The organism is Amycolatopsis sp. NPDC114505 (genome assembly GCF_055633615.1).
Genome location: NZ_JBVKDV010000003.1, coordinates 510,283 through 617,735 on the forward strand (window position 1 = coordinate 510,283; position 107,453 = coordinate 617,735).

Sequence of the window (107,453 nt, forward strand, 5' to 3'; positions counted from 1 at the left end):
AGCACCAGCGACGCCGAGATCCGGTCGCCGATCAGGGCCGTCACCGGGCCCTGGGTGGACGTCGACGTGCCGAGGTCGCCGGTGAACAGCCCGCCGAGCCAGTCGAGGTAGCGCTGCCACACCGGCAGGTCGAGGTGCAGCTGGTGCTGCAGCGCCGCGACGCGCTCGGGGGTGGCCTGCTGGCCGAGGATGGCTCGCGCGGGGTCGCCGGGCAGCAGCAGCGTCGCGACGAAGACCAGCAGGGACACCACCCAGAGCACGAGGACGCTGACGAGCAGGCGGCGCAGGATCAGTCCGGTCATCTCACGCCTCCCCGCTCGTGCCGAGCCACGCGGTGCGGAACTGGTAGCCGCTCAGCGAGACCCCGGTGCGGTCCGGGACGAGCCCGGCGACGTACTTCTGGTGGGCGTCGACCTGGTTGACGAAGCCCCAGATGATCAGCCCGCCGCGTTCGTACTCGATCTTCTGCGCCTGTTCGAGCAGGTCGGCACGTTCGCCCGGGTCCACAGTGGACCCGGCCCGGGTGACCAGATCGATGAACTGCGGGTCCTGCCAGTGCGTCTCGTTGTACGGCGACTTCGGCAGCGAGCCGTTCGCGACCTGGGGGAGGTAGTTGCGGGTGTACCAGAAGTCCTGGGCGAAGTCCCAGGACAGGTAGTTCTCGCCGTAGAACGTCGTGGTGTCGAGCTTGCGGATCTTGACGGTGATGCCCGCCGCCTTCGCCTGCTGCTGGAACACCTGCGCCGCTTCGACCGCGCCCGCCTGGATCGGCGCGGTGACCAGCTCGACGGTCAAGCTCGGGTGGCCGGCCTCGGCGAGCAGCCGCTTGGCCGCGTCGATGTCCTGCCTGCGCTGGGGGAGCTCCTTGGCGTAGGCGGGGTCGAAGGGCGCGTAGAGGTCGTTGCCGAGCCTGCCCTGTCCACTGAGGACCTGGTTGATCATCTGCTCGCGGTCGACGACCAGGCGCATGGCCTGGCGCACCCGGACGTCGTCGAACGGCGGCCGGTCGACCCGCATGGTGAACGGCAGCCACGTGCCGGTCTCGGCGGCGAGGACCTCGATCCGCGGGTCGCTGCGCAGGACGTCGACCAGGGCCACCGGCACCTGGTCGATCGCGTCCACCTGGGACGAGAGCAGCGCGTTGATGCGGGCGTCGTCGTCGGCGAAGTTGATCAGGACCAGTTCGTCGAGGTAGGGCTGGCCGGGCCGCCAATAGTGCTCGTTGCGGGTGAAGCTGCTCTGCAGCCCGGCGGTGAACGAGCCCGCCTTGAACGGGCCGGTCCCGATCGGGCGCTTCAGGTCGAAGTCCGCCGGGACGATGCCGAGCGAGTACTGGCCGAGCAGGTCGTCGAACCCCGCGTTCGGCGTGCTCAGCCGGAACTCGACGGCCCGGTCGCCGCTCGGGGCGACCTCGGCCAGCATGGTCAGCCCGGCCGCGCCGCTCTTGGGGTCCTTCGGGTCCATGATCCGCTTGAAGGTGGCGACGACGTCGGCCGGCGTCACCGGGCGGCCGTCGTGGAACTTCACGCCGTCGCGCAGGACGGCGGTCCACGTCCGGGCGTCCGGCGACGACGTCAGCGACTGCGCGACCACCGGCTGCAGGCGGTAGTCGTGGTCGCGGAGCAGGAGCGGCTCGTAGAGGTTGATGACCCGCGCGATGTCGGGGTTGGTCGCCGGGATGTGCGGGTCGAGGGTGTCGGACGCGCCGCCGCCGGTGACGCCGACCCGCAGCCGGCCGCCGGAGCGGGGCGGCCCGGTCGGCACCGGGGCGGCGTACGTCGTGCCGCAGCCGGCGGCCAGCACGGCGACCCCGGTGGCGGCCAGGAACCTGCGCCGGGTGAAAGGACTACATCGCTCTGCCATGGTGGGGACTTCCGGTGGGAGCGGGCGTTCGGGTCAGGCGATGGCGCGCCCCGCGTAGTCCGGGACCGGGTTGAGGTAGCCGCGCAGCCGCTCCGCGATGACGGCGGGGAGCGGCGAAGCTCTGCTCTCGGTGACGTGGATCGCCAGGATCTCCTCGGTGGCGACGAGGTCCCCGGCGACGCGCATCTCGTGGCAGAGCCGGACCTTCTTCCCGCCGACGCCGAGCACTCCCGTCGTGACGTCCAGGTCGGCGTCCGGGCCGACTTCCCGCAGGTAGCGGACGTGCGCCTCCACGGTGTACAGCGAAGAACCGCTGTGCTCCGGGCCGAGACCGACGGTGTGCATCAGGTGCGTCGTCGCGTCGCCGAAGACCAGGACGTAGTACGGCTCGGACAGGTGGCCGTTGTAGTCGATCCACTCCGGCCGGACGCGGTCGCGGTAGGCCAGCTCAGCCATCGCGCGCCTCCTCGACCGCGCGCTGGATGGCGATGATCGCCCGGTCCCGCTCGGCGATCAGGTCGGCGATCGTGCGTTCCCCGGCTTCGTCTTCGCAGCCCTCGACCACGGCGTCGCGGAGTCCGGTCGTCAGCTCCGGAGCGTCGAGGCGGGTCCACGGCGCCTTCAGCGACGGGCCGAAGTGGTCGAGCATGTGCGCCATGCCGCCCTCGCCGCCCGCGAGGTGGAAGGTGAGCATCGGGCCCTGGACCGGCCAGCGCAGGCCGGGCCCGTCGGTGATGGCGGTGTCGATCTGCTCGACCGTGGCCTCGCCGTTCGCGACCATGTGCAGGGCCTCGCGCCACAGCGCTTCCTGCAGCCGGTTGGCGATGAAGCCGGGGACCTCGCGGTCCATGGTGATGACGGTCTTGCCGACGCGCCGGTAGAACGCGGCCGCGTGCTCGACCGCCCACGCCTCGGTGCGTTCGCCGCCGACGACCTCGACCAGGGGGATGAGGTAGGGCGGGTTGAACGGGTGCCCGACCACAAGCCGCTCCGGCGTCGCGGCGTCGGCCTGCATCTCGGTCATGCCGTAGCCGGACGTCGAGGAGGCGATGACGATCCCGGCCGGCGTGACGGCGTCGATCTCGGACAGAAGCTTCTGCTTGAGCGGGAGGTCTTCGGGAGCGCTTTCCTGGACGAAGGTCGCGTCGGCGACCGCTTCGGCGAGAGTGGGTGCCACCACGAGGTTGTCCCGGCTCGCGCCGTCGGCGAGGCCGAGTGAGGTGAGCGCGGGCCAGGCGGCGTCGACCAGCCTGGTCAGCTTGGCCGCGGCGTCCGGTGCCGGATCCCAGGCACGGACCCGGAAGCCCCGGGCGAGGAAGTGCGCGACCCAGCCGCCGCCGATCACGCCGGCGCCGACGCAGGCGACCGTCTCAGGCATGGACGCGCTCCTTCAGGCCGAGGATCTCGCGGGCACGGGAAGCGCTTACCACGGTGGCGCCGAGGTCCTGGACGATCCCGACGGCACGCTCCACGAGCTGCCCGTTGGTCGCCTTGACCCCCTTCGCGAGGTAGAGGTTGTCCTCGAGGCCGACCCGCACGTGGCCGCCGAGCAGCACGGACTGCGCGACCCACGGCATCTGGTCCCGCCCGATGGCGAACGACGCCCACTGCGCGCCGGCCGGGAGCAGCTTCACCATGGCCTGCAACAACCCGGGGTCGACGGGCGCGCCGTACGGGATGCCCATGCAGAGCTGGAAGAGCGGGGGAGCGTCGATCAGGCCCTCTTCGACCATTTTGGACGCGAACCAGAGGTGGCCGGTGTCGAAGATCTCCAGCTCGGGCTTGACGCCGAGCTCCTGGATCCGCTTCGCGCCGGCGCGCAGCATGTCCGGAGTGGACACGTAGAGCTGGCTGCCCTCGCCGAAGTTGAGCGAGCCGCAGTCGAGCGTGCAGATGTCGGGGAGGAGCTCTTCGACGTGGGGGAGCCGGTCCATGGCGTTCACGAGGTCGGTGCCGTCGACCGGCTTGAGCGGGTCTTCCTGGTCGATGACCAGGTCACCGCCCATCCCGGCGGTCAGGTTGACGACGACGTCCACATCGGACTCTTTCACCAGCCGCACGACCTCGCGGTAGAGCGCGACGTCCCGCGACGGCGACCCGGTTTCGGGGTCCCGGACGTGGATGTGCACGACGGCGGCCCCGGCGTTGGCGGCCTCGACGGCGCTCGCGGCGATCTGCGCGGGCGTGACGGGCACGTGCGGGCTCCGGCCGACGGTGTCCCCGGCGCCGGTGAGGGCGCAGGTGACGATGACCTCGTGGTTCATGAGCCTCCCTTGACGATCGAGCTTTCGATGAAGTCGTGCAGGTGGTCGCGCATGGTTTCGGCCGTGCTGCCGGGGCGGCCGGTCAGCACCTGGATGCCGAGGCCGTCGATCAGCGCGGTCAGCCGGGTGGTCGCCGTGTCCGGGTCGGTCACCGCGAAGACGCCCTGTTCGCAGCCGGTGCGGATGGTCATCGCGATCGTGCGGTACCAGCGGTCGATGGAATCGGTGTAGAGCGAGCGGAACGACGGGTCGAGCGCGACCTCGTTCCACACCTGCAGCCACACGGACCACTCGGCGCGCAGGACGCCGTCGGTCGGCAGCTGCAGCTCGACCAGGCGGCACAGCCGCTCGTGCGCGTCGTCGATCGAATGCAGCTCCGCCACCTGGCGGTCGAACGCGAGCTTCACGTTGCGTCGCAACGCTTCGTTGAGGACTTCGGTCTTGCTGGGGAAGTGGTAGTGGATCGTGGCGGTGCTCGTGCCGCACGCTTCGGCGATGTCGGCGATGCGCACCTTGTGGTAGCCGCGTTCGGCGATCAGCGTCCACGCCGTCTCGAGGATGCGGCGGCGCGGCTCGGACTGGGCGAGGTGGTCGGGATCGTCGCTCGCGAGGCGGGTGGCCGGCGCGGGCACCGCCGTGACGGTGACCGCGTCGTCGCTCCCGTTGAGCAGCCAGTTGACCGTGACGCCGCAGTGCTCGGCGACGCGGACCAGTTCGTGCGGCGAGAACCGGCGGGTGCCGTTCAGCGCCTTGGACAGCTTGGTTTCGTCGAGCCCGATCGCGGCGGCGAACTCCCGCTGGGCCCCCGGCATGGCCTTGACCAGCCCCCGGACCCGGTCCCGCAGCTCCGCGGTCTCGTCCATGCCAGGAGACGGTAACCCTGTATTGCGATAATCGCAATCCTTGACTGATGAGTCAGTCGGAGCGCAAGATCAGCGCGGCGCGACCGTGAACCGCCGCAATGCCAACGCCGGGTTCTTCGCCCGTACCTCGGCGATCCGCTCAGGCGACACCTCGCCGACGGCCACCCCGGTCTGTTCGCCGAGGGAGGTGACGACCACGCCCATCGGATCGACGAGCATGCTGGTGCCCGACCCGGTCGGCGCGGACTGGCCCGCGGCGGCGACGTAGAGCGTGTTCTCGATCGCGCGGGCGCGAACGAGCGTGCTCCAGTGGTATTCCTTCAACGGCCCGGGCACCCATTCCGCCGGCAGCAGCACGACCTGCGCGCCCGCGTCGGCCAGCCGGCGGGTCACCTCGGGGAACCGGAGGTCGTAGCACGTCTGGAGGCCGAAGCGGACGCCGTCGACCTCGAACGTCGCCGGCTCGGTGATCTCCCCGGCGCGGACGACGTCGGACTCGCGGAAGCCGAAGGCGTCGTAGAGGTGGATCTTGCGGTAGAGCGCCTGCAAGCCGCCGGGGCCGGCGACGACGAGCGTGTTCGAGATGTGCGAGCCGTCGAGGCGCTCGTTCATGCCGCCGACGATCGTGATGCCCCGCTCGGCGGCGAGCGCGAGGAGGCTCGTCACGAACTCGCCGTCGAGGTCTTCGGCGGAGTCGACGAACCGCCGGTCCATCGCCGGCGCCGTGAACATCGCGTACTCGGGCAGCAGCACGACCCGCGCGCCGCGCTCGGCCGCGTCGCCGGCGAGCTTCGCGATCAGCGTGCGGTTGGCGGCTTTGTCTTCTCCGGGCGCGAACTGCGCGAGGGCCACGTGCGTCATGCGGATTCCTTCCGGGGTGGGGCGGGCATGCGGTCGAGCTTGCCGAGCACGACCGTGTAGCAGAAGATCCCGGCGAGCAGCACCACGCCGGTGACGAGGAACGCGCCGGCGAACGACCCGGTGACGTCGACGACGGCGCCGGTCACGATCGGCGCGGCGATGCCGATCATGTTCGCGACGAAGTTGACCAGCCCGCCGAGGGTCCCCGAACAGCCTTCGGGCGCGATGACGGCGACGATGCTCGACCCGGCCGGCACGGACACGGCGAGCCCGGCGGCACCGATCGACAGGAACACCAGCGCCGTCGCCACGGAACCCGCGTAGGCGGCACCGGCCACCGACAGCGAGACGAGCATGCTCACGACCAGGACGATCCGGCGCGCCTTAGTTTCGTTGCCGGTGCGAGCGATCAGGCGGTCCAGCACGATCCCGCCGACGAGGAACTGCGCCAGCACGGCGACCAGCCACGGGATCATCGTGTAGAAGCCACCGGCCAGGAGCTTCACGCCGAACTGCTTCTCCAGGTAACCCGGGAGCCAGGTCAGCAGGACGTAATAGGCGTAGGTGTAGGACGCGTACCCGAGCGCGAGGCCCCAGGTCTTGCGGCGGCGCAGCAGGTGGCCGAGCCCGGTGAGCGAGTTCGGTGTGGGCGCGTCTTCGTCGTCCGCGCCGCCTTCGCGCAGGTACGCGAACTCCTCGGCGGACAGCCGTCCGCGGGCGAGGGCCTGCTTCGGCGTCAGGTACAGCAGCCACCACACCAGCAGGTACCCGAGGCTGAGGACGCCGGTGAAGAGGAACGCCGCGTGCCAGCTGAACGCCGTCACGAGGAACGCCATCACCGGGATGCCCAGGACGTTGGAGATCTTGGCGCAGCCGTCGAAGATCGCGGTGGCCCGGCCGCGTTCGGACCGCGGGAACCACTGGCCGATCGCCTTCCAGCCCGCCGGGATGGTCGGCGCCTCGCCGAAGCCGAGGACCAGCCGCGACACCAGGAGCAGGCCGAGGCCGCCCGACGCCGCGGTCAGGAACGACGCGATGGCCCACAGGACGGCGGCCGCGCGGTTCACCCAGCGGACGCCGATCCGGTCGATGATCGCGCCGATCGGCAGCTGCAGCACCGCGTACGTCCACAGGAACGCCGAGGCGACGACGCCGAGCTGGGCCGCGCTCAGGTGGAACTCGCGCATCATCTCCGGCCCGGCGATGGACAGGTTGACGCGGTCGACGTAGTTGACGAACGAGCCGACGCCGAGCACGCCGGCGATCGCCCAGCGGGTCTTCTTCCGCGTCGCAGTGCGGACCGCGGTCGTCATCGCGCCTCCTTCGCGAGCGACGTGGTCTCCTCGAAGGCGGCGGTGAGCCCGGCCGCGAGGGCGCCGTGCTGCATGGTGAGCGCGAGCTGCCCGGCGCCGTGGGCAAGGGCGAACTCCTTCTCCTCCCGGCTCCATGCGGGCAACACCCACGGCTTCCCGGCCGCGCGGGCGGCGTCCGCGACGCGCTTCAGGTCGGCGAAGTCGCCTTCTTTTCGGGTGTACGCCCCACGTTCGCGGCGCAGGGACAGGTCGGACGGCCCGACGAAGACACCGTCCACTGTGTCCAGTGCGAAGATTTCGGGGATGTCCTCGATCGCGCCGGCGTCCTCGATCATCGGCAGGCAGCGCGTGCGGCGGTCCTGCTCGGCGACCCACTCGTCGGTGAAGCCGCGGTAGCCGGTCGTGCGCCCGCCGGCGAAGCTGCGGTCGCCCAGTGGCGGGAACTTCGCGAACGCCGTGACGGCCTTGGCGTGCGCCGCGTTCTCGACGTGCGGGATGACGACGGCGTCGGCGCCGAAGTCGAGGGCCTGCTGGATCGGGCCGCGCTCGGGGCCGAGGACCTTGGCGAGCACCTCCAGCCCGAGCGCCCGCAGGAACGGGACGAACCGCTCGAGGTCGGCCAGGTCGAAGGCGCCGTGCTCGATGTCGAGGACGGCGGCGCCGTAGCCGATCCCGCGGGCGATCTCGGCGGCCGCGAACGACGGGTCGGACAGCCAGACGGCGTAGCGCCGGTCGGCGGGGACTGGGGACATGGGGACCTCCTGCGCGCTCACGACGGTAGCTCCGGTCGTTGTGTGCACCGTGTATACACGATGGATATCTACGGGTCCAGGCGCTAAGCTGACGGCCGACGAGGGGAGTGGCATGACCACCAGCGCACCGGCCGGGCCGGCGCGGGACCGCGTGTACGCCTGGCTGCGCGACGGGATCATCGCGGGCGAGCTCGAAGGCGGCCGGTTCCTGGACGAGCAGTGGGTCTCGGGCGAAACCGGGGTGTCCCGGACGCCCGTGCGCGAGGCGTTCCACCGGCTGGAGGCCGAGCGCTTCATCAGCCTGCTGCCGCGCAAGGGCGCCCAGGTTCGCACGGTGACCGCGCGCGAGCTGGCGGAGGTCTACCAGAGCCGCCGGCTGATCGAGGGACACGCGATTGCGGAGGTCTGCGCGGCCCGGGCGGGGGCGCCCGCGGAGATGGCCGGCCTGATCGAGGAGATGGACCGCGCGGGGAAGGCCCGCGACTGGTTCGCGGTGTCGGGCCTGGACCGCGCCTTCCACCGCGCGATCGTGAACGCGGCGGGCAACAGCGTCCTGACCGAGCTGTACGACACGCTGCGCTCGCGCCAGCAGCGCGTCGCGGTGCGGGCACTGGAGGCCCGTCCGGAGCGGCTGCCGGTGATCGACGCCGAGCACCGCGCACTGGTGGCGGCGCTGGACGCCCACGACGCCGAAGAGGCGTCACTGGTGCTGAACCAGCACCTGCGCCCGGTGTCCGAAGTGGTCTCGGCCCTGGACCGCGACTGATCCCGGCCGGGCCTCACAGTCCCGATCGGTCGCGCAAGACGTGCTTCTGGATCTTCCCGGAGCCGGTCAGCGGGAACTCGGTGACGAAACGCCAGACCCGGGGCGCTTTGTGGGGCGCGAGGTGCTCGCGCACGTGGGCGTCGAGCTCCGGTTCGCCGGCGGTCTCGCCCGGCGCCAGCCGGACGAAGGCCGCGACCTGTTCTCCCCACACGGGGTCGGGGACCCCGACGACGGCGACCTCGTGCACGGCCGGATGGCCGAGCAGGACGTGCTCGATCTCCCGCGGGTAGATGTTCTCGCCGCCGCGGATGATCATCTCTTTGACCCGGCCCTCGATGCGGAGGTACCCGCGGTCGTCCATGGTGGCGAGGTCACCGGTGTGCAGCCAGCCGTCCGGGTCGATGGCCTCGGCCGTCTGGTCGGGCCGGCCGAAGTAGCCGGTCATCACGTGGTAGCCGCGGGTGCACACTTCGCCGATCTCGCCGCGGGCCCGGACGTCGCCGCTGGCGGGATCGGTGATCTTGACCTCGCAGCCGGGCAACGGCTTCCCCAGCGTTTCCGCCCGGTCTTCGGGACTGTCGTCCGGCCGGGTCATGGTGATCCCGGGCGAGGCCTCGGTCTGCGCGAAGATGATGCTCATCGGCACGCCCACCGCGGACTCGACGCGCCGGACCAGCTCGGGCGGGACCGTCGCGCCGCCGGCGAGGGCGAAGCGCACCGACGAGAAGTCGGTCGTCGCGAACCGCGGGTGGCTCAGCAGGGCCAGCAGCATGGTGGGGACCCCGCCGAACACCGTGCTGCGCTCGGCTTCGATCAGCTCGAGCTGCAGCCCGGGGTCGAACCAGGGCAGCAGGACCTGAGTGCCCAGCGACGCGATCGGTGCCAAGGTGGCCAGCACGCAGCCGGCGGTGTGGAAGAGCGGCATCGGGCTGACGAAGGCTTCGCCCGGCCGCATCTCCAGGGTCCGGGCGTAGGACAGCCACGCGTTGTTGGTGATGCCGCGGTGGTGCAGGACCGCCCCTTTGGGGGTCCCGGTGGTGCCGGAGGTGTACTGGATCTGCGCCGGATCGTCCGGGCTCACGGCCGGCAGCGCTTCGGTGGCGGAGCCGGACGCGCGGAACGTCCCCCAGTCCTCGAACAGCACCGTCTCCCGCAGGTGCGGGAGGTCGGGACGCACTCGGGCGAGCGTCTCGGCCATCGGGTTGTCGCGATAGCTCCGCACCAGGAAGATCCCGGCCGCTTCCGACTGGCTCAGGACGTGCCGGACTTCCACTTCGCGCAGGGCGGGATTCACCGTGACCAGGGTCAATCCGGCGAGCGCGGCCGCCATCTCGAGGACCACCCACTCGGGAATGTTGTGGGCCCACACCGCCACCCGCTCGCCCGGCTGGAACCGGCCGAGCAGCGCCCGGGCCGCTTCTTCGGCTTCCGCCAGCAGGTCCGAGTAGGTCCAGCGGCGCCGTGCTTGCGGGTCTGGGACGCCTTCGACCAGCGCAGTCGCGGAGGGGGCTCGCTCGGCGGCGTCACGGAGGAGGGAACCGACGGTCAGCTCGCGCACGGAGTCCGCGTCCTCCGCGGGTGCATAGGCCAGGTCCGGCATGGAAGCCCTCCTCGGATCGGCGGCCATGGGCCGTTGTGAGTCGTCGTCGATCTCACCACGGTTACACCCGGCCGCCCCCGTGACGATCCCAGCAGGCGCGTGACCGGCGCCCGCGGCCGTCCGGGTGATAGGAATGGCCGGTGACCGAACCGAACCTGATCGAAGCCGCCGCGGCCGAAGCCGTCACGCTGACCAGCGAGCTCATCCGCATCGACACGACCAACACCGGCGACCCCGACACGCTGGTCGGCGAGCGGGCCGCGGCCGAGTACGTCGCGGAGAAGTTGACCGACGCCGGCTACGAGATCACCTACGTCGAGTCGGGCGGAAAGAACCGGCACAACGTCATCGTCCGGCTCGAAGGCGCCGACCGGTCCCGGGGCGGCCTGCTCATCCACGGCCACCTCGACGCCGTCCCCGCGGACGCCTCGGAGTGGTCGGTCCACCCGTTCTCGGGCGCGATCCAGGACGACTACGTCTGGGGCCGCGGCGCGGTCGACATGAAGGACATGTGCGGGATGGCCCTCGCGCTGGCCCGGCACTACAAGATGAACAACGTCGTGCCCCCGCGCGACCTGGTCTTCGCCTTCCTCGCCGACGAAGAAGCCGGCGGCAAGTTCGGCGCCCAGTGGCTCGTCGAGAACCGCCCCGAGCTCTTCGAGGGCGTCACCGAGGCGATCAGCGAGGTCGGCGGCTTCTCGATCACGCTCAAGGACGACGTCCGCGCCTACCTGATCGAGACGGCCGAAAAGGGCATCCGCTGGATGAAGCTGCGCGTGCGCGGCACCGCCGGGCACGGCTCGATGATCCACCGCGACAACGCCGTGACGAAGCTGGCCGAAGCCGTCGCGAAGCTCGGCAACCACCGCTTCCCGCTCGTGTTGACCGACTCGGTGAAGGAGTTCCTCGCCGGCGTCACCGAGATCACCGGCTGGGACTTCCCCGAGGACGACATCGAGGGCTCGGTCGCCAAGCTGGGCAACATCTCCCGGATGATCGGCGCGACCCTGCGCGACACCGCGAACCCGACCATGCTGACCGCCGGGTACAAGTCGAACGTCATCCCGTCGGTCGCCGAGGCCGCGGTGGACTGCCGGATCCTGCCGGGCCGTCTCGAGGCGTTCGACCGCGAGCTCGACGAGCTGCTCGGCCCGGACATCGAGAAGGAGTGGATGGAGCTCCCGCCGGTCGAGACGACGTTCGACGGCGCTCTCGTCGACGCCATGACCGCGGCGGTGCTGGCCGAAGACCCGGGCGCGAAGACGTTGCCGTACATGCTTTCCGGCGGCACCGACGCGAAGTCGTTCCAGGACCTCGGGATCCGCAACTTCGGGTTCGCGCCGCTCAAGCTGCCGGCCGACCTCGACTTCTCGGCGCTCTTCCACGGCGTCGACGAGCGCGTCCCGGTCGAGGCGCTGAAGTTCGGCACCCGCGTGCTGGACCGGTTCCTGCGCACCAGCTGATGACCGCGTTCGCGCTCGCCGACGGCACGTCCCTGCAGGTGGTGCGCAGGGGCGACCCGGGCGCGCCGGTGACCGTGGTGTTCGTCCACGGCTACGCGCTCGACCAGCGCAGCTGGGGCCGGATCGCGCCGCTGGTGCCGGACGCGGCGGACGGCCCGGTGGCCGTGCTGACCTACGACCAGCGCGGCCACGGCGGGTCCGGGCGGGCGCGGCGCGGCACCGCGACGATGGCCCAGCTCGGCGACGACCTCGCGGAGCTGCTCGAGCGCGAGGTCCCCGACGGCCGGGTGGTGCTCGTGGGCCACGACATGGGCGGCTTGGCGATCATGTCGCTGTCGCAGCGGCACCCCGCGTTGTTCGCCGCGCGGGTGTCCGGGCTGGTGCTGCTCGCGACGTCGTCGGGGACGCTGGCCACCGAGGTCTCGGCGACGTGGCCGAACGCGCTGGGCAAGCTGGCCCGCGACCTCGAAGCGGTGCTCGGCTCGAAGCTCTTCGGTGTGGTCCGGGAGCACACGAGCCGGGCGGTGAGCGCGGGCCTGCGGTGGTGGCTGTTCGGTGACGACCCGGATCCGGAGCTGGTCGAGCTGACCGTGAAGATGATCCGCGGCAACTGGCCGCACACGGTGTCGCTGTTCCGCCCGGCGCTGGACGCCTACGCCCGCGATTCGGCCTCGGCGCAGGTCAGCGGCCTGCCGGTGACGGCGATCGTGGGGGAGCGGGACCGGATCGTCCGCGCGTCGGACGTCGAGCAGTGGGCCGGCGGCCTCGCCGACGGGACGGCGGTGGTGCTGCCCGGCGTCGGGCACGTCGTGCCGCTGGAGGCCGCGGCGCAGGTGCTGCCGCGGGTCGTCGCCATGGTCAACGCCAGTCACCGACAAGACGAGAGTTCTTGACAACTTCTCTTTTCAGCAGCGATGCTGGACGCATGTTCTCCGTGGCGGTGATCGAAGACGCGTCGGCGGCCGAGGTGTCCCTGGACCCGGTCCGCGCCCGGCTGCTGGCCGAACTGGCCGAGCCGGCGTCGGCGACCATGCTGGCCGCGCGGGTCGGCCTCCCGCGCCAGAAGGTCAACTACCACCTGCGGACGCTCGAAGCGCACGGCCTGGTGGAGCTGGTCGAGGAGCGGCGGAAGGGCAACGTCACCGAGCGGATGATGCGCGCGACGGCGGCGTCGTACGTCATCTCGCCGGCCGCGCTGGCCGCCGTCCAGCCCGACCCGGCCCAGTCCCCGGACCGGCTGTCGGCCCGCTGGCTGCTCGCCGTCGCCGGCCGGCTCGTGCGCGACGTCGGCCAGCTGGTCACCGGTGGGGAGAAGGCGAAGCAGCGGGTCGCGACCTTCGCGATCGACGGCGAGGTCCGGTTCGCCTCCGCGGCCGACCGCGCCGCGTTCGCCGAGGAGCTCGCTACCGCCGTCACGACCCTGGTCGGCAAGTACCACGACGAGGCGGCCGAGAAAGGCCGCCCGCACCGGGTGGTCGTCGCCGTCCACCCGAGCATCCCGGAGGAGTCCCGTGGGGCATGAGTTCGAGCTGACCGACCTCGCCGAGGTCGACGCGACGCCGGAGCAGGTGTGGGCGGCCATCGCCACCGGGCCGGGCATCGACTCGTGGTTCATGGGCCGCAACGAGGTCGAGGGCGGCACCGGCGGCGTCGTCCGCGGTGCCTTCGGCGGGTACGAGCCCGAGTACCGGATCCAGGAGTGGGAGCCGCTCGAGAAGCTCGTCTACGGCAGCGACCCCGCGCCGGACGGGCGGAAGATCGGCTACGAGTTCCTCGTCGAGGGCCGCGACGGCGGCAGCACGGTGGTCCGCTGCGTCACGAGCGGGTTCCTGCCCGGCGACGACTGGGAGGACGAGTTCGAGGCGATGACCACCGGGGGCGCGATGTTCTTCCGCACCCTGGTCGAGTACGTCACGCACTTCACCGGCCGGACCGCGGTGCCGGTCACCGCGTTCGGCCCGCCGGTGGGGGACTGGCCCGCCGCGTGGGCCCGGCTCGGCGCCGCGCTCGGTCTCTCGGCGCGACCCGCCGAGGGCGACCACGTCCGGATCTCGCTCGACGGCCGGCCCGCTCAGGAAGGGGTGGTCTACGCGGCGAACGACCAGACCGCGGGCATCCGCACGGCGGACGCGATGATCCGCTTCCTGCGCGGCTTCCACGGCCCGATGGTCGCGTCGCACCACGTCTTCACCCCCGGCGCGGACGCCGAAGTCGAGGAAAAGGCCTGGAGCGACTGGCTGAGCCGCGTGTTCGGCTAGGTCGGCAGCGCGCCGGGGAGGCTCTCCGCGGTCTTCTTGCGGCGTAGCCAGACGCGGCGCGTGCCGTCGGCGTAGAGCCGCACGTTCCGCAGTTCCCAGCCCGCGAACTCCGCGTGGATGGAGAGCTGGATCGCCGCCGCACGCCGGGACACGCCCGGGGGGAGGTGCAGGCGGCGATACTCCCAATCCCCTTCGACCACCGCCTCGCTGACCGTCGTCATGGCTGGATCACCTGGGTCCCTTCTCCGGCGGCCGAGCCGATGATCACCCGGCCGCTGGTTTCGTCCACCCCGACCGAGTCCGGCTGGCGCACGGTGGGGAAGCGGTACTTCTCGACGGGCTCGCCGCCGCGGACGTCGAACCCGACGACCTCGTTGCGTCCGGTCAGCGTCACCCACGCCAGGCTCCGCCGGGCGTCGTAGGCGATCCCGTACACGCCCCCGGGCACCGGGTAGCGCTGCCGCATGATGAGCGGCGAAGCCGAGAACGCGATCAGCGCGCCCGCCCGCGCGTCCGTCACCAGCACCCGCCCGTAGGAGTCCGCCACGGCGTTGGCCGCGCCGTCACCCGCGCGCAGGCCCTCGTTGACCTTCCCGGCGGCGACGTCGACCGAGAACACGGCCGTGCGCAGCCGGTCCAGCACCACGACACCCGTCCCGGCGTCGACGACGTCGTCGGCGCTGTAGAGCTGCCCGCCGATCGTCCGCGCCGGACCGCTCGCCGGCAGGAGCTGGATGTCCTTCGCCGTCCCCATCGCGACCAGCCGGTCGGCGCCGTAGGCGATGCTCGACGCCGGCTGCCCGCCCGTCTTCGTCTCGGTGAGCTTCCGGTCCGGCAACGTCAGCTGCTGCACCACACCCTGGGCCGGCTCGGCGATCTCGACCCGCCCCGGCGCCACGGAAAGCTTCTCCGCCTTGCCGTATAACGGCATATTCACCGGGGGTGACGCGAGCGCGTTCAGATCGTAGAGCCGCAAAGACGGCGGCTCAGCGAGCGCGACGACGAGGGTCCCCTGGGCGACGGCGACGGCCGACACCGACCCGGTGGCGAGCACCTGACCGGCGGGCTTCACGGTCACGGCGGGGGAGACCGCCGGCTTCGCCGCCACGGGGTCCGCGACGATCTGCAGGTCGTCGCTGTCGGACTTGGCCGACGAGCAGCCCGAGAGCACCAGGACACCGGCGAGCGGGATCGCGATCCACGACACGGCGGCGAACCGACGCACGTTGCTGCCTCCAGGTGTCCCTCGACGGGCGGTGTTCACCAGCATCCTCCACGATCGTTCTGCCGTCACGTGCATGTCACCCAACAGACACCTAGCGCGGCCAGCGCTCCGGGTAACCGGCCTCGATCGCGCTGACGTCGTCGAGCGCGGAGCGGATGGCCGGCGGGAGGGTGATCTCCTCCGCCGTCAGTGAGCCGGTGAGCTGACCGGTGTCCCGCGCCCCGACGACCGGGGCCACGACGCCGGGCCGGTCGCGGACCCAGGCGAGCGCCACGACCAGCGGCGACGTGCCCAGCCCGTCGGCCGCGGTGGCCACCGCCTGCACGATCCGGGCGGCCCGGTCGGTGCGGTGGTGTTCGACGTAGCCGGCGTACGCGCTGTTCGCGCCGCGCGAGTCGGCGGGCGTGCCGGTGCGGTACTTGCCGGTCAGCACGCCGCGGCCCAGGGGCGCCCAGGGGAGCAGCCCGACGCCGTGGTGCTCGGCGGCCGGGACGACCTCGCGGTCCACCCCGCGTTCCAGCAGCGAGTACTCGACCTGGGTGGAGACGATCGGGGCGACCGCCGCGGCGCCGGCGGCGGCCGTCGCGAGCTGCCAGCCCGCGTAGTTCGAGACGCCGACGTACCGGGCTTTGCCGCTGGTCACGGCGTACTCGAGGGCGGCGAGGGTTTCCGCGATCGGCACGCAGGTGTCCCAGGCGTGCAGCTGCCACAGGTCGACGTGGTCGGTGCCGAGCCGCTTGAGCGAGCCGTCGAGCGCGGTGAGCAGGGCACCGCGCGAGGCGCCGCCGCCGAACGGGCCGTCGTCGCGCCGGGCGACCGCCTTCGTCGCGAGGACGATGTCGTCGCGGGGCACGAGGTCGCCGAGCAGCGAGCCGAGGACCCGCTCGCTCTCGCCCTCGCCGTAGATGTCGGCCGTGTCCACCAGGGTGCCGCCGGCGTCCACGAAGGCGACCAGCTGGCTGGCGGCCTCTTCCGCGTCGGTGTCGCCACCCCAGGTCATGGTGCCGAGCGCCATCCGCGAGACGCGCAGTCCCGAGCGGCCGAGCAGTCGCTTTTCCACGACCGCCGAGCCTAGTGGGCGGCCCCTCCCGAACCTGACCAAGGTGAGTCGTGTCGCCCACAAGGGGCCCCGTTAGGGTCTGGCCCCGTGCGACTCGGACTGAATTTCGGCTACTGGGGAGCGGGGAACGACCCCTCGAACCTGGCCCTGGCGAAACAGGCGGACGACCTCGGCTACGCCGTCGTGTGGGCCGCGGAGGCGTACGGCTCGGACGCCGTCACGGTGCTGACCTGGATCGCGGCCCACACGACGCGGATCGACGTCGGTGCCGCCGTGCTGCAGATCCCGGCCCGGACCCCGGCGATGACCGCGATGACGGCCGCGACCCTCGACACGCTCTCGGGCGGCCGCTTCCGGCTGGGGCTGGGCGTGTCCGGCCCGCAGGTGTCCGAGGGCTGGCACGGCGTGCGGTTCGGCTCCCCGCTGGGCCGCACCCGGGAGTACGCCTCGATCGTGCGCTCGGCGTTGCGGCGGGAGCGGGTGCGGTTCGAGGGCGAGCACTTCACGCTGCCCCTGCCGGACGGGCCCGGCAAGGCGCTGCGGCTGACCGTCCGGCCGGCCCGCAAGCACATCCCGCTGTACCTGGCCGCGATCGGCCCGAAGAACCTCGAGCTGACCGGGGAGATCGCCGACGGCTGGCTGCCGGTGTTCTTCTCGCCGGCGCACGCGGGGGAGCAGCTGGCGCAGCTGCGGGCCGGTGCCGAGCGGGCCGGCCGCACGCTGGACGGTTTCGACGTCGCCCCGAGCGTGCCGCTGGTGCCCGGCGACGACTGGAAGGCGTGCGCGGACGCCGTGCGTGCCTATGCGGCGCTCTACCTCGGCGGGATGGGCAGCAAGGAGAAGAACTTCTACAACCGGCTGGCGTGCCGGATGGGCTTCGAAGCCGAAGCCGCCGAAGTGCAGGAGAAGTACCTGGCGGGCGACCGGGCGGGGGCGATGGCGGCGGTGCCGCTGGCGTTCCTCGACGCGACGTCGCTGCTGGGCCCGAAGGAACGGATAGCGGAGAAGATGACCGAATACGCCGAGGCCGGCGTGACCACCCTGTCGGTGTCGCCGTACACCCCGGACGCCGGGGCCGCGCTGACCACCGCCGTCGAGGCGCTGGAGAAGGCGGGGGTGGCCTGACGTGGGCTGGTTCGAAGCACTCGTCCTGGGCCTGGTCCAGGGCCTGACGGAGTTCCTCCCGATCTCTTCGAGCGCGCACCTGCGGATTGTCGCGGCGCTCGTCGGCTGGGACGACCCGGGCGCGGCGTTCACCGCGGTCACCCAGATCGGCACCGAGCTCGCGGTGATCATCTACTTCGGCAAGAAGATCGGCCGCATCCTGCAGGCCTGGTTCTTCTCGCTGTACAAGCCGGACTGGCGCCGCGACCCGGACGCCCGGCTGGGCTGGCTGATCATCATCGGCTCGCTGCCGATCGTGGTGCTCGGGCTGCTGCTGCAGGACCAGATCGACAGCGCGTTCCGCGACCTGCGGATCACCGCGACCGTGCTCATCGTGTTCGGCCTGATCCTGCTCTACGCCGACCGGGTCGGGAAGCAGGAGCGGACGCTGGAGCACCTGACCGTGCCGCACGGGCTGGGCTTCGGCTTCGCCCAGGCGCTGGCGCTGATCCCGGGCGTCTCCCGCTCGGGCGGGACGACGAGCGCGGGCCTGCTGCTGGGCTACACGCGTTCCGAGGCGGCGGAGTACTCGTTCCTGCTGGCGCTGCCGGCGGTGTTCGGGTCGGGGGTGTACAAGCTCAAGGACATCGGCTCGGGCGGCGTGCCGGCCCAGTGGGGCCCGACGATCCTGGCGACGCTGGTGGCGTTCGGCGTCGGCTACGCGGTGATCGCGTGGCTGATGGCCTACATCAAGAAGCGCAGCTTCGTGCCGTTCGTGATCTACCGGCTGGTGCTGGGCGTGCTGCTGTTCGTGCTGATCTTCACCGGGGCGCTGGACCCGAACGCGGGTCCCGTCAGCCACTGAGCCGCCCGCGTGGGGACCGCTTGATCGGTCCCCACGTAGGGTGGGTCCCGTGAGTACGGTCATTCTGCTCAGGCACGGCAAATCGACGGCCAACGGCTCCGGTGTCCTGGCCGGGCGTTCCCCGAAGGTCAACCTCGACGACACCGGCCGTGCCCAGGCGGAGAAACTGGTGGAGCGCCTCGACGGCGTGCCGCTGGCCGAGCTGGTCGTGTCGCCCATGCTGCGGTGCAAGCAGACCGTCGGCCCCCTCGCCACCGCGCGCGGGCTCGGCAAGACCGTCGAACCCGGGCTGTCCGAAGTGGACTACGGGGACTGGACCGGCAAGGAGCTCAAGCACCTGGCCAAGGAACCCCTGTGGCGGGTCGTGCAGGCGCACGCCTCGGCCGCGGTCTTCCCCGGCGGCGAAGGGCTCGCGGCGATGCAGGCCCGCTCCGTCGCCGCCGTCCGCGCGCACGATCGCCGGATCGCCGCCGAGCACGGCGACCACGCCGTCTGGCTGCTGTGCAGCCACGGCGATGTGATCAAGTCCATCCTCGCCGACGCCCTCGGGCAGCACCTGGACGCGTTCCAGCGGATCGTCGTCGACCCGGCGTCGATCTCGGTCGTGCGCTACACCGAGACCCGGCCGTTCGTCATGCGGGTCAACGACCACAGCAGCGACCTGAGCGGCATCGTGCCCCCCGAACCCAAGCCGAAGCGGGGCAAAAAGGGCGCTGGGAGCAGCGACGCCGTCGTGGGCGGTACCACCGGCCGGTGAGCCTGGCCACCTCCGGAAAGCGCTGACATCCGCACAGGTGGACCACGTAGGGTGGCGGGACCGAGTGTTGTACCCCCACCAGGAGCCTGCCCCGATGATTTCGCCGGACAACCCGTTCGCCGCACCCAGTGAACTGCCCTACGCCCTGCCGCCGTTCGACCGGATCGCCGACGAGCACTACCGGCCCGCGTTCGAGGCGGGCCTGGCCGAGCATTCGGCGGAGATCGAGCAGATCGCGGTGCAGGACGCCGAGCCGACGTTCGAGAACACCGTCGTGGCCCTCGAACGCGCCGGCGAGCTGCTGGGCCGCGTCGCGAGCGTGTTCTACAACCTGTCCGGCTCCAACAGCACCGACGAGATCCAGGCCATCCAGGCCGAGTTCGCGCCGAAGCTGGCCGCCCACCACGACGCCCTCCACCTGAACCCGAAGCTGTTCGCCCGGATCGACGCGCTCCACGCTCGGCGGGACGAGCTCGGCCTGGACGAGGAGTCGCGGCGGCTGCTCGAACGCCGTCACCTCGACTTCAGCCGCGCGGGCGCCGGGCTCGGCGAGGCGGAGCAGGCCCGGCTGCGGGAGCTGAACGGGCAGCTGTCCACGCTGCAGACGAAGTTCCAGCAGAACCTGCTCAAGGACACCAACGACCTGGCCGTCGTGCTCGAAGACCGCGCCGAGCTGGCCGGCTTCGGCGACGGCGCGATCGCCACCGCGGCCGAAGCGGCGGCGGCCCGCGGCGAGGACGGCAAGTACGTCATCCCGCTGACCCTGCCGACGAGCCAGGCTTCGCCGCTGGAGACCCTGCGCGACCGTGAGATCCGCGCGCGGATCCACGCCGCGTCGATGGCGCGCGGCAACCGCGGCAACGAGTTCGACAACAACGCGCTGGTCGCCGAGATCGCGCACCTGCGGGCGGAACGGGCCACGCTGCTCGGGTACCCGAACCACGCCGCGTACGTCATCGCCGACGAGACGGCGAAGACCGCCGAAGCCGCCGCCGGGCTGCTCGAACGCCTGGCGCCCGCCGCGGTAGCGAACGCCCGCACCGAAGCCGCGGAACTGCAGCAGCTGCTCGAAGCCGACGTCCCCGGCGCGACGCTGCGTCCGTCGGACTGGCCGTACTACGCCGCCCAGGTCCGCCGTGAGCGCTTCGACGTCGACACCGAGGCCCTGCGGCCCTACTTCGAGGCCGACCGCGTGTACCTCGACGGCGTCTTCTTCGCCGCCACCAAGCTCTACGGGCTCACCTTCACCGAGCGGACCGACCTCCCGAAGTACCACCCGGAGGTCCGGACCTTCGAGGTGTTCGACGCCGACGGCAGCCCGCTCGGGCTGTACCTGCTCGACCTGTACACCCGCGACGCCAAGCGCGGCGGCGCGTGGATGAACACCTTCGTCGACCAGTCGGAGCTGCTGGACCGCAAGACGGTCGTGGTCAACGTGCTCAACGTCGGCCGGCCGCCGGCGGGGGAGCCGACGCTGCTCACCTTCGACGAGGTCGTCACCGCGTTCCACGAGTTCGGGCACGCGCTGCACGCCCTCGTCTCGGCGGTCCGCTACCCGACGTTCTCCGGCACCAACGTGCCCCGCGACTTCGTCGAATACCCGTCCCAGGTCAACGAGATGTGGATGCTGTGGCCGGAGGTGCTGGCCAACTACGCCAAGCACCACGAGATGGGGGAGGCGCTGCCCCAGGAGCAGGTCGACAAGCTCCTCGCCGCCCAGCAGTACGGCGAGGGCTTCTCGACCACCGAGTACCTGGCGGCGTCCCTGCTCGACCAGGCCTGGCACCGCCTCGGCGTCGACGACCGCGTCGAAGAGGTGCAGCGGTTCGAGACCGACGCGCTCGTCAAGGCCGGCGTCGCCGTCGAAGCGATCCCGCCGCGCTACCGCACGACGTACTTCGCGCACGTCTTCAGCGGCGGCTACAGCGCCGGGTACTACTCCTACATCTGGAGCGAGGTCCTCGACGCCGACACCGTCCAGTGGTTCCGGGAGAGCGGGGGACTGACCCGCGAGAACGGCGACCACTTCCGCCGCACCCTGCTGGGCCGGGGAGGGAGCATCGACCCCATGGACGCGTTCCGGGCCTTCCGCGGCCGCGACCCCGAGATCGACCCGCTCCTGGCGCGCCGCGGCCTCAACGGGGTCTGAGCACACCACTTCTCTAACTGTATAACGGCCTATACCGCGGGGCAGTTTCGAAAGAAACTGCCCCGCGGTGCCGTATGCAACGCCAGAACAACCGCAAAGACGGACGGAGTCAGGCCGGCCCGCCGACGATGTGGTCGACGAAGCCGTAGGTGAGCGCTTCCTCGGCGTCGAACCAGCGGTCGCGGTCGGCGTCGGTGGTGATCCGTTCGACGGTCTGGCCGGTCTGGCGTGCGGTGATCTCCGCGAGGCGGCGCTTCATCTTGCCGAACACCTCGGCCTGGATGGCGATGTCCGCGGCGGCGCCGCCGATGCCGGCCGAGGGCTGGTGCATGACGATCCGCGTGTTCGGGAGCAGGTAGCGCTTTCCGGGGGTGCCGGAGGAGAGCAGGAACTGGCCCATGGACGCGACGAAGCCGAGGCCGTAGGTCGAGACGTCGGGTTTGACGAGCTGCATGGTGTCGTAGATGGCCATGCCGGCGGTGACCGAGCCGCCGGGTGAGTTGATGTAGAAGGTGATGTCCTTCGCCGGGTCGTCGGCGGCGAGCAGGAGGAGCTGGGCGATGATCCGGTTGGCCACCTCGTCGTTGACCTCGGAGCCGAGGAAGACGATGCGGTCGCGCAGGAGCTGTTGGTAGACCGAGTCTTCGGGTGCGGTGCTCGGTGCCTGCATGTCGGGTACGGCGAGTGTGGTCATGGCCCGACGGTAGGGCGCGGGCGGGTGCGGCCGGTGGTGGTTTCGCTGTGAGCGTGTGGTGTTCGCCGGGAGCGGACTGGGGCCGGGTCTTGTCAGGGTGGGCGGCGGCGACTAACGTACAACCACATGGTTGTACTTCGGGAAGAGAGTGAGGAGTCGCTCAACCAGCTCTTCCGGGCGTTGGCCGACGGCACGCGCCGCGACATCCTGGCGCGGTCGATCACCGGGACGCCGTCGGTGTCCGAGCTCGCCGCGCACTACGAGATGAGCTTCGCCGCGGTGCAGAAGCATGTCGCGGTGCTGGAGCGGGCTGGCCTGGTCCGGAAGCGCGCGCGGGGCCGCGAGCAGCGGGTGGCGACCGACCGGGAGCGGCTGCGGCGGGCCGGTGAGCTCCTCGATTTCTACGAGTCCGTTTGGCGTCAGCGGGTGGCGCAGCTCGATGACCTGTTGCAAGAGAAAGAGGATTGACGATGCCCGTCACCTCGGTGACCAAGGATCCGGAAGCGCTCACGCTGACGCTGGTGGCCGACTTCCCGGTTTCGCGAGAACGGCTGTGGGCGGCGTGGGCCGACCCGCGGCAGCTGGAGCGCTTCTGGGGGCCGCCGTCCGCGCCCGCGACGTTCACGCATCACGACTTCCGGGTCGGTGGCCGGGCGGAGTACTTCCTGACCGGGCCGGACGGGGAGAAGTGGAGTGGCTCGTGGAAGTTCACGGCGGTGGACCCGATCGACTCGTTCGTGGCGGACGACGGTGACGACAACGCCGGGGACGAGGACATGCCGATGTCGATGACGTTCGTCTTCGAGGCGACGCCGTCGGGGTCGCGGATGACGAGTGTCACGCGGTTTTCGAGTGTCGAAGCGATGGAACGGACGACCCCGGGCATGGAAGAAGGCCTTCGCGCCGCGATGCCCCAACTGGACGAGGTGCTGGCGGGATGAGAACTCTCAAGATCATCGAACACGTGTCGCTGGACGGCGTGATCCAGAACTCCGCCGAGGACGGTTTCCCGTACCCGGACTGGACGGGGCCGTACCGGACGCCCGCCGGTGCGGAGGCGATGCTGGCCGCGCACGGTGAGCGGTTCGACCTGCTGCTCGGGCGGAGTACGTATGACATCTTCGCGGGGTTCTGGCCGACGGTGTCGGGCAACGTGATGGCGGACCGGCTGAACGCGGCGAAGAAGTACGTCGTCACCCATCGCGGGGACGATCTGGGGTGGGGGCCGGCCGAGGGTGTCGGGCCGGACCTGGTCGAGGGGGTCCGGCGGATCAAGGCGGAGGACGGTCCGGAGCTGGTCCTGACGGGCAGTTCGACGCTGACGTCGGCGTTGCTCGAGCACGGGCTCGCGGACGAGGTCGTGCTGGTGGTCTACCCGGTGCTGGTGGGGACGGGGAAGCGGCTCTTCGCGGAGGGGACGCCGGGGCAGACGTTCGAGTTCGCCGGGTCGACGTCGACGCCGTCCGGTGTGCTGCTCAGCACGTACAAGGTCGCCGGGCCGTTGAAGACCAGCTGACGCGAAAGGGGCCACCGTCCTTCCTGGACGGTGGCCCCTTCGTGGGTCACGCTCAGATGAGGCCGAGCTTGCGCACGGTGTCGCGCTCCTCGACGAGCTCGGCGACCGAGGCGTCGATGCGGGCGCGGGAGAAGTCGTCGATCTCGAGGCCCTGGACGATCTTGTACTCGCCGTTCTCGGCGGTGACCGGGAACGAGGAGATGATGCCTTCGGCGACGCCGTAGGAGCCGTCGGAGACGACGCCGGCGGAGGTCCAGTCGCCGGCCGCGGTGCCGTTGACCCACGTGTACACGTGGTCGATGGCGGCGGAGGCGGCCGACGCGGCGGAGGACAGGCCGCGGGCCTCGATGATGGCGGCGCCGCGCTTGGCGACGGTCGGGATGAAGTCGCTCTCGAGCCAGGCCTGGTCGACCTCGACGCTCTTGCCGCCGACCTCGGCGTGCTGGACCGAGGGGTACTGGGTGGCGGAGTGGTTGCCCCAGATGGCGAGCTTCTTGAGCTCGGTGACCGGGACGCCGAGCTTCTTGGAGAGCTGGGCGAGCGCGCGGTTGTGGTCGAGGCGGGTCATCGCGGTGAAGCGGTCGGCCGGCACGTCGGGGGCGTGCGACTGGGCGATGAGGGCGTTGGTGTTGGCCGGGTTGCCGACCACGAGGACCTTGATGTCGGAGGCGGCGCCGGCGTTGATGGCTTCGCCCTGGGGCTTGAAGATGCCGCCGTTGGCCTCGAGGAGGTCGCCGCGCTCCATGCCCTTGCTGCGGGGGCGGGCGCCGACGAGGAGGGCGATGTTGGTGCCTTCGAAGGCCTGCTTGGGGTCGTCGAAGATGTCGATGCCGGCCAGGAGCGGGAACGCGCCGTCGTCGAGCTCCATGGCGGTGCCCTCGGCCGCCTTGACCGCCTGCGGGATCTCGAGGAGCCGCAGCTTCACCGGGACGTCCTGGCCGAGGAGCTGACCGGACGCGATGCGGAAGAGCAGCGCGTAGCCGATCTGGCCGGCGGCGCCGGTGACGGTCACGTTGACAGGGGCTTGGGTCATTGCGGTTCTCCAGCTTGAGACGACTTTGGCTAGTGCATGGAGCCTATCTCTCCTCGTGGTGGCGGGTCGGGTGCGTCCAGTCACTCTCGCTGGATCGATCAGGTACCGGTGACGTTGCCGGCGAGCCGGTGCAGGAGGTCGGCGAGCTGGGCGATCTCGGTGTCGGACAGGCCTTTCCGCATGCGTTCGTCGTGGGCGATGGCGGCGGAGGCGAGGCGGAGGAAGAGCTGTTCGCCTTCGGGGGTGAGGGTGACCAGGTGGACTCGACGGTTGTCGGGATCGCGGCGGCGGGTGACGAGGCCGGCGCTTTCCATGCCGTTGAGGTGGTGGGTGAGGGTGGCTCCTTGGATGCCGACGGCGTCGGCGAGTTCGCGCTGGTTGGCGACGGGTCGGGTTTTGAGGGAGATGAGGATCTGCCAGACGGGCTGGGAGCCGCCGGCGGCGGCGAGGGCCTGGTCGAAGGCGCGGCCGGCGGTCTTGGCGGTGCGGGCGAGGACGACGCCGATGGGGGTGGTGGTGGGTGCTGGCACGGGGGTGACCCTACCGCAGAAGCCGAGAGGTCTAAGCGTTTGACATCTAACGGTTAGACTTCTAACGTTGGTCGCATCGAACCGGAAGGGGAAGTGCGATGAGCACCGAAGAGCAGGTCCGCGAGTTCGGCCGGGTCTGGGCCGCGGCGGAAGAGCGTGGCGACACCGGAGTGCTGGCCGGCCTGGTGGCCGACGGCTTCCGCCTGGTCGGCCCGCTCGGCTTCGTCCTGGACCGCGACCAGTGGCTGGCGCGCTACGACGGCGGCGGGCTGGTCACCGAAAAGCTCGGCTGGGACGAGGTCGAGGTCCGCGACTTCGGCCCGACCGCCATCGCGATCGGCGTGCACGACCAGGTCGCGAAGCACCGGGGCAACCCGGTCGACGGCCGGTTCCGCGCCACGCACGTGCTGGTCCGCGACGACGACCGCTGGCGGCTGGCCGGCATCCACCTGAGCCCGATCGGCGGCCCGCCGCCGTTCGCACCCGGCGGGAGCGGGCGATGAGCGTCGAGCTGAACCACACGATCGTGTGCGTGACCGACCGGCAGAAGTCGGCGCAGTTCCTCGCCGGGATCCTCGGCCTGCGGACCGGGCCGGTCGACGGGCCGTTCGTGCCGGTCCGGCTGGCGAACGGCGTGACGCTGGACTACCTGCGGGTGGACCGCGTGACGAGCCAGCACTACGCGTTCCTGGTCGGCGAGGACGACTTCGACGCCGCGCTGGCGCGGATCGAGCGGGCCGGCCTCACCTACTGGGCCGACCCGTTCCACGACCGGGCCGGCGAGGTCAACGACCTGAACGGCGGCCGCGGGGTCTACTTCGAGGATCCCGACGGCCACAACCTGGAACTGCTCACGAGGGGGTAGCCATGCGGTTGAGCATCGGGGTCACGGACTTCTCGTGGCCGGACAGGGCGACCGAGGAACTGGCGGGTGTCGCCGTCGCGGCCGACGACGCCGGCCTGGACACCCTGTGGGTGGCCGACCACCTGCTGCAGGCCGACCCGCACAGCACGCCGGATTCGGCGATGCTCGAGGCGTACACGACGCTGGGGTTCCTGGCCGCGCGCACCAGCCGGATCGGGCTGGGCACGATGGTCTCGGCGGTGACGTTCCGGCCGCCCGCGCTGCTGATCAAGGCGGTCACGACGCTGGACGTCCTCTCCGGTGGGCGGGCCCGCTTCGGGATCGGCACCGGGCACCACGACGGCGAGGCGCGGGCGATGGGCCTGCCCTTCCCGCCCGTGGGGGAGCGCTTCGAGCGGATGGAGGAGACCATCCGGCTGGCGCTGCGGATGTGGGCCGGGGACGACTCGGCGTTCGAGGGCGAGCACTACCGCCTGGACCGTCCGATCGGGATTCCGCTGCCGGTGCGCCGGCCGCGGGTGCTGATCGGCGGGGCGGGTGAGCGCAAGACGCTGCGGCTGGTGGCGCGGTACGCCGACGCGTGCAACGTGTTCGACATCCCGGACGGCGGGAAGACGGTGCGGCACAAGCTGTCCGTGCTCGCGCGGCACTGCGAGGAGGCCGGGCGGCCGTACGGGGAGGTCGAGAAGACGATCAGCACGCGGCTGGCGGCCGGTGAGTCGGCGGAGTCGTTCGCGCGGCGGTGCGGCGAGTTCGCGGAGTGGGGCATCGAGCACGCGGTCGTGATCACGGCGGGGCCGTGGTCGGCGGCGGGGGTCGCGACGCTGGGCCGGGCCGCGGGCCTGCTGGCGAAGTGAAACGATCAAGCCCGGACGTCGCGGGGTGATCGCGGACGGCGGGCGGCGGTCCGGGGGCGCGAAATCGTTTTCCGGTCGAATTCCTTCGTTTTCGCGATAATGGCGGCTCGACATTATCGGTATACCGCGTGGCGGGACGGCTACTGCGTGTTGCTCCGTTCAGCGGGGTTTCGGACCATGATCGATTCGCTACCATGGTCGACGCCCCCGTACCCAATTCGAATGTATTGGGAAGGATTCCGATGCTGTCTGCGGTCGTTGCTGCCGTAATGGCGCTGTCCTCTGTGGTCACCCCGCATTCGTGGAACACTCCTCCGCCGCCCGACAAAATCGTCATCGACGTCGTGAACGCCAATGGCACGGGCTGTCCGGCCGGCACGTCCGCGGTGGCGGTGTCGCAGGACAACACGGCGTTCACCGTGACCTACAGCGCCTACACGGCGCTGGTCGGGGTCGGCGCCGGGCCGTTGGACGCCCGGAAGAACTGCCAGATCGGCCTGCGGGTGCACGTCCCGCAGGGGTTCACCTACGGAATCGCGCAGGCGGACTACCGCGGATTCGCCCACCTGGAACGCGGCGCGACCGGCCTGGAAAGAGCGAACTACTATTTCCAGGGCAATTCTCCGACGGCCTACATGCAGCACCCGCTGACCGGTCCGTTCGAGGACGACTGGCATTTCACCGATTCGACCGAGGTCGGTGCGATCGTGTTCAAGCCGTGTGGTGAGGAGCGCAATCTGAACGTCAACACGGAATTGCGGGCCGCGGCCGGGACGTCGGATCCGAAGAAGACGACGAGCTTCGTGACGATGGACTCGACCGACGGCAGCATCACGACCACGTACCACTTCGCGTGGTTGTCCTGTCCCTGATCGCGTGAACAGCTGGGGTGGCGCGGTGTCGGGGCCGCACCACCCCGGCGGTCACTTCTTCGCGGGGGCGCGGGGATCGGTGGCCTGGACGTCGAAGACGCGGCCGAGGGAGACGAGGCCCTCGTCGAGGTGGCTGAGGCTGGAGAGGACGGCCCGGGTCTCGGCCTGCTCGACGCGGTCGGACACCGGGGTGCCGTCGTCGCGCACGAGCGTGCCGGGTGTGGGGCCACCCGGCGCGTCGAGTGCTTTGCGGAGGACGTCGATGTTGTCCAGCAGGCGGCCGGTGAACCGGCGCAGGCGCTCGGCGTTCTCGCCGGCGAGCTGCCCGGGCTGGGCGCGGGCGGCGACGTGACGGGCGCGGAAGGCGATGGTCTCCAGCGTGGTGAGCACGTGCCAGCCGTAGTCACGGCGGGCGCTGCGGAGGTTGACCGGGTGGGTCAGCGGTTCGATGGTGGTGCGGACCTGCTCGACGGCGCGGTCGAGGTCGCGGGAGAGCTCGATGATGTTGACGTTCTCCTCGCCGGCGAGCAGGTCGCGGGTGTGCTCGAGGAACTCGGCCAGCTCGTCGAGCACGGCGGAGATGTCGTCGAGCATGACCGAGCGGGTGCGGACCGGGACGATGACGACGGCGGCGAGGATGCCCGCGACGGCGCCGACCGCGGTCTCGGCGACGCGGATCCAGAGCACTTCGAGGCTGAACGTGCCGAGCAGGCTGTAGAGCAGGCCGAGCATGCTGGTGATGAAGAAGGCCATCACGACCTGGGAGACGCGGGCGGTGTAGACCATCCCGAACACGCACACCAGGATCAGCGCGAGCGTGGCCGGGATGCTGCCGGCGACCAGGGAGGCGAGCAGGACACCGCCGACGATGCCGATGAGGGTGCCGCCGAGGCGGCGGACGCCCTTGACGAAGGTGGCCCCCGCGCTGGAGGCGCCGATGAACACCACGAAGACGGTGAGGACGGCCCAGTACCAGCGCTGGTGGGAGACCAGCTCGCCGCCGAGCACGGCGAGCCCGCCGCCGACGACGGCCTGGATGGCGCTGCGGGTGCGGTTGTCGTAGGCGAACGCGGGGGTCGGCTCGTCGTCGTCCTCGTCGGGGGAGTCCGGGGTGGACTCGGGCGCGGCGGCGCGCTGAGCGCGGTCGTCGGCCAGTGCCAGCTCGGCCAGCGCCTTGCGGACGCCGTCGCCGGGGGCGGCGTGTTCGTCGATGCGGCTGCCTTCGACGAGCATCCGGCTGTACTCGCCGGTCTGGCTGATCAGCGGGAGCTCGCGCGGGTCGCGTTCCATGAGGGCGCGGAAGCGGGCGAGCCGGGCGATGAGGTCGTCGCGGACGTCGGTGGCGAGCTCGTCGGAGGAGGTGCGCTGGACGGTGCTGACCAGCCACTCGAGGGCGAGCTCGACCTCGATGGCGCGGCGGCGCAGGCGGTCGGCGGCGCGGGCGTCGACGACGTCGGGGGCGGCGTCCTCGATGAGCAGGACGCATTCGTGGAGGCGGGCGAGCGCGCTGCGCAGCTGCTTGCGGGTGCGTTCGCTGCCGCCCACGGCGAGGTGGGCTCGGCGGCAGCGCTGAGCCGAGGCTCGCGACGGTGATGGACGCGGCCCCGGTGAGGAACGCCAGCACGAGGGTGCCGGCCTGGGCGCCGGGTGTCGGGTCGTTGACGGTGAACGCGGTCATCATCGCGGCGATGGCGCCGACCAGCATCACCGTGAGGGGGAGGTGCGCGGGCAGCAGCGCGGCCACGGCGAGGACGATGCCGAGGACGGCGGACCCGGCCAGCCGCAGCCGGACCAGGCCGGGGTCGGCCGCCGCCAGCCGGTCGAGGGCGGCGGTGCGGAAGTGGTTCATCGGGCGAGCAGCTCCCACTGGGCGAGGGTGGCGCGGCGGCCGCAGGTGGCGGTGATCCGCAGCCGGTAGTGCGGGTGCGCGGCCGGGGTGGCGAGCGCGAAGGGCCGGGTCTGGCGGCGCCAGCGGAACAGCTCGTCCTGGCGTTCGTCCAGGGTGGTCCACTCCGTGCCGTCGTCCGAGCCTTCCAGGACCCAGGACTTCGGGTCTCCGCCGCGGTTGCCGGAGGTGAGCGTGTACATCGTGACCTCGCGGGGCTCGCCGGTGACGGTGAACTCGATCGCCGGGGTGGCACTGCGGAAGGTGACGTCGGTGCGGGTGGTGTCGTCGAAGAGCGCGGCGACGTTCTTGGCGTCTTCGCTGGTGGCGGTGCCGGTGAGGTCGGAGACGGGGTCCGGCTGCTCGGCGGGCGGCGGCGGGGCGCCCCACGCGGTGGGTTCGGTCGTGAGGTCGAAGACCAGCTCGGCGCCGCCGGCGAGGGTGGCGTGGGCGATGGTCGTGGCGTCGTGCGGTTCGCCGTCGACGGTGAGGCCGCGGACGTAGACCGTCTCGTCGGTGTTGCCGGGCGCGCGGACGACGAGGGTCTTGCCTTCGCCCAGGTGGACGGTCGCCTTCTCGAACAACGGCGAGCCGATCGCATAACGCGGGCTCCCGACGGCCAGGGGGTAGAAGCCCAGCGCGCTGAACACCCACCACGCGGACATCTCGCCGTTGTCCTCGTCGCCGGGGTAGCCCTGGCCGAGCTCGCTGCCGAGGTAGAGCCGCCGGAGGACCTCGCGCACGACGCGCTGGGCCTTCGCGGGCGCGCCGGCGAGGTTGTAGACGTACGGGATGTGGTGCGAGGGCTGGTTGGAGTGGCCGTACTGGCCCATGCGGACGTCGCGGGCTTCGGTCATCTCGTGGATCAGGCCGCCGTACGCGCCCGGCCGGCGGCCGGTCTCCGGAGTCGCGAAGAACTCGTCGAGCTTGGCTTCGAGGCCTTCGTTGCCGCCGTGCAGCGCCGCGAGACCGGGGCCGTCGTGGGGTGCGGTGAAGGCGGTGTTCCACGCGTTGGTCTCGACGAAGTCGCCGCCCCAGGCGGCCGGGTCGTAGCCCTCGGGGGCGAACTTGCGGCTGCCGTCGCGGTTGCGGCCCTGGAAGAAGCCGATCTTCGGGTCGAAGTGGTGGACGTAGTGCTTCGCGCGCTCGCGGAAGTAGGCGGCGTAGTCGGCGTACATCCGGGCCCGGGTGCCGTCGCTTTCGCGGGCGAGGGCGTCCGAGAGGTTGACGAGGCCGAAGTCGTTGATGCAGCCTTCGAGCGCCCAGGACAGTCCTTCGTGGACCGACGTCGGGGTGTAGCCCAGGAAGATCGACCGGTCGAGGCCCTTGCGGCCGACCGCGCGGTGCGGCGGGGTGACGGTGGCGTTCTTGAGGGCCGCGTCGTAGGCGGCCTCGACGTCGAAGTTGCGGACGCCCTTGAGGTAGGCGTCGGCGAAGGCGACGTCGGAGCTGGTGCCGGTCATCAGGTCCGCGTAGCCGGGCGAGGACCAGCGGGAGATCCAGCCGCCTTCGCGGTACTGCTGGACGAACCCGTCGACCATCCGGCCGCAGTGCTCCGGGGTGAGCAGCGCGTACGCGGGCCAGGTGGTGCGGTAGGTGTCCCAGAAGCCGTTGTTGACGTACATCTCCCCGTCGACGACCTTCGCGCCGGTGCGCCGGCGGGTGCCCGGCCACCACCGCCGCACCACCGGGCTCGCGTGCCGGATGCCCTTCGGGGTGTTCTCGTGCGCGACGTTCGGGTACAGGAACAGCCGGTAGAGGTTGGAGTACAGCGTGGTCCGCTGGTCCTCGGTGGCGCCTTCGACCTCGACGCGGCCGAGCCGCTCCTGCCAGAGGGCGCGGGCCTGGTCGCGGACCTGCTCGAACGTCGTCCCGGCGGGGATCTCCAGCTCGAGGTTGTGCTTGGCCTGCGCGAGGCTGATCAGCGACGTCGCGATCCGCAGCGTCGCGTCGGGACCGTCGAACTCGAAGTAGCCCGACACCCGCCGCCACGGCGGGAAGCGGACCTTGGCACCGCGCGTGGCGGGCGCGTCCGTCACCCCGTAGAAGAACATCCGGCGCGCGCCGGCGGACAGGCGGCTGCGGACCGTCGTGTACCCCGAGATCACGCCGGTGTCGGCGTTGAGCCGGAGGCGGCCGCGGTTGGCGACGTTGTCGAACAGCAGCCAGCCGTGCTTGTCGGGGAAGGTGAACCGCAGGATCGCCGCGTGGGACGTCGGCGCGACGTCGGCGGTCATGCCGTTGGCGAACCGGACGCCGTAGTGGTGCGGCGAGTCGGTCTCGTCGTCGTGGGAGAAGGCCACCGCGCGCTTGCGGCGGTTCGGCTCGACCGGGCCGGTGCCGGGCATGACGTGGAAGGTGTGCCGGTCGCCCATCCACGGGCTCGGCTGGTGGCTCAGGGCCAGCGCCTGCAGCGCCGGGCGGTTCTCCGCGTCGTTGTGGCGGTGGTAGGAGTAGATCCAGTTGGTGACGCCGGCGTCGGTGACCGGGGTCCAGAAGTTGAACCCGTGCGGCACCGCGGTCGCGGGGAAGTTGTTGCCGCGGGAGTAGTCGCCGCTGGAGTGCGAGCCGCGGGTCGTGCGGACGAAGTCGACCGGGTCCCGGGGCGGCTGGGGCCGTTCGGCGAGGCGGACGTCGTCGATCCAGCCGGTGATCTCGCCCTCGGGGGACGCGGTGCGCAGCACGATCCGGCTGATCCGGCGTCCGGTGAACGCCCCGAGCGGGCGGCGGACGAGGTTCCACTGGTCCACCCACAGCGTCTTGTCGTCCACCGGCTCGAACCCGGCGCTGGTGCCGTCGGCGAACTCGACGTCGAGGCTGACCCGGGTGGCGTGGTAGGCCGGGATCTCGCCGTCGGACTGGGGGAAGACCACATAGGACAGCTCGAGGTCCCCGGTGACCGGGACGTCCGGTTCGAACAGGACGCTGCGCGGGCGGGCGGTGTAGCGCAGGGCCTTGGCCCCGGTGAAGCCGACGCCGGTCTTGGCCGTGGGGGAGCGGTCCGGGCCGCTGTCGACCGTCAAGGCGGGGTCCACCGGCTGCGGATCACCGGTTTCGAACGACGAGCAGAACACGGCCTCGGGCATGCGCACACCGTATCGGCCGAACGGCGTAGCGTGTGGCCGACGCGGGGGGAGGCCGGCATGGGGACGCACATCGTCCGGCACGAAGGTGCCGAGCTGCACTACGAGCTGCTGGGCGACGGCCCGCTCCTGCTGCTGATCGCCGGCCGCGGCGGCTACCGCGCCCGCTACACCGGACTCGCGCGGCGGCTCGCCGGCACCTACGCGGTCCTCACCTACGACCGGCGCGGACCCGGCACCGACTTCGACATGGGCCAGCAGGCCCGCGACGCGGCCGCCGTCATCCGCGCCGCCCGCCCGGCGCGACCGAGGGCGGCGGTGTTCGGCCAGGGCGCGGGCGGCTCGGTCGCGTTCGAGCTGGCCGCGCAGGTCCCCGACGCGGTGACCGAGCTGGTGGTCCACGAAGCCCCGGCGATCACCCTGCTCCCGGACGCCCCCAGGTGGCTGGCGATCGCCCGCAAGGTCCGCACCACCCACGAGCGCGAAGGCCTCGACGCGGCCCTGGCCATGGCCGGCATCAGCACGGCCGACTTCCCGGACCCGGCGGCCGCGGAGCTCTTCCTGGCCCGCGAGTTCCCGGCGGTGGTCCTGCACACCCCGGACCTGGACGCGGTCCGCCGCACGGGCATCCCGGTGGTCACGGCGGCGGGCGAGACCAGCCGTGATTCGTGCCTGGAGCAGTCGGCCCGGATCCAGGCGGAGCACCTGGCGTGCGGGTACGCGCGGTTCCCGGGCGGTCACCACGGCTTCGAGTCCGACGTGGACGCCTTTGCCCCGGCCCTGTGCACGACGCTGGCCAGGCTCCGCCGCCTCTGACCGGAGGAGTGGCAGCCCGGGTACGCGAGCCGACCCTCCCGCCGGCCGCGGGGTCAGCCCTGGCGGCCGCCGAACTGCCAGCGGTGCACCTCGACCCCGGCGTAGCGTCCCGGCGCCAGGACACCCCGCGCGGCATCCGCGTCCGGTGCCCGCAGCAGCACCGCCGTGCCCAGCCACGCCGCGCCGTCGTCCGAGAGCAGCTGCCCGTACGCGATCAGCTCCTCCCGCGAGCCCGTCACCTCGGCAGGTTCACCGGAGCCGAACCCGAGGACCAGGTACCGGTCCCCGCCGGACCGTCCACCGGGGAAGTCCCCCATCGTGCGGCCCAGCGCGTCCTGCCACCGGCGCAGCAGCACGTCGCGGTAGGCCCCGGCCTGGTACCCGGGCTCGTCGAACGCGAACGCGCGGGCCGCCGCCGGGTCCGGTACGTCCACGATGTGCACGCTGCCCGTGGGCGTGTCGCCGTCGAAGGTCGGGCCGCGGGCGGTCAGCGTGAAGCGGTCCATGTAGGACCAGTGCTCTTCCACCAGCTCCTCGCGCAGCGCGGCCGAGCCCGGCCGGTCCCGGTGGTAGCAGAAGAACTCCATCGCGCACCCCTCCCCACGCGGTGAGGGCCTCCCCGCCACCGGCGGGAAGGCCCTCACACACTCCGGCTACGGGACTAGATCTTCGCGCACTGCCCCGCGGACGGGCCGCGGACGGTGTTCGGAAGGTCGTAGTCCGTCGGGACCGGCGAGTTCGCCGCGCACGCCAGCGGGCCGCCGATCGTGCTCGACGTCAGCACCGGACCGTGGTTGCCGGTCAGCGCGACCGGGCCGCCCACCTGGGTCAGCTCGATCGACACTGTGCCGGTCGCCCCGGTGATCGCCACCGGGCCGCCCACCTTCGTGCGGTTCAGCACGACCTGGCCGGCACCCGTCGCCGCGAGCGGGCCTTTGATCTCGCCGCCCCGCACCACCAGCGACGCGCCGGGTGCGACGGTCACCGGGCCCGACACGGTCGCGTCCTGCAGGCACACCGTGCCGGACGAGACCGTGAGCGGGCCGTTGGACGCACCCGTGATCGTCTTCGTGCAGGACGCGTCCGGCTTGCCCAGCAGCTCGAACTCGGCCAGCTGCGCCGGGGCGCCGGTGCTGGTCGCGGTGACTTCGAGCTTGTAGTAGGCGAAGTGCGCCGGGTTGGCGACCTTGAACGCGCGGGTCTGCTGCCGCCAGCTGAACGCCTGGTTCGTCTGCTGGTCGGCCACCGCCCAGGTTTTGCCGTCGTAGGAGCCCTTCAGCGTCCAGCTCTTCGGGTCGCCCGCACCGGTCTGGGACGTCAGCGTGTAGTGCGTGACGGCTTCGTCGGTGTTGTTCAGCTGGTACTGCAGGGCGCCGGTGACGGCGGCCTGGGTGCGCGAGGTGTTGTCGAGCAGCGCCGTCGCGTCGGAACCGTCCGAAGTGGACAGCGTGCCCTTGCCGGCGCCGGTCTCGTCGTGCAGCGGTGTCGCCACCGCGTCACCCGTGGTGATCGACTTCGGCGCGTCGTTCGGGCCGGTACCCCACTTGGAGGGGTTCGGGCCCATGTCGAAGTCGATCGTCCCACCCTTCGCGATGACGTCCTGCGGCAGCGACGTCGACGAGTACGCCTTGCCGTTGACCTTCACGCCCTGGATGTAGACGTTCTTCGCGTTGTTCTTCGGCGCGTTGATCACCAGGTTCTTGCCGCCGGCCAGGTGGATGGTGGCCTTCTTGAACAGCGGCGACCCGATCGCGTAGTTCGGGCTGCCCATCTGCAACGGGTAGAAGCCCAGCGCGCTGAAGATGTACCACGCGGACATCTCGCCGTTGTCCTCGTCGCCGGCGTAGCCCTGGCCGATCTCGCTGCCGTTGTAGAGCCGCGACAGCGCTTCACGGACCTTCGCCTGGGTCTTCGAGGGCTGACCCGCGTAGTCGTACATGTAGAGCAGGTGGTGCGCCGGCTGGTTGGAGTGGCCGTACTGGCCCATCCGCACGTCCCGCGCCTCCCGCATCTCGTGGATCACGCCGCCGTAGGAACCGGGGTAGTTGGCGGTCTCCTGGTCGGCGAAGAACTGGTCCAGCTTGGTCGCCAGGCCGGCCTTGCCGCCGTAGAGGTTCGCCAGGCCCTGACCGTCCTGCGGCACGGTGAACGCCATGCCCCAGCCGTCGGTCTCGGTGTAGTCGCCGCCCCACGAGCGCGGGTCGTACTGGTCCTTGGTCTTGGTGAACTTCCCGCTCGCGTCCTTGCCCTGGAAGAACCCGGTGCTCGGGTCGAACAGGTTCACGTACTGCTGGGCGCGGCTGGTGAAGTACTCGTAGTTCTCCTGGTACTCGGCCTTGCGGGGGTCGTTCGGCGCGGCTTCGTCGGCCAGCTTCTTCGACAGGTTCGCGATGCCGAAGTCGTTGACGTAGCCCTCGATCGCCCACGAGAAGCCCTCGCTGGCGGTGTTGGGCGTGTAGCCGAGGAAGATGCCCTGGTCCAGGCCCTTGCGGCCGACCGCCGAGTTCGGCGGGGTGACCGTGGCGTTCTTCACCGCCGCGTCGTAGGCCGACTTGACGTCGAAGTTCTTGACGCCCTTGAGGTAGGCGTCGGCGAACGCGACGTCGGAGCTCGTGCCGGTCATCAGGTCCGCGTAGCCGGGGGAGGACCAGCGCGCGATCCAGCCGCCGTCGCGGTACTGCTGCACGAACCCGTCGACCATCTTCCCGGCCATGTCCGGCGTGAGCAGCGCGTACGCCGGCCAGGTCGTGCGGTAGGTGTCCCAGAAGCCGTTGTTGACGTACATCTGGCCGTCGACCACCTTCGACCCGGTCTGGGTCGCGGTGTCCGTGCCGGTCTTCGGCGACACGGGGCTCGCGTACTTGTACGCGGGCTTGTCGGCGGTGCCGGTGTTCTCCGCCTGGGTGTTCGGGTAGAGGAACAGCCGGTAGAGGTTCGAGTAGAGCGTCGTGAGCTGGTCCTTCGACGCGCCCTCGACCTCGATCACCTTCAGCTGGTCGTCCCACGCCTTCTGCGCGGCGTCGCGCACGGTGTCGAACGTCGCAGCCGGCGCGATCTCCATCGCCAGGTTCTTCTTCGCCTGGTCGACGCTGATCAGCGACGTCGCGATCCGCATGTTCACGGTCTTGTCCGCGCCGGCGTCAAAGCGCAGGTAGCCGGTGACGTTGTCGCGGCCCTGCCCGGTGAGCTTGCCGCCGGCGGTGACGGGCTTGTCGAACGTCGCGTAGACGAACATCCGGCCCGCACCGGCGTACACGTTGGTCTCGGTGTAGCCCGAGAGCGTGCCGGTGGCGTTGTCGAGCGTGAGCCCGGCGGAGTTGTTGACGCTGTCGAAGATCAGGCTCGAGTCCGCGCCGGGGAAGGAGAACTTGAACATCGCCGCGTGGTCGGTCGGCGCGATCTCCGTCTTGATCCCGTTCTGGAACTGCACCCCGTAGTAGTGCGCCCGCGCGGTCTCGTCGCTGTGCTTGAACGGCAGCGCCCGCGCGTCGCGGTTGGCGTCGGGCACCCCGGCGGCCGCGGACGGCATCACCTGGAACGCCTGCCGGTCACCCATCCACGGGCTGGGCTCGTGGCTCACGCTGAACGCCTGCAGCTGCGGGAGGTTCTGCGCGTTGTTCTGGGTGCTGTAGTTGTAGAGCCAGCTGCCCGAGCCGGCGTCGGTGACCGGGGTCCAGAAGTTGAACCCGTGCGGCACCGCGGTGGCCGGGAAGTTGTTGCCCCGGGAGAAGGTGCTGTTGGCCATCGTGCCCCGGGTGGTGACCACGTTGTCACTCGGGCGGGTGCTCGACGGCGGCGTCGGGGTCGCCGACACCTTCACGTCGTCGAGCCAGCCCTGCAGCGAGCCCGGCCCGTTCGGGTTGTCGTAGCCGACCAGGATCCGGTCGATCGTCTTGCCCTTGGCGACCTGCCCGATCGCCGAGCGCACCAGGTTCCACTGGTTGGCGTAGAGCACCTTGGAGGCGCCCTGGCCCTCCGGGGTCAGCGGGAAGCCGTACTGGTCGGTCGCCCCGAGGTTGCGCAGGTAGGTGCCGTCGGTGAAGGCGAGGTCGATCGCGACGTTGGTGCTCGGGTACTTGAGGTCGCCGGTGATGAACTGCGGCTGCACCTTGTACGAGAGCTCGGTCGAGTCCACGACCGGCACGTCGACGTCGAAGATCTTGTTGTACGACCAGCCGTGGCCGGTCGCGGTCTGGCTGCCGGAGTAGCGGAACGCCTTCATGCCGGTGAAGCCGACGCGGTTCTTGTTCGTGTACCCGCTGGTCGGCCCGGAGTCGGTGAAGCTGCGCATGTTCGGCAGCGGCGGCGGCGCCGGGTCGTCGTTGGCCAGCAGCAGTTCCGACATCTGCAGGATCGGGCCGCCGTTGTTGGCCGTCACGTCCAGCCGGTAGTACTTGTACGCCGCGCTCGGCGCGGCCAGCTTGTAGTCCTTCTGCTGGAACCGCGCGCTGAACGTCTGGCCGGACTGCTTGTCCAGGTCCGTCCACGCGCTCGCGTCGTTCGACCCCTGCAGCGTCCAGTCCTTGGGGTCGCGCTCGTCGAAGTCGTTGGCCGAGGAGATCGCGTAGTGCGTGACCGAGGTGGCCTCGGACAGGTTGATCTGCGCCCACGCGGTCGGGTCCCAGGACAGCCACTTGGTGTCGGTGGTGCCGTCGACGAGGTTCGCGACGACCTCGCCGCCGTCGGTGTTCTCGCTGCTGGCGCTGGTCTCGGTGACCTTGCCGCGGATGTCGCCGGGGATCGCGGTGCCGTTCGCGCCGTTGACGCCGTACGCGCGCGGCTTGCCCGCCGCGTCGGTGTCGACGGTGTCGGTCCACGTCGGCTGGGGGTCACCCGGCTCGAACGACGAGGAGAAATCGGCGGGGAGGGCGTCCTCGGCGGCGCTCGCGGCCGCGGGGAGGGCGACCAGGCCGGCGGCGACCACGGTGGCGGCCAGCATCATGGCGACCGGTGGTCTGGCGCTTCGGGGCATCATTGCTCCAAGCTCTGGAGGGATGAACAAGGGCACCGCGCGGGCGGGGACCCAGCGGCGCCCAGGAAGACAAACGCGCGGGTGACATCGATGTCAAGACCGGTCGGCAAACCTGGCCAGAACTGGACAACCGAGGGAACGGGAACCCGATGAGACCAGTCCGGATCTTCACCGCACTAGCGACACTCCTGCTCGCCACCACCGGATTCGCACCACCGGCCGCCACCGCCGCCGAGGACGCCGCCGTCCGGCCGATCGCCGCCTGCGGCGACCTGGTCCACGGGTTCGCCCTCCCGGGCGCCGCCACGCACGTCACCTCGGCCGCCGTCGTCGCCGCGACCGGCACCGACCCCGAGTACTGCGGCGTGCAGGGGTACGTCGAGCCCGCCGTCCGCTTCGAGCTGCGGCTGCCCACCAAGACCTACGCCGGGCGCTACCTGCAGTACGGCTGCGGCGGCTTCTGCGGCATCGTCAACCCGCCCCCCTTCGCCGACTGCGACCTGCCCCACGGCGGCGACGTCGCGGTCGCCGCCACCGACGACGGCCATGTCGGCACGACCCCCGCCGTCGTCGACGACGGCAGCTGGGGTGCCCACAACCAGGCCGCGCGCGACGACTTCGAGTTCCGCGCACCCCACGTCGTCTCCCGGGCGTCGAAGGCGATCATCCGGGCGTTCTACGGCTCGCCGCCGAAGAAGTCCTACTTCACCGGCTGCTCCGACGGCGGCCGCGAAGCACTCCAGCTGGCCCAGCGGTACCCGGCCGACTTCGACGGCATCGTCGCCGGCGCCCCCGCGGGCGACTGGCAGGCGCTGCTCGGCGTCTACCAGACGTGGCTCGCCCGGGTGAACAGCGCCGCCGACGGCAGCCCGATCCTCACCGCCGCGAAGCTGCCCGCCCTGCACAACGCCGTCCTCGCCGCCTGCGACCGCCTCGACGGGCTCACCGACGGCCAGCTCGACGACCCCCGCGCGTGCCACTTCGACCCGGCGAAGCTGACCTGCACCGGTGCCGACACGCCGTCGTGCCTCACCCCGGCCCAGGTCGCGGCGACCCGCAAGATCTACTCACCGCCGGTCGACGCCCACGGCACGCTGCTCTACCCCGGCGGCCAGCAGCCCGGCTCCGAGCTGTCCTGGGCCGGCTGGATCATCGCGACCCCCGAGACCGGCGGCTTCGCCTTCGCCCGCAGCCTCGCCGACAACTACCTGCGCTACCTCGCCTACCCGATCGGCGCGCCGGCCTCGACCGTCGACACCTTCGCCTTCACCAAGGCCGAGTTCGACCGGCTCACCCCGGTCGGCGTCCGCTACAACGCCATGAACCCCGACCTCTCGGCGTTCCAGCGGCGCGGCGGCAAGCTCGTGCTCTGGCACGGCTGGGCCGACGAAGCCATCCCGCCGACCGGCACGCTCGACTACTACCAGCGGCTCACGCGCGGCCGGTCCCAGGACTTCGCCCGGCTGTTCATGGTCCCGTCGCTCTACCACTGCGGCGGCGGCACCACGATCACCGAGTTCGACCCGCTTCGCGAGCTGGTCGCCTGGGTCGAGCGCGGCACCACGCCCACCAAGGTGACCGCGACCGGCCGTGACGCCGCCGGCGCCGTCACCCGCACGCGGCCGGTGTTCGCCTACCCGCAGCGCGCGGTCTACGACGGCACCGGCAGCGTCGACGACGCGGCCAACTTCCGCCCGGCGCCCCCGACTTCACCCGTCCGGGATGTCGTCGACTGGGCCGGCAACGAGCTGTACGCGCTTCCGGGGCCGGTGGCGCGGTAAACCGGTCACGCGGGCCCGGTGCCGTCGCTAAGGTCACGATCATGACGACACCGGAGCCCGCCGACCGCGTCCTGTCCCGCGCCTCGCTCGCCGAAGGCGACCCCACCCGGTGGTTCGACCAGCTCTACACCGCCGCCGCCCGCGGCGAAGCCGAGGTCCCGTGGACCCGCGGCAAGCCGAACGCGGCACTGGCCGAGTGGATGCGCCCGGGTGACGGCCGCCGCGCGCTGGTCGTCGGCAGCGCACTGGGCGACGACGCCGAGCTGGTGTCGGCGGCCGGGTGGGCGGTGACGGCGTTCGACGTCGCCCCGGCCGCGGTCGAAGCCGCCCGCGCCCGCTTCCCGGAGTCCACAGTGGACTACGTGGTGGCGGACCTGCTGAACCCGCCGGGGGAGTGGCACCGGGCGTTCGACCTGGTGGTGGAGATCATCAACATCCAGGCGATGCCCCGCGACTTCCGCGCGGCCGCGATCACGGCGCTGGCCGGGTTCCTCGCGCCGGGCGGCACGGCGATCGTGTCGGAGGTCGCGGAGGAGAACGTGGCCGCCGAGCCGGGCCCGCCCTGGCCGTTCAGCCGGGCGGAGATCGAGTCGGTCGCCCAGGGCGGCGTGCGGCTGGTGAGCCTGGAGACCATCCACGACGGTCTCCGCTACTGGGCGACGTTCACCCGCTGATCTGCGCGGTACCTGCCGGGCGTGGTGCCCAGGACGGCGCGGAACGCCGCGATGAACTGACTCGGGTTCGACCAGCCGCAGGCGTGCGCGACGTGGCTGGTGTCGTGGCCTTCGGCGAGCAGCACCAGCGCGTGGCAGAGGCGCAGCTGGGTGCGCCACTCGTAGAAGGTCATGCCCAGCTCGTCGTGGAAAAGCCGGCTCAGCGTCCGCGCCCCGGCGCCGATCGCCTTGCCGAGCCCGGCCAGCGGCGTGGTGTCGCCCGGGTTCTCGTAGAGCACCCGGGCCAGTGCCCGCAGCCGGTCATCTCGGGGTTCGGGCAGGTGCAGCGGCTGCTCGCGGGCGTCGCTGAGCTGGTCGACGAGGACCCGGCGGAGCCGGGCGCTCGCGGCCTTCTCGGGTTCGGCGGGGCCGGTCAGCGCGAGCAGGATCTCGCGGGCCAGGTCCGAGGCGGTGAACACCGCGGGGTGGTCCGGCACGAGCCGGGCCAGTGACGCGGGCAGGAAGACGATCCGCATGTCGGTGTCGCCGTGCGCGCGGTGCCGGTGGGCGAACCCGGCCGGCGTCCAGGCGACCCGGTTCGCCGGCACGATCGACGTACCCCGTTCGGTGTGCACGGACAGCACACCCCGGGCGGCGTACACGAGGTGTCCGCGGGTGTGCGAGTCCGTCGGGCTCACGCCGCCCGACGGCCACCGGTGAGCGCCGCCGGCCGGCCACAGCCGCGACGTCGGCTCGGGTTGGCGGTCGATGGGCATAGCGTGGCAGTTTACCGGTGGTCGGCCGCCCGCCGCCGCGTCGACAGTGGACGCATGAGCGACACGATGCGAGCGGCGGTCTGCGTCCGGGCCGGCGGCCCCGAAGTGCTGGAGGTCCGCGCACTGCCGGTGCCGGCGGTCCGCGACGGCTGGAGCCTGGTCCGGGTGCGCGGTGCGGGCCTGAACCGGTCGGAACTGCGGACCCGGCAAGGACATTCCCCCGGCGTGACGTTCCCGCGCGTGCTCGGGATCGAGTGCGTCGGCACCGTCGAGACCTCGACCGACGAGCGACTTCCGGAAGGCACCACCGTCGCGGCGGTGATGGGGGAGATGGGCCGCGCCTTCGACGGCGGGTACGCCGAGTACGCGCTGCTGCCCAACCCGCTGCTGATGCCGATCACCACGACCCTGCCCTGGGACACCGTGGCGGCGCTGCCCGAGACCTACCTGACCGCGCAAGGCGCCCTCGACACCCTCGGCATCACGCCGGGCGGGCACCTGCTGATCCGCGGCGGGACGTCGTCGGTCGGCCTGGCCGCGGCCTCGATCGCCGCCGGCCACGGTCTCGAGATCACCGCCACCACCCGCGACCCGGCCAAACGCGACGCCCTCACCGCCGCCGGCGTGCACCACGTCGTCCTCGACGACGTGCCCGGCCGGCCCGACTACGTGCTGGACCTGGTCGGCGCCGACACCGTCGTCGACTCGCTGCACCGGGTCCGCCGCGGCGGCACGGTGTGCGTGGCGGGCTCCCTCAGCGGCTGGCTCGTCCCCGGCTTCGAGCCGATCGCGAACATCCCGTCCGGCACCAAGCTGACGGCGTTCCACAGCGACAACCTCAAAGGCAGCGCGGGAAACGCCGTGCTGCAGCGGGTCGTCCGCGAAGTCGAGGCCGGCATCTACCGGCCCCACCTCGACCGCGTCGTCGGCCTCGACGACATCGCCGAGGCCCACCGGTACATGGAGGACGACAAGGCGGCCGGGAAGCTGGTCGTGCTCTTCGACTAACGGTTGGTCCAGTAGACGACGTCGGGAACCACGACCAGCAGGGCCACCACGAGCCAGTAGCGGCCCGCCTTGAACCGCGGCGCCCGAAAGGCGAACAGCGCGTTCAGGCCGAACACGACCAGTCCGGCGAGCACCAGCGCGACCAGGCCGAGACCGATCACGAGACCGACGCCGTCGTCGACCACCGTGGGATCGACCGTGCCCCACCCCAGCTCACCCGCGAGGACCTGCGCCCCCAGCATCACGAACGCGACCGGGTAGGCGCACGGGATGGCCAGCAGCAGGTTGAGTGGAACGCCGATCAGCCACACCTGGTACGGGCGGAGCTGACGACGGGGCACCGGCTCGACGTTCGTGGACACCGCGCTAACACTCCGCCAGGAAGCGGGCCAGGACGCGGGTCCCGAAGTGCAGGCCCTCCACCGGGACCCGCTCGTCCACCCCGTGCGCCATCGCGCGGTACGGGAAACCCTTCGGCAGCCACAGCGGCGCGAACCCGTAGTTGGCGATGCCCAGCTGCGCGAACGCCTTCGCGTCCGTCCCGCCGCCCAGGCAGTACGGCACCACCACGGCCTCCGGGTCCTCCGCCCGCAACGCCGCCGCCATCGCGGCGAACCACGGCGAGTCGACCGGGGCCTGCACCGGCGGCTGGTGCGCCACGAACTCCCGCGTCACGCCCTCGCCGAGCAGCTCGTCCAAGGCCGCGAACAACGACTCCTCGGTGCCCGGCAGCACCCGCACGTCGACCTGCGCGGTCGCCGTCGACGGGATCACGTTCACCTTGTAGCCCGCGTCCAGCATCGTCGGGGTCGTGCTGTTGCGGACCGTCGGCACCACCAGCGAACCCGCCGGGCCCAGCGCCGCCACCGTCGCGTCCACATCGGAAAAGTCCGCCGGAACGCCCAGCGCCTCGCCGGTCCGTTCCAGGAACGCCCGCACCGCGGGGGTCAGCGTCACCGGCCAGCGGTGCGCGGCGATCCGGTGCAGCGCGCCCACCAACCGGGTGACGGCGTTCTCGTCGTTGGGCCGGGACCCGTGCCCGGCCCGGCCGCGCGCCGTCAGCCGAAGGTGCGCCGTCCCGCGCTCGGCCGTCCCGACCGGGTACAGGTGCACGTCACGGCCGTCGGCCGCGGGCACGTGGTAGGTGTAGCCGCCGGACTCGCTGATGGCGGCTTCGCAGCCTTCGAATAGCTCGGGGTGCTTCGCGACCAGCCAATGCGCGCCCCACTCGCCGCGGTCCTCCTCGTCGGCGACGAACGCCAGCACCAGCTCACGCCGCGGGCGCACGCCGCCGGCCAGCGCGGCGAGCACCATCGCCACGAAGTCCTTCATGTCGGTCGCGCCGCGGCCCCACAGGCAGCCGTCGCGGACCTCGCCGGAGAACGGGTCCACCGACCAGTCGGCGGCGTCCGCCGGCACGACGTCGAGGTGGCCCTGCACCAGTAGCGCGGGCAAGGACGGATCGGTACCGGGCACGCGGGCGACGACGCTGGCCCGCCCGGGCGCGGCCTCGAGGATCTTCGACGGGATGCCGAGCCCGTCGAGGAACGCCGCCGCGTACTCGGCGGCCGGGCGCTCGGGCTCGGCGTCGTTGTTCCCGCGGTTGGTCGTGTCGAACCGGATCAGGTCGGCGCACAGCCCGACGACGTCGACCTCAGCCATAGATGCCCTGCACCGCCCCGGCCGCGATCGCCGTGACGACCTTGAACGCCTTCATCGCCTCGGTCATGGTCACCGCGTCGAAGCCGACGCGGCGCGTGCCGATCTGCTCCACCGTCGGGATCACCGCCGTCGCCTGCGCGAGGTGGCTCGCGTCGAACTCCACCTCGATCCGGTGCGCCCGGACCTGCCGCTCCTCGCGCCCGGCCCGCGCCATCGCGTCGGCCGCCGCGCCGGTCAGCAGGTCCGCCGTGCGCGCCGGCGGCAGGCAGATCGCCGCGTACCGGCTCACGCACTCCTTCACCTGGACCAGCTCCGCCTCCGGAGCGTAGTCACGGGCGTCGTCACACGTTTTGTCGTCACCCGAAACGAGCAGGACGGGGACGCCGTACTCCGCGGCCATCGCCGCGTTCAGCCGCCCCTCGCTCGCCGGGACGTCGTCCAGCCACACCCCGGTGATCTGGTTCTCCAGGTAGGTGTGGGAAAGGACCCCGTCGAACCCGGCGCCGGCGTGGTAGCCCAGGAACACCACACCGTCCACACCGGAGTCGACGCCCTGCATCATCGACAGCGGCTTGTGCCGCCCGGTCAGCATCCGCGCCCGCGGGTCGAGGTCCTCCAGCAGCAGGTTCCGCTGCGACGAATGCGCCTCGTTGACCAGCACATCCCCGGCGCCGGCCTCGAACAGCCCGGCCAGCACCGCGTTGACGTCACCGGTGAACAGCCGCCGGAAGCGGTCCCACTGCGGCGAACCGGGCACGACGTCGTCGGTCCAGGTGACGCCGGTGGCGCCCTCCATGTCCGCCGAGATCATGATGCGCATGACCGGCACTCTAACCAGGCCGCCGGCGCCCTGGGCACCGATCCCCGATCACGGTGCGTAGTCGAACGCGATCGATAACGATCGGACACCTGCCGAGGCGGCAACATATTGCGCGGTTGTCCGGGTATGTGGTTACTTCTCGTCCTTGGGGAGGCTTCACAGCGAGAACGATGGGGTGGTTTTTGGTGCATTTCCCACGCAGGATCGGCCGGTTGGGCCGCGTCGGCGCGGTCGTCGCGGCCGCGACGATGGCGGCGATCCCGCTCGCCGCCCCGGCCCAGGCCCAGCAGGGCAAGGTGCTGCGGGTCGCGCTGACCACCGGCATCGACCACCTGAACCCGTTCACCGCCGTGCTCGCCGCGTCCACGCAGATCGGCCGGTTCACCTACGAGTTCCTCACGGTCCCGAACGCCGAGAAGGCCGAGGCCTCGCCGGCGCTGGCCGAGTCCTGGACGCCGTCAGCCGACAAGCTGACCTGGACGTTCAAGATCCGCGGCGGCGTCAAGTGGAGTGACGGGCAGCCGGTGACCGCCAAGGACGCGGCGTTCACCTTCAACCGCATGCTCACCGACGAGAACGCCCGCACCGCCAACGGCAACTACGTGGCCAACTTCGAGACGGTCACCGCGCCCGACGACACCACCCTCGTCATCAAGACGAAGACCGTGCAGGTCAACATGAACCTGCTCGACGTGCCGATCGTGCCCCAGCACATCTGGGACGGCGTCAAGGACCTCAAGGACCCCTCGACCGACGAGCTGAAGATCGCCGGCGTCTCCGACGGGCCGTTCCAGGTCACCGAGTACAAGCCGAACGAGTACGTCAAGCTCAAGGCCAACAAGGACTACTGGCGCGGCGCCCCGAAGGTCGACGAACTGCAGCTGCTGCAGTTCAAGGACACCGAAGCCGCGGTCAACGCGCTCAAGCAGGGCGAAGTCGACGTCATCAACCGGCTCAACCCCAACCAGTTCGCCGCGCTGCAGGGCCAGGACGGCATCACCACCAACGCCGCCCCCGGCCGCCGCTACGACGAGCTCGCGTTCAACTTCGGCGTCACCGACAGCTCGAACAACCCCATCGGTGACGGCAACCCGGTGCTCAAGGACATCAACGTCCGCAAGGCGATCACCCAGGCCGTCGACACCCAGTCGCTGGTGGACAAGGTGCTCAAGGGCCTCGGCCAGGTCGGCGGCGGCGTCGTACCCCCGGTCTACAGCGCCTACCACTGGGACCCCAGCGCCACCGAGAAGGTCAAGTTCGACCTCGCCGCCGCCAACGCGACCCTCGAGCAGGCCGGCTACAAGAAGGGCGCCGACGGCGTCCGCGCCGCCCCCGACGGCGCCAAGCTCGAACTGCGCCTGACCGGGCACGCCAACCGCAGCTACGACCAGGGCGTCGCCCAGTACGTCAGCGGCTGGCTCAAGGACATCGGCATCACCGTCAAGCAGGACCTGGTCTCCGACGACGAGCTGTCCGACCGCACCCAGACCGGCAAGTACGACCTCGCCATCGGCGGCTACGGCACCAACCCCGACCCGGACTACGTGCTCTCGCTGCACACCTGCGCCGCGCGCCCCAGCGCCGACGGCAAGGGCGGCAGCACCGACACGTTCTTCTGCGACGCCCCCTACGACGACCTCTACAAGAAGCAGCTCACCGAGACCGACGACGCGAAGCGCGCCGACTACGTCAAGCAGGCCCAGGCCCGGCTCTACAGCCAGTTCCCGACGATCGTGCTCGACTACCAGAACGCGCTCGAGGCCTACCGCTCCGACAAGTTCGCCGCCTTCACCACCCAGCCGCAGCCCAAGGGCGCGATCCTCGAGCAGACCGGCTACTGGGGCGTCTACGGCGCCACCCCGGCCGGCGCGGAAGCGACCGCCGACTCCGGCAGCGGCGGCACCGTCGTGTGGATCGTCGTCGGCGCCATCGTCGTGGTGATCATCGTCGCCGGCGTCGTCATCATCAGCCGCCGGAACAAGACCTCGGAAGACCGCGAGTAAGGATGACCGCCCCCGAACAAGCCGCGGTGCTCGTCGACCCCGACGAGCACCGCGGCGGGACCGGCACCGCCCGGTTCGTGCTCCAGAAGGTCCTCGAAGCGGTCATCAGCATCGTGCTGGTGGTCGTGCTGTTCTTCTTCCTCTTCCGCATGCTGCCCGGCGACCCGGTCGCCGCCATGACCCGCGACCGCGCCACCAGCCCCCAGCAGATCGCCGAGCTGCGCGCGCAGATGGGCGTCGACAAGCCCGTCTTCGTCCAGTTCGGCCAGTACTTCTGGGACCTGCTGCACGGCGACCTCGGCGAGTCCCGGCTGCTCAACAACGGCCGCCCGGTCGCCGACATGATCGGCGAACGGCTCTGGCCGACCATCCTGCTCGTCGGCAGCGCCACCACCCTGGCCGTCATCATCGGCCTGTGGCTGGGCATCCGCGCCGCCTGGCGCCGCGACAGCCTCTTCGACCGCGCCCAGACCGGGATCGCGCTGACCCTCTGGTCGGTCCCGCAGTTCTGGCTCGGCCTGATGCTGCTCGTGGTGAGCAACGGCCTGTTCCCCAGCCGCGGCATGCACTCCCCGGACGCCGCGCCCGACGTGTTCTCCCAGACCGTCGACGTCCTGCACCACCTGGTGCTGCCGTGCGTGACGCTGCTGGCGGTGTTCTACGCCCAGTACATGCTCATCATGCGGTCGTCGCTGCTGGGGGAGATGAACGCCGACTACCTCACCACCGCCCGCGCCAAGGGCCTGCGCGACGACCTCGTCCGCAGGCGCCACGCCGTCCCCAACGCCCTGCTGCCGACCACCACGCTGGTGTTCATGCAGTTCGGCCAGGTCGTCGCCGGCGCGGTCACCGTCGAGGCCGTGTTCAGCTGGCCCGGCCTGGGGCAGCTGACCTACGACGCGCTGCACGGGCCCGACCTGCCGGTGCTGCAGGGCGTGTTCACCGTCCTGGCCAGCGCGGTCGTGCTGATGAACCTGCTCGCGGAGCTGCTCTACCGCGTGCTCGACCCGAGGGTGCGTACCTCATGACCACCGCCGAGACACCGCGGCAGATCGCGTGGAGCCGACGGCGCGCCTCGATCGCCCGCACCTGGCGGGAGTTCGCCGGGCAGCGCGCCGCGCTCGTCGGGCTGATCCTGCTCGGCGCCACCGTCGTCGTCGCGCTGCTGCTGCCGCTGATCAGCGACGAAAGCGGCCTCGACGTCACCAAGGCCACCGGGCAGCCGCTGTCCCCACCCACCGCCGACTTCTGGCTCGGCACCGACAACTTCGGCCGGTCGGTGCTGCTGATGACCGTCTGGGGCAGCCGGATCTCCCTGCTCGTCGGGTTCTCCGCGGCCCTGCTGTCGGTCATCATCGGCACGCTCATCGGGATCACCGCCGCGCACTTCGGCGGCTGGGTGTCGGCCACGCTGCTGCGGTTCACCGACTTCTTCCTGGTCCTGCCGTCGCTGATCCTCGCGATCGCACTGTCGGCCGTGCTGCCCAAGGGCGTCGGCACGATCATCGTCGCCATCGGCCTCACCGCCTGGCCCAGCACCGCCCGGCTGGTCCGGGCGCAGACGCTGACCATCGAGAGCCGGCCGTACATCGAGCGGTCCCACGCCCTCGGCGGCGGCCACCTGCACGTCATCGGCAAGCACGTCCTGCCCGGTGTCATGCCGCTCGTGCTGGCCAACACCACGCTCGTGGTCGGCAACTCCGTCATCGCCGACGCGACCCTGTCGTTCCTCGGCGTCGGTGACGCCAACGCCGTCAGCTGGGGCAAGGTGCTGGAAGACGCACTCAACAACGGCGCCATCAGCCGCGGCGCCTGGTGGAACGTGCTCCCGCCGGGCATCGCGATCGTGCTCGTCGTCCTCTTCTTCACCCTGGTCGGCCGGGGACTGGAGACCGTGCTCAACCCGAGGTTGAAGAAGTGACCACCCCGCTGCTGCAGCTCAAGGACCTCACCGTCACCTACGCGGTCGGCGAGCAGGACGTGCCCGCCGTGCGCGGGGTCGGCCTCACCCTCGACCCCGGCGGCACCCTCGGCGTCGCGGGGGAGTCGGGGTCGGGCAAGTCCACCGTCGCGATGAGCGTCCTGCGCCTGCTGCCGCACACGGCGAAGATCACCGGCGAGATCTTCCTCGACGGCGAAGACGTCACGGCCATGAAGTGGGGCCGCCTGCGGGCGGTCCGCTGGGCCGAGGCGTCCGTGGTGTTCCAGGGCGCCATGCACGCCCTCAACCCGGTCCGCAAGATCGGCGACCAGATCGCCGAGCCCCTGCGGCTGCACCCACCCTCCGGGAAGGCGCTCACCGACGCCGAAGTCGACGCGCGGGTCGCCGAGCTGCTCACTCAGGTCGACCTGCCCCCGGGCCGCGCCGGCGCCTACCCCCACGAACTGTCCGGCGGGCAGAAACAGCGCGTCATGATCGCGATGGCACTGGCCTGCTCGCCCCGGCTGATCATCGCCGACGAGCCCACCACCGCCCTCGACGTCATCGTCCAGGCCCAGGTCCTCGACCTGCTCTCCCGGCTGGTCGCCGAGCAGGACATCGGCCTGATCATGATCAGCCACGACCTGTCCGTGCTCGCCGCCACCTGCCAGCGCATCGCCGTCATGTACGACGGGCAGATCGTCGAAGAAGGCCCCAGTGCCGAGGTGATGGGCTCGCCGAAGCACGAGCACACCCGGGCGCTCGCCGCGGCGTTCCCGACGGTCGGCGACCCGGTGTCGCGCTTCGCCCCGGCCACCAGCAACCCCCTCCCGCCCGAGCCCGCGGACCGCGCCCCGGCCGGCGAACCGCTGCTGGCCGCGGAGAACCTGCGAGTGTCCTTCCGCGACCGCACGGGTAAGCGGATCGACGCCGTCGCCGGCGTCGACCTGGCCATCGCGCGCGACGAGATCGTCGCGCTGGTCGGGCAGTCCGGCTCCGGCAAGACGACCCTGGCCCGCACCCTGCTCGGCCTGCAGAAACCCGACTCCGGCGTGGTCCGCTACGCCGGGAACCCGGTCCCGTCCGGCGGCGCGGGCCTCAAGGCCTACCGCCGGCAGGTCCAGCTGGTGCTGCAGGACCCGACCAGTGCGCTGAACCCGGCCCACACGGTCTACGAGGCCGTCGCCGAGGGCCCCCGCATCCACAAGCTCGCCGACGAGCGCGCCGTCGTCCACCGGGCACTGGAGGCCGCCGAGCTGCGGCCCGCCGGGAAGTACGCCGACCGGCTCCCGCACCAGCTCTCCGGCGGCCAGCGGCAGCGCGTCGTCATCGCCGGGGCACTGGCGCTGGAACCGTCGGTGGTGGTGGCCGACGAACCGGTCGCGTCCCTCGACGCGTCCGTCCGCGGCGAGATCCTCGGACTGCTGCTGAGGCTGCGCCGCGAGCTCGGCCTCGCCGCATTGGTGATCACCCACGACCTGGGTCTCGCCTGGAACATCGCCGACCGCGTCGCCGTGATGTACCGCGGCGAGCTCGTCGAAACCGGGACGGTGGAACAGGTCCTGCTCGACCCGCGGCACGACTACACGAAGTCCCTGCTGGCCGCCCTGCCCGGCGGCACCGCCCAGCGCCGCACCGTCGCGAACTGACCGCGACGTGACGTCGAAAAACTGATACTGCGGGAAGCCCGCTTCAGCGCAGTGTGTAACCTCCGAACGGAAATGGCGACCACCACCGACCCCGCGCAGACGCCCTCGACCACGCTGGCCGAGCGGCTTCTCACGCCCTCGCGATTCCCCTACCGCACGATCGCGATGGGCACGGTCGGGAGCACCCTGCTCATGATCGCGGCCTTCGGCGCCGGCGGCATCCTGATCAAGGACCCCGTGCTCGGCCACGGCCCGCTCTCGTGGATCCGCTACGGCCACGGTCGCATGCTCGCCAACGCCGTCCTCTACACCGGCTTCGGCCTCGTCGTGTGGGCCTGGGTCCGGCTCGGCCGCTACGTGCTGCAGGGCCGCGTCGGCAGCCGCCCGATCCTGGTCGCCGCCGGCTGCTGGATGGCGCCGCTGCTCATCTCACCGCCGCTGTTCACCCGCGACGTCTTCTCCTACCTCGGCCAGGGCGCCCAGCTGCTCTACGGGCTCGACCCGTACGCCAACGGCCCCGCCGAGCTCGACGTGCTGCCGAACGTCGTGCAGAACGTCCACCCGCTCTGGCAGACCACGCCCGCCCCGTACGGACCGCTGTTCCTGCTGATCTCCAAGGCCGTCGTCTCGGTCAGCGGCGACAACATGATCCTCGGCGTCATCCTCATGCGCCTGGTCCTGCTCGTCGGCCTGGTCGGCACGCTGTGGGCGCTCCCGCGCCTGGTCAAGCACCTCGGCGGCAAGCTCCCGGTGGCGCTGTGGCTCGCGGTGGCCAGCCCGATGATGGTGATCCACCTCTTCGGCGGCCCGCACAACGACCTGATGATGCTCGCGTTCCTCACCATCGGCGTCCTGGCCGCGCTGGAGAAGAAGCACGTCGTCGCGGTCGTCCTGGTGACGATCGGCATGCTGATCAAGCCGACGGCCGCGATCGCGCTGCCGTTCATCGTCTGGATGTGGGCCAACCACCTGCCCGGCGAGTCCAAGGTCCGCAACTTCCTGCGCGCCGGAGCGGCGTCGGTGGGCCTGTTCCTCCCGGTGTTCGTCGCGGGCACGTGGATCTCGCTGGGGTCGTTGAACCTCGGCTGGTGGTCCGGGCTCAAGGCCCCGCAGCTCATCGCGAACTGGCTGAACATCCCGACGGGTATCGGCGAGGTGTTCTACAACCTGGTCCACATCGTCGTGGACGTCCAGGTGTCGCCGTTCGTCACGGTCGCCCGCGCGGCGGGCATGCTCCTGCTGATCGGCTTCGGCGCCCGCCAGTGGTGGCTCGGCCGCGGCGGCGGCACGGAGGCGGTCTACCGGGCCGGCATCTCGCTGCTCGCGGTGGCGATCCTCATGCCGCCGACCCTTCCGTGGTACCTGACCTGGGGTTTCGTGCTGCTGTCGGCGTTCAAGTGGCAGCCCCGCCACCTCGCGCTGGTGGTGGCGGTGTCGGTGTTCGTGACGCTGGTTTACTACCCGACGGGCGAGCAGGCTCTGTACGACTGGTGGTTCATCGCGCTGGTGGTGGTGGCGAGCCTGTACTCGGCGGCTTCGCTGCTGCGCCCCGACCCGCTGGGCATCATCGACGCGTGGCGCCGCCCAGAGAAGTTCCTCCGCGACTAGGACCCGGCCTGCCTACGCAGTTCCTCCTAGGCGGGGCGGCTGCGCGCGATCTCCTCGGCGACCTTCGCCATGAACCACACCATGATCTCGTGCGGGATGCGGTACTCCTCCGGTGCGTGCACGCGCACGGTCGGCTCCACTGACGGATCCTCGTCGGGCACGACTCCCGTCATGATCATGCAACCGGATGTGACGTCGGTCAGCTCGATGAACCAGGCGTCTTCCGGCACGGCGTACATGAACTGCACCCCGTAGAAGCGCCCGGCGTGCTCCCGCTCCTCGTAAGCCATGGCCGGACGATGCCACGCCGGCCCACTGTCGGGTAGCGAATTCAGGCCGAGCCCGACCAACCACCCCACTTGTGGATCTCCGTCACCACCACCGCGTGTTCCGGCGGCCGCTCCGCGTACTGCTCGTACTTCGCCACCAGCCACGAAACCGGCTCGGAACCTGGGGGCAGCACCCGCGCGATGCCGTCCGCCCGGGCCCACCACAGCCGCGACCAGTCCTCGTCGTAGCCGTCGGCCAGGAAGCACACCGCCGGGTTCTCCGCGATGTTGCGGAGCCGCCGCAAGGCCAGGGAAGACTTCGGTTTGTGGTCCACCGCGAACACCACCTCGTCGCCGTGCACCGCGAACGTCACCGGCACCAGGTGCGGGACGCCGGCCGCGGACGCCGTCGCCAGCCGCGCGACCCTCGCCGAAGCGAAGCGCGCGCGGGCCTCCGCCGGGGAAAGCTTCATGTCAGCGCCGGAGCGTCGAACGTCAACGTCGCCAGGTCCGCGTCCAGGGTCACCGGGACCTCCAGCGGCAACGTCGGCGACGACGCCACGTGCCCGAACCCGAACTCCTCCACCATCGGCACCCCCAACGGCCCCAGCCGTTCCAGCAGCAGCGCGCGGACCTCGGCGGGATCGCCGCACGCCGCCCACGAACCCAGCACGATCCCGCGGACCCCGGCGAACCAGCCGCCGCGCAGCAGCTGCGTCAGCATCCGGTCCAGCCGGTAGACGCTCTCGGTGACGTCCTCCAGCAGCACCACCGCGTCCCGCGCCGAACCCTGCTCCGGCGTGCCCAGCCCGGCCGCCAGCAGCGACAGGTTCCCGCCGGTCAGCCTCCCCGACGCCCGGCCCGGCACCAGCGTCGAACCGCCGCGCACCACCAGGTTCCGCTCGGGGTCGAACAGGGACCGCCGCAGGTGCTCCACCGCGAAGTCGTCGAACAGCACGCTCGCCGGCATCGGGGAGAACAAACTGGACAGTCCCAAGTGGACGTCCACCGCCCGGTGCAACGCGGTGATGTCCGACGACCCGGCCAAAACCTTCGGGCCCGCCTCCTTCAGCGCGGCCCAGTCCACCAGGTCCAGCATCCGCTGCACGCCGTAGCCGCCCCGCGCCGCCAGCACGCACCGCACGCCCGGGTCCAGCCACGCCTCGGTGAACTCCGCCGCTCGCGCGGCGTCCGAACCGGACAGATAGGGCGGCGACCCCGGCTCGGCCCGCACGCACGGCCCGATCCGCAGCTCGACACCCCAGCCGCGCAGCACCGGGATCGCCTTCTCCAGCAGGTCCGCCGGCACCGGCCCGGCCGGCGCCACCAGCGCGACCGTGTCACCCGCCCGCAGGCGCGGCGGCCTCATCGCGACAGCTCCAGCCGCGTCACGCCCGGCGTCTCGAACCCGAGCACCTGGCCGTAGAACGACAGCTCGGCCTCCAGCGCCGCCACGATCGTCGCGGCCTGCCGGAACCCGTGCTGCTCCCCGGGGAACCGCTGGTAGGCGTAGGGAATCCCGCGCCCTTCCAGCCCGGCCACGAACCGGTCCGCCTGCTCCGGCGGGCAGATCCGGTCGTCCAGCCCCTGCTGGAACAGCACCGGCCCGGCCAGCGACGCCGAGTTCGCCAGCGGCGACCGCTCGACGTACCGCTGTCTCGCCGCGGGCAGCGGCCCGACCAGCCCGTCGAGGTAGCGCGACTCGAAGTCGTGCGTGTCGCCCTCGGTGCCGGTCCACCCGGCCAGGTCCAGCACCGGGTACATCACCGTGCCCGCCCGGTAGGTCTTCGTCGTGGTCAGCGACGCGGCCGCGGTGAACCCACCCGCGCTGCCGCCCCGGATCGCCAGCCGGCCGCCGTCGGCCAGCCCGGCCGCCACCAGCGCCTCGGCCACCGCGACGCAGTCGGCGACGTCGACCACGCCCCACTGCTCCCGCAGCCGCTCCCGGTAGGCCCGCCCGAACCCGGTCGACCCGCCGTAGTTCACCGCCGCCACCGCGATGCCCCGGCTGCTGAAGTACGCCAGCTCCAGATCCAGCATCGGCAGGTACTGCCCGGTCGGCCCGCCGTGGACGTGCACCACCAGCGGCGGCAGCTCACCCTCGGGCGCCTCGAAGTCCGGGTTCGCCGGCCGGTACAGCACCACCGGCACGGTCTCGCCGTCCGCCGTCGTGAACACCCGCTCCTCCGGCACCGGCAGGAACGCCGACGGCAGCTCCGGCTGCGGCGTCAGGTCCGTCACCGCGCCGCCGGGGGTCACCCGCACCACGGCCGCCTCGCGGACCGGGCCGCCGGCGATCCCGACGACGTCGTCGCCGGACACCGCGAGCCCCGTCGACGACCACGCCGTCAGCTCCTCGGCCAGGGGCGTCACCGAGCCGTCCGCCTCGTCGAGCACGGCCAGCCGCCCCGACGCCAGCACCGCGTGCCGGCCACCGCCGAGCGGGGCGAACCAGCGCGCGCCCACCTTCCACAGCGGCCCGCCCAGCTCCCGCTCGACCGGCGCGAGGTTCGCCGACGTCCCGTCGAGCCCGATCCGGTGCAGGTTCCACCAGCCGTCCGGGTCGAGCAGTGCCAGCAGCGTCTCCGGCGTCTCCCACTCGACCTGGCACACCGAGACGTCCGCGCCGCCGGCCAGCACCCGGTGCGGCCCGAACGACCCGTCCTCGGCCACCGGCGCCACGCACAGCTCGGTCCCGTCCCACGGCATCGCCGGGTGGTCCCAGCCGAACCACGCCGCGTGCCGCCCGTCCGGCGACAGCTTCGGCACGGTCAGGAAGCGGTGACTCGCGGCGAGCACCCGCTCCGCGCCGCCGTCGAGGGCGATCGCCACCAGCTCCCGCTCGACGTCGGTGGGCCGCGGTCCGACACTGCGTTCGCGGACCGCGAACACCTCACCGGGCCGCCCGGCCCGCAGGTCGCCGTACCGGACGCTCTGGGGCTCCGGGGGAGCGGGTGTCAGCGGCACCACACCGGTTTCGCTCACCGCGTAAACGCGCTGATCCGCCCAGTGCGTGAACACCACCACACCGGCCACGACCGCCCACGGCCGGCCGCCGTACTCGTGCAGCCGGTTGCGGACGTTCCACGGTGCCGGCAGCACGTCTTCGGTACCCCCCGGCACCGCCCGGACCAGCGCGACCCGGCCCTGCTCACCCGGCCGCGCCTCGGCCCACCACACCTCGTCCCCGACGACGTCGAGCCACTGCGGGCCGCCACCGGCGGCGGCCACCTCGGCGGCGGTGATGGGCGAGGACCAGGTTCCGTACGGGGAGATCCGAGACACCCCCAGAGGCTAGCGGCCCGCGAAGGTGGGGCGGCGGATGCCGATCATGCGCCCGTGGCCTAGGGTCGACACTGCTATGTCTCGCGTAATCCACGTCTTCCGCCAGCCGGATCGGTTCGTCACCGGCACCGTCGGCGAGCCCGGCGATCGCACGTTCTACCTCCAGGCCTCCGAGGACGTGCGCACCATCAGCGTCGCCATCGAGAAGCAGCAGGTCGTCGTCCTCGCGGAGCGGCTCAGCTCGCTGCTCGAGGAGGTCGCCAGCCGCTTCGGTGCCGACGTGCCCGACGACGTCCCCGACGACCAGCTCGACGTCGACCCGCTCACCGTCCCGGTCGAGGAGGAGTTCCGCGTCGGCACCATGGGTCTCGGCTGGGACGCCGACAGCAGCGCCGTCGTCATCGAGCTGCTCGCCATCACCGAGGGCGAGGTCGACGAGACGGTCGTGCTCGACGACACCGAGGAGGGCCCGGACGCGGTCCGCGTCTTCCTTACCCCGGCGGCCGCCCGCGCCTTCGCCGAGCGAGCCGACCGCGTCGTCAACGCCGGCCGCAAGCCTTGCCCCCTGTGCGGGGAGCCGCTCGACCCGAACGGGCACATCTGCCCGCGGCAGAACGGCTACCGGCGCGAGACCGACGCGGACGAAGACTGACCATGGCCGACACGCCGGCGGGACAGCCGGATCCGTCGGACCCGGCGTCCCGCGAGCTGGTCACCCACGGCCGCATCGACGTCGAAGGCCGCTTGGTCGACGCCTCCAACGTGACGTTGTTCTGCGCCATCGAGCTCGACGGCGTCACCGGGCGCGTCGTGTACAAGCCGGTGTCGGGGGAGCGGCCGCTGTGGGACTTCCCCGACGGCACCCTCGCCGGCCGCGAAGTCGCCACCGCCATCATCAGCGAAGCCGCCGGCATCGGCGCGATCCCGCCGACCGTGCTGCGCGACGGGCCGTTCGGCCCCGGCATGGTCCAGCTGTGGATCGAGACCACCGAAGACGACCTCGTCGAGGTCCGCGCCCCCGAAGACCTCCCCGAAGACTGGCGCGTCGTGCTGCACGCCCACGACCGGCTCGGCGAGCCCGCGGTGCTGGCCCACGCCGACCACCCGGGGCTGCGCGACCTCGCCGTGCTCGACATCGTCGTCAACAACACCGACCGCAAGGGAGGGCACCTGCTGCCCGGCTTCGACGGCCGCGTCTACGGCGTCGACCACGGCATCTGCCTGCACACCGACCCCAAGCTGCGGACCGTGCTCTGGGGCTGGATCGGCGAGCCGGTGCCGCCGGACACCGTCGAAAAGCTGCGCAAGCTGCGGTCGGAGATCGACGGCGGCCTCGGCAAGACGCTGGCCGAGCACATCACCAAGTTCGAGATCCGGGCCCTGGCCGAACGCACCGACCTGCTGCTGGCCGAAGGCATCTTCCCCGAACCGGGCGACGACTGGCGCGCCATCCCGTGGCCGTTGTTCTGATCGACGACGCGGCCCGCGCCCGGCTCGTCGACCGCTTCGGAGCGGAACTGGCCGAGCCGTGGTGTGACGCGCTCCCAGACTTGGTCGCCCGGCTCACCGCGAAGTGGCACCTCGAAGTCCGTGAGGCCCGGCCCGGCAACACCGGCCGCACCCTGCTGTGCACCGGTCCCCGCGGTGACCTGCGCGTACTCAAGCTCACCCCCGACGCCGCCGTCGCCGAGTCCGAAGCCGCAGCCCTCGACGCGTGGGCGGATCGTCCCCGCGTGGTGAACGTGCTCGACACCGACCTCGGCGCGAACGCGATCCTGCTGGAGGGCCTGGTCCCGGGCACCCAGCTGGACGGTGACGTCCCGTGGGCGGAGGTCGGCGACCTGCTCGACCAGCTGCACTCCGTCGAGCCGGTCGGACAGTTCGGACGGCTGGCCGACGGCATCGAATTCATCTTCACGCTCTCGGAGCGCCGTCGCCGCGAGTCCCCGGCCGCCGAGCACATGAGCGCCGAAGTGCTGGCGAAGGGCCGCGAGCGCGCGATGGAGCTGGCCACCAGCGGGCCGGTCACGCTTATCCACGGCGACCTCCACCCGGCGAACGTCCTCGACGCCGGACCCGGCCGCGGCATCGTCGCCATCGACCCGCGCGCGGGGTTCGGCGACCCGTCGCTCGACGCCGTCGACTGGATGTTCGTCTCCATGGCGCGCGGCGGCACCATCGACGACGGCCTCGCCGCCCTCGCCCCGCACGTGGCGGACTTCGACGCCGAGCGTGTCCGGGCCTGGTGCGTCGCGATGGCCCCGCTGGTCGCGCTGTCGCCGTTGCGCCGCGGCGAGCGGACGCCGTTCACCGACGCCGTCCTGGAGTTGGCGCGCTGACCGGCGTGGCATGACCCGTCCGGGTACCGGGGACCACTAGCGTGCCGGGTCGTGCGCTCCCATTCCTATGACGACGTGCTCGCCGGCCCGCGCCGCAAGAAGGTGCCGGAGGTCCCCGCCGAGCCCGGTCTCGTGGTCGAGGACCCGGCCAGCGGCTACTGCGGCGCGGTGGTGAAGATCGAGTACGGCAACGTCGTGCTCGAAGACGCCAAGGGCCGCCACCGCGTGTTCCCGCTCGAACCCGCCGGCTTCCTGCTCGAAGGCAAACCGGTCACGCTGGTTCCGGTCAAGACGGTGAAGGCGCCGGTCAAGCAGGTGTCGGCGTCCGGGTCCGTGCGCGTCCAGGGCCTGCAGGCGCGGGTGGCCCGCGACTCGCGCATCTGGGTCGAGGGCAAGCACGACGCCGAGCTCGTCGAACGCGTCTGGGGTCACGACCTGCGCGTCGAAGGCGTCGTCGTGGAGCCCCTCGACGGCGTCGACGTGCTCTCCGACCGCGTCGCCGAGTTCGGCACCGGCCCCGGCCGGCGCCTCGGCGTACTCGTCGACCACCTCGTGCCCGGCAGCAAGGAGTCCCGGCTCGTGGAGGCCGTCCACGACGAGAACGTGCTGGTCACCGGGCACCCCTACATCGACGTCTGGGAGGCCGTGCGGCCCGCCGCGGTCGGGATCAGGGCGTGGCCGAAGATCCCGCGCGGCACCGAGTGGAAGCAGGGGATCTGCGACGCGCTCGGCTGGGGGCAACCTTACGAAGGCTGGCAACGTGTCCTGAGCGGGGTGAGCAGTTTCTGCGACCTCGAGACCCCGCTCATCGGGGCCGTGGAACGGCTCATCGACTTCGTCACCGAGCCGGCGGAAGAGGGCTGAATGTCTGATTTGTCCAAGGTCACGCGTAGGTCACGTCCCGTTACTACGCCGGTGCGAACCGGCGCGATCTGAGAGCATGAAGCCATGGCATGGGCAGTGGTCTGGTTGATCGTCGGCATCGCCCTGATGATCGCGGAAGTCCTCTCCGGCGACTTCGTGCTGATCATGCTGGGCGTCGGCGCACTGTTCGGCGCCGGAGCCGACGTGCTCACCGGGAACATCTTCATCGACGTCGCCGTGTTCGCCGTCGCCTCGGTCGGGATGCTCGTGCTGGTCCGGCCCGCGCTGAAGCGGCGATTCCTCGCCGGCACCGGCCACCGAACCGGCATCGAGGCCCTCATCGGCGCCCGCGCCGTCGTCCTGTCCACAGTGGACTACGAGGCGGGGCAGGTGAAACTGGCCGGCGACGTCTGGTCCGCCCGCAGCCTCTCGGAGCACCACGAGCCGATCCAGCCCGGCACGTCCGTCACGGTCGTCGAGATCTCGGGCGCCACCGCCGTAGTGTCGGCCGAGCCGTGAGCCTGGGGCTCGTCATCGTTCCCGAGGGCCGGGCCGCGGTGATCGAACGCGGCGGTCGCTTCCGCGCCGTCCTCGGCCCCGGCCGGCACTTCGTGGTGCCGTTCGCCGACACCGTCCGGGCGCGCGTCGACCTCGGCGAGCAGATCCTGTCCGCGCCGCCCCGGGCGATCGAAGCCGGCGACGGCCGGGAAGTCCACATCGGATTCGAGGTCATTTTTGCCGTCACCGACCCGAAGCTGGCGACGTACGAAATCATGAACCCGGCGATCGCGATCGAACAGCTGACCACCACGGCGTTGCGGCAGGAAGCGAGCCTGACCACGGCCGAGCGCGCCGTCACCGCACCGGAGGACCTGCGCCGTACAGTGTGGACGGTCCTGCACGACACCACAGGACGCTGGGGAATCGCCACTCGCGAGCTGAAGCTCGAGGTGCGCCCGCCCGCGGCGCCCGGAACACCGTCAACCGCGCAAGAATGGTACTAGGTAAGGGGAAGATCTCTTGACCACCACAGTAGCGATCGTCGTGGTCGTCTTACTGGCTCTCTTCGTGATCATCACGGTAGCCAAGGCGATCATGGTCGTTCCGCAGGCGCAGTCGGCGGTGATCGAGCGGCTGGGCCGGTTCCGCACGGTGGCGTCGCCGGGCCTGACCTTCCTGGTGCCGTTCCTGGACAAGGTGCGCGCCCGGATCGACCTGCGCGAGCAAGTCGTCTCGTTCCCGCCGCAGCCGGTCATCACCGAGGACAACCTGACGGTGTCGATCGACACCGTCGTGTACTTCCAGGTCACCGACTCGCGCGCCGCGGTGTACGAGATCTCGAACTACATCGTCGGTGTCGAGCAGCTGACCACCACCACGCTCCGCAACGTGGTCGGTGGCATGAGCCTCGAGCAGACGCTGACCTCGCGCGACTCGATCAACACGCAGCTGCGCGGCGTGCTCGACGAGGCGACCGGCCGCTGGGGCATCCGCGTCGGCCGCGTCGAGCTCAAGGCGATCGACCCGCCGCCCTCCATCCAGGACTCGATGGAGAAGCAGATGCGCGCCGACCGTGAGAAGCGCGCCATGATCCTCACCGCGGAAGGTCAGCGGGAGTCCGCGATCAAGACCGCGGAAGGCCAGAAGCAGAGCCAGATCCTCTCCGCCGAAGGTGCCCGCCAGGCCACCATCCTCGCCGCCGAGGCCGAGCGGCAGTCCCGCATCCTGCGGGCGCAGGGTGAACGTGCCGCGCGGTACCTGCAGGCGCAGGGCCAGGCGAAGGCGATCGAGAAGGTGTTCGCCGCGATCAAGGCCGGCCGCCCGACGCCGGAGGTGCTGGCCTACCAGTACCTGCAGACCCTCCCGCAGCTGGCGCAGGGCGACGCGAACAAGGTCTGGATGATCCCGAGCGACTACGGCAAGGCCCTCGAAGGCTTCGCCCGCGCCCTCGGTGCCCCCGGCGACGACGGCGTTTTCCGCTACGAGCCGCCGAAGGAAGACGACGTCCCGGCGAAGCCCGAGCTCGAGGACGAAGAGGTTTCGAGCTGGTTCGAGACGAAGAGCGACCCGAAGGTCGCCGAGGCGGTCGCGGCCGCGGAAGCCGTGGCCCGCCAGGAGGTTCCGGCCCTCGGAGTGCCGACCGGCGCCCCGCCCGCGCGGCCGGCGATCCCGCGCCCGGTCCAGCAGCAGCCCGAGCTGGAGGCGGCGGACGAGGAGCGCGGCACCGAGGTCACGCCCGCGCCCCAGCAGCCGCCGACGCCGCAGAGCGGCCAGCCGCTGCCGCAGCCGCAGTCCCCGGCCGGCCCGCACCAGGGCGCCGGATACCAGGGCCAGCCGCCGCAGTCCCCGCCGCCGGGCCAGTTCGGCGGTCCGCAGAACCCGGGCAGCGGGCCGTTCCCGCAGCAGCCCCCGTTCGGCGGCCCCCAGGGCCCGCGCCGCTGATCCGCACGTGAAGGGGGCCTCCCACCGAAGCCGGTGGGAGGCCCCCTTTCGTTGTGTCGTCAGGTGCGCTGGTACACGGTCACGTCGTCGATGTCGGCCTTCGAGCGGTCCTTCAGGAAGATCACGCACAGCACCGTGACCACCGCCGACAGGATGATGTAGCCCGAAATCGAGTACGGCGTCCCGGTCTGGTGCAGCAGCCACGTCGCCAGCAGCGGCGCCGGGCCGCCCGCGAACACCGACGCCAGCTGGTAACCCAGCCCCGCGCCGCCGTAGCGCAGGTGCGTCGGGAAGCTCTCGCCGATCAGCGCCGCCTGCGGGCCGTACTGCAGCGCGTGCGGGATGAACGACACCACGACCGCGACGAACACCAGCGCGTGGTTGCCGTGCGCCAGGATCGTGAAGTACGGGAACGCGATCACGCCGGTGAACACCGCCCCGGTCAGGTACACCTTCTTGCGGCCGATGCGGTCCGACAGGGCCGAGAAGAACGGGATCATCGCGAGCTCGCACGCGGCGCCGACCAGGACCGCGTTGAGCACGAACGTCTTGCTGAACTCGTGCCGCGACACGACGTACACCAGCACGTAGCTGGTGAAGAGGTAGAACGGCATCTGCTCGCTGAACCGCACGCCGGCCGAGAGCAGGATCTCGCGCCAGTGGTGGCGGATCGCGTCGAGCACCGGCGTCCGCGCCGTCTGCTGGTTCTTGACCAGCTTCGCGAACATCGGCGTCTCGAGGATCTTCAACCGGATCACCAGGCCGACCGCGACCAGGATCAAACTGGCCAGGAACGGCAGCCGCCAGCCCCACGAGTCGAACGCGTCGGGGGAGAGGGTCGCCGACAGCAGCGTCATGCCGCCCGTGCCCAGCACCAGCCCGACCGGGACGCCGATCTGCGCGAAACTGCCGAGCAGCCCGCGTTTCTTCTGGTCGCCCCACTCCATCGCGAGCAGTACGGAGCCGCTCCACTCACCGCCGATCGCGATGCCCTGGATCAGCCGCAGCAGCACCAGGATCAGCGGCGCGGCGAACCCGATGGCCGCGGTCCCGGGCAGCATCCCGACGATGCCCGACGAGACGCCCATCAGCAGCAGCGTGACGATCAGCGTGGCCTTGCGGCCGATCCGGTCGCCCCAGTGCCCGAAGATCGCGGCGCCGACCGGGCGGGCGGCGAACCCGACCGCGTAGGTCGCGAACGACTGCATGGCCCCCGCGTAGGCACTCGACGACGGGAAGAACAGGTGCGGGAAGACCAAGGCCGCCGCGGTGTTGTAGAGGAAGAAGTCGTACCACTCGATGGTCGTGCCGATGGCACTCGCCATCGCCGCACGCCGTACCTGCACTTTTCCGGACTCGCTGTCCGGTTCCACCTTGTGAGTGACTCCGTTGTCGCCCAAGACCATCTCGCAACACCTCCGGTGACTGATGTCACACAACAGTGTGACGCCCGTCGACGATTTAGGCGATCGATGTCCGACATCGCGTCCGGTCGGTGATGAACAAAGTGCAGATTCTGCAACTTTGCAGAATCTGCAAGTTCCGCTATGGTGAACCCATGGACGCCAAAGGCCTGCGTGAGCGCAAGAAGCAGGAGACGCGCATCGCGCTGAGCTGGGCGGCCATCCGGTTGACGGTCGAACGCGGTTACGCCCAGGTCCGGATCGAGGACATCGCCGCCGAGGCCGGGGTGTCCACCCGGACCTTCAGCAACTACTTCGCCACCAAGGGCGAGGCCATCGTGGCCCGCCACCACGAGCGGTCCCGCGCGATCGCCGCGGCTCTCCGGGAACGCCCGGCCGGCGAGCCGATCTGGGCGGCCATCACCGCGGCCGCGCTGGCCGGGTTCGCCCTCGGTGAGACCGAAGGACGCCTCCCCGACCAGTCGTGGCTGGCCGGGATCCGGCTGATGGTCGCGGAACCCGCACTGCAGAGCGAGTTCCACAAAGCCGGGGCGGCGGGCGAAGCCGAGATCGCCCGGGTCGTCGCCGAGCGCACGGGCACCGACGTCGAGGCGGACGTCTACCCGAAGCTCGTCGCGGGTGTCGTCGGCGCCGCGCTCAACGTCGTCACGCAGCAGTGGCTCGGAACCGAGCCGCCGTGCCCGATGGAAGACCTGCTCCGGGACGTGTTCGACCGGCTCGCCGCCGGCCTGCCCGAACCGCGCTGAACCACCTCGCTCCACGCCCGGCAGGGTCACCGGGCTCCTCAGTCATGCCCTTTCACCGCAAGGAGTTCCGCCATGGAAGACGTCGTCATCGCGGGTGCCGGGCCCAACGGCCTCATGCTCGCCTGCGAACTCGCCCTCGCCGGCATCCGTCCGCTGGTCCTGGAGCGGCTGCCCGAGCCGACCGAGGAGAACCGCGCCAACGGCCTGGTCGGCCAGGTCGTGCGCCTCCTCGACCGCCGCGGGCTGCACGACCGGCTCGCCGGCCCGATCGGCCCGCCCGCCCCCGGGTTCGTCTTCGGGGCGATGCGCTTGGACCTCAGCCTCGCCGAGCACAACTCGCTCACCATCCTCGGTGTGCCCCAGCGGCGCATCGTGGCGATGCTCGCCGAACGCGCGGCGGAGCTCGGCGTCGAGCTCCGCCGCGGCCACGAGCTCACCGGCCTGACCCAGGACGCCGACGCGGTCACCCTCGGCGTCGCCGGCCCTGACGGACCGGGCCGGCTCATCACCCGGTACCTCGTCGGCGCCGAGGGCGGGCGCAGCATCACGCGCAAGCTCGCCGGCATCGGCTTCCCCGGCGTGACCGAAGACCGCACCCTCTCCATCACCGCGAACGCCACCGTCCCCGCGGAGTTCGTCGACGCCGCGTCCGGTGGGCTGACCGTGCCCGGCCACGGCGTCATCCCGCCGTTCTTCCACTACCGCACCGAAACCGGCCTGTTCGTCTACGCGCCGTTCCCCACCGGCGCTCTCGTCACCACGCTGGAGTGGACCGACGCCGAGGAGGACGTCGACGAGCCTCCGATGACCCTCGACGACCAGCGCGCCTCCATCGAGCGGGTGCTCGGCTTCGCCCTGCCCATCGGACCGCCGGAGGGCGACGGACCACACCTGCTGCGACGCCTGCGGGGCCGCAACACCCGGCTGGCCGACCGGTACCGCGAGGGCCGGGTCCTGCTGCTCGGCGACGCGGCGCACGTCCACTCCGGGATCGGCGGCCCGGGCCTGAACCTCGGCCTGCAGGACGCGGTCGCCCTCGGCTGGAAGCTCGCCGCCGAGCTGCACGGCCGGGCGCCGGCCGGGCTGCTCGACACCTACGAGAGCGAACGCCGCCCGGTCGCCGAACGCGTCGTCATGCACACCCAGGCCCAGTCCGCGCTGATCGCGCCGGGCCGCGACGTCACCGCGCTGCGGGAGCTCTTCGGTGAGCTGCTGCGGCTGCCCGGCACCGTGCAGCACATCGCCGACCTGATGTCCGGCGCGGACATCAGGTACGAACCGGGTACCGACCACCCGCTCGACGGCCGGTGGGCCCCGGACCTGGTGCTGGACGACGGAACCCGGCTCGCCGAGCTGACGCGCACGGCGCGTCCGCTGCTGCTGGACTTCACCGGCTCGTTGAGCGACGAGCTGCGCGGCTGGACCGACCGCGTCGACCTCGTCGCGGGCAAGACGGCGGACGCCGGCGCGACCGCGTTGCTCATCCGCCCGGACGGGTACGTCGCCTGGGCGACCAGCTCGGCCGAACCCGACGACACCGAGCGGAAGACGCTGCGGGCGGCGCTCGAACGGTGGTTCGGCAGCCCCGTTGACATGTAGGAGATCTCCTACGTAATGTCGCGGGCATGACGATCACCCACGTGCAGTTCCTGACCCTGCCCGTCGCCGACCACGCCCGCGCGCGGGACTTCTACGTCGGCAAGCTCGGCTTCGAAGCGCTCGTCGACCGGCGCACGCCCGAGGGCGGCCGGTTCGTGATGGTCGCCCCGAAGGGCGCGAAGACCGGCGTGGTGCTGACCGACCAGCGGGTCACCGGGATCGAGCCGGGCCCGCGGCACTTCCAGCTGCAGACCACCGACCTCGACGCCGACGTCGCCGTGCTGCGGGCCGGCGGCGTCGAGGTGGCCGACCCGGAGGAGCGGCCGTGGGGGCGCGCGACGTCCTTCAAGGACCTCGACGGCCACACCCTCGGCCTGCTGCAGCCGTCGGACTTCGGCGACGTGCCGCACTGATGCCGGTCAACGACGACGTCTTCGCCGCGCTGGCCAGCCCGGCGCGGCGGCAGGTCCTGCGGCTGCTGCTGGACGGCCCGATGGCCGCCGGCGCGATCGCCGACCGGTTCGACATGGCCCGGCCCAGCCTTTCGGAACACCTCCGGGTCCTTCGCGAGGCGGGCCTGGTCAACGAGCAGCGGCAGGGCCGCAACCGCGTCTACCGCCTCGACGCGGCCCCGCTGGAAGAGGTCGCCGACTGGCTCACGCCGTACGAACGGTTCTGGCGGAGCAAGCTCGCCAACCTGCGTGACCTGCTCGACGAGGAGGGCGACCTGTGACCGACGACGACCCGACCGCGATCCACGTCGACCAGTTCCTCGCCCACCCGGCGCGCAAGGTCTGGCGGGCCCTCACCGAACCGGACCTGTTGGAACGCTGGATCAACATGCCGAACGACATCGAACCTGTGGTGGGGCACCGGTTCCAGCTGCTGGCCGAGCCGGTGCCCGCGGCCGGGTTCGCCGGCGGACCGGTGGCGTGCGAGGTCCTCGAAGTCGAACCCGAGCGCAAGCTCAGCATCCGCTGGGGTCCGCAGTGGACGGTCACCTGGCGGCTCGAACCGGAGGGCACCGGCACCCGGCTCTTCCTCAGCCACACCGGCTTCGACCCGGACGACGAGTTCCAGCGCGTCTCCCGCCGCATCATGGGCGGCGGCTGGCGCTCCCACGTACCCCGCGCGCTGGCCCGGCTGCTGGACGCGATGGACGACCCGGCCCGTCATCGATCCGATCGGTGACAAACGGCGCAGTACCATCGGGAGGTGACCGCTGATCCCGCCGAGACGAAACCCCTGCGCGCCGACGCCCGGCGCAACCGGGCGCGCGTGCTGGACGCGGCCGAGAGCGTGTTCGCGGCCAAGGGCACCGGGGCACCCACCGAAGAGGTAGCCCGCGCCGCCGGCGTCGGCATCGGCACGGTGTTCCGGCACTTCCCGACGAAGGAAGCACTCCTGGAGGCCGTGCTGATCGCCCGGCTGCAGCGGTTCGTCGCCGAGGCCGAATCGGTCGTCGCGGCCGACTCCGCCGATCCGGGCGGTGCGTTCTTCTCGTTCCTCACCAGCTGGATCGAGATGTCCGGTGCGAAGAACGCCTACTTCGAGGCGCTCACCGCCGCCGGCGTGAGCGTGCCGCACGCCAAGTCCGACATCGGCGCCCGGCTGCTCGGCGCGCTCGGGGTGCTGCTGTCCCGCGCCCAGGTGGCGGGTGCGGTCCGCGAGGACCTCGTGCCGGGCGAGCTGATCACGGTCATCATCGGTGTGGCGAAGGCCGCCGAATACGCCGGCCCGGACGCGCGGCTGCGCGACCGGGCCGTGACGATCCTCTTCGACGGACTCCGGCCGTCAGCGGGGGAGCGGCGCTGAGACGAGCGGCTCCAGCGTCGGGCGCTTCGCGGCCATGGTGTCCCCGGACGACTCGCCCTTCACCCGCCGCCGCACCCACGGCAGCGCGTGCTCCCGCGCCCACTGCAGGTTCTGGCTGCGGCGCGCGGCCGGGCTCAGGATCGCCCGCGGCTCGAGTTCCGGGCTGAGCAGCGGGTGCTCGACACCGAGGACCCGGAGCACCTCGATGGCGACCTCGGTGTGCCCGAGCGCGTTGAGGTGCAGACGGTCCGGCGCCCAGAACCGGCGGTCGCACAGCTGCCGCATCGACCACAGGTCCACCAGCAGGGCGTCGTGCCGGGCCGCGATGCCGCGCACGAGCTCGTTGTAGATCGCCACCCGGCCGCGGATCGCGCGGAACAGCGGGTCCTCGACGCCGTCGACCCCGGTGAACAGGATCAGGCGGGCCCCGGTCGCGCGGACCCGGGCGACCGCGGTCTCGTAGTCGACGAGCAGCGCGTCGATGTCGACCTTGGGCCGCATGAGGTCGTTGCCGCCGGCGTAGAGGGAGACGAGGTCGGGGTCCATCGCGAGGCCCGCCTCGAGCTGCTCGCCCAGCACCTGCGGCAGCAGCTTGCCGCGGATGGCGAGGTTGGCGTAGCGGAAGCCCGGCTCGCGCGCGGCGAGCTGCTCGGCGACGCGGTCGGCCCAGCCGCGGACGCCGTTCGGGGCGGCCGGGTCGTCGTCCCCGACGCCTTCGGTGAACGAGTCCCCCATGACCACTAAGCGCTTGCTCATGTCCGCAGTCTAAGCGGCCCCCTGCCGCTCGCCTTCCGCCCGGGGCGGAATCCCTGGCGCACCGCGGCCGGCGGCCGGTACACGGGAAAGATGACGTCCTACGACGCGATCGCCGACTGGTACGAAACGACGTTCCTGCCCGGTCAACGCGACGATCCCCTGGAGATCGGCCCCGTGCTGCGCGACCTCCTCGGCCTCGGCTCCGGGCCGTGCCTCGAACTGGGCTGCGGCACCGGCGCCCACGCCGGCCGGATCCGGGAGCTCGGCCGGACGCCGCTCGGCGTCGACATCTCCGCCGGCATGCTGCGCCACGCGTCCGGACGGCTGCCCGTGCTGCGCGGCGACGGCGAAGCCCTTCCGGTCGCCACCGGATCGCTGCCCGCGGTCGCGTCTCTCATGGTGCACACCGACATGCCCGCCTACCCGGCGGTGCTGCGCGAGGTGGCACGTGTGCTGGCCCCCGGCGGGGTGTTCGTCCACATCGGAGTGCACCCGTGCTTCTGCGGCGCGTTCGCCGACCGGTCCGACGAGCGGGCCGTCGTCCTCCGGCCCGGGTACCGGGAGCCCGGCTGGACGACGGCGTCCTGGACCGACCGCGGTCTGCGGGACAAGGTCGGTGCCACTCATCGGCCGCTGCCCGACCTGCTCCACGCCGTCCTCGGCGCGGGGCTGGTGTTCGAACGGTTCGCCGAAGGCGGCGCACCCACGCCGACCGTCCTGGGCTGGCGGGCCGTCAAGCGGTGAGCTGCCGGGCCCGGTGGTCGGCGACGTGGACGCGGGTCGCGCAGCGCGTCGAGCAGAACCGGCGGCGGCCGTTGCGGGAGGTGTCGACGTACGCCGTCTCGCAGCCTTCGCGGCCGCAGATGCCGAGGCGGTCCGGGGCCTCGCACACGAGGTGGGCGAGGCCGCCCGCGGTGTAAGCCCGGACGCGGCCGACCGGGCCGGCGTCTTCGACCGAGTAGTGCAGGTGGGGCGGCTTCCCGTCGTGGGTGGCGATGTACGGCCGGCACGCCGCCTCGGCGAGCAGGTCGTTGACCAGGTCCGGGCGGGCCGCGGGGTCGGCGGCGAACACCGGGCGCAGGACGCGGGCCCACGCGGCGATCCGGGCGGCTTCGTCGTCGGTCAGCGCCGCGATGGACATGCCATTGCGGACCATCCCGTCCAGCAGTTCGCTCGCGGAGCCCGCGTTCACCAGGTCGGCGGCGACGAGCGCGGCCGGGCCGCCGTAAGGGTTGAAGTGCACAAAGCCATTACACCACGATCGGGGTATGGACGGAAACCGTTGCCCCCGCTGCGGCTGGCCGCTCGCCGAACTGCCGGCGACCGCGGCCCGGCCCGCCACCCACCGGCTCGACTACGTGCGCTGCGTCTGCGGCAGCTGGCTCGCCCGCTTCGACGGCGAGGTCGTCGGCGCTACCCGGGCGTGGCTGACCGGGTGAGCTTCGGCAGGCTGGTGCGGTCGGCGGCGCTACCCGGGCACGGCTGACCAGGTGAGCTTCGGCGGGCTGGTGCGGTCGTCGGCGCCACGCAGGCGTGGCTGACCGGGTGAACTTCGGCAGGCTGGCGCGTCGCCGGCGCCACCCGGGCCTGGCTGACCAGGCGAGCTTCAGCAGACTCGCGCGTCGCCGGCGCTAGCCAGGCATGGCTGACCGGGTGAGCTTCGGCGGCCTCTGGTCGCCCTGGCGCGTCGGCGGCGGCCTTCCCCTGGCCACGCTGAGCGCGTGTTCAGAGGTCGAGCACGCCCGCCGCGTTGTCGTTCCACTGGTCGACCCGGCGGATGTACTCGTACAGCGCGCGACTGCCCCGCACCCAGCGCCCCTGGTCGGCGATCGCCAGGTCGTCGGCCCCGGCGCGGCGGGCCTCGGTGGCGAACCCGGACCGCAGCGAATGCCCGGTCACCGGGTACGGCAGGCCCGCCCGGACCCCCGCCCGGGTGAGGATCTGGTTGACACCGGTCGTGCTCAGCGCGGGTGCGCCGACGTTGCCGTGCCGGTCCACCCGGCGAAACGCCGGCCCCTCGGTGATCCCGGCGCCGGAGCGCCACGCGTGCCACGCCCGCACCGGGTCGGTGTCGGGGCTCTCGCGCCGCGGGACGACCATGTCGCCGGTGCTCTTGCCGTGCCGTACGGTCACCGCCAGGCCCCGGTCGTCGACCGGCTCGACGTCGGTGACCAGCAGGTTCGCCAGGTCGGAACACCGGGCGGCGATGGGAAAGCCGATCAGCAGCATCGCGCGGTCGCGGGCACCGGACAGGGTGTCCGGGCAGGCCCGGGACATCGCCCGCAGGTCCGTGAGCGTCACCATGGTGGCCTTGCCGCGACCCCGCTGGATCCCCTCGCGGGCCAGCCGCTGCCGATAGCCCTTCAACGCGCGCCACGCGGCACGGCTCGCTTCGGGGTCGACGACGACCTTGTGGTGCCGCAGCCCGGCGAGCGCGCCGGTGAGCCGCCGTTCGATCGTCGACGGGGCCGCCGGCGCGGCCCGCTCCGGCACTTCCGGCACGACGCGTTCGTCCGGACGCAGCGTGCGGCCGCGTTCTAGCCAGACGACGAACCCCGTCAGGGCGCCGATCGACGCCGCCAGCGGCGGGATCCCGGCCTCGGCGGTGTAGTCCTGCCACACCTGCCAGTCCTGGGCGTAGGCCTTGAGCGTGTTCGGCGGCCGTTGCGCGTCGACGTGCCGGGCGGCGGCTTCGTCGAGCAGGGCGAGCCGGTCCTGCGGGCTCGCGGCGGTGAGGGCGGCGTCGGTCACCGGTTCGAGCTCGGGCACGCGCCGAAGATTACGGGATCATTCTTCCGGAACGCTGTCGATCCGGCGGGGCGCCGTTCGTGTCAGCGGGGAAAGCACCGACCGAGGGAGACCGCGTGAAGCAGTACCTGCTCAGCATCTACCAGCCCGACGGCCCGACCCCGCCGCCGGAAGTCCTCGACGGGATCACGAAGAAGCTCGACGCCCTCAACGCCGACCTCAAGGCCGCTGGGGCCTGGGTGTTCGCCGGCGGTCTGCACCCGCCCTCCACCGCCACGGTGCTGCGAGCCGGCGACGGCGACACGCTCGTCACCGACGGCCCCTTCGCCGAAGGCAAGGAACACCTCGGCGGGTTCACGATCGTCACCGCGCCCGACCTCGACGCGGCGCTCGTCTGGGGTGGCCGGCTCGCCGACGCCGTCGCGCCGTTGCCGGTCGAGGTGCGGCCGTTCGCGGGGTGAGCGTCGAGGAGGTCTTCGCCGCGGAGTACGGCCGCGCGGTGTCGGTGCTGGTGCGGGTCTTCGGGAGCATCGACGTCGCCGAGGAGGCCGTGCAGGACGCGTTCGCCGAGGCGGTCCGGCGGTGGCCGGCCGACGGGACGCCCCCGAGCCCCGCCGGCTGGATCATCACGACGGCCCGCAACCGCGCCATCGACCGGCTGCGCCGGGAGGCCGCCGGGGCGGACAAGCACGCCCAGGCCGCACTGCTGCATGCGGAGACAGAGCCCGTCGAGGAGGGCGCCGTGCCCGACGACCGGCTCCGGCTGATCTTCACCTGCTGCCACCCCGCGCTGGCCCGCCCCACGCAGGTCGCCCTGACGCTGCGGCTGCTCGGCGGCCTGACGACCGCGGAGATCGCCGGCGCGTTCCTGGTGGCCGAGCCGACGATGGCCCAGCGGATCGTCCGGGCGAAGAACAAGATCCGCGACGCGGGCATCCCGTACCGCGTCCCGCAGGACGCCGACCTGCCGGCGCGGCTGTCCGCGGTGCTCGGCGTGCTGTACCTGATCTTCAACGAGGGCTACACGGCGAGCGCGGGGGAGGACCTGGTCCGCGACGACCTCTGCCACGAGGCGATCCGGCTCGCCCGCGTCCTGACCGGGCTGATGCCCGACGAGCCGGAGGCGTGGGGCCTGCTGGCACTGATGCTGCTGATCCACGCGCGCCGCGCGGCCCGCACCGGTGCCGACGGCGACGTGGTGCTGCTGGCAGACCAGGATTTTTCGCGCTGGGACGCGGCCCTGGTCGCCGAGGGCCAGGAGATAGTCCGTCGCTGCCTGCGCCGCAACCAGCCGGGCCCGTACCAGATCCAGGCGGCGATCCAGGCCGTCCACAGCGACGCGCCCACGGACTGGTCCCAGGTCAAGGCGTTGTACGACCAACTGTTGGCCGTGACGCCGACACCGGTGGTGGCGCTGAACCGGGCGGTGGCGGTCGCCGAGGTCGACGGTCCCGAAGTGGCGTTGGCGCTGGTCGAGGAACTCGAGCTGCCGCGGTTCCCGCTGTACCACGCGATCCGTGCGGAGCTCCTGGACCGGGTCGGCCGGAGCGGGGAAGCGGTGACGGCCTACTCCGCGGCGATCGACCTGACGCACAACGCGGCCGAAAAGGCGCTGCTGGAACGGAAACGAGCCTCAGCGGGCGCCGGGTGACAGCACGTAGGAGAACCGGCGGACCCGCGGGACCCACGTCTGGAAGACGCTGACGTCGGGCAGCGTGACGGCCGGCGCCAGCTCGGCCAGGCTGCGGTGGAGGTGTTCCCACTGCACTGCCTCGCCGGCGGGGATCCGGCCCACCGCCTCGCTTTTCCAGTGGTCCTCCCGTTCCACCGGCCGCAGGCGCCCGACGAAGTCGCTCCACGGCGTCTCGGGCGCCGTCTTCAGCAGCGCGTCGGCGAACCGGCCGAGCAGGCGGCCGTGCGCGGTGCACGTCCCGAGCAGCACGACCACCGCCTCGTACTCGCCGGCGAGGAACGTCGAGGCGTCGGAGAGGTCTCGCGTCGCCCGGAGCATGCGGTAGAGGTTGATGAGGCGCTTCGCGTCCCGGGGCGTGTCGACCAGCGGATCCAAGCGGGAGAGCAGCGTGATCTCCGGATCGGTCAGCGGCCGCGGGATCTCGGGCGGCTGCCCCGGGTTCAGCTGCGCGGCCACCTGTGAGCCGGGCTCGACCGGGATGACCGGCGCCGGGCCGCCCGCCGGGGCCACGACGCCGGTCGCCTCGTCGTGCTCCGGGTCGGCCGGGGGCCGCTCGCCGGTGTCGGCGGGCGGGGTGTCGATCATCGACCACAGCAGCTGCTGCAGGCTGCCCGCCGGCATCCGCGGCAGGACCAGCGGGATGTTGAGGATCTTCTCGAGGTAGTCCTCGGGAGTCACGTGCCAGCCGTCCGACCGCACGACGGCGTCCCCTTCGATCAGCCGGTCGTAGTGGGTGCTGAGCGACCGCAGCAGCCACCGCGGGTCCACGCCGACGACCACCACGAACAGGTCGAACGCGAGGAGCAGGTGCACGGCCTGCAGCACGTCGACGACCTGCTGGGGGCTGCACCGGTCGAGGTCGTCGATGTAGAGGACGATCCGGTCCAGCGGGCGGGCGCCGTCCTCGCCGTCGGTGGCCGGCGCGGTCATCAACGCGACGAGCTTCTCGAAGTCCTTGCGGATGGTGGAGATCAGGCCGAGGTTGCCCCGGTAGTCCTCGCCGCGGGACCTCTCGGCGAGGAAGGCGTACAGCCGCCGTCCCGGGGTCAGCTCGGTGAGCTGACGGCCCAGCTCCCCGATCCTGGTGACCACCTCCGCCAGCTGCCGTTCGGCGATCTGCTGGTCGACGTCGGCCTTGCGCAACGCGAGCAGCTCCTGCTGGGCACCGGTGTCCAGGCCGTCGTGCAGGTCTTCCGCGAGCACCCGCAGCCGGCGCAGGCCCGTGCGGGCCGCGCTCACCAGCTTCAGCCCGGTGGCGGCGAGGCCGGCGAACACGACGCCGACGCCGGTCAGCCAGGCTCGCACGTCGGGGACGACGGCCGCGAGGGCCACACCGGCGAGCAGTACGACGGCCGCGGCGATCAGCGCGGTCTTCCCGTGGCGGTAGCGCGCGATCCGGCCCAGTGCCGCGGCTTCGCCGTGCGCCCCGCGCATCTCGGCGGCCAGCAGCTTGCCCTGGTCGGCCAGGTCGTCCACGCCGAGCTTGCGCCACAGCCCGTCGTACTGCTCGTGGAACGCCCGCGACTTCCGCAACGCGCGCAAGAGGTCGCCGGCCCGCACCCTGCGGTCTCGCTCGGCGTCGCCGATCCGGCGCTTGAGCGCGGCGGCCTCGGCCTGGGCGCGTTCGGTCACCGCCGTCAGCTGCTTGCGCTGCTCCAGCTCGGCCGCGAGCTGTTCGCGCAGCCGCGCGCCTTCGCGGAGCCGGGCCTGGTGCTCGGCGTCCGGCTCACCGGGGCGCCGGGCGGGTTCGGAGAGCTGGCGGAAGATCTCGTCCCCGAGGCTGGCCCAGAGGTTCGCGTCCGCGTAGTGCCAGGCGTTGAAGCCGACCTGCGCGATCTTGGCGCAGTGGCCGGGGGTGCCTTCCAGGGCCTTGACCTGGCCGCGCAGCATGCCCATGAAGAAGCTCTTGCCCGAGCCCCACTCGCCGAAGACGCCGATCGACAACGGCAGCGGCGTGTCCTTCGCGGCGATGACCGTGGCCAGCATCGAGACGTACGGTTTCACGCCCAGGTGGTCATGGGCCAGCGGGATGCTTTCGTTCGGGTCGACCAGGTCCCGGGCGACCCCGCCGGCGAGCTGGTCGTCGGAGAACACGGGCACCCGGGGACCGGACGGCGGGTCGGCGGTCCGCTTGGGCTCGAAGGCCGCCGCGCCGGGGACGTCGGCCGCCCACTGCTCCTTGATCGCGTCGACGTGGCCGTCGTAGTCGGAGAAGAAGACGACTTCGCGGACCGGGGTCTTCGCGGCCAGCGCGCCGCGGATGACCGCGCGGGCGGCGATCGTGGGCGCGAGTCCGAGCCGTCCGGTGGCGAACAGCGGCACGGCGACGGCGGTCGCGCCCGCGCTCGCCGCGGTGGTGATGGCGGCTGTCGTCGCGGTCGCGATCGCGTCCGGTGTCGGTTCATTGCGCTCCCCCTTGTCGTGGGGAGTGGCCAGGACAGCCAGGCGCAGCCGTCCGCCGGTGTGCGCGCTGAGGTCCAGCAGAACGGGCTCGGCGGGCGTGACCGAGCCCAGGTCGACCCGGCGCCAGCCGGCACGGGGGAACACCTCCTGCATCGCGTCGCCGACGCCGCCGTAGGTGGTGCCAACGGAGATCGCCAGTGCGTCGACCGGCAGGTCCCACGGTCGCGCGGTCCACACGACGGCGTAGGCCACGCCATCGACGGTCTGGAGCGGAACCAACTCGTCGCCGAACTCCGGTGCGCTCATCGGTTCCTGACTCGTCGAGAACGGGGCTTCCGTTACTACCAGATCCCGCTTCCGCTCGATCGGCTCCTCTGAGTTCGGATATGTGACCTTATCCGAACTCAGGTGGCCGACTAGGTTTCTTTAGATTTTGAACAGCTGCTTCTAGTTCTGATTAGAAGCTTTGATAGACTCCCGATCATGACGGAAGATGCAGGTCAGCCTCGGATTTGCGAGTACCGGCGCTGTGGGGCGCTGCTGCCGCCGGCGGTGGGGCGGGGGAGCCGGGCTCGGTTCTGCCAGGACGGGAAGACCTGGGGACGCCGGAACCTCAACTGCCGTGACGCCGAAGCCGTCCTGTCGGACGCCGAGTCGCTGCGGGAGAGCGACACCGAGCTGGACGACACCGCCGTCACCGCGCTCGCCGGGCAGGTCGATCGCGTGCTCGAGCCCGCGCGAGGGCTGGTCGAGACGCTGACGACCCTGCGCCATCAGCTGGAAGCCACCACCGCCGCCGCGCTCGCCGAACGGGACGCCGCCCTGGCCGAGGCCGACGACTACCGCCGGCAGCGTGGGCTCGCCGAAGCTGAAGCCGCCCAAGCTCGCGAAACGGCCGAAGAGGCCGTCAGGAAAGCGGGCACCGCCGAGAAGGAGGCAGCAACCGCTCTCCGGGAGCGGGACGCTGCCCGCGGCGCCCAGCGGGAGGCGCTCCACGAGCGGCAGCGCGTCGAAGGGCAGCTGTCCGCGGTCCGGGACGAGCTCGCACGGGTCGCCGAACGGGCCGAGGCGAGCGCGACCCTGGCCGGCGAGCGGGCATCGACGATCGCCACCCTGACCGCGGACGTCGCGGCCACCCGCACCGCGCTCGACGACGAACGCGGCCGCGCCCAGGCCGCCGCGGCGCGTGCCGAAACGGCGGAAGCCCGCGCCGAGACGGCCGCCGGTCGGCTCGACGCGGCACGCGAGGAGCTGACCCGGGCAGCTACTGCCCACCACGCCACGCAGGAAGCCGCCCTGGAACGGGCCCGGATGGATGCCGAGCGCCTGCGCGCCGGGTACGACCAGCGGCTGGCCGAACTGCAGGCGGCACACGAACAGACCGTGCGGTCCATGCACGAGACCACCACGAGCCTCGGGGCCGAGCTGCGCACCTGCACCGGTCGCGCCGACAACGCCGAGCGCGCGCTGGCCAAGGTCTTCGCCGTGCTCCGGGAAACGCCAGGGCTCCCTGATGCCGTCACCGCAATGCTTAAGTAATTACTTGACTATTGGCGAACGCGGGCATAACTTAAGTACATGCTTGACCATGAGCTGGACCTGGTGTTCCGCGCCCTGGGCGACCGGACGCGGCGGGGGCTGGTGGAGCGGCTCGTGCGCGGGCCGGCGTCGGTCAGTGAGCTCGCCGAGCCGCTGACCATGTCGCTCGCCGCCGTCGTGCAGCACCTGCAGGTGCTCGAATCCGCCGGGATCGTGCGGTCGGAGAAGGTCGGCCGCGTGCGGACCTGCCGGATCGAGCCGGAGATGCTGCGCGCCGGCGAGCACTGGCTGGGCGGGCAGCGCACCACGTGGGAAAGCAGGCTCGACCGGCTCGGCGACGTCCTCGCCGAGCCGCCAGGAATGTCGGAAGGGAGCACGACATGACCGTCAACCACAGCACCTTCACGCTCGAACGCACCTACCCCGTCCCGCCGTCGCGGGTGTTCGCCGCGTGGTCGGACCCGGCCGTCAAGACGCGCTGGTTCGCCCCCGACGGGACCCACGAGCTGGACTTCCGCGTCGGCGGCCGCGAGACCGTCGAGGCCGTGGGCCCGGACGGGACGCCGCTGGCGGTCCTCTCGACCTACCACGACATCGTGCCGGAGCGGCGGATCGTCTACTCCACGGCGCTGAGCGGCGGGAAGACGCTCGCCACGGTCTCGATCACCACCGTCGAGCTGGTCGGCGAAGGCGACGGCACCCGCTTGGTCCTGACCGAACAGGGCACCTTCCTCGACGGCGCCGAAGAACCGGCTTGGCGCGAGCAGGGCACCGGTGACTGGCTGGACCGGCTCGGCGAGGAGCTGAAATGACGCCCGAACTGCTCGTCGAATCACGGGTCGCAGCCGTCGCGGCGAAGGACGTCGAGACGCTGGTGGCCCAATACGCCGAGGACGTCACGCTGTTCGACGCGCTCGGCCCGCTGCGCGACACCGGCCGGGACGCCGAGCGGAACCGGCTGCGGGAGTGGTTCGGCGCGTACCGCTCCACGATCGACCTGAAGATCCGCGACCTCGAAGTCGTCGCCGACGGCGATGTCGCGTTCGCGCACTACCTGTTCCAGGTGCGGGGAACGATGACCGACGACACCGTCGTGGACATGTGGGTGCGCTCGACCGTCGGGTTCCGCCGTGGCGAGGACGGCTGGAAGATCGTCCACGAGCACAGTTCCGTGCCGCTCAAGCCGTCCGGTACCGCTGGGGACTGACGCCGAACTCGCGTTTGAAGGCCGCGCTGAGGGCGAACGCGCTGCCGTAGCCGACCTGGTGGGCGACCGCGCCGATCGTGGCGTCCGGCTGCTGGCGCAGCAGGTCCGCGGCGAGCGCGAGCCGCCAGCCGGCGAGGTAGGCCATCGGCGTCTCGCCGACCGCCGTGGCGAACCGCCGGGCCAGCGCCGCCCGGGAGACTCCGGTGTTGGACGCGAGCTTGGCGACCGTCCACGGCTCGGCCGGCTGGTGCTGCAGCAGCCGCAGCGCCTGCCCGACGACCGGGTCGTCGTGGGCGCGGTACCAGGCGGGCGCGGTGGTGTCGGGCCGGTCGAACCACGCCCGCAGCGCGGCGATCAGCAGCAGGTCGAGCAGCCGGTCGAGGACGGCCTCCTGCCCGGGCACGTCCCGGCCGATCTCGTCGGCGAGCAGCCCGACCAGCGGCGTCGGCCAGTCGGCCGCCCGCAGGACGATCAGCGTCGGCAGCGCGGCCAGGAGCTTCCTGCTGATCTCGCCTTCCATGCCGTAGGTGCCGGTGAGCAGGACGACCGGGCCGCCCGTGCCCCAGGTGCGTACGCCGAGGTCGGCGTACGCGGTGAGGTGCCCGCCGTCGGGGGTGCGGCATTCCTGGCCGGGCAGGATCAGCGCCTGCGGCGGCGTCGACGGGTGGTCGCCGACCACGTACGGATCCGGGCCGCGGGCGATCGCGACGTCGCCTTCGCCGAGCAGCACGTTCTCGCCGGCGTCCGGGACGATCCACGCTTCACCGCGCACGACCGACACGACGGTCAGCGGCGCTTCGTCTTCGATGCGCAGGGACCACGGCGGGGTCAGCACCGAGCGCAGCAGGAACGCGCCGTGCGCGCGGGGGCCGTCGAGGAGCGCGGCGAGCGGATCCATGCCGCCGAGTGTAGACGCTGGAACATGCGATCGAGGCTTTGAACTATGGAGAGTCTTACTAGCGGGCGGTTGACTCACTGCCATGACAACGAACTTCCTGGTGGTGGGCGGCACCGGCAAGACCGGGCGCCGCGTGGCGGATCGGCTGCGGGAGCGCGGTCTGCCGGTGCGGATCACGTCCCGGCGCGGGGCGCCGCCGTTCGACTGGAGCGACCGCGAGACCTGGGCGCCGGTGCTGAAGGGCATCGACGCCGTGTACCTGACCTACTACCCCGACCTGGTGGTGCCCGAGGCGGCCGCCGACATCCACGCGTTCGCCGAACTGGCCGTGGCGCAAGGGGTCCGGCACCTGGTGCTGCTCTCCGGCCGCGGCGAGGAGGAAGCCGAAGCGTGCGAACGGATCGTGGCCGATGCCGGGACCGGCTGGACGGTCCTGCGGTGCAGCTGGTTCGCGCAAAACTTCAGCGAGCACTTCCTCCTCGACGCCGTGCGCGGCGGGGAGATCGCGCTGCCGGCGGGCACGGTCACCGAGCCGTTCGTCGACGTCCGCGACATCGCCGACGTCGCGGTGAAGGTGCTGACCGAACCCGGCCACACGGGCCGGCTGTACGAGCTGACCGGGCCGCGACTGCTCGGCTTCGCCGACGCCGCCGCGGAAATTTCGGCCGCGTCGGGGCGGGATGTCCGCTATGTTCCGGTTTCCGCCGAGGAGTACGCCGCCGCGGCGGTCGAGTACGGCGTGCCGGAGGAAGAAGTCGGGGCGTTGACGGAGCTGTTCGCACGGGTGCTCGACGGCCGCAACGAGTCGGTGACCCACGACGTCGAGCGGGTGCTGGGCCGGCCGGCGACGGACTTCGCCGCCTTCGCGCGGGACGCGGCGGCGACCGGAATCTGGTCGCGGTGAAGGGGAAGGAGAGACCGATGTCCACTGTGGTGCTGGTGGCCGCGCTGGTCGCGGCCGGGCTGATCGCCGGGTTGTTCTACGCCTACGCGTGCTCGGTGATGCCGGGGCTCGCGCGCGGCGACGACAAGACGTTCGTGGAGGCGATGCGCGGGATCAACGTCGCGATCGTCAACCCGGTCTTCATGCTGACGTTCCTGGGCGCGCCGGTGCTGGCGGGCGTCGCGATCTTCCTCAACCCCGGGCCGCGGCCGTGGGTGATCGCGGGGTTCGGGTTCCTGCTGGCGATGATCGTGATCACCGCGGTGGTGAACATCCCGCTCAACAACGCGCTGGACAGCGGCGGCGACGACTACGCGGCGGTCCGGGCGGCGTTCGAGTCGATCTGGGTGCGCTGGAATGTGCTGCGGGCCGTGGTGAGCACGGCCGGGTTCGGCTGCTTGGTGGCGGCCGTGCTCACCGACCGCTGAGTCAGTCCGCGAGGCGGAAGAGCAGGTCGGTGACCCACTGGTTCGGGTCCGGGACCTCCAGGGGGTTGGTGCGCAGGACTTCCAGGCGGCCACCCCACTCCTCGCCGTCGGGGCCTTCCGTGACGTCCCAGGTGACACCCTCGCCAGCGCCCCAGGCCAGGACCTCCGCGGTCGCGGCGGCCAAGCCGTCCGGGGCGCCGACGTAGGTCTCGAGGACGTACTTCCCCGCTGGGAGGTCGCCGAGGAACGCCGGTTCGGCCGGGGCGAAGTCGCCCTCGATCGGGACGCCCGCTTCGACGGTGAACCGCATCCCGGGGTGCAGGACGCGGTACCGGAAGAACGGCGCCCCGGCCGGCACGATCCCGTGGCCGGCAAGGGTGCCGATCAGCGGCGGCAGCCGGTCGGCGATGCGCGGGAACTCCTCGATCCCGACGGTGGCGCGCTCGGCGACGTACCGCTGGGCCGGTCGGTCCACGATGGACGGCATCAGGATTCCTCCGGGACGAAGATCGGGCGGACTTCGATACTGCCGTACGTCGCGGCCGGGTGCTTGGCCGCGATCTCGAGGGCTTCGTCGAGGTCGTCGCACTCGAGGACGACGTACCCGCCGATCTGTTCCTTGGCCTCGGTGAACGGGCCGTCGGTGAGCAGGACCTCGCCGTCTCGGACGCGGATCGTCGTGGCTTCCGACGGCGGGCGCAGGCCGCCTCCGCCGTGGATCTTGCCGCGTCGGGCCAGGTCCTCGCCCCAGCCGTCGCAGCCGTCGTACTGGTGTTCCTCGGCGGTCTCGTCGCCGGCGATCATCAGCAGGTACCGCATTCAGGGTCCTTCCAGTACGTCGCGCAGGCGCGCGGCGAAGGCTTCCGGTTCGGTGGCGAACCCGCCGTGGTCGCCCGGGAACTCCACGGCCGTCAGGCCGAGGGCGGTGGCGAGCCCGAGGCCGGTCTCGTGGGCCGTCGACCCGGCGGACTTCTCGCCGACGCCGACGACCAGCCGCGCGGACGTCGCCCGGAGCGCGCCGAAGTCGGGTTCGTAGGCGCCAGTGGCGGCCATCAGGTGGGCGAAGAAGTAGGTGAAGTTGCCTTCGCCGCGCGGGTCGAGCGGGGGCGCGGGGTCGACGCCCACGAGCGCCATGAACGCGGGGAAGGCGGCGTCGAGGCCGTTCTCGCGGAACAGCGCCGGGATGTCGGGGCCGTCGAGAGCCGCGGCGGGCAGGTAACGGCTGACCGGTGGTTCGTGCAGCACGACCGTGCGGACGTCCCCGGGGTGGCGCACGACGTGGTCGAGCAGCGTGATGGCACCTCCGCTGCTGGCGAACACGTCCGCGGGCCCGACTTCGGCGAGCAGGCGGTGCACGTCGTCGGCGTGCTCGCGGATGATGTCGTCGCCCGGTTCGCCGTCGAGGGGGCTGCGGCCGAGGCCGCGCGGGTCGTAGGTGACGACGGTGCGGGTTTCGGCCAGCAGCGGCCGGATGTGGGTGAACACGGCGGCGTCGGCCGGCCCGCCGGGGACCAGCAGCAGCACCGGGCCGCTTCCGGTGACGTCGTAGGTGATCGTGGCGCCGGGGACGGCGAGGGTGGTCATGGGCTCTCCTGAGGTGGCCGGGATTCACCCGACCGACGAACGAGGTCGCCCGGGACCGACACCGCTTCGGAGATTCTTCGCGCGAGGTACGCGCGTTCAGCCTCGGTGGGCGCGAGGTCGCGGGCTTTGGCGTACCAGTCCGCGGCTTCGGCGTGGCGGCCGAGACGGCGGAGGAAGTCGGCGCGGGTGGCCGGCAGCAGGTGGTAGCCGTCCATGGTCAGCTCGTCGAGCAGCGCGAGCCCGGCGAGCGGGCCGTCGGCCATGCCGACCGCGACGGCCCGGTTGAGCTCGACGACCGTGCTCGGGACGTGCTTGCGCAGCTCGCCGTAGAGGCCGGCGATCTGGGCCCAGTCGGTGTCGGCGGGCCGGGCGGCGGTGGCGTGGCAGGCCGCGATGGCCGCCTGGATCTGGTACGGCCCGGGCCGCCGCCGGCGCAACGCCGTCTCCAGGACCCGGGTGCCTTCGGCGATGCCGGCCGCGTCCCAGCAGGTGCGGTCCTGTTCCTCGAGCGGGACGAGCTCGCCGTCGGAACCGGCGCGGGTGGCGCGGCGGGCGTGCTGCAGCAGCATCAGCGCGAGCAGGCCGAGCACCTCGGGTTCGTCGGGCATCAGGTGGGCCAGGACGCGGGCCAGCCGGACGGCTTCGGCGGCGAGGTCGGGGCGCAGCAGGTCCGGCCCGGCGCTGGCGGAGTAGCCCTCGTTGAACGTCAGGTACAGCACGCCGAGGACGGCGGCGGTGCGTTCGGGCAGCAGGTGCGCGGGCGGGACGCGGTAGGGGATGCCGGCGTGGCGGATCTTGCGCTTCACCCGCACGAGTCGTTGCGACATGGTCGCTTCGGGGACGAGGAAGGCGCGGGCGATCTCGGCGGTGGACAACCCGGCCAGGGTGCGCAGCGCGAGCGCGACCTGGGCTTCGGTGGCCAGTGCCGGGTGGCAGCAGGTGAAGATGAGCCGCAGCCGGTCGTCGGTCACGCCGCTGTCGTCGGTTTCGGGCTCGTCCGGCACGTGGGTCAAGGCGGCCTCCCGCAGCTTGGCGGCGCCGGCGGTCTCGCGGCGGAGCCGGTCGGTGGCGCGGTTGCGGGCGGCGGTGGTCAGCCAGGCGCCGGGCCGCTTCGGGACGCCGTCGCGCGGCCAGGTGCGCAGGGCGAGGGCGAACGCCTCCTGAGCGCACTCTTCGGCGAGGTCCCAGTCGCCGGTGATCCGGATGAGCGTGGCCACGACCTGGCCCCACTCCTCGCGGAACGCCTCCGCGACCGCGGTCTCGACGTCCACCGCTGCTCCTTCCGCCGGGTCACCCACCCGACGAACGGCCGGGCCCGGGACCGACAGCCGCCGCGTGACAGGCGCCGAATCCCTCGGCGCGGGCGACGATCCGGCCGGCTTCGACGCGGACGGCGGCCTCGGTGGCGTCGCTGACCGCGGTGACGCCGGCGGCCGCGGCGAGCTCGCCGGTCGCGTCGCAGACGAGCCGCAGGCGAGGCCGGGCCGGGGGCGCGATCGCCTGGTCTAGGCAGCCGCGCAGGTCGGCGACGGCGAGCCGGGCCAGCGGGGCGAGTTCGCCGGGGTCGCTGGTGACGAGGACGGCGGTGACGTCGGCGCCGGTGCGCACGGCCTCTTCGAAGGCGGCGGCGCGGTGCAGGCCGAGGATCGTGACGACGCCGTCGCCGGGCCGGAACTCCTCGCCGGTCAGCAGGTCGGTCGCCGCCGGTGGGGTCCACGGCTCGTCGGCGGGCCGGGCCTGGCTCGTGATCGGCGGGACGGCCGGCCAGTCGTCACTGAGGTCCAGGTCGAGCAGCGCGGCGCAGGCGGTGACGATGTGGAACGGCTCGCCGAAGCCGGGCGCGGCGGCGGCGAGCTGGCTCGCGCCGTGCAACGTCGTGAGGGCGGCTTCGGCGACGCGGACCAGGCGCCGTCCCGGGCGCACCCGTTCCAGGGCGAGCCCCAGCAGGATCGCGTCGACGCGCATGAGCTGCGCGAACGGCCGGCGGGTGTGCTCGTCGGTGAGGATCTCGGGCAGCAGGTCGCGGCCGAGCCGGGCGTCGCCGCTGTCGGTGTCGGTGGCCAGGGGGAGGCGCGCGACCCAGGCGCGGGCGAACGCGGCCAGGACGTCGGCCGCGCCGGCGTCCGGCGGTGGGGTGGCGAACCGGGGCGCGCGTTCGGCGAGGTCAGCCAGTACCGCGAAGTACAGGGCCCGTTTGCCCGGGAAGTTGGAGTAGACCGCGCCGCGGGTGAGCTCGGCGCGTTCGGCGATGACGTCGATCTTCGCCTCGCGGAAGCCACGTCCGGCGAACTCGTCGCGGGCGGCGGAGAGGACCTTCGCGCGGTTGCGTTCCTGGGTCTCGGTCCTGCTGAGCCTGACCATCGTCCTCCTTGCCGTGGCGTCGCGAGCCAAGATACCGTGACCACTGAGATGATTAGAACATCTGATATGAACATTTGGAGTGCTGGATGACCCCCGAGATCGACCTGACCGACTTCAAGGTCCTGACTGACCCGTTCACCGCCTACGACCAGGCCCGGGAGATGAGTGCGGTGGCCAAGCTCGTCATCCCCGGCTTCGGCCCGTTCTGGGCGCTGACCCGCTACACCCAGGCGCGCGCGATGCTGGCCGACCCGCGGTTCGAGGTCCGGGCGGAGAGCTTCATGCGCCCGCCGGGCATCCCCGAGCACTGCCTGGAGTACATGCGGACGATGGCCGAGCAGGACGGGCCCGAGCACCTGCGGCTGCGCCGGCTCGTGGCACCGGCGTTCACCCCGAAGCGCGCCGCGCAGCTACGCCCGCGGCTGGCGGTCCTCACCGAACGGCTGCTCGACGAGCTGCCCGCCCACGCCGAAGACGGCGTCGTCGACCTGATCCCGCACTTCGCGCGGCCGCTGCCGATGGACGTCATCTGCGAGATGGCCGGCATTCCCGGCGCCGACCGGCCGCGCTGGCGGGAGTACGGCGCCGCGGTCGCCAGTGGCATGGGCCCGGACTTCGCCGCCGCGATCCCCGAGATCATCGCGGGCGCGCAGGACGCGGTGGCGCGCAGCCGGGCCGAACCGGGCGACGACCTCATCGGCGACCTCGTGCGCGCCGAGGACGCCGACCGGCTCACCGACACCGAGCTGGTCACCCTGGTCTGGCACCTCGTGCTGGCCGGCCAGACGCCGGTGAACCTGATCGCCAACGCCGTCGAAGCTCTGCTGCGCCACCCGGACCAGCTCGCGGCCCTGCGCGCGGACCCGGGACGGTGGCCGGGCGCGGTCGAGGAGCTGATGCGCTTCTGCAGCCCGCAGCTGCTGACCACGCCGCGGTTCGCGCGCGAGGACGTCGAGATCGACGGGCAGCTGATCCGCGAAGGCGAGCGCGTGACGGCCGCGATGGTGGCCGCCGACCGCGACCCGCGTGCGTTCCCCGACGCCGACCGCCTCGACGTCACCCGCGAAGGGCCGGCGCAGCTGGGGTTCTCGCACGGCCCGCACTTCTGCCTGGGCGCGTCGATCGCCCGCGTCGAGACGGAGGTGGCGCTGTCGGCGTTGTTCGCCCGGTTCCCGGGCTTGTCGTTGGCCGGTGACGTGCCGCGTGCGCCGGACGGCGGGACGTGGCGGCCGGCGGAACTACGGCTGACGCTCTGAGATCAGAGTTTCGATGCCGTCCAGGACGCGGGCGAGGCCGAAGCGGAAGGTGTAGGCCGGGTCTTCCGCGGCGTTGTGGGCCTCGCCGGCGGCCTGGCCGACCCGCGAGGCCAGGGGGTAGTGCGCCGCGTCGGCGGCCGGGATGCCGGCCAGCACCGGCGCGGCGCGCTCCCACCATTGGGCGTCGGTCAGGCCGCTGGTGCGCACCAGGCGGGCGGCGTCGAGCGAGCTGCGCGCGGTCGTCCGGACCAGGCCGGTGACGAGGGTGACGGCGGCGTCCATCTCGACGTCGTCGAGCCCGATGCCTTCGACCGCACGCAGTTCGTGCTCGAACTTGGCGAAGCTGTGCGGTCCCAGCGCCGAGCGGCTGGTGGTGACCTGCAGCAGCCAGGGGTGGCGGTGGAAGAGCGCCCACTGGTCGTCGGCGATCGCCGTGAGCGCCTCGCGCCAGCCGAGACCGGGGTCGGGGACCGGCAGCTCGCCGTGGGCGTGGTCGATCATCAGGTCGAGCAGCTCGGCCCGGCCCGGCACGTAGGTGTAGAGCGACATGGGGGAGACGCCGAGCTGCTCGGCGACGCGGCGGATGGTGACGGCGTCGATCGTGTCGGCGTCGGCCAGCGCGATCGCCGTGCGGACGACGTCGGCCGTGGTCAGCTTCGGTTTCGGGCCGCGTCGCGGAGGTGCCGAGACGCCCCAGAGCAGCTCGATCGCCCGTCGCGGGTCGCCGTCGTCGTTCTCCTCCGTGCTCACGCCGCTCATTCTGCCCACCTTAATTACGTACGACGTACAGAGTTGTGTTACGCTCTACTTCGTACACAGTACAGAGTTAAGGGGGAGGATGACTCCGCAGATCCACGCCGAGGGACTTCGCAAGCGCTACGGCGACGCGTACGCCCTCGATAGCTTCACTCTCTCGGTCCCCGCCGGGTCCCTGCACGGCCTGCTCGGACCCAACGGCGCGGGCAAGACCACGGCCGTCCGCGTCCTGTCCACGCTGCTGCGCCACGACGGCGGCACCGCCCGGATCGCCGGCTTCGACGTCGCCACCGAATCGGCGAAAGTGCGCTCGGCGATCGGGCTGGTCGGCCAGCAGGCCGCGGTCGACGAACTGCTGTCCGGACGGCAGAACCTGGTGCTCTTCGGCCGGCTGCACCACCTGGGCCGGCGCGAAGCCACCCGCCGCGCCGACGACCTCCTGGAGCGGTTCGGGCTCGCCGACACCGGGAGCAAGCCGGTCTCGGCGTACTCCGGCGGCATGCGGCGACGCCTGGACCTGGCCGCGTCGCTGCTGGCGGCCCCGCGGGTGCTGTTCCTCGACGAGCCGACGACCGGCCTGGACCCGCGCGGCCGCGTCGAGGTCTGGCGGGCGGTGCGGTCCCTGGTTGCCGACGGCACGACCGTGCTGCTCACGACGCAGTACCTGGAGGAGGCCGACCGGCTCGCCGACCGGATCTCCCTGGTGGAACACGGACGCGTGATCGCCGAAGGCACGCCGGCCGAGCTGAAGGGCTCGCTGGGGGCGACCCGGATCGAGCTGGTGCTGACCGACCCGGACGTCGTCGGTGCGGCGACGGCGCTGCTGGCCCGGGTCACCGGCGCCGAGCCGGTCGCCGAGGAGCTGAAGGTGAGCGTGCCGGCCGAGCCGTCGATGCTGACCGACGTCGTGCGCGAGCTGGCGGCGACCGAGCTGTCGTTCGCCGACGTGGCGCTGCGGCACCCGACGCTCGACGAGGTCTTCTTGGAGCTGACGGGGGTGGCGCGATGAGATGGGCGCTCGAAGACGGCTGGACGCTGACCCAGCGCTACCTCGCCCACCTGGCGCGGCGGCCGGCCCGGCTGGCCACCGTGGTGGCGTTCCCGATCTTGATGGTGCTGATCTTCGCGTACCTGCTCGGCGGCGGGATGACCGTGCCCGGCGGCGGCTCCTACCGCGAGTTCCTGATGCCGGGGATGTTCGCGATGACCATGGCGTTCGGGCTGTCGGGGACGATGATCGCGGTGCTGGACGACGCCACCAAGGGCGTCACCGACCGGTTCCGGTCCCTGCCGATGGCGCCGTCGGCGGTGCTCACCGGCCGGGTGGCCGCGGACCTGGCGAACGCGGTCCTCGCGCTGGCCGTGCTGCTGGGCTGCGGGTTCGCCGTCGGCTGGCAGCCCCACGGCAGCCTGCCCGAGACCGTCGCCGCGTTCGGGCTGCTGCTCCTGCTGCGCACGGCGCTGGTGTGGGCCGGGATCTACCTGGGCCTGCTGACGACCGACCCGTCGATGGTGACGCTCGCGCAGACGCTGGAGTTCCCGTTCGGGTTCCTCTCCAGCGCGTTCGTGGCGACCGCGACGATGCCGGCGTGGCTGGGAACCGTGGCGGAGTGGAACCCGTTGTCCTCCACGGTGACGGCGGCGCGGGTGCTGTTCGGCAACCCGGGCGCGGCCGGGACGTCCTGGGTGAGTGCGCACTCCGTGCTGATGGCCGTGGTGTGGCCGCTGGTGCTGCTCGCGGTGTTCGTGCCGTTGTCCGTGCGCCGATACGGGAGGCTGGGGAACTGAACGCCGACTTCGAACCGGGGGAACCCCCACGCGCGGGACGGCTGGTGCTCGACGGGCGCCGGCTGTCCCTTGTGGACGGATTGCCGGAGCTGCTGACCGCCACCGACGACGACCCGTCCGTGCTGTTCTGGGCGACCGCGTCGAAGGCCGCACTGCGGCTCGTCGCGGCCGGCCGGCTGCTGCCCGGCGTCACCGAGGCCGGCCACGACGCCTGGCGCGTCGGACCGCTCGAACCCGCCGAAGCCGCGTGGCTGCGGGACTTGGCGGCCGCGATGCCGGTGGACGAGCGGGCGCCGGGGCCGCTGCTGCGGGCGTTCCTCGACGCCGTCGCCGACACGCTGCCCCGCACCCCCGCCGCGGCCAAAGCGGCCGGGACGCGGTTGTTCGCCGCCGTAGCGCCGCAGCGCGCGGACGCCCTGCGCGACTGGGCCGACGAACTCGCCGCCGGCCTCGACTCGGGCATCCGGGTGTCGCTGCGGGTCGAGGCACCCGACGGCTTCGACACCGGCCGCTTCCACGCCGTCGTGCAGGTGCACAGCCTCGCCGACCCCGGTCAGGTCGCCGACGCGGCGGAGCTGTGGGAGGCCGGCCGGTTCGGGCCGCGGGCGCGCATCGACGTCGTGCTGGCGCTGCGGCGCGGCGCGCAGGTCTGGCCGGCGCTGAGCCCGCTGCTCACCTCGGCCGTGCCCGACGAGCTGGCACTGGGCGAGGACGACGTGACCGAGCTGGTCGCGGCCGCGGCGCCACGGCTCACGGCCGTGGGCATCGACGTGCACTGGCCGGCCGAGCTGGCGGGGTCGCTGACCGCGCGGGCCGTGGTGACCGCCGGCGACGCGCCGGGTGACCTGCCGTCGTTCTTCGGCGGCGGGCGGGCGCTGGAGTCCGACTGGCAGCTCGCCCTGGGCGGCGAGGTGCTGACGGAGGCGGAGCTGGACGCGCTGGCCGAGGCCCGCCGTCCGGTGGCGCGGCTGCGCGACCGCTGGGTGCTGGTCGACCCGGCGCTGGCGGCGAAGGCGCGCGAGCGGACGCTGAAGCCGCTCACCCCGGTCGACGCGCTGGGTGCGGTGCTGACCGGGACCACCGAGGTCGACGGCGAGCCGGTCGAGGTCGTCACCGAGGGCTGGCTCGCGCGGCTGAAGGAACGGCTGTCCGCACCGCCGGAACCCCAGGCGCCGCCGGCCGGGCTGGCCGCGACGCTGCGGGACTACCAGCTGCGCGGGCTGCAGTGGCTGGCCACCGTTACCGGCCTCGGCCTCGGTGGCTGTCTCGCCGACGACATGGGTCTCGGCAAGACGATCACGCTCATCGCGCTGCACCTGCACCGCGCGTCCGGGCCGACGCTGGTGGTCTGCCCGGCGTCGCTGCTGGGCAACTGGGAGCGCGAGATCCGCCGGTTCGCCCCGGGCGTGCCGGTGCGGCGCTTCCACGGCGGCGCGCGCTCGCTCGAGGAGCTCGACGGGTTCGTGCTCACCACCTACGGCACGCTGCGCGCCGATCCGGCACCGCTGGCCGAGGTGCGCTGGGGGCTGCTGGTCGCCGACGAGGCCCAGCACGTCAAGAACCACCGGTCGGGCACCGCCAAGGCGCTGCGGCTGGTACCCGCGGCCGCGCGGGTGGCGCTGACCGGCACGCCGGTGGAGAACACGCTCTCGGAGCTGTGGGCGATCCTCGACTGGTCGGCGCCGGGCCTGCTGGGTTCGCTGAGCGAGTTCCGGACGCGGTGGGCGAAACCGATCGAGGCCGGGGACCCCGCCGCGGCCGAGCGGCTGTCGCGGTTGCTGCGGCCGTTCCTGTTGCGGCGCCGCAAGTCCGACCCGGGGATCGCGCCGGAGCTGCCGGCGAAGACCGAGACCGACCGGCCGGTGGCGCTGAGCCCGGAGCAGGCGGCCCTGTACGAGGCGGTCGTGCGGGAGATGATGGCCGACATCGCCGCGAGCGACGGGATCGCGCGCCGCGGCCGGATCGTGAAGCTGCTGACCGCGCTCAAGCAGATCTGCAACCACCCGGCGCACTACCTGAAAGAGCCCGGTGGCCGTTCGGGGAAGCTGGAGCTGCTCGACGAGCTGCTGGACACGATCCTCGCCGAGGGTGGCGCGGTGCTGGTGTTCACCCAGTACGTCGCCATGGCCCGGCTGCTGGAGCAGCACCTGGCCGCGCGGGGCGTCGGCACACTGCTGCTGCACGGTGGCACTCCGGTGCCCCGCCGCGAGGAAATGGTCGAGCGGTTCCAGGCCGGCGAAGTTCCGGTGTTCCTGTTGTCCCTCAAGGCGGCGGGTACCGGGCTGAACCTCACGCGCGCCGACCACGTCGTGCACTTCGACCGCTGGTGGAACCCGGCGGTGGAGGACCAGGCGACCGACCGGGCGTACCGGATCGGGCAGACCCGGCCGGTGCAGGTGCACCGGCTCGTCGCCGAAGGCACGGTCGAAGACCGGATCGCGGCGATGCTGCGGGAGAAGCGGGCCCTGGCCGACGCGGTGCTGGCCGGTGGCGAGGCGGCGTTGACCGAACTGACCGACACCGAGCTCGCGGAGCTCGTCGAGCTCAGGAGCCGCGGATGAGCGACGAAGCGGTGCGCGGTTTCCCCGCGTTCGGAGCCGCCGGGGCGCGGGGACGCTTCGCGAAGTCGTGGTGGGGCCGGGCGTGGCTGAGCGCGATGGAGGACACCGCGCTCGATCTGCGGCAGCTCAAGGCCGGCCGCCGGTACGCCGCGGCCGGACTGGTCGGGCCGATCACGGTGAGCCCGGGCCGGATCGCGGCGGCGGTGGACGACGTCGACGGCGGCCCGTTCCACACGGAGCTGCGACTGGCGGAGCTGTCCGAAGTGGACTGGACGCGCTTCCTCGACCGGGTCGCCTCACGCGCGGGGCATCTGGCGGCGCTGCTGGACCGGGACATGCCGCCGGACCTGGTGGCGGCGGCCGACGACGCCGGCGTCCACCTGCTGCCGGGGATCGGCGACCTGGATCCGGAGTGCGACTGCGCGGGCTGGGAGCTGCCGTGCCGGCACGCGGCGGCGTTGTCGTTCCAGGCGTCGTGGCTGCTGGACGCGGACCCGTTCGTGCTGTTGCTGATGCGCGGCAAGGGTGAACGGGAGATCCGGGCGGAGCTGGAGAGCCGCACAGCGCCCCGGGAGGACCTCCTCGTCGAGGACCGGACGCCGGGTGAGCTGCCGGATCCGGCGGAGTTCCGGCCGTCGGGGGCGCCGTCGATCCCGGCCGCGCCCGGGGTGCCCGCGGCGGCTTTCGCCCTGCTGGCGGCGAACGCGTCGGCGCAGGCACGGGCGCTGCTGGCGGGCGAGCCGTGGCCGGGACGGCGGCCCGACACGGTCCGGCTGGCCGCGGAGTTCCCCGCGACGGCGTCGCGGCTGGGTGAAGGGGCGGAGTTCGACCGGGCGGTGGCGGCGTGGACGCACGGCGGGCGCGCGGGCCTGGAGGTGCTCGACTCGCCGTGGACACCGCCGAAGGCGGCGCTGGCGGCCGCGCGGGCCGCGCTCGCCGACGTCACCGACGAGGCGCCGGTGTTCGACCGCAACCGGTGCACGGCCGGGGAGGTGCAGGTGCGGCTCGACCGCCGGGGCCGGTGGCACCCGTACCGGCGCGAGGGCGGCGAGTGGTGGCCCGCGGGCCCGCCGGAGTCCGATCCGGGCCTGCTGCTCGGCTGAGGGTTCTTAACGCGGATAACCCGCGCCTCGCCAGGGATTTTCGTGGGGACCGTGCGGTATCCAGCGCGGTCTCCGGTGTCTCCTGTCCGCGACGGCGGGGTTTCCCCGCCGGGACCCACTGGGGGTGCGGGCGCGCGGTGCCGATTCACCCGCGCGCCCGCCCGGTTTCTTCCGGTGCTGGTTTCTGTCGGTGCCCCGGTCCGCCCGGCTCAGGCCGCGGCGCGGTCGGCGAGCGGGCGGCGGCGCAGCTCCGCCCGCGTCAGCGCCGGCGGCTGGTACGTCTGGTCGAGGGTCCCGACGTCGGTGCCCGGCGGAACGATCTCGTCGATGCGGTCGAGGAGGTCGTCGGAGAGGGTGACGTCCAGGCCGGCCAGCAGGTCGTCGAGGTGGGCCATCGTGCGGGCCCCCAGCAGCGCGCTCGTCACGTCGGGGTGGGCGATCGTGAACGCCATCGCGAGGTGGGTCATGGGCAGGCCCGCTTCCGCGGCGAGGGCGGTGAACTTCGCGACGACGTCGAGCCGGGTTTCGTCGTTGAGGTGGCGGACCAGGGCGGCGCGGCGCAGCTCGTCGTGCGGGCGGCCGGTGAGCAGTCCCTGGCCGAGCGGACCCCAGACCAGCGTGCCCATGCCGAAGCGGCGGCTGACGGGCAGGACCTCGCGTTCGATGCCGCGGTTGAGCAGGGAGTAGACCGGCTGTTCGGTGTGGAACCCGGTGAGCCCGCGGCGTTCGGCGATCCAGTGGGCTTCGACGATGCCGGACGCGGGCGTGCCGGACGCGCCGATCGCGCGGACCTTGCCGCTGCGCAGGAGATCGGTGAGCGCGGCGAGGGTTTCCTCGAGGTCGGTGCCGGGGTCGGGGCGGTGCAGCTGGTAGAGGTCGATGTGGTCGGTCCGCAGGCGCCGCAATGAGTTCTCGACGGCGGTGACGATCCAGCGCCGTGACGCGCCCTGGTGGTTGGGGTCCTGGCCGGTCGGGCGGCCGAACTTGGTGGCGAGCACGACGTCGTCGCGGCGGCCTTCCAGTGCCTTGCCGACGATCTCCTCGGAGTCGCCGTAGGCGTCGGCGGTGTCGACGAAGTTGATGCCGGCGTCGAGGGCCTTGTGGAGGACGCGGGCCGAGTCGCCGGGGTCGGCGTTGCCGATCGACGTCGCGAACATCAGCGTGCCCAGTGCGTAGGGGCTGACCTTGATGCCGGTCCGGCCCAGGGTGCGGTACTGCATGGGGACTCCTCGGGTAGCCTTAACCGGAAAGCTTTTCCACAACTATACGGAAAGGCTTTCCGCTTAGCTACCCGGAGGAGCGCCATGCCCGAAGAGCCGCGACGCCGGCGCGCCGACGCGCAACGCAACGTCGACGCCTTGCTGGAGGCGGCGAAGAGCGTCTTCGCGACCTCGGGGGTGGACGCGCCGGCCAAGGAGATCACCGACCTCGCCGGGGTCGGCGTGGGCACGCTCTACCGGCACTTCCCGCAGCGCGCGGACCTGGTCGCGGCGGTGCTGCAGCGCGAGATCGACGTCGTGGCGCAGGCCGGACCGGCGCTCGGCGCGGGCCACGAGCCGGCCGAGGCGCTGCACAGGTGGCTGCGCCGCTACACGGAGTTCGTCGGCACGAAACGGGGGTTCGCCGCGGCCCTGCACTCGGGCGACCCGGCGTTCGACGCCTTGCCCGGCTACTTCATGCAGCGGATGGAACCGGTACTGGCGGCCCTGCTGGAAGCGGCGGCGGGCGAGGTTCGCGCCGATGTCAGCGCGAAAGACCTCTTGCACGCCGTCGCCCTGCTCTGCCAGCCCGTGCGAGGCGAGGACCTGGAGTACAACCAGCGGATGGTCGCGGTCCTCGTCGACGGGCTCAGGCCACGGGCGTGACCGCGTAGTCCTTGACCCGCATCGAGTCGTGCATCCGCACGCCGCCGGTGTTGAGCTTCGCCAGCGCCGTCGTGACGCGGGCGGGCAGGGCGGAGACCAGCTGGCCGCCGCGGGCCAGTGCCCACACCCCGGCGCGCGAGCCGGGGATCAGGCTCCGGGCGGCGCCGACGGCGAACGCGCGGCTCTTGCGCACCAGCTCGCCCATTTCGCTTTCGTAGGCGGCGAAAGCGCGTTCGTGGTCGCCGCCGGCCGCGGCCAGTTCGCCGGCGAGGACGTACGCGCCGAGCACCGCGAGGCTGGTGCTGCCGCCGACGGCCGGGCCGGGGCAGTAGCCGGCGTCGCCGACGAGCGTGACGCGCCCGCGTGACCACGTCTCGAGGCCGAGCTGGGTGATCGAGTCGAAGTAGAACGGACCGGGGCCGGCGAGTTCGGCGAGCCAGCCGTCGACCTGCGGGTGCATCCCGGCGTAGGCCTCGCGCAGCAGCTCCTGCTGCCGCGCGACGTCGCGGTGGTGGTAGTCGAGCTGCTCGTCGCGGCGGAACAGGAACACCGCGCGGGCTTCGTCGAGGTGCCGGGCGCTGTAGACGCCGGCGGTGCGGCCGGGGCCGAGGTGCAGGACGGTCTCGCCGTCGCCGAGGCCGTTGGTGTCCGGCATGGAGAGCACGGCCAGGTAGGCGCCGATGAACTTCGTCAGGCCGGCTTCCTCGCCGAAGACCAGGCGCCGGACGTTCGAGTGCAGCCCGTCGGCGCCGACGACGACGTCGAACTTCCGGGGTGCGGCGTGTTCGAAGGTGACGTCGCCGTCGGGGGAGAGGGCGGTGATCGAGTCGCCGAAGAGGTACTCGGCGTCGTCACGGCCGGCGTCGTAGTAGATCTCGCTGAGGTCGTCGCGCATGATCTCGGCGTGCCGGTCGGAGGTGGCGCGGTAGATCTTCGACAGGTCCACCCGCGACGGGCGGCGCACGCCTTCCCGGTACAGCGTCATCCGGGTGGTGCCGGTCTTGAGGGCTTCGACCCGAGGCAGGACGCCCATCTTCTCGGTGATCTCCATGGCGGGCCGGAACAGGTCGACGGCGTGCCCGCCGGTCTTGCGCAGGGCCGGGGCGCGTTCGACGACGGAGACGTCGAAGCCGTGGCGGGTGAGCCAATAGGCGAGCACCGGCCCCGCGATGCTGGCGCCCGAGACGAGAATCCGCATGAGTACCTCCCTGACTTAACGGTAGGTAAGTTGTACCACAGCTCCTTACCTATCGTTAAGTCAGTTATGCTGGGTCCGTGCCGAAACCCTCCGACACCAAGCAGCGCATCCTCGACGCCGCGCGCGACCTCTTCACGACCCAAGGGGTGCAGCGCACCAGCCTCCAGGACATCGCCGACCGGCTGGGCATCACCAAGCCCGCGCTCTACTACCACTTCCCGTCGCGCGACGACCTCGTCCGCAGCATCGTCCAGCCCATGCTCGACGACGGCGAGAAGTTCCTCCTCGACCAGGAGGCCCGCGGTGACGCGCCGGTGCGGGAGCTGATCGAGGGGTTCTTCGACTTCAACTACCGCCACCGCGCGGACGTGGTCATGCTGCTGGCCGAGATGCCGACGCTGGCCGACCTCGGGCTCATCGACAAGGTGCTGGCCTGGCGCACCCGGCTCACCGGGCTGATGTGCGGCCCTTCCCCGACCCTCGAACAGCAGGCGCGCGCGATCCTGGCACTGGGCGGCCTGCAGGACGTCTGCATGCAGTTCCCCGACGCCCCGGTCGCGGAGCTCAAGGCCGCCGCGGTCGCCGGGGCGCTGGACGCGCTGGGCTGACTCAGCGCACCGCCGCGCGGTCGATGATCGCGCCCGTGTCGACCCCGGCCGGCAACGTGCCGAACGCGATGCCCCAGTCGCCGCCGAAGCGGGACGCGCAGAACGCGTCCGCGACCGCCGGGTGGCCGTGGCGCACCAGCAGCGATCCCTGCAGCACCAGCGCCATCGACTCGACCACCCGCCGCGCCCGGTACTCGATCGCGTCGAGGTCGGTCAGCTCCTTGCGGACGCGGTCGACGGCGTCGTCGAGCCGGCTGTCGCCGCCGGCCGCCCGCTCGACCTCGGCGAAGAAGGCCGCGACCGTCTCCGGCTGCTTGCCCATGGCGCGCAACGCGTCCAGCGCGGCGACGTTGCCCGAGCCTTCCCAGATCGACGACAGCGGTGCCTCGCGGTAGAGCCGCGGCATGCCCGACTCCTCGACGTACCCGTTGCCGCCGAAGCATTCCAGGGCTTCGGCCGCGTGCATCGGCGCCCGCTTGCACACCCAGTACTTCGACACCGCGAGCCCGAGCCGCCGGAACGCCTGCTCCTGCGCGTCGTCGCGCCGGTCGCCCGCCGCGGCCAGCCGCATCGCCACCGTCGTCGCCGCTTCGGACTCGACCACGAGGTCGGCGAGCACGTTCGCCATCAGCGGCTGGTCGACCAGGGCCTTGCCGAAGGCGTGCCGGTGGGTCGCGTGGTGGACCGCGCGGACCGCGCCCAGGCGCATGCCGGACGCGCTGCCGAGCGTGCAGTCCAGGCGGGTGTTGTTGACCATCTCGATGATGGTCCGGACCCCGCGGCCCTCCTCGCCGACGAGCCAGCCGACGGCGTGGTCGTACTCGATCTCCGACGACGCGTTGGACCGGTTGCCCAGCTTGTCCTTCAGCCGCTGCAGCCGGATCGGGTTGAGCGAGCCGTCGGGCAGGACGCGGGGGAGCAGGAAGCAGGAGAGCCCGCCGGGTGCCTGGGCGAGGGTCAGGAACATGTCCGACATCGGCGCCGAGGTGAACCACTTGTGCCCGACGAGGGTGTAGCTGCCGTCGGCGCCCGGGGTCGCCGTCGTGGTGTTGGCGCGGACGTCGGAGCCGCCCTGCTTCTCGGTCATCGACATGCCCGCGATCAGGCCGCGCTTGGTGCTCGGCTCGCGCAGCCCGAAGTCGTACTCGGTCGAGGCCAGCAGCGGCTCGTACCGCGCGGCCAGCTCCGGGTTGGCCCGCAGCGCCGGGATCGCCGCGTAGGTCATCGAAATCGGGCAGCTGTGCCCGGCCTCGACCTGCCCCCACACGTAGAACTTCGCCGCCCGGGCCGCGTGCACGCCGTTGCGCGGGTCCTGCCACGGCGTGCCGTGCAGGCCGTGCGACACCGCGACGGTCATCAGGTCGTGCCAGTACGGGTGGAACTCGACCTCGTCGATCCGGTTGCCGTAGCGGTCGTGGGTGCGCAGCACCGGCTCGTTCTCGTTGACCACCCGGCCCCACTCCTGGGCCTGCTCGCTGCCGGCGAGCCGGCCCAGCTCGTGCAGCTCGTCCGACGCCCAGCCCGCGCCGGCTCGTTCGAGCCCGGCCAGCAGCGCGGGGTCGTCGGCGACGTCGTGGCCCTGCAGCGTCGGGACCTGGTTGGTGACCTCATGCGTGGCGGGCATCGGAACCTCCTAGAGCGCGGACGACGAACGTGCGGAGCTCGGCGACGTCACCGGCGTTGCCGCTGGTCAACGGGCCGATCAGGACTTCGGCGGCGGCACCCACCAGCGCGGCGGCGGTGAGCCGGCCGTCCTGGGGCGGCAGCACGCCTTGCCGGACCCCGGCCGCGACGTGCTCGGCGACGACCTCGGTGAACGCCCGCCGGAACTCGAGCCGTTCGGCATCGATCCGAGCGTCGACCGGCTCGGCGAGCAGGGCGTAGGCCTGACGGGGAGCCTTGAGCGCGCGCTGGGCGAAGGTCTCGAACACGGCGAGGACGCGTTCGGCGGGTTCCCCGGGCCGCGCGGACGCGGCCCGGACCGCCTCGACCTCCCGCGTGACGACCTGCCGGAACACGTGCACGACCAGGTCGGCTTTGGTGGGGAAGTGCTGGTAGACGCTCCCGACGGCCACCCCGGCCCGCTCGGCGACGGCGGCGACGGAGCAGCCGCTGTAGCCGAGGTCGGCAAGCTGTTCGGTCGCCGCGGCGACGATCGTCTCGCGCTGGGCGTCGAGCCGTTCCTGGACCTTCGGGGTGCGGCGGTAGGGCACGTCAAGAAGTGAAGCACTGATTCATTGCTTCAGTCAACGCTCGCCGAGGAAGCGCCGCACCGCCCGCGGCGACCGCAGCTCCACCACCTCGACGCCCGACGCGGCCAGCGCCCGCCGCACCGCGGGCAGGTGCCGCCACCGGTAGCTCAGCACCCACGACCAGAAGTCCCACCGCTCACGACCCCGCCGCACCGCCCGCCACACACACCGCGCCGGCGACAGGTTCAGCAGCACCGCCGTGTCCGCCACCGCGGCCCGGACCTCCAGCACGTCGTACGGACCGAGATCACCGTCGAGGATCCACTTCGGACTCGCCACCAGCTCCCGTTGCCGCGCAACCCACTCCGCCCGGGACAACCCGGCCGGGCCCGGCTGCCAGAACACGCCGTCCAGCTCCACCACCGGCAGCCCGGTCCGCGCCCCGAGCCGACGCGCGAACACCGACTTCCCGGACCCGCCGCACCCCAGCACCAGCACCCGCTCCACGCCGCCATTCTCGCGCTTGCGCTGGAGCGCGCTCCAGCTCCTACCGTCGAACCCATGACCACTCCGCAGCACAAGATCGGCTCCGGCTTCGGGGCCTCCAGCACCGCGGCCGAGGTCCTCGCCGGCGTCGACCTGACCGGCAAGCTCGCCCTCGTCACCGGCGGCTACTCGGGCATCGGCCTGGAGACCACCCGCGTTCTCGCGGACGCCGGTGCCCGCGTCGTCGTCCCCGCCCGTCGCCGCGCCGCGGCCGAGGACGCCCTCGACGGGATCCCGAACGCCGAGGTCGGCGAGCTCGACCTCGGCGACCTCGACAGCGTCCGCGCCTTCGCCGACGGCTTCCTCGACTCCGGCCGCCGTCTCGACCTCGTCGTCGGCAGCGCCGGCGTCATGGCCTGCCCCGAAACCCGCGTCGGGCCCGGGTGGGAAGCCCAGTTCGCCACCAACCACCTCGGCCACTTCGCCCTGGTCAACCACCTCTGGCCGGCCATCGCCGACGGCGCCCGCGTCATCTCCGTCTCCTCGCGCGGCCACCACTTCTCACCGATCCGCTGGGACGACGTCCACTTCGGACACGACTACGACCGGTGGCTCGCCTACGGGCAGGCCAAGACCGCCAACGTCCTGTTCGCCGTCCACCTCGACCGCCTCGGCCGGGATCGCGGTGTGCGGGCCTTCGCGCTGCACCCCGGCTCGATCATGACCAACCTCCTGCGCCACATCCCGCGGGAAGAGTGGCGCGCCCACGGCTGGCTCGACGAACACGGCAACCCCACCGACTACTTCAAGACCGTCGAAGCCGGTGCCGCCACCCAGGTCTGGGCCGCGACCTCCGCTCAGCTCGACGGTATGGGCGGGGTCTACCTCGAAGACTGCGACATCGCCGAGCCCGCGCCCGCGGACGACGGCGTCACCGCGGTCCGCCACCGTGTCGGCGTCCGCGAGTACGCCGTCGACCCCGAGCAGGCCGCGCGACTGTGGGCGTTGTCGGCCGAGCTCACCGGCATCGACGCTATTTCCCGGTGATCACGCCGACCGCGATCCCGAGGATGGCCGTGTTGTAGACGAACGACACCACGCTGTGCGTCAGCACCGTGTACCGGATCGGCCGCGCCTGAACCTCCACATCGGACGTCGCGAACGACGTCCCCACGGTGAACGCGAAGTAGGCGAAGTCCAGCAGGTTCGGCCGTTCCGTCGCCGGGAACCGCAGACCGGGTCCCGGCGCGGCCCGGTAGTGCAGGTGCGCGTAGCGGTCGGCGTACCCGAAGTGCAGCAGGATCCACGCCGCCAGCACCGCCGGTACCGCGCTGATCTGCAGCACCGACGCGTACTCGTCGTCCTCCTCGGCGATGACGTTCGCCACGAGGATCAGGAACCCCGCCGACATCCCGACGACGCTCACCAGCAGCGTCGCCGCGAAGCTCGACCGCCGGCCCAGCAGGCTGTGCAGCCACGTCGGCTCGCCGTCACCCGCGAGCCGGTAGCGCCGGATCCGCACGAACCGGGTCACGATCACCGCCACCGCCAGCACGTCCCACGCCAGCAGGAACACCACGTCCAGCCCGGTATCCGGGGCGATGAGCCAGCCCAATCCCAGCAGTACCAGCAGGAACTCCGCGCACTGGTACCAGATCCTCCGCAGTCGACGCACCGCGCGAAGCTAGCGGTCCGAGCGCGCGAGGGCACGCCGGATCACCTGGTCAGGTGGCGCGCGGCACCAGCGCGACCAGGTAGCGACAGGGCCGCGAGCCCGGGTTCGTGAACACGCGCTCCGGCGCGGTCCCCAGCTGCAGGCAGTCCCCGGCGTCCAGCTCGTGCACCTCGGCACCCTCGCGCAGGCGCAGGTGCCCGTCCAGCACCCAGATCTGCTGGTGCAGGAACCCGCTGGCGAGCAACGGCACCTCCGCGCCGGCGGGCAGCTCGATTTCGACCAGCTCCAGCGGACGGCCGCCGGCGGGGGAGACCGCGCGCCGCCGGTATCCGGTGTCCGGATCGACCCACACCGGCTGTTCGGCCGCGCGCACCAGCCGCCGCTCGTCGCCCTCGGCTCGTGCGATCAGCTCCGACAGCGTCATCCCGAGCGCCGACGACAGCTTCGCCAGCAACGCCGCCGTCGGCTGGACGTCACCCCGCTCGATCTTGCCGATCATCGCCCGCGACACCCCGGACGCCTCGGCCAGAGCGGCCGCCGAGAGACCTCGGGACGTCCGTGCGGCGTGCACGGTGGCGGCCAGGCGCGTGGTCAGGGGATCGGTCATGGGTTGATACTATACGACCTGTTCTGGCTACCATATGAGCCATGCTGATCCGAGACGCCACTCCTGAAGACGCGGCCGCCTGCGCCGCCATCTACGCGCCCTACGTCACCGACACCGTCATCTCCTTCGAAGACGAGCCACCGTCGGCAGAAGAGATGGCTCGCCGGATCGCTCAGGCTCACGCCTGGTTCGTCCTCGAAGACGACGGCACCGTCGCCGGCTTCGCCTACGCGCACCCCTTCGCCGCGCGCGCCGCCTATCGGTGGTCGTGCGAAACGAGCATCTACCTCGAACTCGGCCGCCGCCGGACGGGCGGTGGCCGCGCGCTGTACGAGACGCTGTTCGAACGGCTGCGCGAGCGCGGGTTCTGCCGTGCCCTGGCGGGCATGGCCCTGCCCAACGACGCGAGCGCCGGCCTGCACCGCGCGCTCGGGTTCGAGCCGGTGGGCGTCTACCGCCGGGTCGGCTGGAAGCACGGCGCCTGGCGTGACGTCGCGTGGGTCCAGAAGGACCTTCATGCAACCGATGGTTGCGCATCGCCGCCGGTGCCGTTAACGTGACACGCAACCAAACGTTGCACTAGGAGCCCGGCATGGAATACGGCACACTCGACCGCGAGATCCACATCGACGCCACCCCCGACGTGGTCTTCGACGTCGTCAGCAGCCCCGAACACCTCCGCGAGTGGTGGCCCGACGAGGCCGAGTACCCCGTCGAACCGGGTGGTGCGGGCCGGATCGGCTTCGGTGGCAGTTGGGTGCAGTTCACCGTCGTCGACGCCATCCCCCCGAAGCTCTTCTCCTTCCGCTGGGCCCACGCCGAGGGCGAGACGGCCGCGCCCGGCAACTCGTTCCTCGTCGTCTTCGAGCTCGAAGCCTCGGGGACCGGGACTCGTCTGCGGATGACCGAGACCGGCTTCCGCGAGCGCGGCTGGGACGAAGCCAAGATCGCCGCCGAGTACGCCGACCACGTCAGCGGCTGGGACCACTTCCTCCCGCGCCTGCCCGCATACGCCATCAAGGTGGGAGCCGCGACCCCGTGAGCACCGCCGTGGACGACGACCTCTGGTCGGCCATCGGCGACCCCACCCGGCGCCGCCTGCTCGACCTGCTGCTGAACGACGGCAGCGCGACCGCCACGAGCCTGAGCGAGCACCTCCCGGTGACCCGCCAGGCCGTCGCGAAGCACCTCACCGTCCTCGACCACGTCGGCCTCGTGCACGCGACGGCCGCCGGGCGCGAGAAGCAGTACCGCGTCGACGAAGCCCAGCTCGCCCGCGCCGTCGCGCAGCTGGCCGACGTCGGCGCCGCCTGGGACGCCCGGCTCCGCCGCATCAAGCGCATCGCCGAGACCATCCAGAAGAACCTCTAGAGAGGCACGACCATGGACATCCTGCACCGCATCGGCATCGAGAAGTCCACGCCGGAGAAGGTCTACGAGGCCGTCACCACCCTCGACGGCCTGTCCGCGTGGTGGGCCCACAAGACCGTGGGCGACGTCGAGCTCGGCGGCGTCATCGCGTTCCGGTTCACCGCCGGCGGCTTCGACATGAAGGTCACCGAGCTCGACCCGGACCGGCTCGTCCGCTGGGAGGTCGTCGACGGACCGCCCGAGTGGGTCGGCACGACGATCCGCTGGGACATCGAACAGCGCGGCGACTACACGATCGTCCTGTTCAAGCACGAAGGCTGGCGCGAGGCCGGCGAGTTCATGCACCACTGCAGCACGAAGTGGGCGATCTTCCTGATGAGCCTCAAGCAGCTGCTGGAGACCGGGAAGGGCGCCCCGGACCCCCACGACGTCGCGATCAGCGACTGGCACTGACGCGCTTACCAGCCCTCCGTCAGCACGTGGTCGAGCACATCGGCGAAGTAGTCGGCGTCCGCATTGGACAGATCGAGGTTGGTCGGTTCCTTGGCCACCAACCAGGTGGCCCGGTCGAGCTGCCCGGCCGCGGCCGGGGTCGCGTCGACCAGCTTCACGTTCGCCTTGGCGTCGGCCGCGGCGCCGGAAGGACCCGGCCCACCGCAGGCCGCGCACAGGACCCCGATCGCGCACAAGGCGCCGATCGTGAGTCTGGGGGAGAGGGACATCGCGGTGACAAGGGGAGCCCGGCGCGACGCAGTAGCCGCCGGTGGTGATGTCGACGCAGCTGGACAGGGTTGGTCGGCCACTGGTCCGGCTCCGGGACCCGCTCGTCCGGGTGGGTGCAGACGGAGTCGGGCCGCCCGAGGTGATCGGACATCGCCGCGTCGATCGCGGCGCGCATGTCGACGGACTTCTCTGCCCCGGCCGCCTCCCGCAGGCCGCGGCGAGCCAGGGGGACACGCACCAATGAGTCCGGCGACATCAGCCGGTGATCCGGCGCCGGCGGGTCGACGGCCTCGTAGTGGTTGCCGTGCACCAGAAGCCCACGTCACACCGCACTCACCGACGGGACTGACCGGCGCCGCGGCGACAGCGGGTCGCGGTGTCGGACGTGGAGCACGGTCGAGTACTCGCACACGCTCACGACGCTCCGACAGCAGATGGGGTTCTGAGGGGAGGCTCCCGGATCGACTACTTGACATAATGTACATTATCGGCACTTAGGGACACGCTGCGACGAAGAGCCGGGAGGGGTGCCGAAGCCGGCCTTCGAGCGGTGCGTCCGGTTCGTCAGGACGGCTTCTCCTGAGGTTTCTCGTCGAGCCTTCCGACGTACTGGACACCAAGGGCCCCTGGAGACGCCTTCGGGAGGCCGTAGGAGCATCCCCTGAAGCCGAGGATCGGATGCGCTGCCACTCAACCTCAAAACGTCACGGTGACGAAACTATGTCAGGTGATCCGGCACTGAGACGGCGATTGGCGACCTGCCCGCGGACGTCCCGGCGACCGATTCGCCCCGGGTGGCGCCCCGAGCGATCCGCAGCGCTCGAACATATGTGCGCATCCCCGCCGCCGGGCACTCAAGGGGCGGATTCGAGCCTTGGATAGCATTCGAGAGTCTCGGATCCCCCAAGAGGGCTATTCCGGACTAAACCGACATTTCATGCATAATTGCCATTATGCATGAAATGGGAGGTGACCCGGCGACCGGAATTGTCGGTGCCGTGCTGTAGAAGATCCACATGAAGGTTTCCGAGGCCCAGCAAGCCTTCTTCGCGGCCCGCCGGCCCCGCAAGGACTCTCCGCACACCACCGACGCCTACCGCCGTGACCTCGCCGGGATCACCACTCTCCTGGTTTCGCAGCTCGGCCGCCCGGCCGAAGACCTGGACGTCGCCGATCTGACCGGACCGGCGCTGCGGTCGGTGTTCGGCGTGTTCGCCGACGGCCATGCGAAGAGCTCGGTGCTGCGGGCCTGGTCGACGTGGAACCAGTTCCTGACGTTCTGCGTGGCGGACGGGCTGCTGGAGGGCAATCCGATGGGTGCGGTGGCGCGGCCGCGGACGCCGGCGTTGACGCCGAAACCGTTGCGGGGTGAGGAAACCCCGGAACAGCTGCTGTCGGCGGCGGCCGCGGGTTCGCGGCGTGCGCGGGATCCGTGGCCGGAGCGGGACGTGCTGGTGATCGCGCTGGGGCTGGTGGCGGGGTTGCGTGCGGCGGAGATGCGGGCGTTGACGGCGCGGTCTCTGGTGGGGCGCGCGGGTGAGCTGCGGTTGCACGTGAAGGGGAAGGGCAGCCGGGATCGGTCGATTCCGGTGCAGCCGGTGCTGGCGGAGCTGATCGAGCGGTACCGGGAGTCGTGCCGGGTGCGGTTTTCGAGTGTGCGGTTCTCCCCTGGTTCGCCGTTGCTGCTGGATCGGTCGGGTGAGCCGATCGGGCGGGGTGCGCTGGAGTACCTGGTGAAGTCGTGTTATCGGGGGGCGGGGTTGCACGACCGGGTGCCGGTGGGGGCGAATCTGCATGCTTTGCGGCACACGTTCGCGACGCGGTTGGCGGAGGACGGGGCGACGGCGTCGGAGATCATGGCGTTGCTGGGGCACGCGAGCTTGGCGACGAGTCAGAACTACATCGAGGCGACGGGCCGGGAGCAGCGTGCGGCGGCGGCGAGCAATCGGACGTACCGGGCGCTGGACGGGCTGTCACCGGGGTGATCCGTCGAGGCCGGCGTAGATCGTCACGACGGGGTCTTCGGGTTGTTTGTAGCTGAGCCAGCTGAGCCGGTGTGCGCGGGTGAGGTCGGTTCCGGAGATCGTGGTGGCGAGGGCGTGGAAGCGGTCCGGGGCGATGCCGGACATCTCGAGCAGGTCGAGTACGCGGGCGGCGGCTTCGGCGTCGTTGTCGAGGTTGGGGTCGAGCGGGCAGTAGAGCGTGGCCGAGGCGGGGTGTGGGCTGCTCCCCCGGAAGGCCAGGCAGGTCATGGGGGCTTTGGCGAGATCGGTGCTGGGGTGGCCGTAGACGCGGGTGAGGATCTTGGTGAAGAGGTCCGGCTGGTGGTCGTCGGCGAGGGCGGCGACGCACTCGAGGTCGGCCGGGTCGCTGCCGGTGTGGCGGAGGTAGAGCTTGACCCTGGCTTCGGGTGCGGCGCCGAGGTCCAGTGCGAAGACCGCGATCTCGTGGTGGGCCTTGTCGGTCCACGGTGCGCTGAGCCCCAGGCGGTCCATGGCTTCGGCGACGGTTCGGTGGGGCTGTCCGCCCGCGGAGGGGTCGAGGTACACCTTGAACAGCGGCGCGCCGGTCCTGAGCGCGGTCGCGCAGAACATCGAGAACAGGCCGCCTGCCGGGGCGAAGAGATCTTCGATGAGGTGCAGCCTGGTCACGTCGGCGGTGGGCAGCCGTCGGATGAAGTGGTGGTCGGTCAGGCGTTCGGCGGTGTCCAGGGCTTCGAAGCCCATCCTGGCTTCGGCGCCGGTGCGGGTGAGGGCGAAGGAGAACTCGACGGGTGAGCCGTCGTTCGCGGCGAACGACGGCTGGTGGTCGAAGTCGGTGACAGGCCGGTCGGCCCAGTCCCCCATCAGGGTGGTCGCGAAGTCGGCGTGGTGGAGGTCGACGACCCGCGAGGCCGCGGCGAGGTGGGCGGTGACGACGTCCCGGTAGGTGGGTGTGTCCGTGCTGTCGACGCTCGCCCAGGCCCGCGCGCGTTCCGTCATCCGCGTCATCCCCCACGTTCAGCTCGCCGACGAGTACTGAGCGTCAGGGTTTCAGGCGCGGGTGGCCGGGGGCGATCCTTTGCGTACCGGCAAGGTGACGGGGTGTGCAAGATGTGCCCGAACGTCCTCGGCGGTGCCGGTCAGCGGAGCTGTTCGAGGTCCTTGGCGGCCCGGGCGATGTCGTCGGCCAGGGCGCGCAGCTCGCGGACGTCGGCGCCGTCGTCGGCGGCGGTCACGATGTCCTCCGCGGCGCAGCGGAGCTGGAACAGCCGGTCCTGAAGGGCGGCGACTTCGGTGTCGGACAGCACGACGGCGTCCTCGGGCAGGCCGCTTCGCTGCAGTGCGGTGCGGCGTTCGTAGGCACGCTGGCGGCAGGACTGGCCGCAGTACCGGCGGCGGCGGCCGACGTTGCCGGCTTCGGGGAGGCGTCGTCCGCACCAGCCGCAGTGCCGGGGCGCGCCGCGGCGGGCGGGCACGACTTCGACGGGGACGGGCTGGGCTAGTTCGGCGGCTTCCCTCACCAGGGAGACCCTAGCTGGCCACCGGTTGCTCATGCCGGGGTCATGGCGGAAGTGCACACTTGAGGGATGCAGTCGTCGTTTCCGTACCTGGCCGATCCGCTCCCCCGTGCGTTCGCGCACCGGGGGTGGCACCTCGACGAGCTCGACGGGCTGGAGAACTCGCTGCCGGCGTTCCGGCGGGCGTGTGCGGAAGGGTACCGGTACGTCGAGACGGACGTGCACGCGACGGCGGACGGTGTGGTGGTCGTGCACCACGACGCTCGCTTGGACCGGACGACCGACGGGTCGGGGGCGATCGCGACGCAGACATGGGAGCAGCTGAAGAACGTCAAGGTGGGTGGGCGGGCTCCGCTGTCGCGGCTGGAGGACGTGCTGGAGGAGCTGCCGGACGCGCGGTTCAACATCGACGTGAAGGCCGATCAGGCGGTGACGCCGTTCGTCGAGGTGCTGGAGCGGACGCGGGCGCACGACCGGGTGGCCGCGGCGGCGTTTTCGGACGCGCGGCTGGTGCGGTTGCGGAAGCTGGCGGGGCCGAAGCTGGTGACGGCGATGGGGCCGCGGTCGGCGTTCGCGTTGTGGGCGCGGGGGAAGCTGCCGCTGCTCCCCCTGGGGCGGCTGATGCTGGGTGCGATGGCGCAGGTGCCGGTGCGGCAGGGGGCGCTGCGGGTGGTGGACAAGGCGTTCCTGTCGATCGCGGGGCGGTCCGGGATCGAGGTGCACACGTGGACCATCGATGATCCGGCGGAGATGCGGATGTTGCTGGACCTGGGTGTGCACGGGATCGTGACGGACCGGCCGGACCTGCTGCGTGAGGTGCTGATCGAGCGCGGCTCCTGGCAGCGGTCCCAGGAGCCGTGAGCGTCAGCGGGGTGGCTTGCCGTTCCAGGCGGCTTCCCAGGTCTTGGGGCCGAGCAGTCCGCTGTCCTTGATGCCGTTGGCGCGCTGGAGGTCGAGGACGGCGGTGCGTGTCTTTTCGTAGTAGCAGCCGGTGCCGGTGAAGCCGTAGCCGAAGGCGTTCATGCGGAGCTGGAAGGCTTTGAGCGGGGCGGCGCAGTCGCCGAAGGCGTAGACGACGCCGGGCCACGGCGGTTTGCCGTTGGGGGGCGCCGGGGTGGGTGCGGGGGCCGGTCCGCCGCCGATGTAGGCGGCTTCGGCGTAGCTGGGGACGCGCTTGCTGCGGGCGTCGGCGTCGCCGGCGAGCTTGAGCATGCCGGCGCACTGCCAGGGTTGCCAGCCGCGCATGCGGTAGAGGTAGAGGGCGCGGTAGTCCTGTTCGGACGGTGCGGCCTGGTCGGGGCGGCCGGCGCCGCCGACGCTGCGCCAGGTAGGCAGGTCGAACTGGTACGCGCCGTAGTAGCCGTTGCCGGTGTTGGTGGCGTAGCGGCCGCTGGACTCGCACATGCGGAGCTTGGCCCAGGCCGTGGACGCGGGATCCGCGATGGCAACGGTGGGAATGGTGAGCTGCAGACCCAAGGCGGCGATGGCGAGAAGCAGGATTCTCGCGGTGGTGCGTCTCCGGTTCTGGATCATGGAAGCACAGTAGAAGCGTGTCCCACTGACCACAAGGGACACACTGCCCGCCTGAGTCTCACATGAAACTCTGTTCACACGAGTCAGCGACACGCGGTGACGCGCGGACCGTGATTGCCCCGGAAGTGACGGATGATCACGAAGCGACAAAGCGGACACGGTTTGGCGGTCCGGTCCCCCGCGTTCGGATGCGCCCCGTAGTCTCCGCGCTGACCTGCTGATCTTCGAGGTGAAGGAGCCGTGGATGACGCTGGCCGGGACGCGCTCGACCCAGCGCGAGCGCTGGGGCTGGTATTTCTACGACTGGGCGAATTCGCCGTTCTATTCGTCGACGACGACGGTGTTCGGCGCCCTTTCGATGAGCACGATCGCGGCCGCGGACGCGAAGTCGAACTTCACCCTTAACGGGGACCGCGCGTGCCTCGACGCGGCGGGTCAGCCGGACACTTTGCACAACTGCGACGTGACGTTGTTCGGGCTGCACTTCCCGGCCGGTTCGGTGTGGGGCTACCTGCTGTCGGTGGCGACGGTGGTGCAGGTGCTGGTGCTGCCGATCGCGGGGGCGGTGGCCGACCGGAGCCACAACAAGCGCCGGATCCTGGGCGGGTTCGCGTTCGTGGGTGCGGCGGCCGCGGCGGCGATGTTCTTCTTCGCCGGGTCGGACTGGCAGCTGGGCGTGGTGCTGTTCATCGTCGCGAACATCGGCTACGGCGGTTCGCTGG

The 107,453-nt window shown here is 71.8% G+C and carries 113 protein-coding genes and 1 pseudogene (2 of these 114 only partly in view); 63 read left to right on the forward strand and 51 right to left on the reverse strand.

The genetic code is table 11. From position 1 onward, the window contains the following. From ACZ7OU_RS31545 to ACZ7OU_RS31585, 9 genes are all read right to left on the reverse strand, one after another. Positions 1-302: the beginning of an ABC transporter permease gene (locus ACZ7OU_RS31545; protein ID WP_470258002.1), read on the reverse strand. 655 nt of this gene lie to the left of the window's left edge; only the first 302 of its 957 coding nucleotides appear in the window; it begins with the start codon at positions 300-302; its stop codon lies beyond the left edge, outside the window. A 1-nt stretch (position 303) separates the two neighbouring features. Next, entirely contained in the window at positions 304-1,863 is a 1,560-nt protein-coding gene (locus ACZ7OU_RS31550; protein ID WP_470258003.1) for an ABC transporter substrate-binding protein, read from the reverse strand. Between the two features lie 33 nt (positions 1,864-1,896). Next, complete coding sequence (locus tag ACZ7OU_RS31555; RefSeq protein ID WP_470258004.1) at positions 1,897-2,319, reverse strand: thioesterase family protein; 423 nt, start codon at positions 2,317-2,319, stop codon at positions 1,897-1,899. Next, a complete protein-coding gene (locus ACZ7OU_RS31560) occupies positions 2,312-3,241 on the reverse strand; it encodes a 3-hydroxyacyl-CoA dehydrogenase NAD-binding domain-containing protein (RefSeq protein WP_470258005.1) in 930 nt (309 codons plus the stop codon). The genes ACZ7OU_RS31555 and ACZ7OU_RS31560 overlap by 8 nt, the downstream gene beginning before the upstream one ends. Further along, positions 3,234-4,127, reverse strand: a complete 894-nt coding sequence (locus tag ACZ7OU_RS31565) for a beta-keto acid cleavage family enzyme (protein ID WP_470258006.1) — start codon at positions 4,125-4,127, stop codon at positions 3,234-3,236. The genes ACZ7OU_RS31560 and ACZ7OU_RS31565 overlap by 8 nt, the downstream gene beginning before the upstream one ends. Further along, positions 4,124-4,990, reverse strand: coding sequence for a TetR/AcrR family transcriptional regulator (locus ACZ7OU_RS31570; protein ID WP_470258007.1), 867 nt, complete (start codon positions 4,988-4,990; stop codon positions 4,124-4,126). The genes ACZ7OU_RS31565 and ACZ7OU_RS31570 overlap by 4 nt, the downstream gene beginning before the upstream one ends. A 69-nt stretch (positions 4,991-5,059) precedes the next feature. After that, positions 5,060-5,851, reverse strand: a complete 792-nt coding sequence (locus ACZ7OU_RS31575; protein WP_470258008.1) for a carbon-nitrogen hydrolase family protein — start codon at positions 5,849-5,851, stop codon at positions 5,060-5,062. Further along, positions 5,848-7,164 carry an MFS transporter gene (locus tag ACZ7OU_RS31580; RefSeq protein WP_470258009.1) on the reverse strand — a complete coding sequence of 439 codons (1,317 nt, stop codon included), beginning with the start codon at positions 7,162-7,164 and terminating at the stop codon, positions 5,848-5,850. Before ACZ7OU_RS31580 ends, ACZ7OU_RS31575 begins: the two co-directional genes overlap by 4 nt. Then, positions 7,161-7,916 (reverse strand): HpcH/HpaI aldolase family protein, encoded by a 756-nt coding sequence (locus ACZ7OU_RS31585; RefSeq protein WP_470258010.1) that lies wholly within the window; start codon positions 7,914-7,916, stop codon positions 7,161-7,163. The genes ACZ7OU_RS31580 and ACZ7OU_RS31585 overlap by 4 nt, the downstream gene beginning before the upstream one ends. Positions 7,917-8,028: 112 nt before the next feature. On the opposite strand from ACZ7OU_RS31585, the gene ACZ7OU_RS31590 reads away from it, so the two are divergent. Beyond that, positions 8,029-8,682, forward strand: coding sequence for a GntR family transcriptional regulator (locus ACZ7OU_RS31590; RefSeq protein WP_470258011.1), 654 nt, complete (start codon positions 8,029-8,031; stop codon positions 8,680-8,682). Between the two features lie 13 nt (positions 8,683-8,695). Here the strand turns inward: ACZ7OU_RS31590 and ACZ7OU_RS31595 are convergent, their stop codons facing one another. Continuing rightward, positions 8,696-10,282, reverse strand: coding sequence for an AMP-binding protein (locus ACZ7OU_RS31595; protein WP_470258012.1), 1,587 nt, complete (start codon positions 10,280-10,282; stop codon positions 8,696-8,698). A 140-nt stretch (positions 10,283-10,422) separates the two neighbouring features. On the opposite strand from ACZ7OU_RS31595, the gene ACZ7OU_RS31600 reads away from it, so the two are divergent. Genes ACZ7OU_RS31600 through ACZ7OU_RS31615 form a run of 4 tightly spaced genes read left to right on the forward strand, consistent with a single transcriptional unit; the run spans position 10,423 to position 14,003 of the window. Further along, positions 10,423-11,745, forward strand: a complete 1,323-nt coding sequence (locus ACZ7OU_RS31600; RefSeq protein ID WP_470244089.1) for a M20/M25/M40 family metallo-hydrolase — start codon at positions 10,423-10,425, stop codon at positions 11,743-11,745. After that, positions 11,745-12,638 (forward strand): alpha/beta fold hydrolase, encoded by an 894-nt coding sequence (locus ACZ7OU_RS31605; RefSeq protein ID WP_470244090.1) that lies wholly within the window; start codon positions 11,745-11,747, stop codon positions 12,636-12,638. Before ACZ7OU_RS31600 ends, ACZ7OU_RS31605 begins: the two co-directional genes overlap by 1 nt. 32 nt (positions 12,639-12,670) lie before the next feature. Continuing rightward, complete coding sequence (locus tag ACZ7OU_RS31610) at positions 12,671-13,267, forward strand: ArsR/SmtB family transcription factor (protein ID WP_470258013.1); 597 nt, start codon at positions 12,671-12,673, stop codon at positions 13,265-13,267. Further along, positions 13,257-14,003, forward strand: a complete 747-nt coding sequence (locus ACZ7OU_RS31615; RefSeq protein ID WP_470258014.1) for an SRPBCC family protein — start codon at positions 13,257-13,259, stop codon at positions 14,001-14,003. Before ACZ7OU_RS31610 ends, ACZ7OU_RS31615 begins: the two co-directional genes overlap by 11 nt. Here ACZ7OU_RS31615 and ACZ7OU_RS31620 read toward each other — a convergent pair. The 3 genes from ACZ7OU_RS31620 to ACZ7OU_RS31630 form a co-directional block, all read right to left on the reverse strand. Further along, complete coding sequence (locus ACZ7OU_RS31620; protein ID WP_285478272.1) at positions 14,000-14,224, reverse strand: DUF5703 family protein; 225 nt, start codon at positions 14,222-14,224, stop codon at positions 14,000-14,002. The genes ACZ7OU_RS31615 and ACZ7OU_RS31620 overlap by 4 nt on opposite strands. After that, positions 14,221-15,228, reverse strand: coding sequence for a YncE family protein (locus tag ACZ7OU_RS31625; protein WP_470258015.1), 1,008 nt, complete (start codon positions 15,226-15,228; stop codon positions 14,221-14,223). The genes ACZ7OU_RS31620 and ACZ7OU_RS31625 overlap by 4 nt, the downstream gene beginning before the upstream one ends. A 91-nt stretch (positions 15,229-15,319) precedes the next feature. Then, positions 15,320-16,288, reverse strand: a complete 969-nt coding sequence (locus ACZ7OU_RS31630; protein WP_470244094.1) for an aldo/keto reductase — start codon at positions 16,286-16,288, stop codon at positions 15,320-15,322. 87 nt (positions 16,289-16,375) lie between these two features. On the opposite strand from ACZ7OU_RS31630, the gene ACZ7OU_RS31635 reads away from it, so the two are divergent. The 4 genes from ACZ7OU_RS31635 (at position 16,376) to ACZ7OU_RS31650 (ending at position 21,163) form a co-directional block, all read left to right on the forward strand. Next, on the forward strand, positions 16,376-17,413 hold the full coding sequence (locus ACZ7OU_RS31635) for an LLM class F420-dependent oxidoreductase (protein ID WP_470258016.1): 1,038 nt from the start codon (positions 16,376-16,378) through the stop codon (positions 17,411-17,413). 1 nt (position 17,414) lies between these two features. Next, positions 17,415-18,257: an undecaprenyl-diphosphate phosphatase gene (locus tag ACZ7OU_RS31640; RefSeq protein ID WP_470244096.1), complete on the forward strand. Its 843-nt coding sequence runs from the start codon at positions 17,415-17,417 to the stop codon at positions 18,255-18,257. 49 nt (positions 18,258-18,306) lie between these two features. Beyond that, the gene (locus ACZ7OU_RS31645) at positions 18,307-19,014 is read left to right on the forward strand and encodes a histidine phosphatase family protein (protein WP_470244097.1); all 708 of its coding nucleotides are present in this window, start codon (positions 18,307-18,309) and stop codon (positions 19,012-19,014) included. A gap of 94 nt (positions 19,015-19,108) precedes the next feature. Continuing rightward, entirely contained in the window at positions 19,109-21,163 is a 2,055-nt protein-coding gene (locus ACZ7OU_RS31650) for a M3 family metallopeptidase (protein WP_470258017.1), read from the forward strand. A 109-nt stretch (positions 21,164-21,272) separates the two neighbouring features. Here ACZ7OU_RS31650 and ACZ7OU_RS31655 read toward each other — a convergent pair whose 3' ends face one another. After that, a complete protein-coding gene (locus ACZ7OU_RS31655; RefSeq protein ID WP_470244099.1) occupies positions 21,273-21,857 on the reverse strand; it encodes a ClpP family protease in 585 nt (194 codons plus the stop codon). Between the two features lie 126 nt (positions 21,858-21,983). Between ACZ7OU_RS31655 and ACZ7OU_RS31660 the strand changes: the two genes are divergently transcribed. The 3 genes from ACZ7OU_RS31660 to ACZ7OU_RS31670 are packed head-to-tail and all read left to right on the forward strand — an operon-like array spanning position 21,984 to position 23,373. After that, positions 21,984-22,325 carry an ArsR/SmtB family transcription factor gene (locus ACZ7OU_RS31660; RefSeq protein ID WP_470244100.1) on the forward strand — a complete coding sequence of 114 codons (342 nt, stop codon included), beginning with the start codon at positions 21,984-21,986 and terminating at the stop codon, positions 22,323-22,325. 2 nt (positions 22,326-22,327) lie between these two features. Beyond that, positions 22,328-22,798: an SRPBCC family protein gene (locus ACZ7OU_RS31665; protein ID WP_470244101.1), complete on the forward strand. Its 471-nt coding sequence runs from the start codon at positions 22,328-22,330 to the stop codon at positions 22,796-22,798. Then, entirely contained in the window at positions 22,795-23,373 is a 579-nt protein-coding gene (locus tag ACZ7OU_RS31670; RefSeq protein WP_470244102.1) for a dihydrofolate reductase family protein, read from the forward strand. Before ACZ7OU_RS31665 ends, ACZ7OU_RS31670 begins: the two co-directional genes overlap by 4 nt. Before the next feature lie 52 nt (positions 23,374-23,425). Here ACZ7OU_RS31670 and ACZ7OU_RS31675 read toward each other — a convergent pair whose 3' ends face one another. Continuing rightward, complete coding sequence (locus ACZ7OU_RS31675) at positions 23,426-24,406, reverse strand: malate dehydrogenase (protein ID WP_470258018.1); 981 nt, start codon at positions 24,404-24,406, stop codon at positions 23,426-23,428. Positions 24,407-24,504: 98 nt separating this feature from the next. Continuing rightward, entirely contained in the window at positions 24,505-24,936 is a 432-nt protein-coding gene (locus ACZ7OU_RS31680; protein WP_470244104.1) for a MarR family winged helix-turn-helix transcriptional regulator, read from the reverse strand. Positions 24,937-25,034: 98 nt separating this feature from the next. On the opposite strand from ACZ7OU_RS31680, the gene ACZ7OU_RS31685 reads away from it, so the two are divergent. The 4 genes from ACZ7OU_RS31685 (at position 25,035) to ACZ7OU_RS31700 (ending at position 27,530) form a co-directional block, all read left to right on the forward strand. Next, positions 25,035-25,439 carry a nuclear transport factor 2 family protein gene (locus tag ACZ7OU_RS31685; RefSeq protein ID WP_470258019.1) on the forward strand — a complete coding sequence of 135 codons (405 nt, stop codon included), beginning with the start codon at positions 25,035-25,037 and terminating at the stop codon, positions 25,437-25,439. Next, on the forward strand, positions 25,436-25,801 hold the full coding sequence (locus ACZ7OU_RS31690) for a VOC family protein (RefSeq protein ID WP_470258020.1): 366 nt from the start codon (positions 25,436-25,438) through the stop codon (positions 25,799-25,801). The genes ACZ7OU_RS31685 and ACZ7OU_RS31690 overlap by 4 nt, the downstream gene beginning before the upstream one ends. A 2-nt stretch (positions 25,802-25,803) precedes the next feature. After that, complete coding sequence (locus ACZ7OU_RS31695; RefSeq protein WP_470258021.1) at positions 25,804-26,658, forward strand: TIGR03560 family F420-dependent LLM class oxidoreductase; 855 nt, start codon at positions 25,804-25,806, stop codon at positions 26,656-26,658. A gap of 242 nt (positions 26,659-26,900) precedes the next feature. After that, positions 26,901-27,530 carry a DUF4360 domain-containing protein gene (locus tag ACZ7OU_RS31700; RefSeq protein WP_470244108.1) on the forward strand — a complete coding sequence of 210 codons (630 nt, stop codon included), beginning with the start codon at positions 26,901-26,903 and terminating at the stop codon, positions 27,528-27,530. Positions 27,531-27,581: 51 nt separating this feature from the next. On the opposite strand, the pseudogene ACZ7OU_RS31705 reads toward ACZ7OU_RS31700, so the two are convergent. Further along, positions 27,582-29,379, reverse strand: a pseudogene (locus tag ACZ7OU_RS31705) (FUSC family protein). Continuing rightward, complete coding sequence (locus ACZ7OU_RS31710) at positions 29,376-32,501, reverse strand: GH92 family glycosyl hydrolase (protein ID WP_470258022.1); 3,126 nt, start codon at positions 32,499-32,501, stop codon at positions 29,376-29,378. Before ACZ7OU_RS31710 ends, ACZ7OU_RS31705 begins: the two are co-directional and overlap by 4 nt. 57 nt (positions 32,502-32,558) lie before the next feature. Here ACZ7OU_RS31710 and ACZ7OU_RS31715 point away from each other — a divergent pair, with 57 nt between their 5' ends. Next, positions 32,559-33,314, forward strand: a complete 756-nt coding sequence (locus ACZ7OU_RS31715; protein ID WP_470258024.1) for an alpha/beta fold hydrolase — start codon at positions 32,559-32,561, stop codon at positions 33,312-33,314. Between the two features lie 53 nt (positions 33,315-33,367). On the opposite strand, the gene ACZ7OU_RS31720 is transcribed toward ACZ7OU_RS31715, so the two are convergent. Next, a complete protein-coding gene (locus tag ACZ7OU_RS31720; protein WP_470258025.1) occupies positions 33,368-33,901 on the reverse strand; it encodes a YciI family protein in 534 nt (177 codons plus the stop codon). Positions 33,902-33,975: 74 nt separating this feature from the next. Further along, positions 33,976-38,286 (reverse strand): GH92 family glycosyl hydrolase, encoded by a 4,311-nt coding sequence (locus ACZ7OU_RS31725; protein ID WP_470259015.1) that lies wholly within the window; start codon positions 38,284-38,286, stop codon positions 33,976-33,978. Positions 38,287-38,435: 149 nt separating this feature from the next. Between ACZ7OU_RS31725 and ACZ7OU_RS31730 the strand changes: the two genes are divergently transcribed. Further along, the gene (locus ACZ7OU_RS31730; RefSeq protein ID WP_470258026.1) at positions 38,436-40,067 is read left to right on the forward strand and encodes a tannase/feruloyl esterase family alpha/beta hydrolase; all 1,632 of its coding nucleotides are present in this window, start codon (positions 38,436-38,438) and stop codon (positions 40,065-40,067) included. A 41-nt stretch (positions 40,068-40,108) separates the two neighbouring features. Next, entirely contained in the window at positions 40,109-40,741 is a 633-nt protein-coding gene (locus ACZ7OU_RS31735) for a class I SAM-dependent methyltransferase (RefSeq protein WP_470258027.1), read from the forward strand. On the opposite strand, the gene ACZ7OU_RS31740 is transcribed toward ACZ7OU_RS31735, so the two are convergent. Further along, positions 40,717-41,496, reverse strand: coding sequence for an AraC family transcriptional regulator (locus ACZ7OU_RS31740; protein WP_470258028.1), 780 nt, complete (start codon positions 41,494-41,496; stop codon positions 40,717-40,719). The two genes, ACZ7OU_RS31735 and ACZ7OU_RS31740, sit on opposite strands and share 25 nt — an antisense overlap. A gap of 54 nt (positions 41,497-41,550) precedes the next feature. On the opposite strand from ACZ7OU_RS31740, the gene ACZ7OU_RS31745 reads away from it, so the two are divergent. Further along, positions 41,551-42,504 (forward strand): zinc-binding dehydrogenase, encoded by a 954-nt coding sequence (locus ACZ7OU_RS31745; protein ID WP_470258029.1) that lies wholly within the window; start codon positions 41,551-41,553, stop codon positions 42,502-42,504. Here the strand turns inward: ACZ7OU_RS31745 and ACZ7OU_RS31750 are convergent. From ACZ7OU_RS31750 to ACZ7OU_RS31760, 3 genes are read right to left on the reverse strand one after another with little or no spacing between them, the layout of a single operon-like run. Continuing rightward, positions 42,501-42,866, reverse strand: a complete 366-nt coding sequence (locus ACZ7OU_RS31750; protein WP_470258030.1) for a hypothetical protein — start codon at positions 42,864-42,866, stop codon at positions 42,501-42,503. The genes ACZ7OU_RS31745 and ACZ7OU_RS31750 overlap by 4 nt on opposite strands. Before the next feature lie 4 nt (positions 42,867-42,870). Continuing rightward, the gene (locus ACZ7OU_RS31755; RefSeq protein ID WP_470258031.1) at positions 42,871-44,166 is read right to left on the reverse strand and encodes a M20/M25/M40 family metallo-hydrolase; all 1,296 of its coding nucleotides are present in this window, start codon (positions 44,164-44,166) and stop codon (positions 42,871-42,873) included. Continuing rightward, positions 44,159-44,986 carry a M55 family metallopeptidase gene (locus ACZ7OU_RS31760; protein WP_470244118.1) on the reverse strand — a complete coding sequence of 276 codons (828 nt, stop codon included), beginning with the start codon at positions 44,984-44,986 and terminating at the stop codon, positions 44,159-44,161. Before ACZ7OU_RS31760 ends, ACZ7OU_RS31755 begins: the two co-directional genes overlap by 8 nt. A 170-nt stretch (positions 44,987-45,156) precedes the next feature. Between ACZ7OU_RS31760 and ACZ7OU_RS31765 the strand changes: the two genes are divergently transcribed. From ACZ7OU_RS31765 to mptB, 5 genes are all read left to right on the forward strand, one after another. Next, a complete protein-coding gene (locus ACZ7OU_RS31765) occupies positions 45,157-46,989 on the forward strand; it encodes an ABC transporter substrate-binding protein (RefSeq protein ID WP_470258032.1) in 1,833 nt (610 codons plus the stop codon). A gap of 2 nt (positions 46,990-46,991) precedes the next feature. Continuing rightward, positions 46,992-48,017: an ABC transporter permease gene (locus ACZ7OU_RS31770; protein WP_470258033.1), complete on the forward strand. Its 1,026-nt coding sequence runs from the start codon at positions 46,992-46,994 to the stop codon at positions 48,015-48,017. Beyond that, positions 48,014-48,910: an ABC transporter permease gene (locus ACZ7OU_RS31775; RefSeq protein ID WP_470258034.1), complete on the forward strand. Its 897-nt coding sequence runs from the start codon at positions 48,014-48,016 to the stop codon at positions 48,908-48,910. The genes ACZ7OU_RS31770 and ACZ7OU_RS31775 overlap by 4 nt, the downstream gene beginning before the upstream one ends. Next, positions 48,907-50,559, forward strand: coding sequence for a nickel ABC transporter ATP-binding protein NikE (gene nikE / locus ACZ7OU_RS31780; RefSeq protein ID WP_470258035.1), 1,653 nt, complete (start codon positions 48,907-48,909; stop codon positions 50,557-50,559). The genes ACZ7OU_RS31775 and nikE overlap by 4 nt, the downstream gene beginning before the upstream one ends. A 72-nt stretch (positions 50,560-50,631) precedes the next feature. Next, entirely contained in the window at positions 50,632-52,167 is a 1,536-nt protein-coding gene (gene mptB, locus ACZ7OU_RS31785; RefSeq protein ID WP_470244123.1) for a polyprenol phosphomannose-dependent alpha 1,6 mannosyltransferase MptB, read from the forward strand. Between the two features lie 26 nt (positions 52,168-52,193). Here mptB and ACZ7OU_RS31790 read toward each other — a convergent pair whose 3' ends face one another. The 4 genes from ACZ7OU_RS31790 to ACZ7OU_RS31805 are packed head-to-tail and all read right to left on the reverse strand — an operon-like array spanning position 52,194 to position 55,721. Continuing rightward, positions 52,194-52,457: a hypothetical protein gene (locus ACZ7OU_RS31790; RefSeq protein WP_470258036.1), complete on the reverse strand. Its 264-nt coding sequence runs from the start codon at positions 52,455-52,457 to the stop codon at positions 52,194-52,196. A gap of 41 nt (positions 52,458-52,498) precedes the next feature. Further along, complete coding sequence (locus tag ACZ7OU_RS31795) at positions 52,499-52,909, reverse strand: TIGR03668 family PPOX class F420-dependent oxidoreductase (RefSeq protein ID WP_470258037.1); 411 nt, start codon at positions 52,907-52,909, stop codon at positions 52,499-52,501. Then, entirely contained in the window at positions 52,906-53,805 is a 900-nt protein-coding gene (locus tag ACZ7OU_RS31800) for a S66 peptidase family protein (RefSeq protein ID WP_470258038.1), read from the reverse strand. Before ACZ7OU_RS31800 ends, ACZ7OU_RS31795 begins: the two co-directional genes overlap by 4 nt. After that, entirely contained in the window at positions 53,802-55,721 is a 1,920-nt protein-coding gene (locus ACZ7OU_RS31805) for a prolyl oligopeptidase family serine peptidase (RefSeq protein WP_470258039.1), read from the reverse strand. The genes ACZ7OU_RS31800 and ACZ7OU_RS31805 overlap by 4 nt, the downstream gene beginning before the upstream one ends. A gap of 76 nt (positions 55,722-55,797) precedes the next feature. Here ACZ7OU_RS31805 and ACZ7OU_RS31810 point away from each other — a divergent pair, with 76 nt between their 5' ends. The 7 genes from ACZ7OU_RS31810 to ACZ7OU_RS31840 all read left to right on the forward strand — a co-directional run bounded on the left by ACZ7OU_RS31810 (position 55,798) and on the right by ACZ7OU_RS31840 (position 61,366). Next, positions 55,798-56,373, forward strand: a complete 576-nt coding sequence (locus ACZ7OU_RS31810) for a DUF3090 domain-containing protein (protein ID WP_470244128.1) — start codon at positions 55,798-55,800, stop codon at positions 56,371-56,373. Positions 56,374-56,375: 2 nt separating this feature from the next. Next, positions 56,376-57,191 (forward strand): SCO1664 family protein, encoded by an 816-nt coding sequence (locus ACZ7OU_RS31815; RefSeq protein WP_470258040.1) that lies wholly within the window; start codon positions 56,376-56,378, stop codon positions 57,189-57,191. Continuing rightward, positions 57,176-58,060 (forward strand): phosphotransferase, encoded by an 885-nt coding sequence (locus tag ACZ7OU_RS31820; RefSeq protein ID WP_470258041.1) that lies wholly within the window; start codon positions 57,176-57,178, stop codon positions 58,058-58,060. The genes ACZ7OU_RS31815 and ACZ7OU_RS31820 overlap by 16 nt, the downstream gene beginning before the upstream one ends. Before the next feature lie 51 nt (positions 58,061-58,111). Next, complete coding sequence (locus tag ACZ7OU_RS31825; protein WP_470258042.1) at positions 58,112-58,924, forward strand: DUF3097 domain-containing protein; 813 nt, start codon at positions 58,112-58,114, stop codon at positions 58,922-58,924. Between the two features lie 84 nt (positions 58,925-59,008). Continuing rightward, a complete protein-coding gene (locus ACZ7OU_RS31830; protein WP_470244132.1) occupies positions 59,009-59,443 on the forward strand; it encodes an NfeD family protein in 435 nt (144 codons plus the stop codon). After that, positions 59,440-59,928: an SPFH domain-containing protein gene (locus ACZ7OU_RS31835; RefSeq protein WP_470258043.1), complete on the forward strand. Its 489-nt coding sequence runs from the start codon at positions 59,440-59,442 to the stop codon at positions 59,926-59,928. Before ACZ7OU_RS31830 ends, ACZ7OU_RS31835 begins: the two co-directional genes overlap by 4 nt. A gap of 91 nt (positions 59,929-60,019) precedes the next feature. Further along, on the forward strand, positions 60,020-61,366 hold the full coding sequence (locus ACZ7OU_RS31840) for an SPFH domain-containing protein (RefSeq protein ID WP_470259016.1): 1,347 nt from the start codon (positions 60,020-60,022) through the stop codon (positions 61,364-61,366). Between the two features lie 59 nt (positions 61,367-61,425). Here the strand turns inward: ACZ7OU_RS31840 and ACZ7OU_RS31845 are convergent, their stop codons facing one another. Beyond that, positions 61,426-62,772 carry an MFS transporter gene (locus ACZ7OU_RS31845; protein WP_470244135.1) on the reverse strand — a complete coding sequence of 449 codons (1,347 nt, stop codon included), beginning with the start codon at positions 62,770-62,772 and terminating at the stop codon, positions 61,426-61,428. Positions 62,773-62,924: 152 nt separating this feature from the next. On the opposite strand from ACZ7OU_RS31845, the gene ACZ7OU_RS31850 reads away from it, so the two are divergent. The 6 genes from ACZ7OU_RS31850 to ACZ7OU_RS31875 all read left to right on the forward strand — a co-directional run bounded on the left by ACZ7OU_RS31850 (position 62,925) and on the right by ACZ7OU_RS31875 (position 66,950). After that, on the forward strand, positions 62,925-63,536 hold the full coding sequence (locus tag ACZ7OU_RS31850; RefSeq protein ID WP_470258044.1) for a TetR/AcrR family transcriptional regulator: 612 nt from the start codon (positions 62,925-62,927) through the stop codon (positions 63,534-63,536). 72 nt (positions 63,537-63,608) lie between these two features. After that, positions 63,609-65,135 carry an FAD-dependent monooxygenase gene (locus ACZ7OU_RS31855; protein WP_470258045.1) on the forward strand — a complete coding sequence of 509 codons (1,527 nt, stop codon included), beginning with the start codon at positions 63,609-63,611 and terminating at the stop codon, positions 65,133-65,135. Positions 65,136-65,161: 26 nt separating this feature from the next. Next, on the forward strand, positions 65,162-65,548 hold the full coding sequence (locus ACZ7OU_RS31860; protein WP_470258046.1) for a VOC family protein: 387 nt from the start codon (positions 65,162-65,164) through the stop codon (positions 65,546-65,548). Then, positions 65,548-65,868: a metalloregulator ArsR/SmtB family transcription factor gene (locus ACZ7OU_RS31865; protein WP_470258047.1), complete on the forward strand. Its 321-nt coding sequence runs from the start codon at positions 65,548-65,550 to the stop codon at positions 65,866-65,868. The genes ACZ7OU_RS31860 and ACZ7OU_RS31865 overlap by 1 nt, the downstream gene beginning before the upstream one ends. Then, positions 65,865-66,326 carry an SRPBCC family protein gene (locus tag ACZ7OU_RS31870; protein ID WP_470258048.1) on the forward strand — a complete coding sequence of 154 codons (462 nt, stop codon included), beginning with the start codon at positions 65,865-65,867 and terminating at the stop codon, positions 66,324-66,326. Before ACZ7OU_RS31865 ends, ACZ7OU_RS31870 begins: the two co-directional genes overlap by 4 nt. A 24-nt stretch (positions 66,327-66,350) precedes the next feature. Next, positions 66,351-66,950: a TetR/AcrR family transcriptional regulator gene (locus ACZ7OU_RS31875; protein ID WP_470258049.1), complete on the forward strand. Its 600-nt coding sequence runs from the start codon at positions 66,351-66,353 to the stop codon at positions 66,948-66,950. On the opposite strand, the gene ACZ7OU_RS31880 is transcribed toward ACZ7OU_RS31875, so the two are convergent. Next, positions 66,930-67,706 carry an SGNH/GDSL hydrolase family protein gene (locus tag ACZ7OU_RS31880; protein ID WP_470258050.1) on the reverse strand — a complete coding sequence of 259 codons (777 nt, stop codon included), beginning with the start codon at positions 67,704-67,706 and terminating at the stop codon, positions 66,930-66,932. The genes ACZ7OU_RS31875 and ACZ7OU_RS31880 overlap by 21 nt on opposite strands. 90 nt (positions 67,707-67,796) lie before the next feature. On the opposite strand from ACZ7OU_RS31880, the gene ACZ7OU_RS31885 reads away from it, so the two are divergent. Continuing rightward, positions 67,797-68,450, forward strand: a complete 654-nt coding sequence (locus tag ACZ7OU_RS31885) for a class I SAM-dependent methyltransferase (RefSeq protein WP_470258051.1) — start codon at positions 67,797-67,799, stop codon at positions 68,448-68,450. Here ACZ7OU_RS31885 and ACZ7OU_RS31890 read toward each other — a convergent pair. Further along, positions 68,440-68,949: a CGNR zinc finger domain-containing protein gene (locus tag ACZ7OU_RS31890; RefSeq protein ID WP_470258052.1), complete on the reverse strand. Its 510-nt coding sequence runs from the start codon at positions 68,947-68,949 to the stop codon at positions 68,440-68,442. The two genes, ACZ7OU_RS31885 and ACZ7OU_RS31890, sit on opposite strands and share 11 nt — an antisense overlap. A gap of 25 nt (positions 68,950-68,974) precedes the next feature. Here ACZ7OU_RS31890 and ACZ7OU_RS31895 point away from each other — a divergent pair, with 25 nt between their 5' ends. Next, the gene (locus ACZ7OU_RS31895; protein ID WP_470258053.1) at positions 68,975-69,145 is read left to right on the forward strand and encodes a hypothetical protein; all 171 of its coding nucleotides are present in this window, start codon (positions 68,975-68,977) and stop codon (positions 69,143-69,145) included. Positions 69,146-69,431: 286 nt separating this feature from the next. Here ACZ7OU_RS31895 and ACZ7OU_RS31900 read toward each other — a convergent pair whose 3' ends face one another. Further along, complete coding sequence (locus ACZ7OU_RS31900; RefSeq protein WP_470258054.1) at positions 69,432-70,475, reverse strand: site-specific integrase; 1,044 nt, start codon at positions 70,473-70,475, stop codon at positions 69,432-69,434. Between the two features lie 95 nt (positions 70,476-70,570). Between ACZ7OU_RS31900 and ACZ7OU_RS31905 the strand changes: the two genes are divergently transcribed. Together ACZ7OU_RS31905 and ACZ7OU_RS31910 are read left to right on the forward strand one after the other, a co-directional pair. Continuing rightward, positions 70,571-70,915 carry a YciI family protein gene (locus ACZ7OU_RS31905; protein WP_470258055.1) on the forward strand — a complete coding sequence of 115 codons (345 nt, stop codon included), beginning with the start codon at positions 70,571-70,573 and terminating at the stop codon, positions 70,913-70,915. Continuing rightward, positions 70,912-72,105: an RNA polymerase sigma factor gene (locus tag ACZ7OU_RS31910; protein WP_470258056.1), complete on the forward strand. Its 1,194-nt coding sequence runs from the start codon at positions 70,912-70,914 to the stop codon at positions 72,103-72,105. The genes ACZ7OU_RS31905 and ACZ7OU_RS31910 overlap by 4 nt, the downstream gene beginning before the upstream one ends. Here the strand turns inward: ACZ7OU_RS31910 and ACZ7OU_RS31915 are convergent. Further along, positions 72,088-74,856, reverse strand: a complete 2,769-nt coding sequence (locus tag ACZ7OU_RS31915) for a P-loop NTPase fold protein (RefSeq protein WP_470258057.1) — start codon at positions 74,854-74,856, stop codon at positions 72,088-72,090. The genes ACZ7OU_RS31910 and ACZ7OU_RS31915 overlap by 18 nt on opposite strands. A gap of 177 nt (positions 74,857-75,033) precedes the next feature. Between ACZ7OU_RS31915 and ACZ7OU_RS31920 the strand changes: the two genes are divergently transcribed. The 4 genes from ACZ7OU_RS31920 to ACZ7OU_RS31935 are packed head-to-tail and all read left to right on the forward strand — an operon-like array spanning position 75,034 to position 77,296. After that, positions 75,034-76,089, forward strand: coding sequence for a hypothetical protein (locus tag ACZ7OU_RS31920; RefSeq protein ID WP_470258058.1), 1,056 nt, complete (start codon positions 75,034-75,036; stop codon positions 76,087-76,089). 39 nt (positions 76,090-76,128) lie between these two features. After that, on the forward strand, positions 76,129-76,473 hold the full coding sequence (locus ACZ7OU_RS31925; RefSeq protein WP_470244150.1) for an ArsR/SmtB family transcription factor: 345 nt from the start codon (positions 76,129-76,131) through the stop codon (positions 76,471-76,473). Then, a complete protein-coding gene (locus ACZ7OU_RS31930; protein WP_470244151.1) occupies positions 76,470-76,901 on the forward strand; it encodes an SRPBCC family protein in 432 nt (143 codons plus the stop codon). The genes ACZ7OU_RS31925 and ACZ7OU_RS31930 overlap by 4 nt, the downstream gene beginning before the upstream one ends. Next, complete coding sequence (locus ACZ7OU_RS31935; RefSeq protein ID WP_470244152.1) at positions 76,898-77,296, forward strand: YybH family protein; 399 nt, start codon at positions 76,898-76,900, stop codon at positions 77,294-77,296. The genes ACZ7OU_RS31930 and ACZ7OU_RS31935 overlap by 4 nt, the downstream gene beginning before the upstream one ends. Here the strand turns inward: ACZ7OU_RS31935 and ACZ7OU_RS31940 are convergent. Beyond that, the gene (locus ACZ7OU_RS31940) at positions 77,268-78,194 is read right to left on the reverse strand and encodes an AraC family transcriptional regulator (protein WP_470258059.1); all 927 of its coding nucleotides are present in this window, start codon (positions 78,192-78,194) and stop codon (positions 77,268-77,270) included. The two genes, ACZ7OU_RS31935 and ACZ7OU_RS31940, sit on opposite strands and share 29 nt — an antisense overlap. Positions 78,195-78,276: 82 nt before the next feature. Between ACZ7OU_RS31940 and ACZ7OU_RS31945 the strand changes: the two genes are divergently transcribed. Together ACZ7OU_RS31945 and ACZ7OU_RS31950 are read left to right on the forward strand one after the other, a co-directional pair. Continuing rightward, positions 78,277-79,098, forward strand: coding sequence for an NAD(P)H-binding protein (locus tag ACZ7OU_RS31945; protein WP_470258060.1), 822 nt, complete (start codon positions 78,277-78,279; stop codon positions 79,096-79,098). Between the two features lie 17 nt (positions 79,099-79,115). Then, complete coding sequence (locus tag ACZ7OU_RS31950; RefSeq protein WP_470258061.1) at positions 79,116-79,565, forward strand: anthrone oxygenase family protein; 450 nt, start codon at positions 79,116-79,118, stop codon at positions 79,563-79,565. A 1-nt stretch (position 79,566) separates the two neighbouring features. Here the strand turns inward: ACZ7OU_RS31950 and ACZ7OU_RS31955 are convergent, their stop codons facing one another. From ACZ7OU_RS31955 to ACZ7OU_RS31975, 5 genes are read right to left on the reverse strand one after another with little or no spacing between them, the layout of a single operon-like run. Further along, positions 79,567-80,052: a GyrI-like domain-containing protein gene (locus ACZ7OU_RS31955; RefSeq protein WP_470258062.1), complete on the reverse strand. Its 486-nt coding sequence runs from the start codon at positions 80,050-80,052 to the stop codon at positions 79,567-79,569. Beyond that, complete coding sequence (locus tag ACZ7OU_RS31960; RefSeq protein ID WP_470258063.1) at positions 80,052-80,384, reverse strand: YciI family protein; 333 nt, start codon at positions 80,382-80,384, stop codon at positions 80,052-80,054. The genes ACZ7OU_RS31955 and ACZ7OU_RS31960 overlap by 1 nt, the downstream gene beginning before the upstream one ends. Further along, entirely contained in the window at positions 80,385-81,149 is a 765-nt protein-coding gene (locus tag ACZ7OU_RS31965) for an alpha/beta fold hydrolase (RefSeq protein WP_470258064.1), read from the reverse strand. It abuts the gene before it with no gap. Further along, the gene (locus tag ACZ7OU_RS31970; protein WP_470258065.1) at positions 81,146-82,420 is read right to left on the reverse strand and encodes an RNA polymerase sigma factor; all 1,275 of its coding nucleotides are present in this window, start codon (positions 82,418-82,420) and stop codon (positions 81,146-81,148) included. Before ACZ7OU_RS31970 ends, ACZ7OU_RS31965 begins: the two co-directional genes overlap by 4 nt. Before the next feature lie 19 nt (positions 82,421-82,439). After that, a complete protein-coding gene (locus ACZ7OU_RS31975; protein ID WP_470258066.1) occupies positions 82,440-83,510 on the reverse strand; it encodes a TetR/AcrR family transcriptional regulator in 1,071 nt (356 codons plus the stop codon). An 86-nt stretch (positions 83,511-83,596) separates the two neighbouring features. Here ACZ7OU_RS31975 and ACZ7OU_RS31980 point away from each other — a divergent pair, with 86 nt between their 5' ends. Next, entirely contained in the window at positions 83,597-84,766 is a 1,170-nt protein-coding gene (locus tag ACZ7OU_RS31980) for a cytochrome P450 family protein (protein ID WP_470258067.1), read from the forward strand. On the opposite strand, the gene ACZ7OU_RS31985 is transcribed toward ACZ7OU_RS31980, so the two are convergent. Further along, entirely contained in the window at positions 84,749-85,525 is a 777-nt protein-coding gene (locus ACZ7OU_RS31985; RefSeq protein WP_470244162.1) for a TetR/AcrR family transcriptional regulator, read from the reverse strand. The two genes, ACZ7OU_RS31980 and ACZ7OU_RS31985, sit on opposite strands and share 18 nt — an antisense overlap. A 79-nt stretch (positions 85,526-85,604) precedes the next feature. On the opposite strand from ACZ7OU_RS31985, the gene ACZ7OU_RS31990 reads away from it, so the two are divergent. From ACZ7OU_RS31990 to ACZ7OU_RS32005, 4 genes are read left to right on the forward strand one after another with little or no spacing between them, the layout of a single operon-like run. Continuing rightward, positions 85,605-86,531: an ATP-binding cassette domain-containing protein gene (locus tag ACZ7OU_RS31990; RefSeq protein WP_470258068.1), complete on the forward strand. Its 927-nt coding sequence runs from the start codon at positions 85,605-85,607 to the stop codon at positions 86,529-86,531. Then, the gene (locus ACZ7OU_RS31995) at positions 86,528-87,310 is read left to right on the forward strand and encodes an ABC transporter permease (RefSeq protein ID WP_470258069.1); all 783 of its coding nucleotides are present in this window, start codon (positions 86,528-86,530) and stop codon (positions 87,308-87,310) included. Before ACZ7OU_RS31990 ends, ACZ7OU_RS31995 begins: the two co-directional genes overlap by 4 nt. A 44-nt stretch (positions 87,311-87,354) precedes the next feature. Further along, on the forward strand, positions 87,355-89,871 hold the full coding sequence (locus tag ACZ7OU_RS32000) for a DEAD/DEAH box helicase (RefSeq protein ID WP_470258070.1): 2,517 nt from the start codon (positions 87,355-87,357) through the stop codon (positions 89,869-89,871). Then, positions 89,868-90,974 carry an SWIM zinc finger family protein gene (locus ACZ7OU_RS32005; protein ID WP_470244166.1) on the forward strand — a complete coding sequence of 369 codons (1,107 nt, stop codon included), beginning with the start codon at positions 89,868-89,870 and terminating at the stop codon, positions 90,972-90,974. Before ACZ7OU_RS32000 ends, ACZ7OU_RS32005 begins: the two co-directional genes overlap by 4 nt. Positions 90,975-91,183: 209 nt before the next feature. Here ACZ7OU_RS32005 and ACZ7OU_RS32010 read toward each other — a convergent pair whose 3' ends face one another. Then, complete coding sequence (locus ACZ7OU_RS32010; protein WP_470258071.1) at positions 91,184-92,194, reverse strand: aldo/keto reductase; 1,011 nt, start codon at positions 92,192-92,194, stop codon at positions 91,184-91,186. An 84-nt stretch (positions 92,195-92,278) separates the two neighbouring features. On the opposite strand from ACZ7OU_RS32010, the gene ACZ7OU_RS32015 reads away from it, so the two are divergent. After that, a complete protein-coding gene (locus ACZ7OU_RS32015) occupies positions 92,279-92,839 on the forward strand; it encodes a TetR/AcrR family transcriptional regulator (protein ID WP_470258072.1) in 561 nt (186 codons plus the stop codon). Here the strand turns inward: ACZ7OU_RS32015 and ACZ7OU_RS32020 are convergent. After that, the gene (locus ACZ7OU_RS32020) at positions 92,823-94,037 is read right to left on the reverse strand and encodes an FAD-dependent monooxygenase (RefSeq protein WP_470258073.1); all 1,215 of its coding nucleotides are present in this window, start codon (positions 94,035-94,037) and stop codon (positions 92,823-92,825) included. The two genes, ACZ7OU_RS32015 and ACZ7OU_RS32020, sit on opposite strands and share 17 nt — an antisense overlap. A 77-nt stretch (positions 94,038-94,114) precedes the next feature. Here ACZ7OU_RS32020 and ACZ7OU_RS32025 point away from each other — a divergent pair, with 77 nt between their 5' ends. Beyond that, positions 94,115-94,645, forward strand: coding sequence for a TetR/AcrR family transcriptional regulator (locus ACZ7OU_RS32025; RefSeq protein ID WP_470244170.1), 531 nt, complete (start codon positions 94,115-94,117; stop codon positions 94,643-94,645). 1 nt (position 94,646) lies between these two features. Here the strand turns inward: ACZ7OU_RS32025 and ACZ7OU_RS32030 are convergent, their stop codons facing one another. The 3 genes from ACZ7OU_RS32030 to ACZ7OU_RS32040 are packed head-to-tail and all read right to left on the reverse strand — an operon-like array spanning position 94,647 to position 97,344. Next, positions 94,647-96,269: an acyl-CoA dehydrogenase family protein gene (locus ACZ7OU_RS32030; RefSeq protein WP_470258074.1), complete on the reverse strand. Its 1,623-nt coding sequence runs from the start codon at positions 96,267-96,269 to the stop codon at positions 94,647-94,649. After that, positions 96,253-96,858, reverse strand: a complete 606-nt coding sequence (locus tag ACZ7OU_RS32035) for a TetR/AcrR family transcriptional regulator (RefSeq protein ID WP_470244172.1) — start codon at positions 96,856-96,858, stop codon at positions 96,253-96,255. The genes ACZ7OU_RS32030 and ACZ7OU_RS32035 overlap by 17 nt, the downstream gene beginning before the upstream one ends. Positions 96,859-96,891: 33 nt before the next feature. Next, complete coding sequence (locus ACZ7OU_RS32040) at positions 96,892-97,344, reverse strand: P-loop NTPase family protein (RefSeq protein ID WP_470258075.1); 453 nt, start codon at positions 97,342-97,344, stop codon at positions 96,892-96,894. Positions 97,345-97,398: 54 nt separating this feature from the next. Between ACZ7OU_RS32040 and ACZ7OU_RS32045 the strand changes: the two genes are divergently transcribed. Then, entirely contained in the window at positions 97,399-98,370 is a 972-nt protein-coding gene (locus ACZ7OU_RS32045) for an SDR family NAD(P)-dependent oxidoreductase (protein ID WP_470258076.1), read from the forward strand. Here ACZ7OU_RS32045 and ACZ7OU_RS32050 read toward each other — a convergent pair. Both ACZ7OU_RS32050 and ACZ7OU_RS32055 read right to left on the reverse strand, forming a co-directional pair. Next, positions 98,357-98,998: a DUF1345 domain-containing protein gene (locus ACZ7OU_RS32050; RefSeq protein ID WP_470258077.1), complete on the reverse strand. Its 642-nt coding sequence runs from the start codon at positions 98,996-98,998 to the stop codon at positions 98,357-98,359. The two genes, ACZ7OU_RS32045 and ACZ7OU_RS32050, sit on opposite strands and share 14 nt — an antisense overlap. A gap of 49 nt (positions 98,999-99,047) precedes the next feature. Continuing rightward, positions 99,048-99,605 (reverse strand): helix-turn-helix domain-containing protein, encoded by a 558-nt coding sequence (locus tag ACZ7OU_RS32055; RefSeq protein WP_470244176.1) that lies wholly within the window; start codon positions 99,603-99,605, stop codon positions 99,048-99,050. 41 nt (positions 99,606-99,646) lie between these two features. Here ACZ7OU_RS32055 and ACZ7OU_RS32060 point away from each other — a divergent pair, with 41 nt between their 5' ends. From ACZ7OU_RS32060 to ACZ7OU_RS32075, 4 genes are read left to right on the forward strand one after another with little or no spacing between them, the layout of a single operon-like run. Next, positions 99,647-100,165, forward strand: coding sequence for a GNAT family N-acetyltransferase (locus ACZ7OU_RS32060; protein WP_470258078.1), 519 nt, complete (start codon positions 99,647-99,649; stop codon positions 100,163-100,165). A 32-nt stretch (positions 100,166-100,197) separates the two neighbouring features. Further along, the gene (locus ACZ7OU_RS32065; RefSeq protein ID WP_470258079.1) at positions 100,198-100,647 is read left to right on the forward strand and encodes an SRPBCC domain-containing protein; all 450 of its coding nucleotides are present in this window, start codon (positions 100,198-100,200) and stop codon (positions 100,645-100,647) included. Continuing rightward, positions 100,644-100,976, forward strand: coding sequence for an ArsR/SmtB family transcription factor (locus ACZ7OU_RS32070; RefSeq protein WP_470258080.1), 333 nt, complete (start codon positions 100,644-100,646; stop codon positions 100,974-100,976). The genes ACZ7OU_RS32065 and ACZ7OU_RS32070 overlap by 4 nt, the downstream gene beginning before the upstream one ends. 12 nt (positions 100,977-100,988) lie before the next feature. Continuing rightward, entirely contained in the window at positions 100,989-101,429 is a 441-nt protein-coding gene (locus ACZ7OU_RS32075; protein WP_470258081.1) for an SRPBCC family protein, read from the forward strand. A gap of 5 nt (positions 101,430-101,434) precedes the next feature. On the opposite strand, the gene ACZ7OU_RS32080 is transcribed toward ACZ7OU_RS32075, so the two are convergent. Beyond that, complete coding sequence (locus ACZ7OU_RS32080; RefSeq protein WP_470258082.1) at positions 101,435-101,665, reverse strand: hypothetical protein; 231 nt, start codon at positions 101,663-101,665, stop codon at positions 101,435-101,437. A 1,050-nt stretch (positions 101,666-102,715) separates the two neighbouring features. Here ACZ7OU_RS32080 and ACZ7OU_RS32085 point away from each other — a divergent pair. After that, complete coding sequence (locus tag ACZ7OU_RS32085; RefSeq protein WP_470244181.1) at positions 102,716-103,684, forward strand: tyrosine-type recombinase/integrase; 969 nt, start codon at positions 102,716-102,718, stop codon at positions 103,682-103,684. On the opposite strand, the gene ACZ7OU_RS32090 is transcribed toward ACZ7OU_RS32085, so the two are convergent. Continuing rightward, positions 103,673-104,680 (reverse strand): hypothetical protein, encoded by a 1,008-nt coding sequence (locus ACZ7OU_RS32090; RefSeq protein ID WP_470258083.1) that lies wholly within the window; start codon positions 104,678-104,680, stop codon positions 103,673-103,675. The genes ACZ7OU_RS32085 and ACZ7OU_RS32090 overlap by 12 nt on opposite strands. 140 nt (positions 104,681-104,820) lie before the next feature. Further along, a complete protein-coding gene (locus ACZ7OU_RS32095) occupies positions 104,821-105,201 on the reverse strand; it encodes a hypothetical protein (RefSeq protein ID WP_470258084.1) in 381 nt (126 codons plus the stop codon). Positions 105,202-105,267: 66 nt separating this feature from the next. Between ACZ7OU_RS32095 and ACZ7OU_RS32100 the strand changes: the two genes are divergently transcribed. Beyond that, the gene (locus ACZ7OU_RS32100; protein ID WP_470258085.1) at positions 105,268-106,059 is read left to right on the forward strand and encodes a glycerophosphodiester phosphodiesterase; all 792 of its coding nucleotides are present in this window, start codon (positions 105,268-105,270) and stop codon (positions 106,057-106,059) included. Positions 106,060-106,062: 3 nt separating this feature from the next. Here the strand turns inward: ACZ7OU_RS32100 and ACZ7OU_RS32105 are convergent, their stop codons facing one another. Next, entirely contained in the window at positions 106,063-106,731 is a 669-nt protein-coding gene (locus ACZ7OU_RS32105; RefSeq protein WP_470258086.1) for a transglycosylase family protein, read from the reverse strand. A gap of 244 nt (positions 106,732-106,975) precedes the next feature. On the opposite strand from ACZ7OU_RS32105, the gene ACZ7OU_RS32110 reads away from it, so the two are divergent. Next, positions 106,976-107,453: the beginning of an MFS transporter gene (locus tag ACZ7OU_RS32110; protein ID WP_470258087.1), read on the forward strand. Its footprint extends 923 nt past the window's final position; the window shows 478 of its 1,401 coding nt (coding positions 1-478); it begins with the start codon at positions 106,976-106,978; its stop codon lies beyond the right edge, outside the window.

What these genes read in the sequence shown, in the direction of transcription:
- ACZ7OU_RS31660 (WP_470244100.1), top strand. Translation starts at nt 21,984, where the DNA reads ATGGTTGTACTTCGGGAAGAGAGTGAGGAGTCGCTCAACCAGCTCTTC.
- ACZ7OU_RS31810 (WP_470244128.1), top strand. Translation starts at nt 55,798, where the DNA reads ATGTCTCGCGTAATCCACGTCTTCCGCCAGCCGGATCGGTTCGTCACC.
- ACZ7OU_RS31995 (WP_470258069.1), top strand. Translation starts at nt 86,528, where the DNA reads ATGAGATGGGCGCTCGAAGACGGCTGGACGCTGACCCAGCGCTACCTC.
- ACZ7OU_RS31560 (WP_470258005.1), bottom strand. Translation starts at nt 3,241, where the DNA reads ATGCCTGAGACGGTCGCCTGCGTCGGCGCCGGCGTGATCGGCGGCGGC.
- ACZ7OU_RS32090 (WP_470258083.1), bottom strand. Translation starts at nt 104,680, where the DNA reads ATGACGGAACGCGCGCGGGCCTGGGCGAGCGTCGACAGCACGGACACA.
- ACZ7OU_RS31795 (WP_470258037.1), bottom strand. Translation starts at nt 52,909, where the DNA reads ATGAAGCTTTCCCCGGCGGAGGCCCGCGCGCGCTTCGCTTCGGCGAGG.
- ACZ7OU_RS31655 (WP_470244099.1), bottom strand. Translation starts at nt 21,857, where the DNA reads ATGACCACACTCGCCGTACCCGACATGCAGGCACCGAGCACCGCACCC.
- ACZ7OU_RS31575 (WP_470258008.1), bottom strand. Translation starts at nt 5,851, where the DNA reads ATGACGCACGTGGCCCTCGCGCAGTTCGCGCCCGGAGAAGACAAAGCC.
- ACZ7OU_RS32075 (WP_470258081.1), top strand. Translation starts at nt 100,989, where the DNA reads ATGGACATCCTGCACCGCATCGGCATCGAGAAGTCCACGCCGGAGAAG.
- ACZ7OU_RS31700 (WP_470244108.1), top strand. Translation starts at nt 26,901, where the DNA reads ATGCTGTCTGCGGTCGTTGCTGCCGTAATGGCGCTGTCCTCTGTGGTC.
- ACZ7OU_RS31725 (WP_470259015.1), bottom strand. Translation starts at nt 38,286, where the DNA reads ATGCCCCGAAGCGCCAGACCACCGGTCGCCATGATGCTGGCCGCCACC.
- ACZ7OU_RS31670 (WP_470244102.1), top strand. Translation starts at nt 22,795, where the DNA reads ATGAGAACTCTCAAGATCATCGAACACGTGTCGCTGGACGGCGTGATC.
- ACZ7OU_RS31665 (WP_470244101.1), top strand. Translation starts at nt 22,328, where the DNA reads ATGCCCGTCACCTCGGTGACCAAGGATCCGGAAGCGCTCACGCTGACG.
- ACZ7OU_RS31730 (WP_470258026.1), top strand. Translation starts at nt 38,436, where the DNA reads ATGAGACCAGTCCGGATCTTCACCGCACTAGCGACACTCCTGCTCGCC.
- ACZ7OU_RS31590 (WP_470258011.1), top strand. Translation starts at nt 8,029, where the DNA reads ATGACCACCAGCGCACCGGCCGGGCCGGCGCGGGACCGCGTGTACGCC.
- ACZ7OU_RS31770 (WP_470258033.1), top strand. Translation starts at nt 46,992, where the DNA reads ATGACCGCCCCCGAACAAGCCGCGGTGCTCGTCGACCCCGACGAGCAC.
- ACZ7OU_RS31800 (WP_470258038.1), bottom strand. Translation starts at nt 53,805, where the DNA reads ATGAGGCCGCCGCGCCTGCGGGCGGGTGACACGGTCGCGCTGGTGGCG.
- ACZ7OU_RS31925 (WP_470244150.1), top strand. Translation starts at nt 76,129, where the DNA reads ATGCTTGACCATGAGCTGGACCTGGTGTTCCGCGCCCTGGGCGACCGG.
- ACZ7OU_RS31815 (WP_470258040.1), top strand. Translation starts at nt 56,376, where the DNA reads ATGGCCGACACGCCGGCGGGACAGCCGGATCCGTCGGACCCGGCGTCC.
- ACZ7OU_RS32060 (WP_470258078.1), top strand. Translation starts at nt 99,647, where the DNA reads ATGCTGATCCGAGACGCCACTCCTGAAGACGCGGCCGCCTGCGCCGCC.
- ACZ7OU_RS31570 (WP_470258007.1), bottom strand. Translation starts at nt 4,990, where the DNA reads ATGGACGAGACCGCGGAGCTGCGGGACCGGGTCCGGGGGCTGGTCAAG.
- ACZ7OU_RS31830 (WP_470244132.1), top strand. Translation starts at nt 59,009, where the DNA reads ATGGCATGGGCAGTGGTCTGGTTGATCGTCGGCATCGCCCTGATGATC.
- ACZ7OU_RS32015 (WP_470258072.1), top strand. Translation starts at nt 92,279, where the DNA reads ATGCCCGAAGAGCCGCGACGCCGGCGCGCCGACGCGCAACGCAACGTC.
- ACZ7OU_RS31595 (WP_470258012.1), bottom strand. Translation starts at nt 10,282, where the DNA reads ATGCCGGACCTGGCCTATGCACCCGCGGAGGACGCGGACTCCGTGCGC.
- ACZ7OU_RS31960 (WP_470258063.1), bottom strand. Translation starts at nt 80,384, where the DNA reads ATGCGGTACCTGCTGATGATCGCCGGCGACGAGACCGCCGAGGAACAC.
- ACZ7OU_RS31555 (WP_470258004.1), bottom strand. Translation starts at nt 2,319, where the DNA reads ATGGCTGAGCTGGCCTACCGCGACCGCGTCCGGCCGGAGTGGATCGAC.
- ACZ7OU_RS31940 (WP_470258059.1), bottom strand. Translation starts at nt 78,194, where the DNA reads ATGGATCCGCTCGCCGCGCTCCTCGACGGCCCCCGCGCGCACGGCGCG.
- ACZ7OU_RS31735 (WP_470258027.1), top strand. Translation starts at nt 40,109, where the DNA reads ATGACGACACCGGAGCCCGCCGACCGCGTCCTGTCCCGCGCCTCGCTC.
- ACZ7OU_RS31710 (WP_470258022.1), bottom strand. Translation starts at nt 32,501, where the DNA reads ATGCCCGAGGCCGTGTTCTGCTCGTCGTTCGAAACCGGTGATCCGCAG.
- ACZ7OU_RS32055 (WP_470244176.1), bottom strand. Translation starts at nt 99,605, where the DNA reads ATGACCGATCCCCTGACCACGCGCCTGGCCGCCACCGTGCACGCCGCA.
- ACZ7OU_RS31585 (WP_470258010.1), bottom strand. Translation starts at nt 7,916, where the DNA reads ATGTCCCCAGTCCCCGCCGACCGGCGCTACGCCGTCTGGCTGTCCGAC.
- ACZ7OU_RS31885 (WP_470258051.1), top strand. Translation starts at nt 67,797, where the DNA reads ATGACGTCCTACGACGCGATCGCCGACTGGTACGAAACGACGTTCCTG.
- ACZ7OU_RS31880 (WP_470258050.1), bottom strand. Translation starts at nt 67,706, where the DNA reads ATGAGCAAGCGCTTAGTGGTCATGGGGGACTCGTTCACCGAAGGCGTC.
- ACZ7OU_RS31895 (WP_470258053.1), top strand. Translation starts at nt 68,975, where the DNA reads ATGGACGGAAACCGTTGCCCCCGCTGCGGCTGGCCGCTCGCCGAACTG.
- mptB (WP_470244123.1), top strand. Translation starts at nt 50,632, where the DNA reads ATGGCGACCACCACCGACCCCGCGCAGACGCCCTCGACCACGCTGGCC.
- ACZ7OU_RS31845 (WP_470244135.1), bottom strand. Translation starts at nt 62,772, where the DNA reads ATGGTCTTGGGCGACAACGGAGTCACTCACAAGGTGGAACCGGACAGC.
- ACZ7OU_RS31865 (WP_470258047.1), top strand. Translation starts at nt 65,548, where the DNA reads ATGCCGGTCAACGACGACGTCTTCGCCGCGCTGGCCAGCCCGGCGCGG.
- ACZ7OU_RS31720 (WP_470258025.1), bottom strand. Translation starts at nt 33,901, where the DNA reads ATGGAGTTCTTCTGCTACCACCGGGACCGGCCGGGCTCGGCCGCGCTG.
- ACZ7OU_RS31915 (WP_470258057.1), bottom strand. Translation starts at nt 74,856, where the DNA reads ATGAGCGCACCGGAGTTCGGCGACGAGTTGGTTCCGCTCCAGACCGTC.
- ACZ7OU_RS31765 (WP_470258032.1), top strand. Translation starts at nt 45,157, where the DNA reads ATGGGGTGGTTTTTGGTGCATTTCCCACGCAGGATCGGCCGGTTGGGC.
- ACZ7OU_RS32030 (WP_470258074.1), bottom strand. Translation starts at nt 96,269, where the DNA reads ATGCCCGCCACGCATGAGGTCACCAACCAGGTCCCGACGCTGCAGGGC.
- ACZ7OU_RS31930 (WP_470244151.1), top strand. Translation starts at nt 76,470, where the DNA reads ATGACCGTCAACCACAGCACCTTCACGCTCGAACGCACCTACCCCGTC.
- ACZ7OU_RS31675 (WP_470258018.1), bottom strand. Translation starts at nt 24,406, where the DNA reads ATGACCCAAGCCCCTGTCAACGTGACCGTCACCGGCGCCGCCGGCCAG.
- ACZ7OU_RS31550 (WP_470258003.1), bottom strand. Translation starts at nt 1,863, where the DNA reads ATGGCAGAGCGATGTAGTCCTTTCACCCGGCGCAGGTTCCTGGCCGCC.
- ACZ7OU_RS31855 (WP_470258045.1), top strand. Translation starts at nt 63,609, where the DNA reads ATGGAAGACGTCGTCATCGCGGGTGCCGGGCCCAACGGCCTCATGCTC.
- ACZ7OU_RS31565 (WP_470258006.1), bottom strand. Translation starts at nt 4,127, where the DNA reads ATGAACCACGAGGTCATCGTCACCTGCGCCCTCACCGGCGCCGGGGAC.
- ACZ7OU_RS31620 (WP_285478272.1), bottom strand. Translation starts at nt 14,224, where the DNA reads ATGACGACGGTCAGCGAGGCGGTGGTCGAAGGGGATTGGGAGTATCGC.
- ACZ7OU_RS31935 (WP_470244152.1), top strand. Translation starts at nt 76,898, where the DNA reads ATGACGCCCGAACTGCTCGTCGAATCACGGGTCGCAGCCGTCGCGGCG.
- ACZ7OU_RS31985 (WP_470244162.1), bottom strand. Translation starts at nt 85,525, where the DNA reads ATGAGCGGCGTGAGCACGGAGGAGAACGACGACGGCGACCCGCGACGG.
- ACZ7OU_RS31990 (WP_470258068.1), top strand. Translation starts at nt 85,605, where the DNA reads ATGACTCCGCAGATCCACGCCGAGGGACTTCGCAAGCGCTACGGCGAC.
- ACZ7OU_RS31965 (WP_470258064.1), bottom strand. Translation starts at nt 81,149, where the DNA reads ATGACCACCCTCGCCGTCCCCGGCGCCACGATCACCTACGACGTCACC.
- ACZ7OU_RS31690 (WP_470258020.1), top strand. Translation starts at nt 25,436, where the DNA reads ATGAGCGTCGAGCTGAACCACACGATCGTGTGCGTGACCGACCGGCAG.
- ACZ7OU_RS32065 (WP_470258079.1), top strand. Translation starts at nt 100,198, where the DNA reads ATGGAATACGGCACACTCGACCGCGAGATCCACATCGACGCCACCCCC.
- ACZ7OU_RS32100 (WP_470258085.1), top strand. Translation starts at nt 105,268, where the DNA reads ATGCAGTCGTCGTTTCCGTACCTGGCCGATCCGCTCCCCCGTGCGTTC.
- ACZ7OU_RS31945 (WP_470258060.1), top strand. Translation starts at nt 78,277, where the DNA reads ATGACAACGAACTTCCTGGTGGTGGGCGGCACCGGCAAGACCGGGCGC.
- ACZ7OU_RS31740 (WP_470258028.1), bottom strand. Translation starts at nt 41,496, where the DNA reads ATGCCCATCGACCGCCAACCCGAGCCGACGTCGCGGCTGTGGCCGGCC.
- ACZ7OU_RS31745 (WP_470258029.1), top strand. Translation starts at nt 41,551, where the DNA reads ATGAGCGACACGATGCGAGCGGCGGTCTGCGTCCGGGCCGGCGGCCCC.
- ACZ7OU_RS32085 (WP_470244181.1), top strand. Translation starts at nt 102,716, where the DNA reads ATGAAGGTTTCCGAGGCCCAGCAAGCCTTCTTCGCGGCCCGCCGGCCC.
- ACZ7OU_RS31950 (WP_470258061.1), top strand. Translation starts at nt 79,116, where the DNA reads ATGTCCACTGTGGTGCTGGTGGCCGCGCTGGTCGCGGCCGGGCTGATC.
- ACZ7OU_RS31755 (WP_470258031.1), bottom strand. Translation starts at nt 44,166, where the DNA reads ATGGCTGAGGTCGACGTCGTCGGGCTGTGCGCCGACCTGATCCGGTTC.
- ACZ7OU_RS31715 (WP_470258024.1), top strand. Translation starts at nt 32,559, where the DNA reads ATGGGGACGCACATCGTCCGGCACGAAGGTGCCGAGCTGCACTACGAG.
- ACZ7OU_RS31790 (WP_470258036.1), bottom strand. Translation starts at nt 52,457, where the DNA reads ATGGCTTACGAGGAGCGGGAGCACGCCGGGCGCTTCTACGGGGTGCAG.
- ACZ7OU_RS31580 (WP_470258009.1), bottom strand. Translation starts at nt 7,164, where the DNA reads ATGACGACCGCGGTCCGCACTGCGACGCGGAAGAAGACCCGCTGGGCG.
- ACZ7OU_RS31610 (WP_470258013.1), top strand. Translation starts at nt 12,671, where the DNA reads ATGTTCTCCGTGGCGGTGATCGAAGACGCGTCGGCGGCCGAGGTGTCC.
- ACZ7OU_RS32005 (WP_470244166.1), top strand. Translation starts at nt 89,868, where the DNA reads ATGAGCGACGAAGCGGTGCGCGGTTTCCCCGCGTTCGGAGCCGCCGGG.
- ACZ7OU_RS32020 (WP_470258073.1), bottom strand. Translation starts at nt 94,037, where the DNA reads ATGCGGATTCTCGTCTCGGGCGCCAGCATCGCGGGGCCGGTGCTCGCC.
- ACZ7OU_RS31775 (WP_470258034.1), top strand. Translation starts at nt 48,014, where the DNA reads ATGACCACCGCCGAGACACCGCGGCAGATCGCGTGGAGCCGACGGCGC.
- ACZ7OU_RS31955 (WP_470258062.1), bottom strand. Translation starts at nt 80,052, where the DNA reads ATGCCGTCCATCGTGGACCGACCGGCCCAGCGGTACGTCGCCGAGCGC.
- ACZ7OU_RS32010 (WP_470258071.1), bottom strand. Translation starts at nt 92,194, where the DNA reads ATGCAGTACCGCACCCTGGGCCGGACCGGCATCAAGGTCAGCCCCTAC.
- ACZ7OU_RS31975 (WP_470258066.1), bottom strand. Translation starts at nt 83,510, where the DNA reads ATGGTCAGGCTCAGCAGGACCGAGACCCAGGAACGCAACCGCGCGAAG.
- ACZ7OU_RS31920 (WP_470258058.1), top strand. Translation starts at nt 75,034, where the DNA reads ATGACGGAAGATGCAGGTCAGCCTCGGATTTGCGAGTACCGGCGCTGT.
- ACZ7OU_RS31840 (WP_470259016.1), top strand. Translation starts at nt 60,020, where the DNA reads ATGGTCGTTCCGCAGGCGCAGTCGGCGGTGATCGAGCGGCTGGGCCGG.
- ACZ7OU_RS31695 (WP_470258021.1), top strand. Translation starts at nt 25,804, where the DNA reads ATGCGGTTGAGCATCGGGGTCACGGACTTCTCGTGGCCGGACAGGGCG.
- ACZ7OU_RS32105 (WP_470258086.1), bottom strand. Translation starts at nt 106,731, where the DNA reads ATGATCCAGAACCGGAGACGCACCACCGCGAGAATCCTGCTTCTCGCC.
- ACZ7OU_RS31850 (WP_470258044.1), top strand. Translation starts at nt 62,925, where the DNA reads ATGGACGCCAAAGGCCTGCGTGAGCGCAAGAAGCAGGAGACGCGCATC.
- ACZ7OU_RS31760 (WP_470244118.1), bottom strand. Translation starts at nt 44,986, where the DNA reads ATGCGCATCATGATCTCGGCGGACATGGAGGGCGCCACCGGCGTCACC.
- ACZ7OU_RS32045 (WP_470258076.1), top strand. Translation starts at nt 97,399, where the DNA reads ATGACCACTCCGCAGCACAAGATCGGCTCCGGCTTCGGGGCCTCCAGC.
- ACZ7OU_RS31860 (WP_470258046.1), top strand. Translation starts at nt 65,162, where the DNA reads ATGACGATCACCCACGTGCAGTTCCTGACCCTGCCCGTCGCCGACCAC.
- ACZ7OU_RS31980 (WP_470258067.1), top strand. Translation starts at nt 83,597, where the DNA reads ATGACCCCCGAGATCGACCTGACCGACTTCAAGGTCCTGACTGACCCG.
- ACZ7OU_RS31605 (WP_470244090.1), top strand. Translation starts at nt 11,745, where the DNA reads ATGACCGCGTTCGCGCTCGCCGACGGCACGTCCCTGCAGGTGGTGCGC.
- ACZ7OU_RS31650 (WP_470258017.1), top strand. Translation starts at nt 19,109, where the DNA reads ATGATTTCGCCGGACAACCCGTTCGCCGCACCCAGTGAACTGCCCTAC.
- ACZ7OU_RS31685 (WP_470258019.1), top strand. Translation starts at nt 25,035, where the DNA reads ATGAGCACCGAAGAGCAGGTCCGCGAGTTCGGCCGGGTCTGGGCCGCG.